A 113018-nucleotide genomic window follows, 5' to 3' on the forward strand; every position below is an offset into this window, starting at 1 on the left:
CTCCGGCTCCCTGGTCTCCACCGGCGACCCGGCGGAGGTCCTGACCCCCGAGCTGGTCCGCAAGGTGTTCGGCGTCGACGTCACGGTCGTCCACCACCCGCGCACCGGCGCACCCCACCTGATCTACGACCTGACCGCCACGGCATCCACGACCTGACCGCCGCGGCACTTTCCGCACTCCCCGACGCTCCACCAGAAGGACGGCACTCATGATGCGACCACCGCTGCCCCGGACCCTGGCCGCCGTACTGCTCGCGGCCGGGCTCCTGACCACCAGCTGCGGCGCCGAGGTCCAGTCCGCGGCGAAGAACAAGAAGGACGACACCGTCACCCTCTCCAACTGCGGCGAGGACGTCACCTACACCCGCCCGAAGCGCGCGGTGGCGTACGACGTCAGCGGCGCCGAGAAGATGTTCTCCCTCGGCCTCGCCGACCGGATGCGCGGCTACGTCATGAACAAGCTCGGCGACCCGGCCATCAAGGGTTCGCCCTGGCGCGAGGACTACACCGGGGTCGAGCGGCTGGGCACCGAGCGCATCACCCGGGAGATCGTCGTCGACGCCAAGGCCGACTGGGTGCTGGCCGGCTGGAACTCCGGTTTCAGCGAGGAACGGGGCATCACACCGGCCCTGTTGGAGAAGGTCGGCATCGCCAGCTATCTGCACACGGAGACCTGCTGGGACTACGGCGACAAGAGCGTGGACGCCAAACCGCTGGACGCGCTCTACACCGATCTGGAGAACCTGGGCCGGATCTTCGGCGTCGAGAAGCGGGCCGACGAACTCGTCACCGACCTCAAGGACCGCGTCGCCGCGCTGAAGAAGACCTGGCCCGAGAAGGGCGACCCGGCCAAGGTCTTCGTCTACGACTCGGGCACCGACCAGCCGTTCACCGCCGGCCGCCATGCCGCGCCGAACGACATCATCACCGGCGCGGGAGCGACCAACGTCTTCGACGGGCTCGACAAGGGCTGGACGACGGTCGGTTGGGAACCGGTGATCGAGGCGAAACCCGAAGTGATCGTGATCGTCGACTACGCCGACCAGCCCGCCAAGGACAAGATCGCCTACCTCAAGTCGCTCAAGAGCCTGAAGTCGGTACCAGCGGTGAAGGACAACCGCTTCTTCGTGATGTCGTACGGCGACGCCGTCAGCGGCCCCCGCAACGTCAAGGGCGCCGAGGACCTGGGCCGTTACCTGCGCTCGGTCGGGCGGTGACGGTGACTCCGACGCATATCGCAGCCGCTCCCGCTGCCGTTCCCGCACCCACTCCCCCGGTCCACGAGCACATCACCGACGCGATGAAGGCCCCCGACCTGCTGCGGCTGTCCGACAACGTGGTGCTCGCCCGCTTCGAGACCCTGAAGGTCTACGCCGCCCTCGGCGCGGTCCGCACCCTGCTGGAGCGCGGGACCGTCCAGCCGGGCCAGACCCTCGTCGACAGTTCCAGCGGCATCTACGCACTGGCCCTCGCCATGGCGTGTCACCGGTACGGGCTGAACTGCCACATCGTCGCCTCCACCACCGTGGACGCCGCGATGCGCGCCCAGTTGGAGATCCTCGGAGCGACCGTGGACCAGATGCCGCCCTCACAGAATCTGAGACTCGACCAGGAGCGGCGGGTGCGCCGGGTACGGCAGTTGCTGGCCGAGCGGCCCGGTCTGCACTGGATGCGGCAGTACCACGACGCCGTCCACTACACGGGCTACCGCGAGTTCGCCGACCTGATCGACCGGGCGCTTCCCGACGTCCCGCTGACCGTCGTGGGCGCCGTGGGCACGGGGTCGTCGACCGGTGGTCTGGTGGATCCGCTGCGCGAACGCGGCCGAGCCGTACGGCTGTTGGGGGTGCAGCCCTTCGGCAGTGTCACCTTCGGCAGCGAGGGGTTCAGCGACCCCGAGGCGATCATCGCGGGCATCGGCAGCTCGATCCAGTTCGACAACGTCCGCCACGACCTCTACGACACGCTGCACTGGCTCGACTTCCGCCACGCCATGGCCGGTGCCGTCGGTCTGCTGCGGGAACACGCCGTGTTCGCCGGCCTGTCCACCGGCGCGGCCCACCTCGTCGCCGGCTGGGAGGCCGCGCGCCGCCCCGAGCGGGTGCACGTGGTGATCGGCGCCGACACCGGACACCGCTACACCGAGCGTGTCTTCGCCCGCCACCAGGAGGCCCTCGACCCGAACGTCCTCAAGCCCCACCAGATCACCGGCCTTGCCGATCTCGCCCCGCCCTGGTCGGTGATGGCGTGGGAACGGCGTCGCTACGACGTGCGCCGGACCACCGCGCCCGCACAGGTTCCGGTGCCGCTCGCCGCGCCGACCGCCACATCGACCGATGTATCGACCGACGTATCGGCTGACATATCGGCTGGCGTTTCGACTGACATATCGACCGCCGCATCAACCGCCGTATCAACTACCGCAACGAACAAGGAGGGCCGGGCATCGTGACCATCGCCGCCCTGGAAGCACTCACCTTCGGACTGGGCCGCCTGGCGGAGGCGGCCGGCGGCGCCGGGCACCGGCTGTGCCTGCTCACCGGAGACCGGGCCGTCTACCGCCACGAACTCGCCCACCTCACGCCCGAAGCGGTCGCGGTGCTCGACATCGTCGACGTCGACACGTTCGACGAGTCCGCCTGCGCCGCCGCGCTGGCCGCCGTGCCCGACCTGCGAGGGCTCGTCAACTCGACCGACACCTGGAGCGTTCCGGGCGCCGACCTGGCCGCCAAACTGGGCCTCCCCGGGCCGGACCCGGCCGCCGTCCGGCTGCTGCGTGACAAGAGCCGCGTGCGTACGCTCCTGCACGAACGCGGCCTGAGTCGCGGCCGCGCCCTGACCGTCCCCACCGATCCGGCCGATCCCTCCGACCCCGCCCGTGCATCCGCCCCCGCCCGTGCCTCCGCGGCCTCCGCAGCCGCCGAGATCCTCCGCGAGATCGGTCTGCCCGCGGTCCTGAAGGACTCGGCGGGCACCTCCTCCCGCAACGTGTGGCCGGTACGCGACGAGCAGCAGCTGCACGCCGCCCTCGCCGAGGCCGCCCAACACGCCTTCGCCGGGCGGCTGTTCGCGGAGCCCTTCTTCTCCGGCCCCGTCTACAGCGCGGAGACCCTCAGTTGGGAGGGCGAGACGCGGCTGCTGGGCGTCCTCAGCCGCCAGATGTCCCCCGAGCCGTCCGTCAGGGAGGAGGCCGCGGCCTTCCCTGTGGCCTTCCCGGATCCCGAACTCGGCCTGCTCCAGGACTGGGTGGGGCGTGTGCTGGTGACCGCCGGTCATGACTCCGGCTTCGCGCATGTGGAGTTCGTCCTCACCGCCGAGGGTCCGGAACTGGTGGAGATCAACCGCCGTATCGGCGGGGCCCTCGTCGGCGAGGCGCTGTGCCGGGCCCTTGGCACCAATGTCTACGAGGCCATGGTCGACACGGCTCTCGGCCGCCGCCCCGCGCTGTTGGACCGCCCGGTCGATTCCGCCTCCGGTCCCGCCTTCGGTCCCGACACCGGTCCCTCCACCGGTTTCGTCCTCGTCTACCCGGACCGGCGCGGCACGCTCACCGGCTGGACCGGCCTCGACACCCTGTCCGCCTTCCCCGGTTCGCCCGAGTGGTACCCCACCGCCGTCCCGGGCCGGCGTGTGGAGCACCTGTCTGACCAGCGAGGCTGTACGGGGATCGTGCTGGCCGAGGCCGCGACCGCCGAACTGGCCCTGCACCGGGCGCTCAGCGCGGCCGGGAGCGTACGCGCGGTCGTCGCGGCCGACGGCGAGGGGTGACACCGCCGTCCGGGCCGCCCGGCCGACTTCGATCCCGCCCGGCACAGCTCACCGGACTGAAAGGCCTCAAAGGGCTGACCGGCCTCAGCGGCCCGCAGTACTTCCTGCTGGCCGGATCGTTCCTCATCCCGCTGGGCAGCTTCGCGGTGCTGCCCTTCATGTCGGTGCTGCTGCACGAGCGGCTGGGGATTGGGCTCGGCGTCGTCGGCGTGGTGCTCGCCATCGCCTCGTTCGTACAGTTCGCCGGTGGTGTCGTGGGGGCGGTGGTCGCCGAGCGCATCGGGCTGCAACGCACCATGCTGCTCGCCCTGGTGGTCCGTACGGCGGGCTTCGCCGGCTTCGTGCCGGGGCTCGCCCATCCCGCCGCGGCCGTCGCCGCACTCTTCCTCGTCTCCTGCGGCGCCGCGCTCTATCTGCCCGCCAACAAGGCGTACTTGGTGCACCGCGTCGCGGACGAGGGGCGCCCGCTGCTGCTGTCGGCGAGCGGCTCCGCCCTCAACGCCGGTATCACACTGGGCCCCATCGCCGCCGCCCCCTTCGTGCTCAGCGCCTCCGCCGGACTCTTCACCGCGGTCGCCGCGCTGTTCGCGGCCATCACCGTGGGCCACGCACTGCTGCCCGTAGAGACCGCCGGCCACCACCCGGAAGGGCCGGCACGACCGGAGGAACCCAGAGAGCCGAAGAAAAGCGTGGACGCCCAACTCCCGCCCCGCCGCCGGGAGAAGGCGTTCGCCGGACTGCCCGTCCTGCCCTTCGCGGTCACCGTCCTGAGCGTCTACGTCTTCATGTTCTTCCAGCACTACCTCGCGGTGTACGCCGTACCCCGGACCTCGACGGAGTTCTACGGTCTTGTCCTCGCCCTCTACGCCGTGCTCCTGGTGGTAGCCCAGCCGCTCCTGTCGGGCCGGATCGCCCGCATGCCGTATGCCCGTGCCCTGCGACTCGGTTTCGCCGCGCTGGCCGCCGGCATGGCCACGCTCGCTCTCGGTCATCCCGCCGCCCTGCTGGCCGGGGCCCTGCTCATCTGCCTCGGCGAGATCGTGCTCTTCCTCAAGAACGACCTCGAAGCCCTGGCCCGTTCTCCCCGCGCGCCCGCCGTCGTCTTCGGCCACCAACGGCTGGCCGCGGGAATCGGCGCCTTCGCCAGCGGCATCGCGGGAGGCGAGGGCTACGGACTGGCCGAGCGCTCGGGGCATCCCGGTCTCTTCTGGACCGCGGTCGCGGTGCAGTGCGCGCTGCTGCCCCCGCTGCTTCTCCGTGCACTGCGCCGCCTCCGCCCCGGTTCCACGACCGACCGCTGACCCAGCACATAGGGCGTCCTGGACGACGGCACCCCGGCCCGCACCCACACGGCGGACGACGGCACCCTCGCCGTCGAACTGCCCAAGGGACGCGAGGTGTTGTTGTACACGGGTGAGCGACCCGACCTCGTCATCGCCCCGGTCACGCCGATACCCCCGCATGTGTCGACCACGCCCCCGGCCGGCAGCCGGCCGTCGCTCAGTGTCCGCGGAACGCCTCCTCCAGCCACCAGGCACCTCGGTCCGCGACCACCTTGGCATCGATGAGCAGGGGCGCGGAGCGTGGCCCGCCGAGCCAGTCCTCGACGGCCTTCAGATCCGCCCGCGTGTGTACGGTCACCGCCTCGAAGCCGTAGCCCCGAGCCACGGCGGCGATGTCCGTCGGGGGGAACTCGACGGTCTCCAGGGGATGTCCGTCCGGCCCGAAGTGGTGGACCTCGGCCCCGTAGGCGTCGTCGTTGTAGACGACGACCACCATGGGCAGTCCGAGCCTGCGTACGGTGTCGAGTTCCGCGGCGCCCATCATCGCACCACCGTCACCGAGCGCGGCCACGGGAAGCCGGTCCGGCCGTGCCAGTGCCGCGCCGATCGCGGTCGCCAGGCCGAGGCCGATCGACTGGAACGCCTGGGTGAAGCACAGGCCGTTCTCGTCCGGCACCGACAGGTACATGCTCGGGTAGCCCATGAAGTTGCCGGAGTCCACGCCGATCACCCGCTCCGCCGGGAGGATGTCGTCGAGCGCGATGCTCAGTGTGCGCGGGTCGATGCGCTCGCGGGTGCTCGTGTCCTCGTACGGAACGTCCCGCCAGCGCACGCGTGCGGCGATGGACGCGCCGATGTCGGCGGTCCGAAAGCCCTGGCGGGCCAGTTGGCCTCGCTGAGACTGTTGGCCTTGTTGGACCTGTTGCCCTTGCTTGGCCTGTTCGCCTTGCTGGGCCTGCCCGTTCGGGTCGTCCGTCTCCAGCGTGCGCCGGGCCGTGAGTTCCACATCCCCGGTGACTCCGAGGTGCACCTCCCGGTGGGCGCCGAGGGCCGACGCGTCGTCGTCGACCTGTACGACCGTGGTGTCCGGGCCGATCAGCCGGCCGTGCCGCATGGTCCACATGTTCAGCGCGCAGCCCCAGCCGACGATCAGGTCGGCCTCCTGGATCAGTTCGGCTGCCAGTGGCGAAGCGAAGCCTCCGGACACGTCGAGCGACCATGGATCGCCGTGGAACAGGCCGCGGGCCACCGCCGATGTCGCCAGCAGCGCGCCATGGCGTTCGGCGAGCGCCGCCAGTGCGTCCCGGGCGCCGGGCGAACGCGCTCCCCGGCCGGCCACGAAAACCGGCTTCCGGGACTCCTCCAGCACCCGCGCCAGCGCCTCGACTTCGGCGAACTCCGGCTCCACCGGCGCCCGTTCGGGCGGCACGACGGCGAGGGTCGACTCACCGGCGAGCACATCAGATGCATCGGATACGTCAGGTACTTCGGGTACGTCGAGGGCCTGTACGCCCAGCGGGAGGTTGAGCAGAACGGTCCGCCGCTCGCACACGGCTCGCCGAACGGCGTCCGTGGCCTGCGCGACGGCGTCCTCCGCCGACGTGACGCGCGCCGTGACCGCGCCCACCGATCGCGCCAACGCCTCCTGGTCGACGTAGAAGTTGGAGCGCGGCTCGGTCACCTCGGCCGCCAGCACGAGCAGCGGCGTACGGCTCTTGGCCGCCTCGGCGATGCCGGTCATGGCGTTCGTCAGACCGGGTCCCTGATGAACGCTGAGCGCGGCCACCGTTCCGCTGATCCGGGCGTACGCGTCGGCCATGGTCGCCGCGCCGCCTTCATGACGTGCGGCCACGAACCGCGAACCCGCCGCGACCATGGCATTGGTGAGATGGAAGTTGCCCGAGCCGACCACGCCGAAGACCTGACCGACCCCGGCCGCGTACAGCGCCCGCCCGACGGCCTCGGCGACCTTCACGAACGTTCCACCAGGGCGAGCACCCGCGCGGGAGACCCGGACCCCGTGACGATCGGCAACGGCCCGGCGACGACGACACTGCCGGTCGCCGGCAGCACCGCCAGGTTCTGCAACTGGGTCAGCCCGTACTTGTCGCTGCCCATGAGGTACGAGTGACACGGGAAGGCCGGGTCGAACGAGTGGGCCCCACCGGCGTCGGTGCCCACCGTCTCGACCCCGAGGCCGATGACGGGCGACTCCTGTGCGACCCAGCGGGCGCATTCCGGCGACAGGCCGGGGGTGTGGGGGCCGTTCTCGTCCGCGTTCAGGAACGGCTCCTGCGCGTGCGAGCGCGTGTCCCAGCCGGTGCGCACCAACAGCCAGCCGCCGTCGGGCAGTGGCCCGTGCTCCGCCTCCCACGCCTTCACATGGTCGACCTCCACGAGGAAGTCCGGGTTCTCCCGCGCCTCGGCCGTGAAGTCCAGCACGGCGGCGGGCGCGACCAGCCGGTTCACCGGTACGGACGCCACGTCGGCCAGGTCCTTCCCGGTCACCCAGTGGTTCGGGGCGTCGAAGTGTGTGCCGGTGTGCTCGCCGCTGCGGAAGTTGTTCCAGTACCAGACCGGCCCCCGGTCGTCGTACCTGCTGATCTCGTCCAGCTCGAACACCGCCGTCTGGCCGAACTCGGGCGGCAACTGGAGTACCGGTGTCGACGACGACAACGGCGCCGTCAGGTCGACGACTTCGATCGCCCCGCTCCGCAGCGCGGACACCAGCGAGGCGAGGACGGACGGCTCGGGCATGAAGACCTCCATGAGGCGGCGCGGAACTGACAGCATGGCACCGGACATGACGATTGCGGTTCCGTGGTACTCACAGTCCGGTCGAGTCAGTCGACGGGCGACGGACGGGGGCACGATGTTCGGAGGGCGTACGGCCGCGATGGCGGCGTCGGCGATCACGGTCGGGGTACTGGGACTGACCGGCTGCACTTCCGGGTCGGGCGGCGGTTCGGCGGAGTCGCCGGATGCGTCGGGAACGGCAGGCACGGCAGGTACTGCGGTCAGTACCGCGCCTCCTTCCTCCACTTCGCCGCCGGTCTCACCCACGCCCTCCCCGTCCGATTCAGCGTCGGAGTCCGCTTCGGCTTCGGCTTCGAGGAGCCCGTCGCCGGTCCCTGTCACCGGGCCCAAGCAGAAGCTGGTGACCATGACGGTGACCGGCGGCTTCGCGGGCGTCAACCAGAAAGTGGTTCTCCGGGGCGACGGCAGCGTCCTCGCCGAGGACAAGGGCGCCCCCGTCGTGCGCCGTACGAGCGCGGCCCAGTTCACGGAACTGCGCACGCTGCTCGGCGATCCGGCGCTCGCCGATGTCCCCGAGTTCACGATCGACACGGGGGCGGCCGACATGTTCCAGTACGCGCTGCAGTTCAACGGCCGCACGGTCATGACGGACCGCTCCGCCGACCAGCCCGCGCTCGATCGCCTCATCGACGCGCTCAGCGAATGGCTGCCGGGACGCTGACCTCGCAGGCCGAGCGAGGCAGGGGGCTCACAAGCAAGGCAGGGGTTGGGCGCAGGGGCACGTAACTCGTGCAGCATCGCCAAGAAGATCACTGCGGGAATCGGACCCCTTGCCGCGGCACTCGGCAGTGTCGTCGTCGCGGGGCCGCCCGCGGCGGCGAACGGCAAGTGGTGCAACCACTCCGTCTGCATCGAGACGTACGACACGGGCACCTACCTGGGCAGGGTCTACCGGGACCAGGCCTACCCCCAGCGCCACTTCCCCGCGGGCACCCGGCTCTGCGCGGAGGGCTTCCGCGGCGGCACGGGCGTGGGCCTGCCCTGCGTCACGCTCACGAACTGACGGGCGGCCCACCCGGTCGAACGCCTCGGGCCGCCGAACGCCTCGGCCGGACACCTCTGGCCGGACACCGCCGGCCCGGGGGTCAGTGGTGGAACGATTCGGCCCGTACGTGGCGCATCACGCGGCTCGTCACCCGGTACCGGCCGTTCGGCACGGAGGGTGACTTGGTGACATGCACGGCGAGCGGTCCGGCCCATGCGTAGCCCTGGCTCTCGCCGTGCCGGAGCAGGCTGTCGGTGAGCACCTGGTCGACGCGACCGCCGTTCCGCTCGAGCTCCCGATGGACGGACTCGGGCAGTTCGACACCGTAGGCGTTGGGGACGACGACCAGGCTCTCGCTGCACGCGACGGCGTGGTCGTCGCACTCCCTGCGCAGGGCGGCGACCAGTTCGACCGGTTCCTTGTGGCGGAACTGCGCGAGCAGCGACGCTCCGAAGCGCTCCATCGCTCGTTCCAGACCGGTGAGTCTGCTCGCCGCCTCGGGCTGCTCCGGCACCGGGACGCTGTTCGCGGTCCGGCGACGTTCCTCTTCGGGGAGGGCCACGGAGGGCGGTACTCCTTGGTCGCGTGGGTTCGTGTCGTTGTGCTCCATTCGTCTCCAGGTTCCCCGGAAGCGGAGAACGACTCGTCTTCGGCACGTACCGGGGCAGATTCCCCGGCACATGCCGGGGCAGGTCCCGTAGGCAGCGCTGCCTACGGGACCTGCCCTTGACGGAATCGACGGCCGGCGCGACGGATCAGCTGCTGACCGGTGTCCAGCGGATCTGGGTACTGCACAGGGACACCACGACCGCTGCCGCCGCGACCACCCCCAGCCCCCACACCAGACTGCTGGCATTCGCCACGAACCCGATGAACGGCGGGCCCGCCAGCAGGCCCGCCGTGCCCGTGGCGGCGACAAGGGCCAGCGCGTCCGAGCCCTGTTTGGCGGCGGCCACGTACACGCACGGCGTCACGGCCGCGCATCCCAGTCCGACGCAGGCGAACCCGATGAGGGCGGGGACCACTCCCCCGCTCACCAGGGCGAAGGCCAGCCCGGCGGCGGCCAGCGCGCTGCCGAGGAGAACAACGCGTCCGTCGCCCCAGCGGCTGCGCCAGCCGTCGGCGAAGAGGCGGGCCAGCACCATCATCCCCGACACCACGGCGATGCCCATGGGCGCGAGTTCCGCCGACGCCTTGGCGACGTCCTTCATGTAGAGGGCGGACCAGTCCGTCATGGCACCCTCGGTCAGGGTGCCGAACACCATGGCGCAGCACATCCACAGCGTCATACGGGACGGAAGGTTCCAACTGCCCCGGGTCTTCTGCTCCTTCTCCTCGGCGGGCGCGTCCTCGGCGAGGAGTCCGGGGCGCGCGGCGGCGGTCAGCAGGACGAGGATCACGGCCGCCACGCCGAAGTGTGCCGCGACCGACGAGGTCGCCGCGTTCATGCCGGAGGCGAGAAGCGCGGCAAGCAGGGAACCGCCGCTGAAGGTCGCGTGCAGTCTGGCCATGGCGTTGCGTTCGTGCAGGGTCTCAAGGGCCGCGCCCTGCGCGTTCATGGCGACGTTCAGGCATCCCACGAAGACGCCGTCGGCGCACATGACCAGCAGAGCGACCGGATAGTTCGGCGCTGCGGCCAGCGCCAGGAGCAGGAGGGTCAGGCAGAGGGCCGACAGGAGCGCGAGCCGCGCCGAGCCCAGCCGCTTCATGAGCACCGGAACCACGGGGAACGACGCCACCGCGCCGATCCCCGCCGCCATCAGCAGGACACCCACCTCGGCCGCGGTCAGGCCGAGGTCCGCCTTGATGGCCGGGATCCGCGCCGCCCAGGTGGCGTACTGGAAGCCGAGGGAGCAGAACAGTGCGGCGATCGCCAACTGGCTGCGGAGGAAAGGGTCATGGACACGGGACACGCACATCAGCTCGCTTCGTCGGGGCGGAGGGGCCGCGCGGCACCACGCCGGTCGGCTCAGGCTGTGCACCCAGGTCGGTCGGCACCGCCTTGGACATGTAGACGGCGTTCGCGCCGTAGCCGCCGGGCGAGACCCCGGGGTGTGCGGTGTAGCCGCGGGCCGACCAGAACGTGTCGCTGCGGCCGACGGCGATCAGCGAGATCCGTTCGTACCCGCGCGACCGGGCCGTCAGGGTGAAGTGGTGCAGGAGGCGCTGCCCCAGCCCCCTGCCGCGAAGACCCTCCGCGACAACGATGTCGTGCAAGTGGATATTGCGGGAGACGGGCGCGGGCAGCGGCGGGACCACCGCCTCCTCGGTCCGTTCCAGGTCCGGGTACCTGAGGGCCGGATAGGGCAGGGCCAGCAGGTAGCCGGCCGGCCCGGACCCGACGTCCAGGACGAAGCACGTACCCGGTGAGATCTCCGCCCGCGACCGAAGCGCCGCGCGGCCCTCCGACAGACCGAGTCCGGCGTAGGCACGGGACTCGATCGCCACGATGCCGTCCCAGTCGGCCTCGGTGATGTGGCGTATGTGTACGACGTCGGTCACGGCCGGCCCGCCCTCGTCCAGGTGTACGGGAGCGGCTCGAAACCGTTGAAGCCCTGGGTCATGTAACTGATCGCGTAGGCCCCGCTGGACATCACCCAGACCGGATCCCCCGACGCCAGGTCCTTGGGTACGTGGACGAGACCGCCGTGTTCATGGAGGTAGGCGTCGTCGCTGTCGCAGGTGGGACCCGCGACGACGGCGGGAACGTACTCGGCGTCGGGGTGCGTGGGAAACACGAGCCGGTACTGCAGCGCGTCCATCTCGTAGAGCCCGTTGAACTTGCCACAGCTCAGATAGAGCCAGTGCTGCCGCTCGCCGTCCGGCCCCCGCCGCTCGGCGAGCCGGGCCACATGGGCCCGGATGGCTCCCTGGTCGGCGACCAGATGACGTCCGGGCTCCATGACGAATCGGAGATGGTCGCCGTGAACGCCCCTCAGGTACCGCATTCCCTCGCGGATCACGGCGAAGATCTTGTCCATCGGCGGATCCAGGAGCATGCCGAACCTGTCGAGGTATCCGAGTGCCGGAAGACCGCCGCCGAGGTTGACATGGTCCAGGGACATCCCGCGCCGGCCCAGGGCGGTCAGGACGTCCGCCATGGATTCGACGGCGCTGTGCCAGGCGTCCGCCGTCATCTGCTGGGAACCGACGTGCACGGACAGGCCCGACGGCGTCAGGCCCTGCGCCCGTGCCGCCTCAAGTACCTGCACGGCGTCGGCGGGTGAGCAGCCGAACTTGTTGCTGAGACCCCACAGCGCCCCCTCACCGCTGGTCGTCAGCCTGCAGAACACCCGGGCTCCCGGAGCATGGGCCGCGATGGCCGCGACGTCCTCCAGGCTGTCGGTCGCGAAGTCCCTGACGCCGAGACGATGGGCGTCGGCGATGTCCCGGTCGGACTTGACGGTGTTGCCGTAGTGCATGCGGTCGAGCGGCACCCCTGCCCGCAGCGCCTGCTCAAGTTCACGCGGGCTCGCCCCGTCCGCTCCGGCGCCCTTCGCCGCCAGACACGCGAGCACCTCGTCCACCGGACATGCCTTCATCGCGAACCGCACGAGGACTCCGGGTAGTTCGCGCCGCAGCGTCTCGTAGCGGTCCTCGATACCGGTCAGGTCGAAGACGATCCGGTCCTCGTCTGCGGCCGCGAGAGCGGCGAGCAGGGCCGCGGACTCGTGCTTCGCGGAGCCTTGCATTGCCAACCCATGCGCTACTGATTCATGCGTTACTGACTCATGCGTCGTGGCCGCCCTCACCCCGGCCGCCCCGGTGAGGTGTGTACGGGGGTGTGCCGGGCCGCGTCCACCAGCGACCCCCATGCCTCGGTCAGTAGGGCGAAGTCCTCCATGTCGCTGCGGGCTTCGTCGAGGAGCCGTTCGCGGCGCGTGGACAGGAGGTCGGCGAACTCGGCGTAGGCGCCGCCCAGTTTCCGGTACGCCGTGTCGAGGGCGTCCAGCCGCTGGACGTTCTCGGTGCGGTCGAGCCGCGTGCTCTCACTCACCAGCCGGGCGATGACGGACGCGCGCACCTGTCCCCGCTCGTCGGTCAACGCCGGGCCGGCCTCGGCCATCCCGTCGTAGATGACGTTGAAGTAGAGCATCGACAGCAGGAACTTGACGTAGCGCATCTGGTACGCCGTGAAGCCCGCGTCCGTTCTGCGTTCGCCCGTGTAGAAGTTCACGATGTTCCGGTTGTGCAGCACACCGGGCAGCGCGGCGTCGTGGACCAGGTGGATCAGGAAGTAGTCGCTGCCAATGGTGTCGGTGGCCGGTGGCAGCGGCACGTGTTCGTGCACCCCGTGGAAGCTGATGTTGCACATGTCCACGCGCATGGGGTCGACCAGGGCGAGCGTCGAGTGGTCCTGGACGAACGGTTCCGTGCCCGCGCCGCGGAAGGACTCGTCGACGAGTTCCCTCTTCCGCTCGTCCGACCAGCGACCGGGTGCCCAGAGGCTGACCAGGTCGAAGTAGACGTCGCGGTCGATCCGTTGGACCTCGCCGATGTCCACGGACAATTCACCCACGAAGGAACTGCCCACCATCGCGACCCGCCGGTCCGCGTGCTGCGCGGCCAGCGCGTTCTCGGTGACGTCGTGCGCGGCGTCGGCCGCGCGTCGGCCGAGGGAGGTGAGTTCGTGATGGATGGGGAAGACGGTCTCGCCGTTCACGACCTGGTACCGGCTGTCGGAGTCCCTGCGGTGCACAGACTCGCAGCCGAGCGCGGCGCCGATGAGGAACGCCCGGTTGGTGCAGGCACCGTAGGAGAGGCCCGCGGGGAGCATCAGTTCCAGCAGGAGGTCGGGCTTCGTGGCTGCGGCCCGGCCGATCGTCCGCTGGAGGAAGTCCCGCTGCCGCGCCTCGTCGAGGTGGTGTACGACGATCCGCGGGTGGACGGGCAGGCGGCGCACGGTCTCGGCGTGTTCCGCGTAGGCGGGTGCGTCGCAGGAGTCCAGGATCAGCAGGTGCACCTCGGTGTCGAAGTGGTCGGCCGCGTAGGCCGCCTCCTCACCGATGGCCTCGATCGTCGCGGAACACGGCCTGTTGGTGGGAAGGGTCAGACATATTCTGCGCATGCCGCTTCTCCGACCGGCTCGTCCAGTTCCGGACCGTTCCAGGACGTGAGGCCCAGCAACTTGGCGCCCAGGTCGCTGAGTTCGGCCCTGCCGTACCTCAGGGACTCGTGTCGCACGGCGTCGCCGAGCAGGGTCGCGTTCCAGTCCGGTGTGCTGAGGGTGCGCCATGACTCGACCCGTGAGTCCCTGAGGGTCTGGTGGGTCTCCAGCGCAGGCATCATCGACAGGTACTGCACCGCCCGCACGCCGTTGCGGGTGGAGGTGTTGGGGGCCACTCCGTGTGCCAGGAGGCCGTTGAAGATCAGCAGGTCGCCGGCTTCGAGTTCCGGTCGTACGACGGGGAATTCGGCCTTGTCGATCCTGGGCCGGATCGGGTCACGGCCGTCCGGCTGGAGTGCCTTCCACCGGTCCAGTTGGCGGAACAGCTCGGGGCAGCACTGGAAGCCGCCGAGTTCCGGACTGGTGTCGTTGAGCGCGATGATCCCCTGGACCCGCTGCGGCGGTATGCCGAGCGTGGTGTCGACGTCCCAGTGCAGCTCGATGTCGAAGCCCTCGTCCGTGCGCGGGATCAGGGCACGGTCGCGGTTCTTGATGTTGGGCGGGTTCAGGTTGAGCCGGTCGAGGGTCACCCACAGCTCTTCGCAGTCCCACACGTCGACGAAGGCGTCGTAGACCCGCTGCGCCTGGCGGCTGTCCCAGAGGAGTTGGTGCTGGTAGGCCTCGACGAACCCGTAGATGTGCAGGTCACGGTCCAGGTCCGAGCGGTACTCGCGATCCTCGTACCAGGTGTCCGGGCGCTCGGGATCGAGTCCTTGGAAGTCCCAGCTGAAGTCCAGCAGGCTCCGGGCGGCCGAAGCGGGGATGGCCTGCTTGACCACGACGTAGCCGTAGGTCTGCCATAAGGCCAGGTCCTCCTCGGACAGCACCCTGAGCGGGACGGTCTTCTTGAGGTCGCGCAGCGGGGTCTGCGCCAGATAGGTCTCGCCGTCCGAACTGAAGTAGGGGACGCGAGAAGCGGCTCGGTGGAGATAGTCGTCAGGCATGGGCATGCGGTGCTCCGGACCTCGGGGTTCCCCGTCGACGCAGACGCCGACGAGGACGGAAACGCGGTCACCGGTGGCTCGCGGCACGTGAATCGCGTGGATCCGGACGGGCGGCGGTCTGGGCAGCTCGCTTCCGGACGCGCACCGGCGCTGTACGACGACGCCGAAAGCAGCGCACGTCGCACGGCATGAGGAGAGACGGCCGACGTGCAGGGTCACTGCATCGGATGCCGCGCCAGCCCCCCTCGAACTCGCGTGCCACTAACCTGGACTAGACCAACCGTCGTGTCAAACATGGTCGTTGACTGTGCGTCGCACCCAAATCGCCTGCGCCGAAGACCGGTTGCGAGCACACGGGAGCCGGACCACCTGGCACAACAGCCCCAGGACAACACCCCCGCAGCTACCCAACCCACCTCTTGACACAAGCGGTTAGCCTGAGCGGAAACTCATTGGTCTGTACCAAGCTGTGTCGTGGTGTCGGTGCGCCGTCATCGGCGGCTCCGACGCGCGGGCCCTACCCGAAAGGCGAACGCACTCGATGGTCTCCAGCAAGCACAGCAAGGAGTTGCGGCGGCTGGCGCTCTCCGTCCTGCAGCCGGGGTTCGTGGGCACCGAGGCGCCGGACTGGGTTCTGCGCGAGATCGGCGACGGGCTCGCATCCGTCGTGCTCTTCTCCCGCAACATCGTCTCGCTGGACCAGGTCGCCCAGCTGACCGGGCAACTGCGCGCGGAAAACCCCGAGTTGATCATCGCCATCGACGAGGAGGCCGGCGACGTCACCCGGATCGAGTCCGCGACCGGCTCCACCCGGCCGGGCAACTTCGCCCTCGGAACCGTCGACGACACCGAACTCACCGAGTCCGTCGCCGCGGGCCTCGGCCGCCAGCTGCGCGCCATCGGCGTGAGTCTCGACTACGCGCCCAGCGCGGACGTCAACTCCAACCCCGACAACCCGATCATCGGGGTCAGGTCCTTCGGCGTCGACCCGAAGGTGGTGTCCCGGCACACCGCCGCGTGGATCCGGGGACTTCAGTCGGCCGGCGTCGCCGCCTGCGCCAAGCACTTCCCCGGCCACGGCGACGTCGCCGTCGACTCCCACCACGGCCTGCCCACGTACGGCGCCGACCGCGAGGAGATCGCAGCCCAGGCCCTGCCGCCGTTCCGGGCCGCCTTGGACGCGGGTGTCCGCGCGGTGATGAGCGGCCACCTCCTCGTCCCCGCGTACGACCGCGACCTGCCCGCCACACTCAGCCCGCGCATCCTGGGCGACCTGCTGCGCGGGGAACTCGGGTTCGAGGGGATGACGGTCACCGACGCCATCGAGATGGGTGCCGTCGCCGACCTCTACGGGATCGACGGCGCCACGGTGAAAGCGGTCGCCGCCGGTGCCGACGCGGTCTGTGTCGGCGGCGAGAACGCCGAGGAGGCCACCGTCGGCCTTCTCGCCGACGCCCTCGCCGACGCCGTGGTCTCCGGCGACCTGACCCGGGAGCGACTGGAGGAAGCGGCCGGGCGTGTACGGGCGTTCGCCGACTGGTCGGCCGGCCTGGTCCAGGCCGACACCGTCGACGCGATCAGCAACGACATCGGCTTCACGGCCGCCCGCCGCGCCATCCGGCTGGCCGGAGCGGCACGGGACGCCCTGCCCCTGTCCGCCGCGCCGCACGTGGTGGAGTTCGTCGCCACCACCAACCTGGCCATCGGCAAGGAGACACCGTGGGGTGTCGCCGCACCGCTGAGCGAGCGGCTGCCCGGCACGACCACCGCCCGGGTGCGGCACCAGGAGTTGGACTCACGGACCGCCGCCATGAGCGCCCTCAAGACCTGCGCGCTGGAGCCAGCCGCCGGGCGCCCCTTGGTCGTTGTCGTCAGGGACGCCTCCCGGCACGAGTGGATGGCCCGCGCCCTCGGGGACCTCGTCGCGGCGCGTCCCGACGCGATCGTCGTGGAGATGGGCCTGCCAAGTGCCGCTGTTCCGGGGGCGGTTCAGATCTTCACCCATGGCGCCACCGCTGCTTCCGGGGTGGCCGCCGCGGAGGTGTTGGTGGGGACGCGGTAGGCCGTTGGGCGGGGGTGCTGGGCCGTGCGGCCCGGCAGGCCGTGGCTTCTTGGGATGCCACGGCCTGGCCGCGCACAGAGGCGGGCCGGTGTGCGGGGCTGCTTTTGGGCGGGCCGGTGTGCCGGTCTGCCTTGGGCGGGCCGCGCCTTCAGCCCGATGCGGCTGCTGCTGCCGTCGCCGCTGCCCGGAACGGGCGGAAGAACGCGCGCACCTCTTCCGCGTACAGCTCGGGCTCCTCGAACGGTGCGAAGTGGCCGCCGCGCGGGGGTTCGGTCACGCGTACGGCGTTCGTGGTGCGGTCGAGCCAGGCCCGTGGCGGGCGGACGACGTCGCCGCGGAAGATCGAGAAGCCGGACGGCACCTCGACCCGGCGGGTGCGCTGCTCGGCCGGGATCGCGGCGTTCGCGTTGTACACGCGCATCGACGAACCGATCGTCCCCGTCAGCCAGTAGAGCGTGACGTTCGTGAGGATCTCGTCCTTGGTGAACGCCCGCTCGATGTCGCCGTCGCAATCGCTCCACGACCGGAGCTTCTCGACGATCCACGCGGCGAGCCCGGCCGGCGAGTCGGTGAGCCCGACGGCGGCGGTCTGGGGCTTCGTGCTCTGCATGGCGCCGTAGGCGCCCTCGGCCCGGCCCCAGACCGCGACGGACTCGAACCAGGCGCGTTCCTCGGGCGTGAGTTCCGCCGGGTCACCGGTGAAGACGGGCAGGCCCGCGTCCGTACGGTGCACGGCCACGACCCGTTCGGGGTGCTCGAGCGCGAGGTAGCGGCTCACGTGGCTGCCCATGTCCCCGCCCGCCGCACCGAACCGCTCGTAGCCGAGGACGCTCATCAGCTCGGCCCACAGTCCGGCGACGGCGATGGTGTCGAGCAGCGGACCGGCGGGGCGGTCGGAGTACCCGAAGCCCGGCATGTCCGGCACCACGACGTCGAACGCGTCGGCGGGGTCGGCGCCGTGCGCGCCCGGGTCCGTGAGGAGTGGGACGACCTTCGTATAGCGCCAGAACGAGTCCGGCCAGCCATGGCTGAGGATGAGCGGCAGGACGGGCCCGGTCGGCGCGACGGCCCGGGCGTGTACGAAGTGGATGCCCAGGCCGCCGAGCGGGACGCGGAAGCGGGGCAGTCGGGCGAGCGCCGCCTCCTGCGCGGGCCAGTCGAAACCGTCCGCCCAGTAGGCGATCAGCTCGCGGAGGTAGGCGATGTCGGTGCCGAGCGACCACCCGGCGTCCTCGGGCGCGTCCGGCCAGCGTGTCGCGCGCAGCCGCGTACGGAGGTCTTCGAGCACGGCGGGATCGGTGTGCGGTGTGAACGGCTCGGGGCGGGGCGAAGCGTCCGACATGGGACGCACCCTACAAGCCGCGCCCCGGCGTGTTCGCGCAGCCTTCGCGGGGTGCCGGGGTGCTGGGGTGCCGGGCAACCGGGAGCTACCGGGGGTGCCGGGGTCACGGTGGCACCGAGGCCCGCTTCCTCGGGACTCCGACAACGCCGGACACGGCGGCCTTGAGGATGCGGCGGAAGGTGGGGCATTGCATATGGCTCGGCGCGGGGCAGGCAGCGGCGTGCCGCAGGGAATCGCGCAGGACGCCGAGTTCGCGGATCGTCCTGTCCAGCTCCTCCGCCTTGTCCGTGAGCATCTGCCGGTCGATGCGTGGCTGCCCGTCGGGCGCGACCATGCGCGCGATCTCGTCGAGCGAGAACCCCGCGGTCCGCCCTAACGCGATCAGCGCCAGTCGCTCCAGTACGCCGGGATCGTACTGACGGCGCAGACCTCGCCTGCCGGTCGGGGTGATCAGCCCCTTCTCCTCGTAGAACCGCAGTGTCGAGGCGGGAACCCCGGCGCGGTGCGCCACCTCGGAGATGTCCAGGTCTGTCATTCTCTTGACCTCAAGTCGACTTGAAGTAGCACGCTCTCACCGAGGCCCGTTGAAGGCAAGCAGAGGACAGGCGGAGGAGACGAACATGGACGCCACGCACAGGACCGATGACGAGCAGGCGGCACGCTGGAACGGGCCCGCCGCCAATGCCTGGGTCGAGGCGCAGTCATTGGTGGAGGGCGTGCTCAGGCCCTTCGAAGACCTCCTCGTCGAAGCGATGTCCGCGGATCGGGAAGGCCATGTGCTCGGCGAGGGAGGCCGCGTGCTCGACGTCGGCTGCGGCACCGGCTCCACCACGCTTGCCGTGGCGCGGCGGCTCGGTCCGGCAGGGCACGTCGTCGGCGTCGACATCTCCGAGCCGATGCTCACCGCGGCCCGGGCGCGCGCCGAGCAGACGGATACGCCGGCGTCGTTCGTCCACGCCGACGCGCAGGAGTACGCGTTCGAGCCCGCCACCTACGACGCGGTCATGTCGCGCTTCGGCGTCATGTTCTTCAAGGACTCCGTCCGGGCCTTCGCGAACCTGCGGCGTGCCGCGAAGGACGGGGCCGCGCTCCGGTTCATCGCGTGGCGCGGCCCGGCGGAGAATCCGTTCATGACGACGGCCGAACGCGCCGCGGCACCGCTCCTTCCGAACCTCCCCGCCCGCCGGCCGGACGAGCCGGGGCAGTTCGCCTTCGCGGACGCGGACAGGGTCCGGCGCATCCTGGCGGAGGCCGGCTGGACCGGGATCGACATCCAGCCGAGGGACGTGACCTGCACGCTCCCCGAGAGCGAGTTGATCCGCTACTTCTCCCGGTTCGGTCCGCTCGGCCTGATCCTGGGAGAGGCGGACGAGCAGACCCGCGCGCGGGTGATCGAAACGGTCCGCGCCGCCTTCGACCCCTTCGTGCACGGCACGGAAGTCCGCTTCACCGCGGCCAGTTGGCTGGTCGGAGCCCGGGCATCGTCCGCATGACCCGAGCATCGTCCGTGTGAACGGGGTGGCCGGGGAACCGAACCCTCGTCAGCGCTTGGCGAACTGGGCTCCGGTCGACTGCACGGCGTTCGCCGTCAACGCCACCCCGTTGAGCGTGAGTTGCTCTCCGAAGATGTCCGTGACCCTGATCGCGCCGCCGCACCCGGTGCCGTCGTCGGAGATGAAGTAGTTGTATTCGGCGCGCGACAGCTGACGCCAGCCGCTGCCTGCGCGTACTTCGAGCCGGGCCACCGGATTGCGGTGACCGATGACCTGGAGGCCGCACCAGTAGCGGCTGGACCCTGTCTTGTACCGGACCGAGACCGTGCCGGCGGCACTCGGGCTCGACAGCGTCCACGTGATCGGGATCTTGCCGGCCGAGGGCTGGGCGAGTTTGGCGAAGGCCTCCGCGCTGAGGTCGATCTGACCGGGCGCGCAGTCCCCTGGGCACTCGTTGGTGATACGAACCGTGATCGACGCCCCGTTGGCCGCGCGGACGAGTACGTACGCCCCGCACGCCTTGGCGGTTTCGTAGTCGGTGCTGTTCATCGCCGCGGTCATGACGTCGCCGCTCGCGTCGTACATACAGGCGCCCGAACCGTCCGCGTCGTAGAACGTGGCGACGCCTCGGTAGGTGGTACCGGGCCGTATCCGCCCCGCCAACGGCGCGGCGGCGGACCCGGTCCGCGGAGTGTCCGCGGCCGAGGGTTTCGCCGACGTGGCGGTGGGGCCGGCGGACTCCTTCCGCGGACTGCGCTCGGCCGACGGCGTCGCCGAAGCTTCGGTCGCGCCGACGGACACGGTCGGAGACACCGTCGCGGGCGGGACACCCGCCTGAGTACCGGCGACGGGCTTGGCCTCGGCGTCCCCGGTGTCGTCCTTGCGATCGACAACCAGCCCCACGATCAAGGAGGCAACGATGAGCGCCCCGGCCGCCGCGATGAACAGCCACCGTCTGTGCACGGGACCTCCTTGACTGCCGCGACCGGTTACTGCGACCTGACGGCCGCGGGCGCGGAGTCAGTGATGCTCCCAGACCCGGGAGCACGGCGGCAAGCCTGAGTTTGTGGGGTGGTTGGGGCCCTGTCCCGTCAGATGGAAGTCCAGCGCCACGCGTTCGCGCTGTACGCGCACTTGATCTTCGTACCGGCGGCGGTAGTGGTTGTCGCCCCGTGGTCACTGTTCCGACAGAACTGTCCCGCCGAGTAGCAGTTCCCCGCGTTGGAGACGATCGAGCATGTGCCAACGCTGTCCTGGCCACCGCCACCACTACCGCTGTCGCTCTCGCTGCCGCTGCCTGCGACCTCGGCCGCTGCCGTCTTGGTGACAGTGACCGTGGGGCGGGGCTGCGTCTTGGCTTTGACGGTCTCGGTGACCGTCGGCGCGGGCTCGGGAGTTGCCGTTACGGTCGCCGTGATGGTCGTCGCGGGCTTGACTCTGGTCTCGACGGACTCCTGCCCGTCGCCTCCATTGGCCGCGACGAGAACGCCCGCGATGAACAGACCCGAGCCGCCGATCCACACGAGTACGCGCTTGTGAAGCGGGCGGGAGTCGGGCGGGCGCGGTGTCTGTGGTGTGGGTGTGGGTGCGTTGTGCGGATTGACCATCTCGTCCCCCAGGGCATTTCAGGTGGAGTGACCGTAGTGCCCGGTGGGTGATGCGTGGAAGATGTGCGCTAGATGTGATGGTTCTGCAATCGGCGCCCCATCCGTACTCGCGTGCAGGATGGCGCCGCCACCCCAGGCGCGCGATCGACGTACGGTCGAGGAGGTCGTGGGTGCGGGTGCGGGTGCAGGTGCGGGGTGCTACGAACGCGGCCGTCGGAGCCCAGGGTGCGGCCGGCGCCATCCCGTCGTAGTGATCGAGCAGTGCGGCGTCGGCGACGACGGCTTCGACCTCGCTCAGCCCTGCCGACCCGCTCCAGCCGATATGCGCACGGACATCGAAGCTGCCCCTTCGGGCAGGCCACAGTGCCTCGATGACCGGTGACTCCTGCAAGGGGGGCCGCTAGCGTCCGACCGTGAGCCCGAACATCCCACCGCCGACGCCACGCCCAGTCGCACTGACTCCGCGCAGCCGGCCCGGCACGTGACCGAGGAGAGGGAAGGCGCGCCGGCCGTCCACGAGGCGACGAGCACGGCCGAACGATTTGGCGCCGACGGGGCGTTCAGTCGCCACCGGACACGTCCGGGGTCGGCAGATCATGCCGGGCCGGACGGGTCGGCGGATGTCGTGGTGTCCGAGGACGTCATCGATGATGAACCGCCGGAGCATGAGCGCCTGTCGGCGATGCCGCCCGCGGACGAGAAGCAACGGCGGCCGCGCCGCGGTCCCGGGCCCTTCGCCCTGATCGTGGCGCCCAGTCTGCTGGCGCTGATCGGGGTGTCGGGATATCTGGCCCTGACCGGCGGACTCTCTCCCGACCAGTCCGAGGGGTCGGATCCGGCACAGACGTCCGTCGCCAACGTCGATGCCTCGTACGTCCCTTGGCTGCGGAAGGCGGCTGACGCCTGCACGGTCGTCACCCCCTCCCTGCTCGCCGCTCAGATCGATCAGCTCTCCGGGTGGAGCAACGACAGCGCCAGCCTGTCTCAGCAGGGGATCGCAGGCTTCACGGACGCCCAATGGCGGACCTGGGGCCGGGACGACAACGCCAACGGCCGTTCCTCGCCGCGTGATCCGGAGGACGCCATCATGGCCCTCGGCCGGCAGGACTGTTCTCTCGCCGAGAAGGTGACCGGCCTCAGGACCGAGGGAACGGTCAGCGGCAACCTCGTGGACCTCACGCTCGCCGCCTACACGGTCGGGACGGACACCGTGAAGCAGGCGGGCCGTGTTCCCGCCGACGCACGCGCATTCCTCGAAAAGGTCAAGGCACGGCTTCCGCGGTACGACGCGCTCGTCCGTCGAAACCCCGAGCAGAACGGCGGCCAGAACGCCACCGCCGTACTGACCCCTCCCGTCAGCACCCTCACGGTCACCTCGTCCTTCGGATCGCGTACGCATCCGCTGACCGGCGTCACCAAGCTCCACACGGGAGTGGACTTCGGCGCACCTCAAGGAGCACAGGTTTCCGCCGCGCGTGACGGCCGGATCGAGTTCGCGGGCACCACCTCGGCGTACGGGATCCGTGTGGTGATCGACCACGGAACGATCGGCGGCAAGCGGCTGCAGACGACCTACAGCCACCTGTCGGCCCTCCAGGTCACGACGGGCCAGACCGTGACAGCAGGGTCCCCGATCGGGCTCGTCGGCTCCACCGGCCTGTCCACCGGACCTCACCTGCACTTCGAGGTCCTCCTCGACGGCCAGTACATGGACCCGTTGCCCTGGCTGAGCACCGCCCGCTGACCGCTGCGGCTGCGGGGGCGGCTGCGGCGACTGTCCGCTGCAGCCGCCCCCAGGCCTACGAGGTTCAGCTGATGCGGTGCACCCGCTGGGTGGTCAGTTCGTAGCGGGCGCCGACGATGGCCAGCGCGCCCGAGTCGACCTTTGCTGCGAGGTCGGGCTCCGCCGCGAGGCGTGCCCGTATGAGCCGTACGTTGGCGTCGATCGTCGCGTCGATGCGCGCGTCGCCCTCCTTGGTGTAGTCGATGGCCGGGCTGATCTGGTCGGCCAGGTACTGGATGTGGGCGGGCAGTTCCTCGCCCGACTCGTCCGCCTGGACCGTGGCCTTCACGGCCCCGCACGACTGGTGGCCGAGCACCATGAGCAGCGGGATCCCCAGTTCGAGCACCCCGTACGCGAGGCTGCCGAGCACGGCCTCGTCGAGGACCTGGCCCGCGCTGCGTATGGTCATCAGGTCGCCGAGGCCCTGGTCGAAGACCAGCTCCGGAGGCACCCGGGAGTCGATGCAGCCGAGCACGAGCGCGAAGGGGTGCTGAGCGGTCGTCAGCGACTGCCGGACGGCGGGAGACTCGTCGGGGTGCCGCTCGCGGAACGTGCTCCAGCGGCGGTTGCCCGCCGCCAGCTCACGCAGGGCCTCCTCGGCCGTCGTGGGCCGCTTGCGCGCTGGGGCGGTGGGGGGTGCGGCGGCCGCGGGTGCGGCGCCGACGGCCAGGCCGGCGCCGAGGACCGCGGTCCCGGTGAGCGCGGCGCGGAGGAGGGAGCGCCGGGCGGGGGGTGTCGCGCCGGAGATCGGGGCGACTGAGGCCGACCGCGACTGGCGGACAGCTCTGTGGGGTGCTGATTCAGAGATCACGGACGGGAACGTACGTCCGAGCCAACACCCCTCCGTTCGGCTTGCCGAATCATGGACGAGCATGGATGAACCATGATCGAGTGTTGAACTGTTCTTGGGTACTCCGAGGCACTTCCTTGGCCATGGCTCGGGTGCCGGCCCTGGGCATGGTCAGCCCAGTTTCCTATATGATTTTGCGGGCGCGCGGACCTGCCGGAAAGCGTGGGCGCCGAACCCTCCAAGGTCGCCCTGCAGCCACCACCATCCGCGACTTAGCAGCGTAAACCTCCCCTTACGCCATCGGCCCGTGCCGCAAGTCTTGACGCGCCAGCGTTCCTGTCCCACGATCTCCGCATCGATTTCCTATCTGATTCTGCGGGGTGGGGCATGCGCTTCCCAACCAGATCTGTCCTGCCCGGAGTTGTCGCGGCCGTGGTGCTGGCCTCGGGGACAGCGGCCTGTACCTACAAGAACTCGGGCACCGAGTCCGGCGGTCAGGCCGCGCCGGCCGCACGGACGGGCGGCGGCGCCGAACTCGTGGATGGTTCCCGGACCAAGGTCGCCCTCGTGCCCGGCGGCGCCCACCCGTACTTCCAGCCCTGGAAGGCGGCGGTCACCACCGCGCGAAAGACCTACGGCCTCGGGGCCGTCACCTTCGACGAGACGGCGGAGTGGGACCAGCAGAAGCAGAACAACCTGCTGTCCACGCTGGCGGCACGCGGCTACAACTCCTTCGGGGTGTTCGGCGTCTCCCCCACCGACATCAACTCGACCTTCGCGGACCTCAAGTCGCAGGGCTTCCCCGTGGCGTCCCTGGGTTCCTGCCCCGCCGGTGACAAGGACGAGGCCGACTTCTGCCTCTCCACCGACGTCCAACTCGCAGCCTACAAAGCCACGAAGGCGGCGATCGAGGCCATGGGCGGCAGCGGCACTCTGGTTCACCTGACCGGCAACAACGTTGACGCCAATACGCAGTTGAGGATCAAAGGTGTCGGTCAGGCCGTGAAGGAGACGGGCGGCAAGGTGAAGCTCCTGCAGACCATCACCGACATCGACACGGATCTGCAGACTGCGCAGAAGGCGGTGTCCGACCTGATGGCGGCCAAGGGCGACAAGATCACGGGCATCGTCGCCACCGCCTACAACCCGGCGGTCGCCGCGGCGGACGCCGTCAGCACGTCCGGATCGAAGGCGAAGGTCATCGCCATCGACGACGACGCCAAGATCCTGAGTGGCATCAAGCAGGGCACGGTCACGGCCACCGTGGTGCAGAACCCGGTCGGTCAGGCCGAGATCGGAACGTGGGCCCTGGCGCTGCTGCAGACGAAGCAGTGCACGGTGCGCTCTCCCGGGGTGGAGGTGGACTCCGGTTCGTTCATCGTCGACAAGGCGAACGTCTCCGGCTACGACAAGGCGCGGCAGGCGAAGACCGCGCAGCTGAAGCAGCAGTTCGCCGACAAGGTCCTCTCCTGCGGCTGACCGCCGACCACCGCTGACGGCCAACCACCACTGACGGCCAACCACCGCTGACGGCTGGCCACCGCTGATGGCTGGCCACCGCTGACGGCCAACCACCCGACAGAAAACGGAATTGCTGAATGAGCAGCATCATCACGGCCGCGGCCGCCCGGCTGGCCGACATCGCCGTCGAGCAGGACCGTACCGACGCGGTGCAGTCCTTCGTCAAACAGGAGACGGTCCTGGTCGACCTGGAGACGGCGGAAGGCGTCGCGGGAACCGGCTACACCTACACGATCGGCACCGGCGGCACGTCCGTACTGGCCCTGCTGCGCGACCATCTGCTGCCCGCCCTCGTCGGACAGGACGCCCGCAACGTCGAGGCGCTGTGGCAGCGGCTGTTCGCCCTGATCCGGGCGACCACCACGGGAGCCATCACCTCACTCGCCCTCGCCGCCGTGGACACCGCCCTGTGGGACGTGCGGTGCAAGCGGGCGGGCGAGCCGCTGTGGCGGCTGGCCGGCGGACACCGCCGGGAGGTGCCGGTCTACGACACCGAGGGTGGCTGGCTACACCTGAGCGCCGAGGAGTTGGTGAAGGGCGCCCTGCGGGCCCAGGAGGCGGGGTGGGCGGGCGTCAAGATCAAGGTGGGCCGGCCGCATCCCGCCGAGGACGCGGAACGGCTGCGCGCGGTCCGCGAGGCCGTCGGCCCCTCGCTGCACATCATGACCGACGCCAACCAGTCCCAGACGGCGTCCTCCGTCCTCCGGCTGGCGGCGGCGCTGGAGCCGTACGACCCGTACTGGCTGGAGGAGCCGCTGCCCGCGGACGACATCAGCGGACACGCCCGTCTCGCGGGCGCGACCCGGATTCCCGTCGCCGTCGGGGAGTCCATGTACTCGCTCATGCAGTTCCGCAGCTATCTGGAGGCCGGCGCCACCTCCGTCGTGCAGGTCGACGCCGCCCGGATCGGTGGCATCACACCGTGGCTGAAGGTCGCGCACCTGGCGGAGAGTCACAACGTCATGGTCTGCCCGCACTTCCTGATGGAACTGCATGTCAGCCTCGCCGCCGCGGTGCCCAACGGCCAATACGTCGAGTACATACCGCAGTTGCGTGCCGTGACCCGGACCGAGCTGGCCATCCACGACGGCATGGCCGTGGCGCCGGACCTGCCGGGCATTGGCATCGACTGGGACCTGGACGCCCTCGACGACCGGAGGGTGGCATGACGACCTCCATCAGCCCGCCGGACACCGTCCCGGAGGAGAAGGCGGCAGGTCACCGCATGCCGTTCTGGGTCAACCAGCGGCTCGGCCTGCTGGTGCTGGTGGTCGCGCTCAGTGTCCTGTTCGGCGTACTGCGGCCGGCGTTCCTCGACCAGCGCCTGGTGCTCTTCCCGCTCCTGCGGGACGTCGCCACGCTGACCGTGGTGGCGCTCGCGCAGATGGTCGCCCTGTCGGTGGGGCACATGAATCTCGCGGTCGGGCGGATGGCGGCCTTCGGGGCCATGTTCGCGGGCCTCGGGTACGACCGGCTCGGTCTGCCGATGCCTGTCGGGCTGTTGCTGTGCCTGGCCGCCGGTGCCGCGATCGGCGCTGTCACCGGCTGGCTCATCGCCCGTACCGGAGTGAGTTCCTTCGTCGTCACACTGGCGATGGACTTCGCCCTGCTGGGTCTGGTGTCCCTGCTGTACTCGGCACTCACCGACGACGCGGCCTTCACCACCCGCCCGTCCGGAATCGACGAACTGCGGTCCTACTCGCTCGCCGACATCTGTGCGGGGCCCATCTGCGGCTCACCCGCCATACCGCAGATCGCACAGTTCACCGTGCTCGCCATGGTCGGCCTCGGTTTCCTGTACGGGTGCACACGCATTGGTAGGGAACTCCTGCTCACCGGCGCCAACCCGGCGGCAGCCGAGCTGTCCGGCATTCCCACCGGGCGCCGTGTCCTGCTCGCGCACACGCTCTCCGGGCTGCTCGCGGCGCTCGCCGGATTCATGGCCGCCGCCGGCACGGGAACCTTCCGAGCCTCCATCGGAAACGACTTCATGCTGCCGTCCTTCCTGGGTGCGGTGCTCGGGGGCACCCTGCTCACCGGCGGGGTGGTGTCCGTGCTGGGCACGCTGCTCGGGACCGCCCTGGTCGGCGTGATCCGCAAGGGCCTCGACCTGCTCGGCGTCGGCCTGGAAAGCCTGAACATCTACCTCGGCTGTGTCCTCATGCTGGCCCTGTCGGCCGACCGGATACGCACCGTGGTGTCCTATCGCAAGGTGGTGCGCTCGACATGAACCGCTTGAACGCGTTGCGCGGTCAAGGGAGTTGGGGCGGCGCGTCGCTGCGCCGGTTCTCCCGTTCCACGACGGCGATGCTGCTGTGCGTGGTCGTGGCGGGATACGTGGCTCTGGGTGTGGCCTCGTCGGGCGCCTTCTTCGAAGGCCCCTCGGTGCGCGTCTTCCTCCAGTACCTGGCCACCCCCATCCTCATCGGCCTGGCCCAGATGGTGGCGCTGTGCGTGGGGCAGCTCAATCTCGCCGTCGGTGCCCTGGGCGGCTTCACCGCCTGCCTGACGGGCGTCCTCATGGCCGACCACGGCGTGCCCGCCGCGGTCGCCGTGATCGTGGGCCTGCTGACCGCGACGGCCGTCGGCCTGGTGACCGGCCTCGTCATCGTGGCCACCCAGATCAACGGGTTCATCGTCACCCTCGCCACGATGACGATCCTGCTGGGAGCGCAGTACCGGCTCACCGGCACACGTACCGTCGACGGCTACTCCCCCACGCTGCGCGACCTCGGCACGGCGGCACCGCTGAACATCCCCCTCGTCTTCGTCACCGCGCTCGTCGCGGCGGCCCTGCTGGCCGCCTTCATGTACCGCACGGTCGCGGGCCGGCGGCTCCTCGCCGCGGGCGGCAACCCCCTGGCCGCCAGGCTCTCCGGTATCTCCACCGACCGGCAGATCGTCACCGCGCACACGCTGTCCGGGCTGCTGATCGGCGTCGCCGCCGTGACCGCCACGGCCTCGCTGCCGGGCGTCAACCGCAGCGTCGGCGGCGACTGGCTGCTGCCGAGCTTCGCCGCGCCCATCATCGGGGGCGTGGCACTCACCGGCGGTTCCATCGCCGTGTTCGGGACCGTCCTCGCGGCCTTCGTGACTCGGCTGATCGATGCCGCGCGAGCACAGTTCTCGCTGGACCCGAGCTGGGTGAACCTCCTCATCGGCCTGGTCGTCCTGGGTACGGTCGCCGGTGGCCGCCTGCACCAGACTCGGCTGGGGAAGTCCGGTGGCACGGCAGCCCCACCGGCGGAGGGCGGCAAGCAGCCACCCGCCGTCCTGCCGCAACCGGGAGGTGCCCGGTGAGTACGGTCCTTCTCGAATGCCACGACCTGGTCAAGGTCTTCCCCGGTGTGCGGGCGCTGGACGGCGTCGGGCTGCGGCTGACCGCAGGCACCGTGCACGCGCTCCTCGGTGAGAACGGCGCGGGCAAGTCCACCCTGATCAAGGTCCTCACCGGGGTGCACTCCCCCGACGGCGGCCGGCTCACATGGTGCGGCGAACCGGTGCACCTGCGCTCGCCGTTGGAGGCGACCCGTACCGGCATCGGTGTCGTCCACCAGGAACGCAACCTGATCCCGGGCTTCTCGGTGGCCGAGAACATCACCCTGCAGAAGCCTCCCTCGAACCGCGGGCTGGTCGACCGCGAGGCCATGACCGCACCGGCCCTGGCGTGTCTCGCGGAACTCGGTGTCGACCTCGATCCGCATCAGCCCGTACGTGAACTGTCCGTCGCCCAGCAGCAGTTGGTGGAGACGGCCAAGGCCCTCTACACCGAGAGCCGGGTCCTGCTCCTCGACGAACCCACCGCGTCCCTCTCCCCGCAGGAGACGGAGCGGCTGTTCGAGGTGATCCGGCGGCTGGCCGCCCGCGGCGCCTGTGTCGTCTTTGTCAGCCACAAGCTGGAGGAGGTCTTCGCGGTCTGCGACACCGTCACCGTGCTGCGCGACGGGAAGTCGGTGCTGGAGTCCGCGCCGCTGGCCGACCACACCCACGACGACATCGTCGGCCTCATGGTGGGCCGAGCCCACGCGGCGACCGAGATGCGCCCGCGCACGGTCGACCGTTCCGCCACCCCAACTCTCGTACTGGACGCGGTCTCCACGGCAGGCGGGCACCGTGACATCAGCCTGGAGGTCCGGCCCGGGGAGATCGTGGGCCTGTACGGACTGGTCGGCGCCGGACGCAGCGAACTGGTCAAGGCGGTGCTCGGCCTGGACCGCATCACCGGCGGCGAGGTCAGGGTGCACGGCAGACCGGCCCGGATCACCTCGCCGCGCCAGGCCCTGCACGAGTTCGGCATCGGCTATGTCACCGAGAACCGCAAGGAGGAGGGCGTCTTCCTGGAGCAGCCCATCGTCCGCAACATCACGGTGACGGTGTGGAGGAGACTGGCCAAGGCACTCGGGTTCGTCTCGGCACGCGAGGAGCGTGACGTGGCGCAGGACCTCGTCGAGCGGCTCGGCATCCGCGTCGCGGGGCTCGGGCAGAACGCCGGTGAACTCTCCGGCGGGAACCAGCAGAAGGTCAGCCTCGCCAAATGGCTCGCCGCCGACACCCGGCTGCTCGTCATCGACGAGCCGACCGTGGGCGTCGACGTCCGCACCAAGCACGCCTTCCACGAACTGATCTGGGACCTGGCCCGCGACGGCCTGCCCATCCTGCTGATCAGCAGCGACCTCGCGGAGATGGTCACCCTCGCCGACCGGATCGTCGTCATGACGGACCACCGGGTCCGTGGCGAGGTCGACAACGACCGCGACTACGACCGTATGAGCGGCCGGGTCATCCGCCTGATCCACGACCGTGCGGACCTCACCGCCGATACGGCCGACGCGAAGGCGGTGAGCGGGTGAAACGCGTGGCACAGGCCATCGCCGTACGGCCGGAAAAACTCGACGAATACCGGGAGTTGCACCGCAACGTGCCACCGGCGGTGCTGGACCGGATCCGGCGCAGCCACATCTCCAACTACTCGATCCATCTGCTGGGCGACCGGCTGTTCGGCTACTTCGAATATCACGGCGACGATCTCGAGGCGGACCTGGCCCTGATGGCCGAGGACGAAGCCACGCAGCAGTGGTGGAGACTCACCGGCCCCTGCCAGATGCCGGTGGCGGAAGCGGCCCCCGGGGAGTGGTGGGCGACGGCAGAACAGGTGTTCCTCATGGAGTGACGGAGTCGGGCGGCGGCGCGTCTACCGGATCTACCAGGTCTACTGGATCTACCGGATCTACCGGATCTACCGGATCGAGGACGCGGGAGCGGGCCCGTCGCCTTCGTCGCGCTGACGTTCCATGCTGCGATTGAGGTGCTCCGTCATCGCCTCGGCAGCCCGCTCGGGATTGCGGCGCAGCACCGCGCGTACGATCCGCTCGTGCTCCGCGACGGTCGGGCCCCCCGCGCCGACGACGTTGCTGAGCCGGAAGATGTGCAGGTGTGCGTGGAGCCGCTCCACCGCGTCCGCCAGCAGCGGCCGGTGCGCGGCCTGTCCGATCGCCTCGTGGAAGCGCTGGTCGAGGGCGGCGAAGTCGCGGTAGGACGCGTACCGTCCGTTCGGGCTCGGCTGGACCTGCATCTCCTCGACGATCCGCTCCAGGCCGTCGAGCTGCGCCTCGGTGGCGTTCGCGGCGGCCAGAGCGGCAGCCCTGGGTTCCAGCAGCAGGCGCATCTCGAAGAGTTCCTCAAGACCCTGACGGGTCAGCAACTCTGTGGCCCGATAGCCGGAGAGCGCCCGCTTCACCACCAGACCGTCGGACTCCAGCCGGGCCAGCGCCTCCCGGACAGGGGTCGGCGAGACCTTGAGCGCTCGCGCCAGCGACTCGATGCCCACGCGGGCGCCGGGGGCGATCTCGTGGTCCATGACCATCGCCTTGATGCGTTCGTAGACGCTGTCCGACAGGGCCTGCCGGACGCGCGGCACGCTCCGCTCGTCGCCCTCGTCCGGAACACCGGCCGCGGAAGGACTGTGCGGCGGCATCCCGGCTCCTCCTCAAGACTCGGCGTAACCCTCACAGTTTAAGCCGGTGGCGACGGAACACACCGGGCGTGGCTCAGGAAGCGCTGTCGCGCACATCCAGGTGGGACCAGAGATCCTCGGCCGGCGGATCCCCCGCGGCCTCCTCCGCGGCCGCCGCGGCGGCGGCCTCCGCCTCGGCACGCTTCGAGAACGCCACGGCCCGGCGGGCCTTGGCGATGACCTCGGCCTGCTCCGCGCCGAACCTCGCGGAATCGAGCCGGGCGTTGAAAGCGGTCAGCACCTCGGGGTTCATCACCTCGAGCGCGGCGCGCAACTCGGCGAGCGTCTGGGGGCCCTCGGCGAATTCAAGCCGGTAGGGATCTTCGAACTGGTACGGATCCGAATCGGCCTGCGGGCTCGGCTCGTGCGGTAGCGCGGACATGTGCGTGACCTCCGGTCTTGATGGATCCCACGGTACGCGGTCGATGTGCCCCGCCGTGCAGGGGTACGAACGATCAGTAGCCCCCTGGCGGCCTGTTGACGCCGAGGAGCGGCGCGACAACGGAACGTGACATCGACAGGGAATCTGGCCCCGGAAGCGCCTCGTCGCGCCGGAGGTGGCGAAGAACACGTCCGGGCGAAATGCGCGGCCCGCCCGCCGGGGCACCGCTTCGACTCAGCCCGACTGACGCGTCATCAGACTCCCGCCAAATCCCTTGTGACACAACCCTGTTGGGTCCACCGCCAGGAGGGTGAGACCTCGGAGAAAGATCGATTATGTCCGTGATCGGGGGGCGATGTCGTATTCCATACCGGGCGCCGTATTCGGTATCCCCACTGGCGTTCACCGAGCGCGGGCACATACTCAGTCATGCGCTGCTGCTTCTCCGCTCCCCTCGCGGCCATGTCGGCCCTGCCCTCGCCCTGTGAAGTCCTACGTTCCGGTGCTCTGCTCGCCCCCACACTGCTGCGGGCCGCCGCCGGGGCCCTCCACGGGTCCGGGCGCAGAAGCCACACCCATCACCCCGACGCCCTGGCCGCCGTCCACCTGGAACTGGTCACCCTGACCGAGGACCGCGCCATCATCACCTGGTACACCGGGGTGCCCGGCACCAACGACGGGCTGGGCCACATGCTGCCCGCCGTCACGGAGGGTGAGGTCGTCTACGGCACCCACCCCTCCCGGCTGGACCGCAGCGCGGCGGAGGACCGGCCCACGGCGCACCACCATGTCGAGCTCACGGACCTGGAGCCGGGGCAGACGTACTACTACCAGGCACGCTCGCGGGGCACCGCGGCCACGCCCACACCGCTGCACCTCATCCGCGGCAACGCCGTCGGCACCAACCGCTACGGGCTGGGTTCGAGCGGGGGCCCGTACTCCTTCACCACGCCGCAGCCCCCGCCGGGGCGGCATCTGATGTCGATCGCGCTGTGCAACGACTTCCACATCGGGGAGACCACCGCCGGTCTGATGGCCGGCCTGCCCCTGCTGCGCGGTGTGGCGCAGGAGCCGGGGCTCGCACCGTATCCGGAGATCATGAGCCGGGCCCTGGTCGAGGAGGCCCGGCGGCGCGGGGCGGATCTGCTGCTGGCCGCGGGGGACATCTCGGCCGGCGGCGCGCCGCGGGACCTGGCGGAGGCCAAGCGGATCCTGGACGGCTTCGGCAGCCACGGACAGGACTACTTCGCCGTACGCGGAAACCACGACAGGCCCCGTCACCGCGACGCCGGAGACGCCTTCCGCGAAGAGTTCCTCGGCGGCGCGGGGCCCGCGTACTTCACCCACGACCTCGGCGGATTGCGGATCATCGGGCTCGACACGTACGAGAAGGACGGCAACGGCGCCGACGCCGGCGGGCTCGGTGACGAGCAACTGTCCTGGTTCCGGGCCCGGTTGAAGGAGCGCGGCGACCAGCCCACCGTCGTGTTCGGCCACCATCCGCTGACCGTGCGGGACTCTCTCTTCCCCGTGAGCGGCGGGCAGCGCCTCGGCCGCCGCCAGGCCCGCTCCATCCTCGACGCCTACGCCTCCGCTCCCGGAGTCTTCCTCCACCACGCGGGCCACACCCACCGCAACAAGCGCACCCTCCTGCCGCAGGCGCCGCACGTCACGCTGCAGGAGGTCAGTGCCGCCAAGGACTACCCCGGCGGCTTCTGCATGCTTCGGATCCACTCGGGCGGCTATGCCCTCAACCACTACAAGACCAGCAGCGCCCAGGCCCGTGAATGGGGTGAGCGCAGCCGCCGGGTGGCCGGGGGGCTGTGGCCGCACCACGCCCTGGGCCGCGCGGTCGCCGACCGCAACAGCGTGACCGCCCACGATCTGTCCGGCGTCAGCCCTCGCGGCGTTCCGGCCGCGGCGTCGGCGGGCGCCCGTCCCGGCGTGGGCACCGCCGCTTCATGACCGCCGCTTCATGACCGTCCCCGCATGACCGCCGCCTCACGCGGGTTCCGGAAAACCGGCCGGGCCCGATGAAACCGGCGCGGGAAAGATCAGCCGCAGTCTCTGAACCCTTCTGTTCTCGCGGAACATGAGCCAGGCGAGGGTCGGCGGGCAGATGTGGCCGACGCCGTGGTGATCGACGTCGTGCGTGACGTCCATTTCCCAGATGGTGATGTCGCGGCTGGCCACCACATGACGCAGGCTCTGGCGCACCCCGAACTCCAAGGTCTGCCGCATGACGGGGACGGGATGGGTGCGTTCTCCCGGCCGGCTGAGCGGGCCGACCAGTTCGGAGTCCGCCGGCCACAACTCGGAGATCTCCTGGGGGAGTTGGCCGCGCTCGGATGCCTCCAGGGTCTCCACGCCCTCGTGTCGGCTGTCCTCGGTGAGCGCGGCGGCGTCGTCGTGCGTCTGGTTGGCGGTCGACAGCAGCACCTGGGCCATCTTCCCCCTGGCCTGGTTGAGCCGGCTGCGTACCGTGCCGACCGGTACCTCGCAGACATCGGCGATCTCCTGGTAGGAGGTGATGCCGCTGAAGTGCCGCAGCATCAGCACCAGCCTGAGCTTCGGAGGCAGTTCGTCCACCGCGTCCCAGATCCAGTCCCGCATCGCGTGCTGCTCGATGAGCTGCTCCGGGTGCGAGGTCTCCTGGTCGCGAAGCCGCAGGTGGTCGAGCCCGTCCAGGCCGGGCGTCTCCCGGGTGTCGCGCAGGCGGGTGCGGGAGGCGTTGCGCACGATCGCGCGCAGCCACGCTCCCACGGCCGCCGGATCCCGTACGTCGCCGATGCGCCGCAGGGCGGTGAGCGAGGCGTCCTGCACCGCGTCCTCCGCGTCGGGGCCGTAGCCGAGCAGGCTCAGCGCCACCGCGCGCATCGGCGCCTGGTGGCGGGCCAGCAGCAGGCCGAGGGCTCCGGCCTCACCGGCCTGGGCCCTGCGTGTGAGTTCCTCATCCGTGGGCGGGTTGAGGGGCAACATGAACTGAACGCCTCCGTGCGGACGAATCACGATCCGTGTGGTGCTTGGGAGATGGGGTCCCAGTTTTCCCACTCGGCGGTGTCCGTGGGGTGGAACTCGGGCAAAAACTCGGGGAGACCTTGCCTTCGCACTACAGCCCCCGGGGCCGCTGGTCGGACTCCGGCAGCCAGCTTCCGTGGAAGCCGGCCGGGACGGGGTACGGCAGTTCCACCACGGCCTGGACGGAGAGGTCCGTGGCGTCGAGGACGACCAGCTCCCCGGCCCGGCCGTCGTCGTCCGAGACGAGCGACAGGAGCCAGCCCTCGTCCTCGCCCGCGCCGTCCGCCGCCGGTACGAAGACGGCCTCCCCTGCGTAGCGGCTGCCGGGCGTCTCATGGGCGTGGCTGGTGCGGCGCGTGAGGTCGTGCTTGGCGATGCCGCCGCCGGAGACGGTGTACAGGTAGCGGTTCGGGCGGCCGGTGAGGGTCTCGTTGTGCGTGGGGAACTCGGCCGCGCGGTCGTCCAGCTGGGACTCGCTGACCCGGCCGGTGGCCGGGTCCAGTGTCCAGCGGTGCAGGACGGCGAGGGACTGGGAACGGCCCGGCTCCATCGCACCGGCCAGGCCGTTCGGGCCTGCGGGTCCGCCGATGTCCGTCCAGGCGTTCCGGAAGCCGGCGTGGTCGTAGCGCACCGCGTCCAGCACGATGCGCCCCCGCTGGTCCTCGTAGGCGTTGCCGACGTGGAAGACGTAGCAGGGGTCGACGTCGTACCACCTCACGTCGGTGCTGCCCGGTGTGCGGGACATGACTCCGAGCCGTGCGCCGTACCCCTCGTCCCACTGGTAGGGCATGCCGCCGCGCCCGGCGAAGGCGGGGTCGAAGACGACGGGCAGGTCCATCCACAGGACGTGGTGCTCGGTGATGGCGAAGTCGTGCATCATCGTCGGGCCCGGCACGTCGATCCGCCTGCTGTCGAGCAGCCGCCCCTCCGCGGTGACCCGGTGGTAGGTGAGGTACGGCGGGGCGCACCCGGTCCCGAACAGGTGCAGTTCGCCGGTGACCGGGTCCTCCTTGGGGTGGGCGGTCATCGAGGTGGTCAGCCGCCCGCCGAAGTCGTACGGTCCGACGGTCTCCAGGGAGGGCGAGACCCAGTAGGGAAGGCCCACCTCGCACAGAGCCAGCACGGTGTCGGCGTGCCGGATCACGTGGGTGTTGGCGGGCGTCACGGTGAGGTCGACGGTGGCGTTCCCGCGGATGAACGGGTGTCCCTCCAGCTTCCGTGTGCGTATCCACCGGTTGCGGTACCACTCGGCGCGGCCGCCCCGCAGCCGGATGCCGTGGAGCATGCCGTGACCGGTGAACCAGTGGCCCGTGTCCTGGCCGGGCAGCGGGTTGGGGCCGTTGCGCAGATAGCGGCCGTCCAGGTCGGCCGGCAAGGAGCCCCGCACGGTGAGATCGGCCGCGCAGTGTTCCTCGGGGACCGGGGCGAAGCGGCCCCCGAGATACAGGGGAAGAGCTTTCTGGTCGGTCATCGCGCTCTCCTCGTGCCCTGGGTGCGGTGAGTTCTTCGGCCGTGCGAGGCTGCCGGAGCCTTGCGGAGGGGACCGCCTGTCAGGGAGCGGCCGTGGCCGGCACCTGGGCCAGCAGTCGCGCCTGGGCCCGGGCGGGGTAGACCTTCGTGAAGACGGCGGGTCCGACGAGGCCCGCGACATGGGCGGAGATACCGACCCAGGCCGGGGCGTCGACCGCGCCGCAGCCGGCCAGGCTGACGGCGATGAACGTGAAACCGGCGCCCCAGGCCGCGGTGATGTGGTTGTTGACCCGGATGAACTCCGGCATGTCCCAGTACTCGCGGGGTGTCTGGCGCCTGGCGATGCCCAGTGTGAAGGGGCGCCCGATCGCCAGGCTGCCCCAGGCGGTGGCGGCCAGCCATGCGAAGGAGATGACGTCGGTGTGGTCCGCCAGGACCGAGTCCGGGTCGGTGACGGCGACGGCGCCGACCACCACGAAGTACACGATGGCGCTGATCTCCAGGACCAGGGCGTCGAGATCGACACCGCGGCGGCGGTCCTGCAGCAGGAGCAGCAGCCCCGTGACGAGTCCTCCTATCGCACCCCAGCGCCAGTCGAAGGACGACACGACGCCTGAGACGATCCAGGGGATGAATCCACGCAGATAACCCATTGAGCGTTCCTTGGTGAACAGAAGTGGACGGCCGCGGAGGAGTGGTGTTCCGCGGTCGATCGCTGGCCGGACGCCGACTAGATGCACGGCGGACGCCGAAGTTCGAACTTCGGCGTGTGGCGCTCGTCACAGGTGTTCAAGGGGGCGCTGGGTGAAGGGAGTTGGCCCTGGCCGAGAGGGGTGACCCCGGCCGGGCCGGAGCTAGGAGGTCGCGGTCGCTAGGAGGTCGCGGTCGCCGGGAGGTCGGGGCGGGTCGGGTGGGCGCCGGGCGCGGCCGGGAGGGTGAGGGCCATGGTGAGGCCGCCGCCGGGGGTGTCCTCGGCGGTGAGGGTGCCGTGCATCGCCTCGGCGATGCCCCGGGCGACCGCGAGGCCGAGGCCCACGCCGGAGCCTCGCGGGGCGTCGCCGTACCGCTGGAAGGGTTCGAAGATGCGGTCCTTGGCCGCGTCCGGGACGCCCGGGCCGCGGTCCACCACCCGGACCTCGACGCGATCGGCCATGGCACTCGCCGACACCAGGACCCGTTCCCCGGCGGGGCTGTACTGCACCGCGTTCTCGACGAGGTTGGCGACCGACCGCTCCAGCAGGCCGGGGTCGACGGCGACCATCGGCAGCGTCTCGGGGATGTCCAGTTCCACGCTGTCCTCGGGGACTCCGCCGAGCGCCATCGGGACCACCTCGTCGAGGTCGATCTCGCGGATCAGCGGCGTGACCGTGCCGGTCTGGAGCCTGGACATGTCGAGCAGGTTGCCCACGAGGTTGTCGAGGCGGTCCGCGCCCTCCTCGATGCCTTCGAGCAGCTCCGCCTGATCCTCCTCGGACCAGGCCACGTCCTCCGAACGGAGCGAGGAGACCGCGGCCTTGATCCCGGCGAGTGGGGTGCGCAAATCATGGCTGACGGCGGCGAGGAGGGCGGTGCGGATGCGGTTGCCCTCGGCCAGCGCACGTGACTGGTCGGCCTGGGACTGCAGCCGCTGACGGTCCAGGACGACCGCGGCCTGCGCGGCGAACGCGGCGAGCACCCGCCGGTCCTCCGCCGGCAGCACCCGCCCCGACAGCGCGAGGGCCATGTGGTCGCCGACCGGCATGTCGACGTCCGCGTTCTCGGGGCTCTGACAGGGCCGCGGGCCCACGCTGCCCGCGCAGGTCCACGGATCGACGTCGCTGACCCGCTCCAGCAGGGCGACCGACTCCATGCCGAAGGTCTCCCTGACCCGCTCCAGCAGCGCCTCCAGGCTGGTCTCGCCGCGCAGCACACTGCCCGCCAGGACCGAGAGGATCTCCGACTCGGCCCGCAGCCGGGCCGCCTGGTGCGTACGCCGGGCCGCGAGGTCCACCACGGAGGCGACCGAGACGGCGACACCCACGAAGATGGCGATGGCGACGATGTTCTTGGGGTCGGCGATCGTCAGGGTGTGCACGGGCGGGGTGAAGAACCAGTTCAGCAGCAGCGAGCCCACCACGGCCGAGGCCAGCGCCGGGTAGAGGCCGCCGAGCAGGGCCGAGGCCACCGTCAGCGTCAGGAACAGCAGCATGTCGTTGGCCAGGCCGACCGACGGCGTGACACTCGTCAGCAGCAGCGTCAGGAGGGCGGGGCCGCCCACACCGACGAGCCAGCCCCAGATGACCCGGGACCGGCCGAGCCGTGCGCTCCGGGCGACGGGCAGGCCACGCCCCTTGCCCGCCTCGGCGTGGGTGATCAGATGGACGTCGAGGTCCGGCCCCGACTCCCGGGCCACCGTGGCTCCGACGCCCGGGCCGAAGACGTACTGCCAGCCCTTGCGGCGGGAGACCCCGAGAACTATCTGGGTGGCGTTAACCCCACGCGCGAAGTCCAGGAGCGCCGTCGGCACGTCCTCCCCGATGACGTGGTGGAAGGTGCCGCCCAGGTCCTCCACGAGGGTGCGCTGGACGGCGAGTTCCTTCGGGGAGGCGGAGGTCAGGCCGTCGCTGCGGGCGATGTAGACGGCCAGCACCTCGCCGCCCGCGCCCTTCTCCGCGAGCCGGGCGGCGCGGCGGATGAGCGTACGGCCCTCGGGCCCGCCGGTCAGGCCGACGACGATCCGCTCGCGGGAGCCCCAGATCTTCGAGACCCGGTGCTCGCTGCGGTACTCGGTCAGGTACTCGTCCACCCGGTCCGCCACCCACAGCAGCGCCAGCTCGCGCAGGGCGGTCAGGTTGCCGGGGCGGAAGTAGTTGGACAGTGCCGCGTCGACCTTGTCCGGCTTGTAGATGTTGCCGTGCGCCATCCGGCGGCGCAGCGCCTGCGGGGACATGTCGACCAACTCGATCTGGTCGGCCCGCCGCACGACCTCGTCCGGCACGGTCTCCTGCTGTCGTACGCCGGTGATGGACTCGACGACATCGCCCAGCGACTCCAGGTGCTGGATGTTGACGGTCGTGATCACGTCGATGCCGGCCGCGAGGAGTTCCTCGACGTCCTGCCAGCGCTTGGTGTTGCGCGAGCCGGGGATGTTGGTGTGAGGCAGCTCGTCGACGAGTGCCACCTCCGGGTGCCGGGCGAGCACCGCGTCCACGTCCATCTCGGTGAAGACTGTGCCCCGGTACTCCAGTTCCCTGCGGGGTGTCTCCTCCAGACCGTGCAGCATCACTTCCGTACGCGGCCGGTTGTGGTGCTCCACGAAGGCGACCACACAGTCGGTGCCCCGCTCGACACGGCGGTGCGCCTCGGAGAGCATCGCGTACGTCTTGCCGACGCCCGGCGCCGCACCGAGGTAGATCCGAAGCTTGCCGCGTGCCATCTTCTCGTCTCTTCGTCTCTTCGGGCGGGGTGCCGGGGGGTGTTGAGGAGGGATGGTGCGCGAAGGGCGCGTGTCCGGAGCGCCGCTTCAGCCTTCGAAGCGGTAGCCCATGCCCGGTTTCCACCTTCTCGTTGGAGGCCCGGCGCGCGGACAGCACTAGGATCGGTACACGGGTCCAGCCGCGCAGGGCCCTGATGACGTCCACCCCGTCCATGTCCGGCAGGCCCAGGTCGAGGACGACCACGTCGGGCCGGCGCGCGGCGGTGAGGCGGAGCGCGGTGGCCCCGTCGGGTGCCGGGTCCACTCCGTACTTGCGGGCCTGGAGCGGACGAGCTGAGGGTCGTCCTCCACCACCAGTACCCGGGTCATCGGTGTACGCCTTTCCTGTCACGCGGAGGGCCGAGGTCGTACGGAACGAGCTTTATGACTGCGGGAGTTGACGAGACGGATGCTGCCCCGGCCGCCAACTCCCGCATGGTGCGCGTAAGGCCATCAGCCCTTCGCCACGAGTTCCTTGAGCGCGATGTTGAGTTGGAGGACGTTGACCGTGGGCTCTCCGATGAAGCCGAGCGTCCGGCCGTCGGTGTGGTCGTCGACCAGCTTCTGGACCTGGGCGACGGGCAGTCCGTTCTTCTCCGCGACCCGGTGGACCTGGATGTCCGCGTACGCCGGGGAGATGTCCGGGTCCAGGCCCGAGCCGGAGGAGGTGACCGCGTCGGGCGGCACGCTCTTGACCGTGTAGCCGTTCACGGAGTTGTCCTTGATGACGGCGTCCTTGGCGGCGACGACCCACTGGCAGAGGGTGGCTTCCTCAGCCTTCGCCGGGTCCTTCGGGCACGCTCCGTCGACCGCGCCGTTGTCACCGGAGCGGTTGGTGGCGCCGGACAGGATCAGCTTGTACTGGGTGTTGACGCTGTTGGTGCCCAGGCCGTTCTGCGGACGGCCCTGGAACCACTTCAGGTCCGGCTCCGGGGTCTCCTGGCCCTTCTTCAACGGCAGGTTGTACGCCTGGCCGATGAGCGAGGAGCCGACGACCTTGCCGTTCGACGTGATCTCCGAGCCGTTCGCCTTGTCGTTGAAGAGGCCCTGGGCGACGCCAGTGATGGCCAGCGGGTAGACGATGCCCGTCACCACCGTCAGGACGAGAAGCGCGCGCAGGCCGGCCCAGAGCAACCGAGCAGTGTTCGATACCGAGTTGTTCATTGCCGATCAACCGATTCCGGGGATGAGGGAGATGATCAGGTCGATGATCTTGATGCCGATGAAGGGCGCGATCAGTCCGCCCAGGCCGTAGATCCCGAGGTTGCGCCGCAGCAGCTTGTCCGCGCTCACCGGCCGGTACTGCACACCGCGCAACGCGAGCGGTACCAGCGCGATGATGATCAGCGCGTTGAAGATGACCGCGGACAGGATCGCGGAGTCGGGCGAGGACAGCTGCATGATGTTCAGCTTGTCCAGGCCCGGGTAGACCGCCGCGAACAGCGCGGGGATGATCGCGAAGTACTTCGCGACGTCGTTGGCGATGGAGAACGTCGTCAACGCGCCCCGGGTGATGAGGAGTTGCTTGCCGATCTCGACGATCTCGATGAGCTTGGTCGGGTTGGAGTCGAGGTCGACCATGTTGCCGGCCTCCTTCGCCGCCGACGTACCCGTGTTCATCGCCACGCCGACGTCCGCCTGGGCCAGCGCGGGCGCGTCGTTCGTGCCGTCGCCGGTCATCGCGACGAGCTTGCCGCCCGCCTGCTCCCGCTTGATGAGCGCCATCTTGTCCTCGGGAGTGGCCTCGGCGAGGAAGTCGTCGACGCCGGCCTCGTCCGCGATCGCCTTGGCGGTCAGCGGGTTGTCGCCCGTGATCATGACGGTCTTGATGCCCATGCGGCGCAGTTCGTCGAAGCGTTCGCGCATACCGTCCTTGACGACGTCCTTGAGGTGGATGACGCCCAACACCCGGGCGCCTTCGCTGTCCTCGATCGCCACGAGCAGCGGCGTGCCGCCCGCCTCGGAGATCCGGTTGGCCAGGGTGTCGGCGTCCTCGGACACCTCGCCGCCCTGCTCCCGGACCCAGGCCATGACCGAACCGGCCGCGCCCTTGCGGATCCTGCGCCCGTCGACGTCCACGCCCGACATCCGGGTCTGGGCGGTGAAGGCGATCCACTCGGCGCCGGACAGCTCGCCCTGGCTCCGCTCGCGCAGCCCGTACTTCTCCTTCGCCAGGACGACGACGGAGCGGCCCTCGGGCGTCTCGTCGGCCAGCGAGGAGAGTTGGGCGGCGTCGGCCAGGACGGCGTCGGTGGTGCCGCTCACCGGTACGAACTCGGCGGCCTGCCGGTTGCCGAGCGTGATGGTGCCGGTCTTGTCGAGCAGCAGGGTCGACACGTCGCCCGCCGCCTCAACTGCCCTGCCGGACATGGCCAGTACGTTGCGCTGGACCAGCCGGTCCATGCCCGCGATGCCGATCGCGGAGAGCAGCGCGCCGATCGTGGTCGGGATCAGACAGACAAGGAGGGCCACCAGCACGACCATGGTGAGGTGCGTGCCCGCGTAGTCCGCGAACGGCGGCAGTGTGGCGACGGCCAGCAGGAAGACGATCGTCAGCGAGGCGAGCAGGATGTTCAGCGCGATCTCGTTGGGCGTCTTCTGCCGGGCCGCGCCCTCTACCAGGGCGATCATGCGGTCGATGAAGGTCTCGCCCGGCTTCGTCGTGATCTTGACGACGATGCGGTCGGACAGCACCTTCGTACCGCCGGTGACCGCGGACCGGTCGCCGCCGGACTCGCGGATGACCGGGGCCGACTCACCTGTGATGGCCGACTCGTCCACGGACGCGACGCCCTCGACGACGTCACCGTCGCCGGGGATGATGTCGCCCGCCTCGCAGACGACCAGGTCGCCGACGCGCAGTTCGGTGCCCGGCACCTGCTCCTCGGAGCCGCCGTCCTTGGAAAGACGGCGCGCGACGGTGTCTGTCTTGGCCTTGCGCAGGGTGTCCGCCTGCGCCTTGCCGCGGCCCTCGGCCACCGCCTCCGCCAGGTTGGCGAAGATCGCGGTGAGCCAGAGCCAGGCGCTGATCGCCCAGCCGAACCAGTCGCCCGGGTCCTTGAAGGAGAACACGGTCGTCAGGACCGAGCCCACCAACACCACGAACATCACGGGGGACTTGATCATCACCCGTGGGTCGAGCTTGCGGCAGGCGTCCGGCAGCGACTTCAGCAGCTGCTTCGGGTCGAACAGACCCGCGCCGACGCGCCCTTCGTCCTTGTGACCGGTCGGCACATCGCTGTGCGGCGCCCGGGTGGGAGTAGTCGTGGACACGGTGTCCTCTTGCTTCTCTATGCGGGTGGTCATGACGCCAGCCCCTCGGCCAGCGGCCCCAGCGCGAGCGCCGGGAAGTAGGTCAGACCGGTGATGATGAGAATCGCGCCCACCAACAGCCCGGTGAACAGCGGCTTTTCGGTGCGCAGCGTGCCCGCGGTCGCGGGCACCGGCTTCTGCTCGGCGAGCGATCCGGCCAGCGCGAGGACGAACACCATCGGCAGGAAGCGGCCGAGCAGCATCGCCAGACCCAGCGTGCTGTTGAACCACTGCGTGTCCGCATTCAGACCCGCGAAGGCCGAACCGTTGTTGTTCGAGGCCGAGGTGTAGGCGTACAGGATCTCGGAGAAGCCGTGCGCGCCGCTGTTCGTCATCGAGTTGCCCGGGGTCGGCAGGGCCATCGCCGCGGCGGTGAAGACGAGGACCAGCGCCGGGGTGATGAGGATGTAGCAGGCGGCGAACTTGATCTCGCGGGTGCCGATCTTCTTGCCCAGGTACTCGGGCGTACGGCCCACCATCAGACCTGCGATGAACACCGCGATGATCGCCATGATCAGCATGCCGTAGAGGCCGGAGCCGGTACCGCCGGGTGCGATCTCGCCCAGCTGCATGCCGAGCATGGTGATACCGCCGCCGAGGCCGGTGAACGAGGAGTGGAACGAGTCCACCGCGCCGGTCGAGGTCAGTGTCGTCGCCACCGCGAAGATCGACGAGGCGCCGACACCGAACCGGGTCTCCTTGCCCTCCATCGCGCCGCCCGCGACATCGAACGCCGGGCCGTGGTGGGCGAACTCGGTCCACATCATCAGGGCCGTGAAGCCGATCCAGATGGTGACCATCGTGGCGAGGATCGCGTAGCCCTGCCTGAGTGAGCCGACCATCCGGCCGAAGGTCCGCGTGAGCGCGAACGGGATCAGCAGGATCAGGAAGATCTCGAAGAGGTTGGAGAACGCGTTGGGGTTCTCGAAGGGGTGGGCGGAGTTGGCGTTGAAGTAGCCGCCGCCGTTGGTACCCAGCTCCTTGATGGCCTCCTGGGAGGCGACCGCGCCGCCGTTCCACTGCTGCGAACCGCCGGTGAACTGTCCGACCTCGTGGATGCCGGCGAAGTTCTGGATCGCGCCGCACGCCACGAGCACGATCGCGGCGATCACCGAGATCGGCAGCAGGATGCGGATGGTGCCGCGCACCAGGTCGGACCAGAAGTTGCCCAGCTCACCGGTGCGGGAGCGCGCGAAGCCTCGTACGAGTGCCACGGCGACGGCGATACCGACCGAGGCGGACAGGAAGTTCTGCACCGCCAGGCCGCCGGTCTGTACGACGTGGCCCATGGCCTGCTCGCCGTAGTACGACTGCCAGTTGGTGTTGGAGACGAACGACGCCGCGGTGTTGAACGCCTGGTCCGGGTCGATCGAGGAGAAGCCGAGCGAGCCGGGCAGGCTGCCCTGGAAGCGCTGCAGCAGGTACAGGAACAGCACGCTCACCGCGGAGAATGCGAGGACGCCGCGCAGGTAGGCGGGCCAACGCATCTCCGTGTTCGGGTTGGCGCCGATGCCCTTGTAGATCCACTTCTCGACGCGCAGATGCTTGTCCGAGGAGTAGACCTTGGTCATGTAGTCGCCGAGGGGACGATAGGCGAGAGCCAGTGCCGCCATGAGAGCGACCATCTGGAGCACGCCGGCGAGTACGGGACTCATATCGCTGCTCAGAACCTCTCCGGGAAGATCAGGGCGAGGACGAGATAGCCCAGCAGGGCGACGGCCACGATCAGGCCGACGATGTTCTCGGCGGTCACAGCTTCGTCACCCCCTTGGCGACGAGAGCCACCAGCGCGAACACCGCGATCGTGGTGACGACGAAGGCCACGTCGGCCATCGCAAGCTCCTAGATGAGGTTCGAATCGAACGGACGATTAGAGGAAAGCGCCTCTCTGGCCGGATTCGAGCGCCGTTGACGGCTCCCATACGCAGGTTCGTACGGCTTTGACGGAACCCATACGGCCGGCTGATCCAGCTGCGTGGACCAATCCCCCCGGGCGCCTGAACACCGCCGGGGCGAGCCCTCCGGGAGGAGTGCTTCCGACGCGCGGGATCAGGGGCGGAACCGCAGCCGGCAGATCACCGCGTCCGTCAGCACGGACAGGCCGATCAGCATCACCCCGAGCGCCACCTCCGCGCGCTGTGCCCGCTTCACGCGCGGGACGCGGAAGGACCGCGCGGCGTTGGCGATCGCCTCCACACCGGTGAGTGCCACCGAAGGAGTAGCCGTGTTCGGTCGGAAGCAGAGCCTGCGGACGTCGCACCACCTGCAACTCGAAGCCGGGTAGCCTCTCTTCACGTCAAGCGGAAGCTCGTGGACCACCGGCTCGTGACCCTTCGTGGCGGTGAGTGGGGCGGAGTGCCGACCGAGGGGAGACAGCAGGATGACGAAGCCGTCGGCAGGCGACTTCGATGCCACCTCCGGTGGGGTTGGCGACAGAATCGGCCGGTACCGGCTGCTCAGAACCCTCGGCACGGGTGGCATGGGCCGGGTCTGTCTGGCGCGTTCGGAGGGTGGGCGCACGGTCGCGGTCAAGCTCATCAAGCCAGAGCTGGCCGCCGAACCCGAGTTCCGTGAGCGCTTCCGGCTGGAGGTGGCGGCGGCGCGCAGGGTGAGCGACCGCTGGACGGCGCCGGTCCTCGACGCGGACACCGAGGCCGAGACACCGTGGGTGGCCACCGGCTACATCGCGGGCCCCTCGCTCGAACACATCGTCTCGCCCCACGGACACGGCCCGCTCCCCGCCCCTTCCGTACGCACCCTCGCCCACGGACTCGCCTGCGCCCTGCTCGACATCCACGGCGCGGGCCTGGTCCACCGGGACCTCAAGCCCTCCAACGTCCTGATCACCATCGACGGCCCACGGGTCATCGACTTCGGCATCGCGCGGGCGCTGGACGCGGTACCCGGCTCGACCCCGACCAGCTCGGGCGTGCTGGTCGGCTCGCCCCGCTTCATGTCGCCCGAGCAGCTCAAGGACGAGCCGGTGGGCCCGGCCGCCGACGTCTTCTGCATGGGTACGGTCCTGGCGTACGCGGCGACCGGGCAGACGCCGTTCGGCGGTGGCGGCTCCGGCGGCGTCCACGCCGTGATGTTCCGTATCGCGCAGGAGGAGCCGGACCTGACGGGGATCGAGGAGCCGGTACGGGGACTGATCGCCGACTGCCTCGCCAAGGATCCGGCGGCCAGGCCGACTCCGGAGGAGGTGGTCGCGCGGATGCGACCGGTGACGACCGGCGCCTCGTCGCCGCCGTGGCTGCCTGCCCAGATCATCGCCGAACTGGGGCGCAGCGCCGTCCAGTTGCTCGACACGGACACTCCGCCGCACGCGAGCGCCATGGCAGCGCCCGCACCGGCCGCCTTCGTGTCGTCGCCCGCACCGGCCGCGCCCGAGCCATCGTCCGTGACTTCGTCCACCGCCTCGCTCGTGACCTGGGAGGAACCTCCGGCGTCGGAGCAGTCGGAACGGTCGGAGTGGGGAACCCAGGTCGTGCCGAAGCCGGACCATGGGCGTACGGAGTCAACTCCTTCGCCGCGCCCTCGCCCGACGAGCAGGGGCCGACGGGCCGCGCTCGCGCTGGCGGCCGCCGCCGTGGTGGCAGGAGGCGCGTATGCCGCGTGGGCCGCCGATCTCCCACTGCCCAACGGGGGCTCGGAATCCGGCTCCGGTGACAACGGCGGCGTGACGTCCGACGTACCCGAGGCGTTCGTGGGCATCTGGGCGGGCGAGGTCGAGCGGGACGGGAGGCCCACCGATCAGTACCGCCGGTTCGTCGTCTCGTCGGGGCAGGTGGGCGAGGTCGTCGCCACCAGCATCAGCCTCGGCAAGGAGTACGAGTGCAAGAGCGACGGCAAACTCGCCGCCAAGCCGTCCGGCGGCGGTGTGTCGTTGCGGCTGGACACCAAGGTCGTCAACAGCGTCCCGTCGGGCTCCTGTTCGGCCCTCGGCGAGCATGTCCTCTCCCGGTCCGGCGGTGACTCCCTCCGCTGGGAAGCGGCGGGGCGCACCGCCGAACTGCACAGGATCAAAGGGCCGGAGAGGCTGCCCGAAGAACTGCTCGGCACCTGGCAGCGGCCCCTCGCCAACGGCGGCACGCAGCGCATGACCATCGACCGGTCGCCGGTGGGCAGCCCGGCCGCCACGCTGGTCTCGGACGGCGGCGGCGAGCACTGCGAGGCCGACATGAACCTGGTCTCCGTGGGGGACGCGGACGGTCCGGCACGCTTCGCACCACCGGCGATCGACCAGGCCGCCTCCTCCGGCCTCTGCGTCCGCGGCGGCTCCTCCACCCTGCGCACCGAGGGCGACACACTCGTACGCGAACTGGCCGACGGGCGACGGCTCACGTATACGCGGGTCTGAGGGGCCGCCGGGCCGCACACCCGGATCACATACGCCCGGCATCCGGCCCGGCGTGGCTCAGCGGCCCACGTCCATCCGCTGCGTGCCGATGACCGACAGCAGTCGCAGCGCCTCCTCGGACCGTGAACCGGAGGCCGCTGTGTAGATCACGACCTGCTGGTCCCGGCCGGTGATGTCGAGGGCGTCGCAGTTGACGGTGACCGCGCCGACCAGCGGGTGCTGGAAGGTCTTGCACAGGGTGGGCTCGGCGTTCACGTCGTGGGAGGCCCACAGCCGGGTGAACTCCTCGCTTCCGGCCAGGAGTTCACCCACCAGGCCGGTCACCTCGGGGTCGTCGGGATAGCGGGCGGCGGTGGCACGCAGCCGTTGCGTCGCGTTGCGGGCGAACGCGTCCGCGTCCGACACTCCGTACAACCGACGTCCCTGCGGGTGCGGTCCGAGGAAGACACGGCGTACGAGGTTGCGGTCGCGCCGCGGAAGGGCGGAGAAGTCCTCCATGAGGGCGGCCGCGAGGTCGTTCCAGGCGATCACCTCGAACGTCGCGGACGTCACGATGGCGGCGGCCTGCGGCAGTCGGTTCAGCAGGTCGAGGATGCTCTGCCGCACCTCGCGCGAGGGTCCGGGCGGCGGACCTGGCGGTGCGCCGGCGAGGTGGTGGAGGTGGTCGCGCTCGGCGTCCGACAGGCGCAGGGCCCGGGCAAGCGCGGCCAGCACCTCGCGCGACGGGCGCGGGCCGCGGGCCTGTTCCAGGCGCGTGTAGTACTCGGTCGAGATGAACGCCAGCCGCGCCACCTCCTCGCGGCGCAGTCCCGGCGTGCGGCGGCGAGGCCCGGCGGGCAGCCCCACGTCGGCGGGGGTGATCCGCTCGCGCCTGCTGCGCAGGAAGGCCGCCAGTTCTTGTCTGTCCACACCACCAGTGTGCGGGGGTGGCGTGGGCCCATCCAGGTACCGCCGGTGCCTGGATGGGCTCCGCGGACCGGCGCAGGCTCACTGCCATGGACAACACACGAACCACCGACACATCCGCCGCCCCCGCCACCCTCGGCCTGCTGGACGGCAAGGTCGCCCTCATCACCGGCGCGGGTCGCGGTATCGGCGCGGCCGCCGCGCGGCTGTTCGCCCGAGAGGGCGCCCGGGTACTGCTCGCGGCCCGGACCGAGGCCCAGCTGAAGGCGGTGACCGAGGAGGTCCGGGCAGCGGGCGGCATCGCGGACCACGTGGTGTGCGACCTGGCCGACCCGGCCGCCGTACGCGCCGCCGTGGACCGCGCCGTGGACCTGTACGGCCGTCTCGACATCGCCTTCAACAACGCCGGTACGTTCGTGCCGCCCGGTCCGATGGACCAGGTGACCGAGGCCGACTTCGACCACGTCTACGCCGTGAACCTCAAGGGCCCGTGGGTGGCCATGGCCGCCGAGATCGCCGCCATCCGGGCCACCGCCGGGACGGGGGCCATCGTCAACAACTCGTCCGTCGGCAGCCTGATGGGCAACCCCGAACTGCCCGCGTACGGCGCGATGAAGCGAGCGCTCAACAGCCTCACCGAGTCGGCCGCCATCACGTACGGCCCGGAAGGCATCCGCGTCAACGCCATCGCCCCCGGCAACACGCTGACCGAGATGATCCGTACCTGGGAAGAGGAATCGCCCGGCCTCCAGGAGCGGCTCCAGGCGCACACGCCGCTGCGCCGCGCGGCCGACCCGGACGAGATCGCCCAGGCCGCCGCCTGGCTCCTCAGCGACCGCTCCTCGTTCGTGACCGGCACGGTCCTGCGGGTCGACGGAGGCGCGCGAGCCTGAACCGTGGGCACGCCTCGCGTTCACCGGATGAGCACGGGCGACCGGGCACTAGAGTGAAGGGTCCTTGTCAGAAGATCCGGGGCCGGAACCGTCCAGGCGTGAATGGGTGAGGGAGACACGGTGACCCTGCGCGAGAACGATCCGCGGTCAGTCGGCGGCTATCGGATCGAATCGCGGATCGGGAGCGGCGGCATGGGTGTCGTCTATCTCGGCAGATCGGCCTCGGGGCGGGCCGTCGCCGTCAAGGTCGTACATACGAGGTATGCCGACAACGCCGAGTTCCGGGCCAGGTTCCGGCAGGAGATCGTGGCCGCGCGCCGGGTCAGCGGGGCGTTCACCGCGCCGGTCGTGGACGCCGACCCGGACGCGGAACGACCGTGGATGGCAACCGCGTTCGTCCCGGGCCCCACCCTCGCCGAACGGGTCGCCGAGGCGGGTCCGCTGGATTGGCGGGCGCTGCGTCGCCTCGGCACCGAACTCGCCGAGGCGTTGCGTGAGATCCACCGCGCGGAGGTCGTGCACCGGGACCTCAAGCCGAGCAATGTGCTCCTAGTGGAGGGCGAGGGCGACGACGGGGCGGCACGCGTCATCGACTTCGGCATCTCGCGCGCGGCCAGCAGTGATGTCCGCACCCAGACGGGCATGGTGATGGGCTCGCCGCCGTTCATGGCACCGGAGCAGTTCAGCCGCCCCCGCGAGGTCGGCTCCGCCGTCGACGTGTTCTCGCTGGGGGCGGTCCTCGTGTACGCGGCCACCGGGCGCAGCCCCTTCGAGGCGGAGAACGCCTATCTCGCCGCGTACAACACCGTGCACAGCGAGCCCGAGCTGGGCGAACTGCCGGAGCCGCTGCGCCCGTTGGTCGCGGCCTGCCTGGCGAAGGAACCGGCGGACCGTCCGACGTCGAGCGAGGTGCTGGACGCCCTGACCGGGCTGCCGGGGGAGCCGGCCGACGGAGAGTGCGACGCGGAGCCGTCCCGGATCCCGGTGACCGTGCTGTCGGAGTCAGCGGCGTTGCCGTCCTCGGGTGCGAAGCCGACCGAACGGAGGCGCCGTGGGAAATGGCTGTGGACCGCCCTCGTCGGCGCGGTCCTCCTCGGTATGACGGGGGTGGCTTCGGTCACCGTGCTGGACGACGACCCGGCCGGCACGGTCGGCGAGGCCGACGAGGCCGGCCCGCGGGTGTCGCCCCGTGGTTCGGCACCGGCGGGCTGGAGGCCGTGGCACAACGCACTGGAGCCGGACGAGGACGATCCGATGCCCATGGGCCCGACGTGTGTTCCGGACGCGCTCGGCGTCTTCTGCTCCTCTCCCCAGGTCGCCCTCATGCGACTGAGTTCGGCGACGGGCCGGGTGGACTGGACGAAGCCCATGAGCCGGAAGGAGGTCGACGGTTTCTCGCTGCGCGATCCCGTCGTCCGCGAGGGTGTGGTGTTCGTCAACAGCTCGGACCGCTCCGAGGGAGTGGACGCCTTCGACGCCAGGACCGGCGCGCGGCTGTGGCATGTGGACGGTCCGGTGGGCGACTTCGCGTACCTGAGCGGGGTGTTGCTCGTACGGCTGGACGAGCTCGGGCCGTCCGACACCGCGCGCTTCGCGGCGTACGAGCCGCGCACGGGTGAGGAACTGTGGCGGCGCAAGCTGGCTTCAGCGTCGGCGAGCCCGTTCCACGAGGGGTCCAAGGGGACCCTCTACGCCGATCTGCGCGGCGGCTCCGGCGGCATAGCCCGCCTCGACGCACGGACCGGCCGTACGCTGGGCAACGTCGAGGCGCCCAAGGGCGATCTGTGGCTGGCCACCGTCCACGACGACACGGCGTACTACGCCCGCTGGGACGACAACTCCGGGGTCTCCGCCGCCTTCTTCATCCAGGAGCTCGACAGTGGGAAGACCCGCCGAATCGACTTCCCCTGGAGCGTCGAGCCGGAGGCGCCGCCGTTGGTCCGCGACGACACCATGTACATCTTCGACTACGGCAACGAGACCCTGCTCGCCCTCGATCTGAAGCGCGGAAAGCCGCTGTGGACCAGCTCCCGCGACCTGCGCGTCTTCAGCGAACCGGCGCTCCACGACGGCCGGTTGTACGTCACGATGCCGGACACCAGCGTGCTGGCTCTCGATCCGCGCACCGGCAAGGAGATCGGGCGTACCGCCTCGTCCTTCGACACGGAGGGCCGCTCCTTCGAGGAACTGACCCCGAACTCGGTGCCGCCGCTTCTGGTGGGTGGTGTGCTCTACGGGGTCAGCGGGCCGGGGGTCTTCTCGGTGGCGGACGTTCCCTGAGCGCCGGTGCGGTACGAGCAGTCCCGTCCAGAGACATTCGGTCCTGACGCAATCGCCAGCCCTCGGCTCTCACCTGGCGATGCGCTCCTCACTCGACACCGTGACCCTGCGTCAATCATTGTTCACTCAAGGCTGGATGCGGCGTGCGTCTCCCAGGCACCATACGCGCATGACCGAAAACCCCGAGGGTTCCGCTGTCCGCTCCACGGCAGTTCGCGGCAAGCGACGCAACGCCGTGCTGGCGCTGTACGACAGTCCCGTTTATCGGGACTGGGCGTTCTGGATGACGGTTGGTTGGGGACTCATGACAGCCGTCTCCATTCCTGGCAGTGATCAGCCCAACTCGCTGCCTGTGTGGCTTGACACGCTCCTCGCCGTGCTGACGTTTGTCACTCTTTTCGGTGTAATTCCCACCTGGCTCCGGTTGCTGTTCAGGCAATGGCTGCGGCGCAGGAACGACCGCTCGCCCCGCTCCTCCGTCGGGACGCCACTCACCGCAGGTCATGGCACCGCCCCGGCGTCCGCTCAACGGCCCGCTTTACCAGCTGTACTGCTGCCTCCGCAGCCATCTTCTGAACCATCACAACGGCGCCCGCCACCACCCCGAGCCCATTCCCCGCGTCAGCCTCAGGTCGCTCCGAGTCCGCAACGGCTACAGCAAGGCCTCCCGGACGACCCAGGCCTCGCCAAAGCTGGCATCCAGCCGCTGTCCTCCTCCGCAGTCATGTCAGACGCCCGGACCACGATGCCTCACCCGGTTGCCCGCGCTATTCGCACAATCCAGCAGGCGAATACCAGCAAGGAGCAGTACGAGGCGTTGCTCGACGCGGCTGAGATCCTCGCAATCAGCGCCAGCGTCACGGCAGCCGCGCTGCTGCAGAGAAGGATTGGTGGCAGCGCTGCACACCCAGACGAGAGCAACGAACGCAGCCTATCGATGCTCCGCAGTTCCCTTCTGGCCGGAGGGGGTGCCACGTTCGGCACATGGACCAACTGGCTCGATGCTCTGCGTCCCCTCGCCGCGAGCCGCCCTGAAGTTGTTCCCGGACTCCCGAATGCATTGCACAGCGATGAACACACCACAGGACTGATCGGCCACCTCAACGCCCTGCGTACGGAAAGGAATCGCGCCGCACACGGTGACAGGCCCCAGAGTGCAGGCGAATCCGGTCTGCGGGTGGAGGAAATCAGACCCCACCTCGAACACGCACTGATGAAGGCCGAATTCCTGACGCAGTCGCCCTGGCTGCTCACTGTCTCCTGCTCCTACCAGCCAAGGACCCAGACCTTCGACGTTGTCGCACACAACGCGATGGGTGATCACCCGGATTTCGAACGACGGGAGTTCAGCTGGACCAGCCCCGTGGCCAACGAGGTGTTCTACGTCCTGACCGCCGAGGGCCCGGTCACTCTGTCACCATTCGTGGCCAGTCTGTTCTGTCCGCAATGCCAGCAGATGGAAGTCTGTTACGCCGCCCGGGCCGACAAGAGGACCGGGCCGGCCATCCTCAAGAGCTTTGCCAGAGGGCATACCCTCCACTCTGCCGATCTCGGAGACGAGATTCGCTCACTACCTGACCATCGGCGTGGAACCACCCCATGAAGGGGCCCAGCACGGGCGCTACATCCCAGCACCTTGCTGCTACAGGCTGTGGGCAACCCTCCCTAACGCGTACTGGAGCGCATGGCCGACGGCCTGCACGGTGTTGCGTACCCGCACACCACCAAGCGGAACTCCAGACCCGTACGGTGGTGGCAGCCTCACAGACTGCGGTGAACGTGGTGCGGGCTCAGTAACTGTCCGGTTCGGCGCAGCTGTCAGGCTCACGTAGATCGTAATGTTTGCCGGGCAGGCGAAGTCCGTTGACGGCCAGGATGCAGCCGCCGCCAGCCGGGCTTCGGAAGCCGCCATCATCGCCGGGTGCGCCCCAGGAGGCCTGAGGCCTGCGCTTGGTCTCGTAGAGTGCGCAGGCTGACGCGTACCCCTTGTTGGTCCTCGATGCGCCATTCGTTCATGCCCTGACACGTCTTGGTGCCTCGGACCACGGCGCCGGCCTCGTCCACGCGTCCGTAGGCGGTGCCGCCTGTGGCCTTGAGAACAATGCCGCCGTCCGCGTCGACCGTGGCCCAGTGATCCACAGACCGGTAGGTCAATACGATTGGTGTTCCGGGTTTCAGGACACCGGCGTCCAGCATCTTGGCGACGTCGGTGGTACGGCGCCGTGTAGTGCGCGGGGCGGAGGCATGCGGTTGCGGGGCGGTCTGTTCCGTGTCGTGTGGAGGGTGGCAAGCCGTTTGCAAAGCCGGAAGACGCAGGCCGAGCCGTTCGGGGTGCCAGATGAGCGCGCACAGCCGAAGGTAGAGGCTCTGCCGTGTCTCGACGACCTTGGTCATCGCTTCCATGGGGCCGAACGGCCGCAACAGGGCGTCCAGGTGATGGGTCTTGATGAAGGCGCGCAGCGGAGGGTTTCGGAGGTCGAAGTCCGCCGCCAGAATGCCCAGCAGGGTGTTGTGCCGCCGATACAGCGGGATCTTCTGTGCCAGGGGCAGGTCGTTGAAACTGGAGTTCTCGCGGCCGGGCAGGAGTCCGAGGCCACCGAGCTGATTGCGGCGGGTCCGGAAGACCACCGGATCGGGTATCTCGACCTCGACGCGGCTGTGATGTTTTGCCCACAGGTGTTCGATGTGGAATTGCTTGTTGTCAAGATAGGCCAGGATGCTGCCGGGTCGCTCACACTTCTCCTCCACGAATCCCGTGGTGCGAGCGAGCACATACCTGACCTGGTGAGAGTTGTTGCCGCGCAGCCCAAAAGTGGTTGCCTCGGCATTGGGATCGGCGTCCTGGGCGGCAAGCCCGCCCAGGAAAGCAGCGACATCTGTGACGTTGTGGCAGGCGCGTAACCGGGGCACGAGCGTGTCGTGGACGAGGTTTGCGACGTCCGAGGTTTGGACGGAGAGGTCTTGGAGAACGCGCAGTACGTACCACCGGTCGATGAAGTTGGCGACGAGGCGCCCCTTCTCCTTGGCGTCGGCGGGTAGATCGTCCGGGCGGATGGCCGAGAGCATTGCGACTGCTTGGGCCTGCAGTCCGTTCCGCTCATTGAAGAACACCGCTTCCAGGCGGTCGTCCTTCTGTTTGAGTTCACGGCTCGCAGCGAGGAGAGGTCTGAACAGGCGGGCCGTGTCGAGGAGACTGGTCACGAACCGCATGAAGTTTTCCGGGCGGTCGGGATGCAGTCCCAGGTGGTCGGTGTTCTTACGAACCCAGACGTTGAGGTTGTTGTCGATCTGCCGGCGGTCGTCGGCATCGCGCGGGCGGACATGGCGGGCCAGAAGGGCTGCCTTGATGAAGCGGGCAGGTGCCCCGGCATCCTCGCGATCGGTGGCCAGTTCCCGCAGCATCTCCTGCCAGTTGGTGTTCAGCTCGTCTTCGCGGGATCCGACGTTGGAGAGCAGGTAGCTCTTCAACAGATCGACGGCGGTGAGACGGGCGCCGCGGTCGTTCATCGTCTCGAACATCCGGTATCCGTGGTCCTGGTTGACGGCTCGGATGCCCACCAGCACCACGCGGTCAAGCAGCCAGTCGATGAACCGGTCCAGCCTCTCGGAGTCCAGTTCCTCAGCAAGCAAAGCGGCGATCTGCTGGCTTCGTGCCCACAGGTTGCGGCGCGAGAGGGAGTCGCCGGCTCCGGGCTCGTAGGTGCGGCCTTGGCTGATCGCGCGGAGGACGGGTTCGTGGTCGCTGATGCCGACGGAGAAGTGATGGCCGTCAGTGGTGATGGTCCGGTTCAGCCGGTCCACCGGGCGCGTGTAGCCCAAGTCCTGGGCACGTGCTCGCAGTTGCAGGAAGATCAAGTGGAGGGTGACGAAGCGCTGCTGCCCGTCGACGAGGCACCGGCGGTTGTGGTTGCGGGACTGTTCGTAGTAGACGAACGGGCCAAGGAAGTATTGCGGCGCGTTTCCCGGCCGACGCAGTAAGGCGGGATCGCTGCCCCAGTGCCGGAACGACGTGCACAGGTCCCGCAGAAGAGTGCGGACCTCCTCTTCGCCCCAGGTGTAGTCCCGCTGGTAATAGTCGATCTCGTAGGACACATCCCGGAAGAGCTCCTTGAGATTGAAGCCCTGGGACTTGATCTCATCGGTGGCCACGGCGCCCCCCGCTCTCCGCTTTCCTGCCCCAACACGCCCTGGCTCTATGCTGCCAAGCTTGATCGGATGCGGGTAGACGGCCGTCCGCGGCAATGTGCGAGGCGATGCCTGGAAGCGGCGCCTCCCCCAAGACGCGGCGGCGCGGATGGTAGCCGGCAGAAGCAGGAACCCTCTCCTGCCTACCACTTGGCGACGGGCCCGAGGGCCATGGTCGCGCGCCGAAACGCAACTCACTCTGCGGCATCGGTTGTGCGTCAGGAACACCCGAGCAAGAACTCTTCGCGCCGTTTCGGCCTGGCCCACACGCACTCGGCTGCTGCCTGTGTCTACGCACAAGTCCCTCACCGGGAACCGCCGCGGGCAAAGCGCCCCTGCGAGGCACAACATGGCGTCAGGCCGCGCCCAGCGGTTTCGCGACATCCTCACCAGGCAGATGTCGCTCGTGGCCCGGCACCCTCCGTGCGGGCGAAGAAGAGGAGCAGAGCGAACCGATCCGCCTGCGGTGCCAGTCCTCTCTGCCGTGAGCGACCACTGCCAGCAGCGGTGCGAAGGAGCACAATGCCCAGTCTTCGCCCTGGGGGCCCCTCGCGCACCGGGGTCTATCGCACGGAGCGGCGCCTGGGCGCGCGGGCAGGGAGTGGTGTACGAGGCATACGGACCGGCAGGCGAGCGGGTCGCGATGAAGGTTCCGTCGCCAGAGATCCTCGCGTCGCCCGGGACACCGGCGCGCCTGGCCAGAGAGGTCCCGGCCGTGCGTCGTGTGGCCCCTGGGACGAACAGCCCCCGGAAGCCGACAGAAGCCCGCGACGACTGCCACGGTCATCTGCTACGCGCGGCTGGGCTCCATCGACCGCAGAGGCGATTCCTCGCGGCACCCGAAGCCCCCGGCGACCAGCCACCCACACCCTTGCCCAGCCCCCCGCTCCCACCTAGCCTGAGTTTGTGCCGCAAATAAACAAATCCCGAACGCACAACGACGTGCCGGGCGACAGCCACGACCTCACCCGACTCCGTATCGCCCTCACCACCTTCTTCGCCCTCGACGGCTTCGTCTTCGCCGGGTGGGTCGTCCGCATTCCCGCGATCAAGGCACAGACCGGCGCCTCCGCCAGCACACTGGGGCTCGCCCTTCTCGGTGTCTCCGCCGGAGCCGTCGTCACGATGATGTTCACCGGCCGGCTCTGCCGCCGCTACGGCAGCCACCCCGTCACCGTCGTCTGCGGCATCCTGCTCTCCCTCAGCGTCGCGCTGCCGCCCCTCACGCACTCGACCTGGGCACTCGGCGCGGTCCTGCTGATCTTCGGCGCCGCGTACGGCGGGATCAACGTCGCCTTCAACAGCGCCGCCGTCGACCTGGTGGCCGTGCTGCGGCGGCCGATCATGCCCAGTTTCCACGCGGCCTTCAGCCTGGGCGGGATGATCGGCGCCGGCCTCGGCGGACTGGTCGCGGGCTCACTGTCGCCGACGCGCCATCTGCTCGGCCTGACCGTGATCGGCCTGCTGGTGACGGCTGTCGCGGGACGCGCCCTGCTGCGGTACGAGTCCCCCGTACCGCAGTCGGCTCCAGGGCCGGCCGAGGAGCGTGCACCGCGCCGACCGGACTCCCGTACGCGCCGGCTGGTCGTCGTCTTCGGCCTGATCGCCCTCTGCACGGCCTACGGAGAGGGGGCCCTGGCCGACTGGGGCACCTTGCACCTGGAGCAGGACCTGGACGCGCACCCGGGCATCGCGGCCGCGGGTTACTCGTGTTTCGCGTTCGCCATGACGATCGGCCGGCTCTGCGGGACCACGCTCCTGGAGCGGCTCGGGCGGACCCGGACGGTGGTCGCGGGTGGCACCATGGCCGCCGTCGGCATGCTCGTCGGATCGCTCGCCCCCTCGGTGTGGGCGGCCCTCGTCGGCTTCGCCGTCACCGGGATCGGCCTTGCCAACATCTTCCCGATCGCCGTCGAACGGGCCGGCGCCCTGGCCGGTCCCAGCGGCGTCGCCGTGGCCTCCACCTTCGGCTACGGAGGCATGCTCCTCGGACCACCCGCCATCGGATTCATGGCCGACTGGTTCTCCCTGCCCATCGCCCTCACCAGCGTGGCGACCCTGGCCGCGGTGGCCGCCGTCATCGGATACGGGACGCGACGGGCGACGGCCGACTGACGGCGCCTCGTCGGAGCCGCCGGGTGGACGCCGCCGAGGCGCGGCGCCCCGGGCCCGATACCGCCACGGCACAGCAGGGCAGGGCACAGTGGTAACCGACGCACCATACGGATCAGGAAAGTTGATGTCATGACCGACAAGCTCACCGTCAGTGTCCTCGGCACCGGGATCATGGGCGCCGCGATGGCCCGCAACCTCGTCCGCGCCGGACACACCGTCCGGGCCTGGAACCGCTCCCGCGACAAGGCCGAACCCCTCACCGCCGACGGCGCACACGTCGTCGACACCCCCGTGGAGGCGGTCGAGGGCGCCGATGTCGTCCTCACCATGCTGTACGACGGTCCCGCCGCGCTGGACGTGATGCGGCAGGCGGCGCCCGCCCTGCGGGCCGGCACCGCGTGGGTGCAGTCGACGACCGCCGGGATCGAGGCCGTCGGCGAACTGGCCGACTTCGCCCGCGAGAAGGGCCTGGTCTTCTACGACGCGCCCGTTCTCGGCACCCGGCAGCCCGCCGAGGCCGGTCAGTTGCTCGTCCTGGCCGCCGGTCCGAGCGACGGCAGGGGGGTTGTGACGCCGGTCTTCGACGCCGTCGGCGCCCGTACGGTGTGGACGGGCGAGGACGGTGCGGCGGGCAGCGCCACCCGTCTCAAGCTCGTGGCCAACAGCTGGGTCCTCTCCGTCACCAACGCGACCGGTGAGGTGCTGGCCCTGGCCAAGGCTCTGGACGTGGATCCGCAGAGCTTCTTCGACGCCATCGTGGGCGGCCCGCTGGACATGGGCTATCTGCGCGCCAAGGCCGGGCTCATCCTCAACGACCAGCTGTCTCCGGCCGCCTTCGCCGTGGGCACCGCCGCCAAGGACGCCCGTCTGATCGTCGAGGCGGGCGAGGGGCACGGGCTGCGTCTCGACGTCGCCGTCGCGAGCGCCGAGCGCTTCGCCCGCGCCGCCGCCCAGGGCCACGCCGACGAGGACATGGCCGCCGCGTACTTCGCGAGCTTCGACGAGAAGGAGGCGAACACCGAGGGCTGACCGAGCCGCAGCCGCCCGGGTGAGCGGCGGAAAGACGTCACCCGCCGTCCCTCCCGAAGCCTGCTCCGTCCGGCACACTCCCCTGCATGGAGATTGCCGAGTTCGTTCGAAGTCTGGACCGGGAAGGCGGGTTGCTGGCCGAGGCCGCGGAGGAGGCCGGGGCCGACGCCAAGGTGCCCACCTGCCCGGAGTGGCAGGTGCGGGACCTGTTGCGGCACACCGGCATGGTGCACCGCTGGGCCACGGCGTTCGTGGCCCAGGGGCACACCTCGTACCATCCCGACGGCGGCCTGCCCGAGTTGGACGGCACGGAGTTGCTGACCTGGTTCCGGGACGGACACCGCGGGCTCGTCGAGACGCTCGCCACCGCCCCTCCCGACGTGGAGTGCTGGAGTTTCCTGCCCGCGCCTTCGCCGCTCGCCTTCTGGGCCCGGCGGCAGGCCCACGAGACGACCGTGCACCGGGTGGACGCGGAGTCCGCACGCGGCGGCACCCCGACAGCGGTCCCCGTGGACTTCGCGGTCGACGGCATCGACGAACTGCTGCTCGGCTTCCACGCCCGCAGCAGGAGCAGGGTACGGACGGACGAGCCGCGCGTCCTGAGGGTGCGGGCCTCGGACTCGGACGCGGTGTGGAGCGTACGGCTGTCGGCCGAACCCCCGGCGGCCGAGCGGGGCGAAGTGGCGGACGCGGACTGCGAGTTGGCGGGGACGGCCGCCCAGCTCTACCTGGCGCTGTGGAACCGCGGCCCGTTCCCGGGCGTGACGGGAGACTCGTCGCTCGCGACGCTGTGGCGGGAGAAGTCCGCGGTCACCTGGAGCTGAGCGGCGGCACGCGACAAGCGCGGCGGCGGGCGGGCGGGGCGGCCGCATCAGCGACTCAACCGGCCCGGCCGCTTCACCCCGCCCGGCCGGTCCCCGGGCCCAGTCGTTGGTCCGGCCCGGCCGGACCACTTCACCCGGCGGAGCCACCCGCCAACATCCGCCCCAGCACCGCACGCTGCACCGGCAACACCTCGCCGTGCAGCGCGCGCCCCTTCGGCGTGAGGGCGACCCGGACACCGCGCCGGTCCTCCGGGCACATACAGCGCTGCACGAGACCGTCCTTCTCCAGGCGGCCGATCAGCCGGGACAGCGCGCTCTGGCTCAGATGAACCCGCTCGGCGATCTCCTGGACGCGGTAGGAGCTGTCGCCGCCGTCGGCCGGCGCGGTCGCGGCCAGCACGTCGAGGACCTCGAAGTCGCTTGCGCCCAGGCCGTGTTGGTGCAATGTCCGGTCCAGTTCGCAAAGTGTGCGCGCGTGCACCGCGAGGATGTCGCGCCACTGGTCAACGAGGCCCTGCTCGGCCTTCTCGACAGCCGCCATGGCCCGCACCCTAGCAAGAAACCTCCTTTGTTGCATCCACATTAAATGCACTTGCATTGAATGCATGCGCATGTACTGTGTGGCGCATGACCTCTCCGCTCACCACCTCCGCGGCGCCGTCCCCGGCGGCTCGCTGGACGCCTCGCCTGTGGGGCACCCTCCTGGTGCTCTGCGCCGCGATGTTCCTGGACGCGCTGGACGTGTCGATGGTCGGCGTCGCCCTGCCGTCCATCGGTTCCGAACTCGATCTCTCCACCTCGACTCTGCAGTGGATCGTCAGCGGCTACATCCTCGGCTACGGCGGCCTGTTGCTCCTCGGCGGACGCGCCGCCGACCTCCTCGGCCGCCGCCAGGTCTTCCTGGTGGCGCTCGCCGTCTTCGCGCTCGCCTCGCTGCTCGGCGGGCTCGTCGACTCGGGCCCGCTGCTCATCGCGAGCCGCTTCATCAAGGGCCTGAGCGCCGCGTTCACGGCTCCGGCGGGCCTGTCGATCATCACCACGACGTTCCCGGAGGGCCCGCTGCGCAACCGCGCGCTCTCCATCTACGTCACCTGCGCCGCGACCGGCTTCTCGATGGGCCTCGTTCTGTCCGGACTGCTCACCGAGGCCAGCTGGCGCCTCACCATGCTGCTGCCCGCGCCCATAGCGGTCATCGCGCTGATAGCCGGCCTCAAGCTCATCCCGCGCAGCGAGCGCGACCGGACCCACCGCGGCTACGACATCCCCGGCGCCATCATCGGCACCGCCTCGATGCTGCTGCTCGTCTTCACCGTCGTCCAGGCACCCGAGGTGGGCTGGGCCACGGCCCGTACGCTGCTGTCGTTCCTCGCGGTGGCCGTCCTGCTGACCGTGTTCGTACGCGTCGAGCAGCGCAGCCCCAGCCCGCTGATCCGGCTCGGCGTACTGCGCTCCGGCAACCAGATCCGGGCACAGCTGGGCGCGATGGCGTTCTTCGGCTCGTACGTCAGCTTCCAGTTCCTGGTCACGCTCTACATGCAGTCGCTGCTCGGCTGGTCGGCACTGCACACCGCGCTCGCCTTCCTGCCCGCGGGCGCGCTGGTGGCGCTGTCCTCGACGAAGATGGGCGCGATCGTCGACCGGTTCGGCACGCCACGGCTCATCGTGGCCGGCTTCGCGCTGATGGTCGTCGGCTACGCCCTGTTCCTGCGGGTCGACCTGGACCCCGTGTACGCGGCGGTGATCCTGCCGTCGATGCTGCTGATCGGCGCGGCCTGCGCGCTGGTCTTCCCCTCGCTCAACATCCAGGCCACGAACGGCGTGGACGACCACGAGCAGGGCATGGTCTCGGGTCTGCTCAACACCTCGGTGCAGGTGGGCGGTGCGATCGTCCTCGCGATCGTGACGGCCGTGGTGACCGCGAACGCCTCCGACAGTTCCTCGCCGCAGGCGGTCCTCGACAGCTACCGTCCCGGTCTGGTCGTCGTCACCGCGATCGCCGTGGCGGGCCTGCTCATCACGGCCACCGGACTGCGCGGACAGCGCACGCGGCAGACGACGATCCTGGTCGCCAAGTCCGAGGACGTACGGGACGACGAGCGGGAGCGTGAGGACGAGCGGGTGGCCGCCCGCGACTGACCCCGGCCCACGACCGACTCCTCTCTCTCGACGACGCGCGCCCGGCAGGCTTCCTTGCCCGCCGGGCGCGCCTTTCCTTGCCCCGCCGGGCGCTCCCCTGTGAGACTGCCGGTATGGGACAGACCAGGGGGCGGCGGACTCAGTCCGAGCGGGACGAGATGACCGTCGAGATCGGATACGCGTTGTTCAGCGCCGCGTTCGCCGCGGCGGTGGCGTTCGGAGCCCTGGCCGGACCCGCACTCCTCTTCGACCTGCCGGTCACCATCGAGAAGGTCCAGTTCGCGGCCGGGACCTCACTCGCTGCCGTGCTCTTCGTCTTCCGGGTGGCCAGTGTGCTGGTCCGTTTCCGGCAGGCGCCTCAGCCCAACCAGCCCGGCCGCACCAGGCCCGACTCGTAGGCGAGCACGACCAGTTGGGCCCTGTCGCGGGCGCCCAGCTTCACCATGGTCCGGCTGACGTGGGTCTTCGCGGTGAGCGGGCTGACGACGAGCCGGCGAGCGATCTCGTCGTTCGACAGTCCGATGCCGACCAGCGCCATCACCTCCCGCTCCCGCTCGGTGAGTTCGGCGAGCGCCCCGGCGGCCGCCGGCTCCTTGGATCGCGCCGCGAACTCGGCGATCAGCCGACGGGTCACGCCCGGTGACAGCAGTGCGTCGCCCTCTACCACCGCCCGTACGGCGCGCAGGAGTTCCTCCGGTTCGGTGTCCTTGACGAGGAAGCCGGACGCTCCGGAGCGGATGGCCTCGAAGACGTACTCGTCCAGCTCGAAGGTGGTGAGCATGACCACCTTGACGTCATTCAGGCCCGTGTCGTCGGTGATGCGGCGGGTCGCGGCGAGGCCGTCGAGCAGGGGCATGCGGATGTCCATCAGGACGACGTCGGGCCGCAGTTCGCGCACCGCGCCCAGCGCTTCCTCACCGTCGGCGGCCTCTCCGGCCACCTCGATGTCCGGCTGGGCGTCGAGGAGTGCCTTGAAGCCTGCGCGGACCAGTGACTGGTCGTCGGCGAGCAGTACGCGGATCACCGGTCCTCCTTGAGCTTGGGGGATTCCTCGGGCCTCTCGGACGTCCCGGCCGACGCCCCTGACGTCCCGCGCGAGTTCTTGAGCGGCAGCAGGGCCAGCACCCGAAAACCTCCGTCCTCGCGCGGTCCGGCCTCGATCGTGCCACCCAGGGCCGCGGCCCGCTCCCGCATTCCGGCCAGCCCGTTGCCGCTGCCGCCCGCGTCCTCGCCCGTCGCGGGTCCGTCGTCGTCGATACGCAGCGTCAACGCGTCGCGCGCGTAGTCGACCCGCACGCGCGCGTGCCTCGATCCGGAGTGCCGTACGACGTTGGTCAGCGCCTCCTGAATGACGCGGAAGGCGGCGAGGTCGGCACCCGGCGGCAGGGCCCTGCGCTCGCCCCCGCTCTCGACGTCCACCGTCAGTCCGGCACCCGCGGCCTGCTCGACGAGTTCGGGGAGCCGGTCGAGGCCGGGCGCCGGCGCGCGCGGCGCGTCTCCGGGCGTACGGAGCGTGTCGAGCACCTGGCGCACCTCCCCCAGGGCCTCCTTGCTGGCGGCCTTGATGGTGGTGAGTGCGGTGCGCGCCTGTTCGGGGTCGGAGTCGAGCAGCGCGAGGCCGACGCCCGCCTGGACGTTGATGACGGAGATGCTGTGCGCCAGTACGTCGTGCAGTTCCCGGGCGATCCGCAGCCGCTCCTCGTCGGCGCGCCGCTTGGCCGCCTGCCGGCGCTCCGCCCGGTCGCGGTCCCACTGCTCACGGCGTACCCGGGCGAGTTCGGAGACCGCGAGGATGGCGATCATCCAGGCGGCGATGGCGACCTCCTCGCCCCACGAGGAGACCGGGTCGCCCTTCGGCGGCAGCCACCGGTAGAGCCAGTGACCCACCAGGAGGTGGACCACCCACAGTGTGCCGAGCGCGGTCCAGGCCGCCCAGCGCTGCCCGGCGACGATCGCGCTGAAGCAGGCGAATGCGACCGTGAGAAAGATCGGCCCGTACGGATATCCGGCGCTGAAGTAGACGAGCGCCGTGGCCGCCGTACCGAACATCACGGCCACGGGATACCGCTGCCGCCACAGGAGCAGGGCGGCGCCCCCGAAGAGGAGGAACCGCGCGAGGACGTCGAGCTGTTCCCGGTCGGGCTGCTGCTCCGCGGCGAACTTGCTGCCGACGAGGACGAACACGGTGAGGAACAGCGTCGAACGCCACGGCCAACGCGGACGGCCGCCGTCCTCTTCCTCATCGTCGCGGCGGTTCCACCACGGGGGTCCCTGCCACCGGCCCCGCGGCGGGGCGCCCCCGGCGGCCCGGGCCCAGGGGGGTCCGCCCCACCGGCGCGTGCGCTGCTCTTCCATGCCTGCCACGCTAGACGCCGCGGGTCGCCGGAGGCGTCAGCCGAGCGTGGTGATCACACGTACTCCCGGCGGAGTACCTGGTCCGGCTCGGGCTCGGGCGCCTCCTTGATCCGGAAGCGGCGCAGCGGCTTCGGCGCCCACCAGTTCGCGCGCCCCGCGAGCCGCATCGTCACGGGCAGCAGGACCACGCGGATGAGGGTCGCGTCGACGAGGATCGTCAGGGCCGTGCCGATGCCCAGCTCCTTCAGGAAGACGACGCCACCGGTGGCGTACGACAGGAAGGACAGCGCGAGGATGCCGGCCGCGGCCGTGATCAGCGGGGCGCTGCGCCGGATGCCCTCGGCGACCGCTCGGGTGGTGTCGCCGGTGCGGTCGTGCTCCTCCTTGATGCGGGACAGCAGGAACACCTCGTAGTCCATGGAGAGGCCGTACGCCACACAGAACATCAGCACCGGGATACTCGGCTCGATCGAACCGGTCGGCGTGAAGCCGAGCACTCCGGAGAGGTTCCCGTCCTGGAAGACCCACACCAGGCACCCGAACATCACGGCCAGGCTGAGCAGGTTCAGAACGGTCGCCTTCAGGGGCAGCAGCACACTGCCCGTCATCAGGAAGAGGATCAGATACGTCGCCCCGAGGACGAGCCCGGCGGCGAGTGGCAGCCGGTCGAGGAGTGTGGCGCGGAAGTCGGTGGTCTCGCCCGGGTAGCCGCCGACCAGCACGCCGTCGGGTGCGGAGACGTCACGGACGCGTTCGACGAGCGCGGGTACGTCCCCGCCCATCGCCTCCTGAGTGGGCACCAGCGCCAGCCGTACGCGGCCGTCAGGCGCTGTCAGCCGGTCCTGGCCCGGCGCCCCCGTCCGCTGCCCGTCGCGGTAGGTGCCGGAGGGGGCGTCGACCTGGAACACGCCCGGGACGGAGGAGAGTTCGGCGGCGTAGGCGCGCAGGTCGGGCGGTGTCGCGAGGGCTGCGGTGGGCGTTCCCGTGTGGGGTTTCGCGAGAACGACCTGGATGGTGTCGGTCGGCTCGGCGGGGAACTCCTCGTGCACGATCTCGGAGGTGGTGCGCGAAGAGGTCCCTTCGGGGAGGGTCCGCTCGTCGGGGAGTCCGAAGCGCAGCCCGAGGAGGGGCGAGGCGGCGAGGAGCAGGACGGTGAGCACTCCTGCGCCCGCGAGCAGCGGGCGGCGCATGGCCGCCAGTGCCGTGCGGTGCCAGAAGCCGGACGACGTGCGGGCGTCGGGCCGTTCGACCCGGTGGCCCCAGCGGGCCAGGGCCGCCGGCAGGAAGACCACCGCTCCGGCCACCGCGGTCACCACGACGAGGACACCCGCGTACGCGAACGAGCTGAGGAAGAAGAACGGGAACACCAGCAGCGCGCTCAGCGACACCGCGACCGTCACTCCGCTGAACACCACCGTGCGCCCGGCGACCGTCGTCGCCCGAACGACGGCGTCGGGCTGCGGTCGCCCGGCCGCGCGTTCCTCGCGGTAGCGGCTGATCACGAACAGGCTGTAGTCGACGCCGAGTCCGAGTCCCAGTACGAGGGCGAGGTTCGCCGCGAACGTCGACACCTCGGTGAACTGCGCGATCGCGCGCAGCCCGGCGAGGGTTCCGATGACGGACAGCAGACCGACCCCGACGGTCAACAGGGCTGCCGTGGTGCGCCGGTAGACCAGGATCAGGAGGAGCAGGACGGCGGGCAGTGCGAAGAGTTCGGCGCGCAGGAAGTCGGTGCGCGCCTGTTCGCCGACCTGGCGCGAGATCTCCTCCTGGCCGCCCACCTGGACGGTGAGTTCGTCGGTCGTGCGCGTCAACCGCGGTGAGAGCGTGGCGAGTTGTTCGCGTGCTTCCGTCGCGCTGCCTTCGAGGCGGACGAGGACGAGCGCGCGACGGCCGCCGGTGCCGCGCAGGGCTCGGCTGTCGGCGTCCCAGTACGAGGTGACGTCGGTGACCAGGGGCAGCCGCTCCACCTCCTGGACGAGCACGCGGGCCGCGTCCCGTGTGCGGGCGCTGTCCACGTCGCCGTCGCGTGCCGTGACGAGCAGCGCCAGGTTGGGGTTGCCGGTGCCGAACTCCTCGCGCAGGACGTCCCCCGCGCGCACCGACTCCGTGCCGGGCGAACTCCAGCGCGCGAGGTCCAGGTCGTTCTGGGCGCCGGCCCCGTAGACGGCGAGGCCGAGGAAGGTGAGGAGTACGCCGATGAGGACGGCGCGACTGCGCCGCACCGCCAGGCGGCCGAGCCGGGTGAGCATCGTGGTGTGGCCTTTCTCCGGGGATCCGTAGCGGCCACGGTCGTCGGCGCCGCTGACCGTCCGCTGGAAGATCCACTGGAACGCCGGTGCCGGGATACGCTCGACGCATGGGCGAGGGGACACCGAAGGGCTTGCGCGAGAGCGGTTCGGCCGAGGCCGAGGGGGCTTCCGACGGCCTGCGCTTCGAACTGCTCGGCCCGCTCCGGGCGTTGCGCGACGGAGTCGAGGTGCCGCTCGGCCCACCGAAGCAGCGCGCCGTACTCGCCGTCCTTCTCCTCCAGGAGGGGCGCTCGATCTCGTACGACGCCCTGGTCGAGGCCGTGTGGGGAGGCGCCCCGCCCCTGCATGTGCGCAACCTCGTGCAGAAGTACGTCTCCGGGCTGCGCCGGGCCCTGGGCGGCGCCGCGGAGTTGGTGTGGACGGGCAGCGGCTACCGGCTCACCGGCGCGGACGCCGACGATCTACGCGAGCGGCGACGGTGGGTGGACGAGGCACTCGCTGCGCGCGACGCGGGTGACCTGCGGCGGGCGGGTGAACTGGTCGAGCGCGCCGAGGAGTTGTGGCGCGGCGAGTTCGCGGAGGGTCTGCGAGCGCCCTATCTGGCGGCGGAACGGCTGCGCTGGGCCGAGAAGCGGCTCACGGTGCTGGAGGCCCGGCTGGCCGGCGCGATCGAACTCGGCAGGTCCTTCGAGTACGTCCATGAACTGGTCCGGCTCGTCGCCGCTCACCCCCTGCGGGAACGGCTCGTGGAGCTGCTGATGCTCGCGCTGTACCGGACGGGCCGCTCCTCGGACGCGCTGACCGCCTACGAGGCCGCCCGGCAGCGGCTCGCCGAAGCACTGGGCGCGGATCCGGGGCCGGCGCTCCGGTCACTGCACGCGCGGATGCTCCGTCAGGATCCCGCCCTGCTGCCCCGGCCGCCCGTGCCGGTGTCCTGAGGGAACACGAGGCCCACACCATGACCGAGTTGGGCGACGGCGTGCCGGAAGAACGGCTCGCGGTCCTCCACGACTCGGTTGAACTGCCCGAACAGTTCGAAGCCGACGAGTCCGTAGAGCTGCGCCCAGGCCGCGACGAGTGCGGCGACCACCGCGGGCGGCAGGTCCGGGGCCAGGTCGTCGGCCAACCGCCGCGCCTCGGGCCCGAGTTCGGCGGGCAGCGGAGGAAGGGCCACACCTGCGCCCTGGTGCGCGTCCCGGACGATGCCGATGAGGAGCAGTGCGACGCGGGACGCCGCCAGCACGGTGGTGGCGGGTGCGACGTACCCGGGCACGGGCGAACCGTAGATCAGCGCGTACTCGTGCGGGTGCCCCAGAGCCCACTCGCGCACCGCCTCGCACACCGCGGTCCAGCGGCGGATCGGTCCGGCGTCGGCCACCTTGGCGTGCGCCGCCTCGGCGGCGGCGCCGAGCGAGTCGTAGGCGTCGATGATGAGCGCGGTCAGCAGGTCGTCGCGGCTGGGGAAGTAGCGGTACAGCGCGGAGGAGACCATGCCGAGCTCGCGGGCCACGGCCCGCAGGGAGAGCTTGGCCGCACCGTCCTCGGCGAGTTGTCTGCGCGCCTCGTCCTTGATGGCCGCGGTGACCTCGATCCGGGCTCGGGCGCGGGCTCCTTTGGCGGTACTCATGCGCGCCAGTGTTCCATATTTTCAGAGCAGTGCACACAAACGAGAGCGGTGCACTCAATGGAGATCGGTGCATGCAAAAGAGAGCAGCAAACCATTACGAGAGCACCGCTCTTGTCTTGGATCACCGATCTCGTGCACACTGCTCTCAAGCGAGAGCAGTGCTCACACTTTCCGCTTCGGGAGGAAGCCACCATGACCACGTCCACGCACGTGAAGAAGCCCGGCTGGTTCACCGTGAACGTCCTCAACAGGACCATCGCCTGGATGACCCGCCGCGGCCTCAGCGTCTGGGGCTCCCGGGTCCTGGCCGTCCGCGGCCGCAAGAGCGGCGAGTGGCGCACGACCCCCGTCAACCTGCTGACCTTCGACGGCCACCAGTACCTCGTAGCCCCGCGCGGCCACGTCCAGTGGACGCACAACATGAGGGTCGCGGGCGGCGGCGAACTGCACCTCGGCAAGAAGGTGGACGTGTTCACCGCCGTGGAGGTCGCCGACGACGACAAGGTCCCGCTGCTGCGCGCCTACCTCAAGCGCTGGAAGGCCGAGGTCGGCGTGTTCTTCAACGGCGTCGGCCCCGACTCGTCCAACGAGGAGCTGCGGCGCATCGCCCCCGACCACCCGGTCTTCCGGATCACCGTCAAGAGCTGAGCCCCCGCTCCCTCAGGTCACCGGTCGAGCGCGGTCAGCGCACGCCCCGCCATCGGATGCGACCGCACCATCTCGCCGAGCGTGGTGGATCCGCGGGTGATGCCCGTGAACGCCTTCCAGGCGGGCCGGAAACCGGTGAGCGCGGCGTGGAACATGCCGGGCCTCCGCTGGAAGACCGTAAGCATGCTCTTGCCGACGCTCATCTCGACGCCGAGACCCGCCTTGATCGCGAAAGCGTAGTTCAGCGCCTGCCGCCGGGTGTCCACGGCGTCGTGCGCCTCCGCGATCCGCACCGCCCACTCCCCCGCGAGCCGCCCCGACCGCAGCGCGAAGGAGATGCCCTCGCGGGTCCACGGCTCCAGGAGCCCCGCCGCGTCCCCGCATACCAGCACCCGGCCCCGCGACAGCGGCGAGTCGTCGGCGCGGCAGCGCGTCAGGTGCCCGGACGAGATGCTCGGCTCGAACCCGGCGAGCCCGAGCCGGGCGATGAAGTCCTCCAAGTACCGCTTGGTGGCGGCGCCTTCACCGCGCGCCGAGATCACTCCGACGGTGAGTGTGTCGCCCTTGGGGAACACCCATCCGTAACTGCCGGGAAGGGGGCCCCAGTCGATGAGCACCCGCCCCTTCCAGTCCTCCGCGACCGTCTCCGGCACGGGGATCTCCGCCTCCAGGCCGAGGTCGACCTGGTCGAGCTTCACCCCGACGTGTGCCCCTATCCGGCTGGCGCTGCCGTCCGCGCCGACCACGGACCGGGCCAGCACCGTCTCGCCGTCCTGGAGGACGACGGCCACCGTGCGCCGGTCGGGGACGGCCGAGCCGTGCTGCTCCACCCGCGAGACCGTGACGCCCGTACGCAGTTCGGCGCCGGCCTTCTGGGCGTGCTCGACGAGCTGCTGGTCGAACTCGGGCCGGTTGATGAGCCCGAAGAGCATCTGCTTGGAGCGGCGGGTGCGCGTGAACCTGCCGTCGAGCGAGAACGTGACCGCGTGCACCCGGTCCTGGAACGGCAGCTCGAAGCCGGGCGGCAGCGCGTCGCGGGTGGGTCCGATGATGCCGCCGCCGCAGGTTTTGTAGCGGGGCAGCTCCGCTTTCTCCAGCAACAGGACGCGGCGCCCCGCGACCGCTGCCGCATAGGCGGCCGAGGCGCCCGCGGGCCCCGCGCCGACCACGACGACGTCCCACACCCGCTGTGCGTCGTCCGAAGAGTTCTCGCTGCTCACGATGGTCTGCTGCTCCGATCCAGCCGCCTGCCGCACCTACTCCACGCATCCTACGGCGACGTCCGGCCAGGACCGCTGTGGGAGGATCTGCAGCGAATGCAGCGCGCACACCCGTATGCGCGCATCGCAGACGTACCCATCCTTACAACGTCGCACCCACGAGGAGCGTGCCCATGTCGTCGAATCCGGTCGCCGAGACCGTCGCCTCGCTGATGCCGAGGGCGAAGGCGGAGCTGACCGAGCTGGTGGCCTTCAAGTCGGTGGCGGATTTCGACCAGTTCCCCAGGAGCGAAAGCGAGGGCGCCGCGAACTGGGTGGCCGACGCACTGCGCGCCGAAGGCTTCCAGGACGTCGCACTGCTCGACACCCCCGACGGAACACAGTCGGTGTACGGCAGCCTGCCGGGCCCCGAGGGCGCGAAGACGGTCCTCCTGTACGCGCACTACGACGTGCAGCCGCCGCTCGACGAGGCCGGCTGGGCGACCCCGCCGTTCGAGCTGACGGAGCGGGACGGCCGCTGGTACGGCCGCGGGTCCGCCGACTGCAAGGGCGGCCTGGTCATGCACCTGCTGGCGCTGCGCGCGCTCAAGGCCGACGGCGGGGTCCCGGTCAACGTCAAGGTGATCGTGGAGGGTTCCGAGGAGCAGGGCACGGGCGGCCTGGAGCGGTACGCCGAGGAGCACCCCGAGCTGCTGGCCGCCGACACGATCGTCATCGGCGACGCGGGCAACTTCCGGGTCGGCGTCCCCACGGTGACGACCGCGCTGCGCGGCATGACGCTCGTCCGCGTCCGGGTCGACACCCTCGAAGGCAACCTGCACTCCGGCCAGTTCGGCGGCGCCGCCCCCGACGCGCTGGGCGCGCTGATCCGTGTACTGGACTCACTGCGCGCCGAGGACGGCTCGACGACGGTCGACGGGCTCACGGGCACCTCGCGCTGGGACGGCCTGCAGTACGACGAGGCTCAGTTCCGCAAGGACGCGAAGGTGCTCGACGGTGTGGAGCTGATCGGTTCGGGCACCGTCGCCGACCGCATCTGGGCACGGCCGGCCGTGACCGTGCTGGGCATCGACTGCCCGCCGGTGGTCGGCGCCACCCCGTCCGTGCAGGCGAGTGCCCGTGCGCTGGTCAGCCTGCGGGTGCCGCCGGGCGTGGACACGGTCGAGGCGACCAAGCTGCTCCAGGCCCATCTGGAGGCGCACACCCCGTGGGGCGCGCGCGTACAGCTCGAACACATCGGCCTGGGTCAGCCGTTCCGCGCCGACACGTCCAGTCCCGCGTACGCGGCGATGGCGCAGGCGATGAGCGTCGCGTTCGACGGGGCGGAGATGCAGTACGCCGGCCAGGGCGGCTCCATCCCGCTGTGCAACACCCTAGCGTCGCTCTATCCGCAGGCGGAGATCCTGCTCATCGGGCTGAGCGAGCCAGAGGCGCAGATCCACGCCGTGAACGAGAGCGTGTCGCCCGAGGAGCTGGAGCGGCTGTCCGTCGCGGAGGCACTGTTCCTGCGCAACTACGCGGCGAACTGAGCGAGTTGGCCCGACGGGCGCACCCCACAGCACAACCGGGGCACGCCCGTCGTCCCTCGCACACCCCACGGCCGTCGTCGCCCCACGGCCGTCGTCGCCCGACCGTCGTCGCCGGACGGCTACCCCTTGGGCACCCCGGCCTCCAGGTACAGCGCGGCTCCCCGTTCCCGTGCGCGAAGTGCCCAGCGCAGGCGCTCGTAGCGGACGGGCGGCAGCAGTCCGGCCGCCTCCTCCTCGGTGACGAAGCGCCAGGCACGCAGTTCGGGGCCCGGCAGCAGCATCCGCCGGGCCTCGTCGCTGTCGAGCCGGCCGCCGTCGTAGAGGAGACGCAGTCCGCCGTAGGCGGGGGGTACCGGTGGCTCCCAGTCGACGACCAACAGGCTGGGTACGTCGACGAGTTGGATGCCCGTCTCCTCGGCGACCTCGCGGATGCCCGCGCGCGCGGGCGCCTCGCCGGACTCGACGACTCCGCCCGGGAACTCCCAGCCCGCCTTGTAGGTCGGGTCGACGAGCAGCACCCGGTCCTGCTCGTCGAAGAGGAGCACGCCCGCGGCGACGGTCTCCGAGGTGGGCTCGGGGGTCTGCACGATGTCGCAGACAGGGACGGTTCCGCTGTCCACGGCCCCGGCGATGCGCACGGCGGTCTCGTAGGGGGTGAGCGCGCTGGTGTCGACCGGATGGGCGTCGGCGGTGAGCCAGCCGGCGAGGGCGGCTTGGTACGGCTCGATGTGGTCGTACGACCACTGCCGCACCCGTATCTCCCCGTCGGGGAGGTCCGGCGGGACCTCCCGGTCGGCTATTCGCTCGCGCAGGATCGTTTCCGCCGGGGCGAGAAGCACATGGTGCACCGCGATCCTGCGGGATGCGAGTCCGCCGAAGATCTCGTCACGGTAGTCCTGGCGGAGCAGTGTCATGGGAACCACGAGTACGCCCCCGAGTTCGGCGAGCATCGCGGCCGCGGTGTCGACCACGAGCCGTCGCCAGATCGGCAGATCCTGGTAGTCGCCGACCTCGGCGAGGCGCTTGGCGGGCAGGAGCTGCGCCAGCCCGGCGCCGATGAGCTCGGGGTCGAAGAGTGTGCTGTTCGGGATCAGGTCGATCAGTTCCCGTGCGGTGGTGGTCTTCCCCGCACCGAACGCACCGTTGATCCAAACGATCACGGTTCCCCCTCTGCTGTTGGCCCCCTGAGGCTTGCCCGCTCCACCCTGCCACGGAAACCAGGCCCTGAAGAGGTCGCGTTCGACGGGCCGGACGCATGCGAAAGCCCGGCCCTCGACGGGCCGGGCTGATGGTCGGGACGGTCCTGACTCGTGGGTCAGCCCCGCTGCTCCTGGGGCTCGTCCTCCGTGGCCAGACTGCCGTCGCTGATCGTCTGGTCGAGGCTGCTGAGCGTGTTCTGTACGTCGAGGCTGCCGAGGGCGTCGCCGCCCTCCGCGGAGTGGGACGGCGTGACGGCCGCGACCACGAATCCGGCGGCGAGGGAGGCGATGGCGAGCATGCTGCGCTTCTTCATGCCCGGTTCAACTGCCGACCCGCCCATGGGTCACGGTCGACCTTTCCGGCTTTCCACGGAACAGCCGCACCACGCAAGGGATTTCGTCGGGACATCCGATGTCCCGCGACGCTGCCGGGCATCACGGACCCCTTGAACGAGAGCCGGACCGTGACCCCCTCCACGGCGCGCAACTCAACACAAACGCACGCAGGGCTTGAATCCCACTCCCTAGTCGGAGCATCGTCTAGGGTTTTGACAGGATATCGAACAAACGTTACCGCACCTCTTCCACCACAGTGCGACAGGTCCTACCGTAAACGCGCACGGATGACGCGGACATGAAGACATCCAACCTTTCGCGAGTACGGAGGACGTAACGATGCGTCACTTTCTCACCCGCACGACTCGCCGAAGAGTGGTCGGAGCGCTCACCGCAGGGCTGCTCGGCACCTTGGGACTGACCGGGCCGGCCCCGGCCGCCAACGCTCAAGCACCGGCCGGAGCATCGGCCGGAACTCCGACGGCAGCGGCCGCACCCACCCCGGAGGACGGTCTCGCCCTCACCCCGCCCATGGGCTTCAACAACTGGAACTCCACGCACTGCCGTGCGGAGTTCAACGAGGACATGGTCAAGGGGATCGCGGACATCTTCGTCGCCAAGGGGCTCAAGGAGGCCGGATACGAGTACGTCAACCTGGACGACTGCTGGGCACTGCCCGCCCGTGACGCGAACGGCAAGCTGGTGCCCGACCCGGTCCGCTTCCCCGGCGGGATCAAGGCGGTCGCGGACTACGTGCACGCCAAGGGGCTCAAGCTCGGCATCTACACCAGCGCGGGCACGAAGACGTGCAACGACGCGGGTTTCCCGGGCTCGCTCGGCCACGAGTTCAGCGACGCCCAGCAGTTCGCGGACTGGGGTGTCGACTACCTGAAGTACGACAACTGCAACAACCAGGGCGTGGACGCCAAGCTGCGCTACACGACGATGCGTGACGCCCTGAAGGCCGCCTCCGAGTCGACCGGCCGTCCCATCGTCTACAGCATCTGCGAGTGGGGCGAGAACAAGCCCTGGGAGTGGGCTGGGGACCTCGGCCAGTTGTGGCGTACGACCGGGGACATCAGCGACAACTGGGGCTCGATGCTCTCGATCATGAAGCAGAACCTTCCGCTCTCGCAGTACGCCGGTCCCGGACGGTGGAACGACCCAGACATGCTGGAGGTCGGCAACGGCGGCATGACGGACACGGAGTACCGCACGCACTTCTCGATGTGGTCGATCATGGCCGCGCCGCTGCTCATCGGCTCGGACCTGCGCTCCGTCCCCGAGGAGACCTTCGACATCCTCGGCAACAAGGAGGTCATCGCGGTCGACCAGGACCCGCTCGGCAAGCAGGGCGCGGTGCTCTCCTCCGAGGGCGGTCGCTGGGTCGTCGCCAAGGAGATGAAGGACGGCAGCCGCACGGTCGCCCTCTTCAACGAGACCGGCAGCGCCCAGCGCATCGCCACGACCGCGAAGGCCGTCGGACTGCCCGAGGCGGACGCCTACACGCTGCGGGACCTGTGGCAGCACAAGAGCTACAACACGGCAGGCGCGATCTCGGCGACCGTCCCCGCACACGGCACGGTCCTCGTACGCGTCTCGGCCGACGGCCGCTGGGCCAAGAATCCGCCCGCCGTCGAACTCGGCCTGGACGGCAGCACGTTGATCGAGGCGGGCAGGCCGACCGCCCTGACGACCTCGGTCACCGACCTGGGCCGCACGCCCGCCAAGCGCGTCTCCGTCTCCCTGACCGGCCCCGAGGGCTGGAAGGTGAAGGCCAAGTCGCCGACCACCACAGGCTCCCTCCCGACCGGCAGGGCGCTGCGCACCAAGTGGACGGTGACCGCGCCGGCCGGCACGCCCGCGGGGTCGTACGACCTGACGCTGAAGGCGACCTACCGCTCGCCGAACGGGGTGCGGGCCGAGAGCGTGCTGCCGCTGACGGCGTCCGTCGTGGTGGCCCCGCCCTCGGGCGCGTCGAACCTCGGTGATCTCCCGTGGCTCTCGACGACCAACGGCTGGGGGCCGGTTGAGCGCAACACCAGCAACGGCGAGAGCGACGCGGGCGACGGCACCCCGATCACGATCAACGGCGTCGTCTACGCCACCGGGCTCGGCGTCCATGCGGAGAGCACCGTCGAGTACTACACGGGCAAGGCCTGCGAGACCGTCACCGCGAAGGTCGGCGTGGACGACGAGGAAGGCGCGGACGGGTCCGTCGTCTTCGAGATCTGGGCCGACGGCACAAAGGTGGCCTCGACCGGCGTTCTCACCAACGCCCAGCCGGCACAGGCCCTTTCGGCCGATGTGAGCGGCGCCCAGGCGATCCGCCTCGTCGTCACGGACGGCGGAGACGGAATCACCTCGGACCACGGCGACTGGGCGGACACCCAGCTCACCTGCTGACACCAGCACACCGACAGGCCTCGACCGGACAGTTCCCCGCACCCTGAAGTGCCTTCTCTTCAGGGGCGCGGGGAACTGCGCGACAAGCCCCCACCGGCCGGCACACAACAACGCTCGGATCGAAGCCCCACCCGAACAACAGAGGGGCGGCTCAGCCGCCAACCACGGCCGTGGTGGCGCTCGCCTGCCGACTGAGCGCAGCGGCCGCCGCACCCACAAGCCCCGCATCCGTCCCCATCTGCGCCGGCGTCACAGTGAGCCGCTGCACGAACGACAACGTGGCGTAGTCGCGCAGCGCGGCACGCAGCGGCGTGAACAGGACGTCACCCGCCTTCCCCACTCCCCCGCCGATCACCGCGATGTCGATCTCCACCAGCGTCGCGGTCGCCGCGATTCCGGCGGCCAGGGCCTGGGCGGCACGCTCGAAGGACGCCACCGCGACGGGGTCACCGGCGCGGGCGGCGGCGGCCACGGCGGCCGCCGAGGTGTCGCCCTCGACCCCGGGCTGCCAGCCGCCCTCGATGGCGCGGCGCGCGATGTTCGGCCCGCTCGCGATGCGCTCGACACAGCCGCGGGACCCGCACGGGCAGGGGTCGCCGTTGAGTTCCACGCTGATGTGGCCGATGTGGCCGGCATTTCCGGTGGGTCCGGGGTGCAGCTGTCCGCCCAGGACGAGGCCGCCTCCTACGCCGGTCGAGACGACCATGCAGAGCGCGTTGTCGTGTCCGCGGGCCGCGCCCTGCCAGTGCTCGGCCGCGGTGATCGCCACGCCGTCGCCGATCAGCTCGACGGGCAGCCCTGCCGTGGCCGCCTTGACCCGCTCGACCAGGGGGTAGTCGCGCCAGCCGGGGACGTTCACGGGGCTCACGGTGCCCGCGGAGGCGTCCACCGGGCCCGCGCTGCCGATGCCGATGGCCGTGGCGCGGCTCCACAGGGGCGAGACGGTCAGCTCGCCGAGCACCGCGTCGACGGCCGCCATGACGGTCTCGCCGCCCTCTTGCGCGGGTGTCGGCCGCTGGGCGCGCAGCAGGATCCGGCCGTGGCCGTCCACCAGCGCTCCGGCGATCTTGGTGCCGCCGATGTCGAGCGCGGCCACGAGGTCGGTGTGCATCAGTGTGAGTTCTCCCGTTTGGATCCTGTTTGGACCATGAGAAAAGGGCAGGCCGGTCGCGCGGTGAGGAAGGGTGGGCCGGAGATTGCGATGGACAGTCTCTCCCGCATCTGACAACGTTGTCCAGGCTCTATGCTCGACGCCACACCCCGATCTGGCGACCAACCGAGCATCCTCAGGACCGACGCAGCCCCATGGACTACAGGACAGGACAGCGCATCGTGGCCGAGACCGCCCGCCGAACCGAGAGCCGCTACGGCAACCGTCCCACGATGAAGGACGTCGCGGCGCGTGCCGGGGTCGGTCTGAAGACGGTATCGCGCGTAGTCAACGGCGAGCCAGGCGTCACCCCCGACACCGAGCGACGGGTACAGGAGGCGATCGACGCGCTGGGCTTTAGGCGCAACGACAGCGCGCGGGTGCTCCGCAAGGGGCGTACGGCGAGCATCGGTCTCGTACTGGAGGATCTGGCGGACCCGTTCTACGGTCCGCTGAGCCGGGCGGTGGAGGAAGTGGCCCGCGCCCATGGCGCCCTGTTGATCAACGGCTCCAGCGCCGAGGACCCGGACCGCGAGCAGGAGCTGGTCCTCGCGCTGTGCGCGCGCCGGGTGGACGGTCTCGTGATCATCCCGGCCGGTGACGACCACCGCTATCTGGAGCCCGAGATAAAGGCGGGTGTCGCCACGGTCTTCGTGGACCGCCCCGCCGGACAGATCGACGCGGACGTCGTGCTCTCCGACAGCTTCGGCGGTGCGCGCGACGGCGTCGCCCACCTCATCGCGCACGGCCACCGCCGGATCGGGTTCATCGGTGACATGCCGCGCATCCACACCTCCGCCGAGCGTCTGCGCGGCTACCGCGCCGCCATGGAGGACGCCGGTATTCCGGTGGAGGACGCCTGGATGTCCCTGGGCGTCACCGACCCGCATCGGGTGCGCAAGGCGGCCGAGGACATGCTCTCCGGCTCCTCCCCCGTCACGGCGATCTTCGCCGGCAACAACCGTGTGACGGTCACGGCCGTGCGTGTGATCGCCGAGGGCTCGCGCCCGGTGGCCCTGGTCGGCTTCGACGACATCGAGCTCGCCGATCTCCTCCGGCCCGGAGTCACCGTCGTCGCCCAGGACGCCGCGCAGCTCGGCCGTACGGCCGCGGAGCGCCTCTTCCGTCAGCTCGACGGCTCGCTCGTCCTTCCCGAGCGCATCGAACTCCCGACGCGTCTGATCACCCGCGGCTCGGGCGAACTGCCGCCCTCGGACTGACGCATGACGGCCCGAGACCCGGACACCGACCGCACGCTGGAAGCCCTCGGCCTGGCCGAGGCGCCGCGCGACCACCCACTGGCCTATCCGGGCGCCTGGCCCGAGGAATCGGGACTCCTGGACGGGGACCGGCTGTTGCCCCTCACCGGCCACACGTTCCCGGGCCGCGTCCCGGTCCTCGCGGTCGGCTCCAACGCCTGCCCCGCGCAACTCCGGCACAAGATGCGGGTGTACGAGCTGTCGTCCCCGATCCCGCTGGTGAAGGCGCGGGTCACCGGGTTGGAGGTGGGCGTCTCGGCGCACGTCAGCGCGATGGGGTACGTGTCCGCGTCGCCCTTTCGCGCCCCCGGGCGCACCCGCGAGCTGTTCCTCACCTGGCTGGACGCGGCGCAACTCGCGGCGGTCGACGCGAGCGAGGGCGTCACGGCGCCGGCGGGGGCGTACGACCGGGTGTCGCTGCCCGCCGCCGACGTCCGGATCGAGCTGGAGTCGGGCGCCACCCTCGACGGCGCCCACCTCTACGTCAACCGGCGCGGAGTCCTCCACGACGGTACGGGGACGCCGCTGAGGCATCCCGGCGAGCGGCCTCTGCTCACCCGGCTCCTCGGCCGGTCACCGCGGTTGCGCGACCTGTTCGGCGCCACGCCCGAGGAGTTCTGCGCCCGGGCGCGCGGCGATCTGCGGCTGTGCACCGCGGGCACCCGGCTGTTCGCCGAGGAGGGTTGGACGACGGCCTCCGGACTTGAGAAGTACCTGCCCGGTCAGCAGACCGGCAGCCCCGGAACCGGCGCGTCGTTGTCGCCGCCCTTGATGTAGACGTCGCTGACGAAGACGTTCGTGTTGCCGCTGTCGTCGTCGGTCTTCGCCCACCAGACGTTCGTCCACTCGCCGTAGGTCTCTCGGCGGCCGAGGTTCTGCTGGCAGTAGAAGTAGTTGGTGCCCGCGTTGAGGGTGCCCGCCTCGGCGCCGACCGCCGTGTAGGACTTGGACGTCTTCCAGACCTCGCAGTTGTACTTGCCGCCGCCGATGGCGTGGCAGACCGGGGCGGGGCTGGGCTCTTCGCCTCCCCCGGTGGTGCCGCCGTCCGAACCGCCGCCCGTGGTACCGCCGTTGCTGGGCTTGGGCGAGGCAGTCGGTGCCTTGTCCGTGGGCTTGGTGTCCTCGGTGTTGTCCGGCTTCTCGCTGGGCTTCGCGGACTCCTTCTTGTCGCCCTGTTCCGTGGGCTTGGTGTCGTCGGAGAGGTCTATCGAGCCGCGGCTCGCGCCTTCGGACGGGGTGGCGTCGGCGTCCTGGGAGGCCTTGGGTCCGGCGGTGGACTTCGACCCGTCGGCGCCGTTCATGAGAGCGACGGTGACGCCGGTCGCGGCCAGCACGACGGTGACCGCGGCGGCGGCGAGCAGGACCCGGCCCTTACGGCGTCGGGGGCCGGCCGGAACGGCGGGCTGAGCCATCGCCTCGGGCGGCCCGAAGCCCGGCCCGGCCATCGGGTGCGGTGCGGAGGAACCCACGGCCGGTGGCGTGCCGTGGCCGCCTGCCTGCTGGGCACCGGGCGCCGACGGGCCGGCGTTCGGGAACCCGGGCCCGGACCCGCTCTCCGCGGATACGGAGGCGGATGCCGAGGCCGAGGCGCCTGTCCCGTCCGTCGCCGGACTCGCGGACCCCGGCCGGCCCTCTCCGGCTCCGGGGAATCCAGGGCCGGCCCCGTCGACGCCCGCAGCGCCGAATGCGGCTGCTCCTGTACCCGAACCCGCAGCCCCGGCCCCGGCCCCGCTCGGTTCCGGGGCACCGAAGCCTGCATGACCCGTCGCCGGAGTGCCTGGCGTGGAGCCACCGAAGGAGCCGGCGTCCGCCCTGTCCGCGCTCGCGGGCCCGAAGCCCGCGCCTGCCGACTCCGGCGGGCCGAAGCCCGGCGGCACCGCCGGCACGCTCCGCTCGGTCGCCTCGCGCGGCCGGGGCGCGGGCGGGCGCAGGCCCGTGGTCGCCGAATCCTGGCCGGTGGTGGCGTCCGCCACCGCTTGTAGCAGGCGGCTCGCCTCGTCGGCGTCCGGGCGGGACTCCGGCTGCTTGTGCATCAGTTGCTGCAGAACAGGGCCGAGCGGTCCGGCGCGCCGCGGCTCCGGCAGCGGTTCGACCACGATCGCCGTGAGGGTGGACCAGGTCGACGTACGCCGGAAGGGCGAGGCCCCCTCGACGGCCGCGTACAGCGTGGCGCCCAGGGCCCAGATGTCGGATGCGGGGCCCGGTTCGTGGCCCTGGGCCCGCTCGGGTGCCAGGTAGTCCAGGGAGCCGACCAGTTCGCCACTGCGAGTGAGATGGGTGGCGGAGCCGTCGCCCGGGTCGTCCATCGTGGCGATGCCGAAGTCGGTGAGGACGACCCGGCCGGAGCGGTCGAGCAGGATGTTGCCGGGCTTCACGTCACGGTGGAGCACTCCGACGCGGTGGGCCGCGGAGAGCGCGTCCATGACCTTCGCACCGATCCCGGCCACCTCGCGTGCGTCGAGGGTGCCGCGCTCGCGCAGGACGTCGTCCAGGGACGGCCCGTCCACCAGCTCCATGACGATCAGCGGCCGGCCGTCGACCTCGGCCACGTCGTGCACGGCGACGACTCCGGGGTGGCGCACACGGGCCGCCGCGCGCGCCTCGCGCTGCATGCGCAGCCCCAGGTCGGCCAGTTCGGGCGCGCCCGCGTCCGAGTACGTACGCAGTTCCTTGACCGCGACCTCGCGGCCCAGGACCTCGTCGAGCGCCCGCCAGACGACGCCCATGCCGCCGCGGCCCAGTTGGGCGACGACGCGGTAGCGTCCGACGAGGAGCCGGCCGATTCCGTCGGGCTGGTCGGGCCCGTCCGGCCGGTCCTTCTCCCCTGGTTGCTGGTTTTCCCCCGAAGACACCGCTGCCCCGTTCCTGAGTCACACCTATGAGTGGCGTCCAGAGTACGGGGCGGAAGTGACAGCCGGGGTGGGGGCGCTGTCGCTGTGACTTGGTCGCTACGTGCGGGGTGCCACCGGCGTGCCGGGGGCTACCGGTGTGCGGGGGGCTACCGGTCGTCGTAGTGCCGCGGGCCGTCCGTGGCTTGTCGCGCAGTTCCCCGCGCCCCTGGCGGGGCGGGGCCCTTACGGGGTCGAGATTGTCAGGTCCGCGCGCCTCGGAGTCGCGAAGGCCTCCAGATCGGCGCGGGTCAGGCCCGCCGCTCGGGCCACCTCCGCGATGTCGAGGGCGCCGCAGTCCAGGCCGCGCAGGAGGTAGCCGCTGAGGGCCTTGGCGGTGGCCGGCTCGTCCATGACGTCGCCGCTGGCGTGGTTGGCGTACCGGGCGAGACGTCCCGCGGCCTGCTCGAAGCCCTCGCGGTAGAACGCGAACACGGCCGCGTAGCGTGTGGGGATGTGGCCGGGGTGCATGTCCCAGCCCTGGTAGTAGGCGCGGGCGAGCGCGCGGCGGGTGAGGCCGTAGTGCAGCCGCCAGGCGTCGTGGACCTTCGGCGTCGGGCCGACCGGCAGGACGTTCGTGGAGCCGTCCGAGACACGGACGCCGGTGCCCGCGGCCGCGACCTGCATGATCGCCTTGGCGTGGTCGGCGGCCGGATGGTCGCTGGCCTGGTAGGCGGCGGAGACGCCGAGGCAGGCGCTGTAGTCGAAGGTGCCGTAGTGCAGGCCCGTGGCCCGCCCCTCCGCCGCCTGGATCATGCGGGCGACGGTCGCGGTGCCGTCGGTGGCGAGGATGGACTGGCTGGTCTCGATCTGGATCTCGAAGCCGATCCGGCCCTGCTCCAGGCCGCGCGCCTTCTCGAACTCCTCCAGGAGCCGCACCATGGCCGTGACCTGCTCGGCATAGGTCACCTTGGGGAGGGTCAGCACGAGCCCGTCGGGCAGGCCGCCCGCCTCCATCAGGCCGGTCAGGAAGATGTCGAGCGTGCGGATGCCACGGTCGCGGACCGGCGCCTCCATGCACTTCATCCGGATGCCCATGTACGGGGCCGCCGTGCCGTTCTCGTACGCCTCCGACACCAGCCGTGCCGCGCGGGCCGCCGCCTCGTCCTCCTCGGCGTCCGGGCGCGGGCCGTAGCCGTCCTCGAAGTCGACACGGAGGTCCTCGATGGGCTCGCGCTCCAGCTTGGCGCGTACGCGGTCGTACACAGGCCCGGCAAGGTCGTCCGAGAGGCCGAGGACCGCGGCGAAGGAGGCGGCGTCCGGCGCGTGTTCGTCGAGGGCGGCGAGGGCCTGGTCGCCCCAGGAGCGGATGGTGTCGGCGGCGAAGACGTCACCGGGGACGTACACGGTGTGGACGGGCTGGCGGGTGCCGGGGTCGCCGGGGTAGCGGTGCTCCAACTCGGCGTCGACCGGGGCGAGGGAAGCGCTGATCTCCTCACTGACCGCGCCCGCGAGGCTCGTCGCCACCTTCTCCTGCTGGCCCTGACCCATTCCATACCCTCCTGTTTTCCGCTTCACGGAATCAAATATCCGTAGAGCGAAGTTATCCGCGGACCTTCCCGCCGGTCAACACCCTCCGGTCTTCCGGGGCACCCCCAGGGCTCCCGCCCCGACCACGTCGGATACCCTGCCGGGCCACGTCCGTATTCCTTCCCTGGTCGTCGCCGGATCCCTTCCCCGGCGGCCGGGGACTTCCACCGCGGCCGCCCCTGAATTCCCTCGGGGCCGCCCTCGGGACTTCCTTCGGGGTCCACCCCGGGATCTCGACATGTTCACGCCCAGCTTCGAAACTGCGATGCGCACGACTCGCCGCCATCCGCAGCAGAACCGGTGCCCTCACAGGAACCGGCCTCCGCCAGAGAAGGAGCCACCCGTGCCCCATCGCAGTCGAGTCACGCGTCGCCTGGGCCTCAAGACCGCTCTCGCAGCGGCGGTCACCCTGCCTCTGTCCAGTACAGCACTGTCGACCTCACCCGCCTCCGCGGCGAACCGAATATCGCGGAGCCGCCGGCTGGAGGTCATGTCGTTCAACCTGCGGTACGCGAGCACCGCCGAACCCAACAGCTGGGCCGTCCGCCGCCCTGTGATGCGCGAACTGCTGCGCCAGGAGCAGCCGCACGTCATGGGCGTCCAGGAGGGCCTGTACCAGCAGGTGCGCGACATAGAGGCCGACCTCGGAACGCACTACGACTGGATCGGCACGGGCCGCGCGGGCGGCAGCCGCGACGAGTTCATGGCGGTCTACTACGACACCCGCAGACTCGCCCCGGTCGAGTACGACCACTTCTGGCTCTCCGACACCCCCGACGTGATCGGCTCGAACACCTGGGGCGGCGGGTCCATACGCATGGTGACCTGGGTCCGCTTCCGTGACCTGGGCGACGGCGAGCGGCAGTTCTACTTCCTCAACACCCACCTCGACAACGCGAGCCAGAACGCACGCGCGCGTGCGGCGTCCCTGATCGCCGCACGGATCGCCGGGCTCGACCGGACCCTGCCGCTCCTGGTGACCGGCGACTTCAACATCGCCGCCCACAAGAACCCGGTCTACGACACGATGCTGGCCGCCGGACTCACCGACACCTGGGACACCGCGGCCGAGCGGAGCACGCTGTACGCCACCTTCCACGGCTACCGGCCCCTGGTCCCGGACGGCGACCGCATCGACTGGATACTCGCCACGCCCGGCGTGACCTCGCACCGGGCGTCGATCAACACCTTCTCCGTGGGCGGACAGTTCCCGAGCGACCATCTGCCCGTACAGGCGTCACTGACCCTGGGCTGACCCTGACATGAGGCGAGGCCCCGGTGACCGTGACGGTCACCGGGGCCTCGTAGGTCACGAGGTACCCGCGGACTAGGTGCGAGGTACCCGCGAAGCCGATCAGCCCTTGCGGGTGTTGATCTCCTCGGTGAGCTGCGGGACGACCTCGAAGAGGTCGCCGACCACGCCGTAGTCGACCAGGTCGAAGATCGGCGCCTCGGCGTCCTTGTTGACGGCGACGATCGTCTTCGACGTCTGCATACCAGCGCGGTGCTGGATCGCGCCGGAGATGCCGGAGGCGATGTAGAGCTGCGGGGAGACCGACTTGCCGGTCTGGCCGACCTGGTTGGTGTGCGGGTACCAGCCGGCGTCCACCGCGGCACGCGAGGCGCCGACGGCCGCGCCGAGCGAGTCGGCGAGGGCCTCGATGATCGAGAAGTTCTCGGCGCCGTTGACACCGCGGCCACCGGAGACCACGATCGCGGCCTCGGTCAGCTCGGGGCGGCCCGTCGACTCGCGCGGGGTGCGGCCGGTGACCTTGGTGCCGGTCGCCTTGTCCGAGAAGGAGACCGCGAGGGCCTCGACGGCGCCGGCGGCCGGGGCAGCCTCCACGGCGGCGCTGTTCGGCTTGACCGTGATGACCGGGGTGCCCTTGGAGATGCGGGACTTGGTGGTGAAGGAGGCGGCGAACGCGGACTGCGTGGCCACCGGGCCCTCGTCGCCGGCCTCCAGGTCGACGGCGTCGGTGATGATGCCCGAGCCGATACGGACCGCGAGACGGGCGGCGATCTCCTTGCCCTCGGCGGAGGACGGCACGAGCACGGCGGCCGGGGAGACGGCCTCGTACGCGGCCTGCAGCGCGTCCACCTTCGGGACGACCAGGTAGTCGGCGTACTCCGCGGCGTCGTGCGTGAGGACCTTGACCGCGCCGTGCTCGGCGAGCGCGGCGGCGGTGTCGGCGGCGCCCGGGCCCAGCGCGACGGCGACGGGCTCGCCGATGCGGCGGGCCAGCGTCAGCAGCTCCAGGGTGGGCTTGCGGACGGCACCGTCCACGTGGTCGACGTAGACGAGAACTTCAGCCATGGGAATGCTCTCCTGCTTGCGAAAGATGAGGGGCGGTAGGGGAACCTGCGGCGGGCTCGCGTCCTAGATGAACTTCTGGCCCGCGAGGAACTCGGCGAGCTGCTTGCCGCCCTCGCCCTCGTCCTTGACGATCGTGCCGGCGGTGCGTGCCGGGCGCTCGGTGGCGGAGTCGACCTTGGTCCAGGAGCCTTCGAGACCGACCTCGTCCGTCTCGATCTCCAGGTCCTCCAGGTCCCAGGACTGAACCGGCTTCTTCTTGGCGGCCATGATGCCCTTGAAGGACGGGTAACGCGCCTCGCCCGACTGGTCGGTGACCGACACGACGGCCGGCAGGGAGGCCTCCAGCTGCTCGGACGCGGTGTCGCCGTCACGGCGGCCCTTGACCACACCGTCCTCGACGGAGACCTCGGAGAGCAGCGTGACCTGCGGGACGCCCAGACGCTCGGCGAGCAGCGCCGGGACGACACCGGCGGTGCCGTCGGTGGACGCCATGCCGGAGATGACCAGGTCGTAGCCGGCCTTCTCGATGGCCTTGGCCAGCACGAGCGACGTACCGATGATGTCGGTGCCGTGCAGGTCGTCGTCCTCGACATGGATCGCCTTGTCGGCGCCCATGGACAGCGCCTTGCGCAGCGCGTCCTTGGCGTCCTCGGGGCCGACGGTCAGCACGGTGATCTCCGCGTCGTCCGCCTCGTCGGCGATCTGCAGGGCCTGCTCGACCGCGTACTCGTCGAGCTCCGACAGCAGGCCGTCCACGTCGTCACGGTCGACGGTCAGGTCATCGGCGAAGTGCCGGTCGCCAGTGGCGTCGGGCACGTACTTCACGGTGACAACGATCCTCAAGCTCACGCCGGCTCTCCTACTGCATCGTCTTTTTTCTGGGCTGCCTGCTTAGGGGCAGCATAGGCGCCTGAAGCGGCCGTTCCCGGTGGGGGCGACCCGCGCTCCGGGCGAAATATTACTCGCCAGTACGCACATCTACGCTCCCGCAGGTGGTTCCCTCTAAGCAAGCGCTTTGAACTGTGACCTTCGCAACGCAGCGTAATCGGAACTCGACGCTCACGCAGGCGAGGTGGGCCGTACGGCCCGACGCGTCATTCCCGCAGCCCCTTGAAGTCGCCCTGGTGGTACAGGAGTGGGCGGCCCGCGCCTGCCGGGTCCCCGAGGACCACCTCGGCCAGCACGATGCGGTGGTCCCCGGCCGGCACGCGGGCGACGACCCGGCAGACGAGCCAGGCGAGGACGTCGTCGAGTACGGGGACACCCTCGGGGCCCTCCCGCCAGGCAGTGGGCGCGCCGAAGCGGTCAGCGCCGCTGCGGGCGAAGGTGGCCGCCAGTTCCCGCTGGTGCTCGCCGAGTATGTGGACGCCGACGTGATCCCGCTCGGCGATCGCCGGCCAGCTGGACGCGCCGGTGCCGACGCCGAAGGAGACCAGCGGGGGTTCGGCGGACACCGAGGTGAGCGAGGTGGCGGTGAAACCCACCGGGCCCTCGCCGCCCTGGGCCGTGATCACGGCCACTCCGGCCGCGTGCCGTCGGAAGACGGAACGGAGGAGGTCCGGGGAGGCGAGTTCGGGAGAGGTGAGTCGAGGGGTTCCGAGATCGGGCGTGGCCGTCATGGAGTTGTCCTTCTGCGGGAGACGACGAGCAGGTCCTGGGCTGGTCAACAGCCCGGACAGTGCGCGCTCGCGCAGCGGCCGGGAGCCGCGGTCCGAGGGCGTTCGCGCTCGACGAGAAGGAGTTCCAGGGGCATACGGTCAGGCTGACGATAGGTGGTGCGTGCAGTCAAGTGGGTCCCGGTATATGGGAGATGCGTCACCGGCGGCCTCCAGCCTCGTCCAGCGTCACAGGTCAGGGTGTTCCGACCGCCTCGCCGAGCGCGGCGATCACGTCCGCCTTGCGCGGCTGCCCCGTCGCACGCCGGACGACGCGTCCGTCCGCGTCGAGGACGAGCACGGTCGGCGTCTTGAGGATGTCGAGTTCCCGTACGAGGTCGAGGTGGTCCTCGGCGTCGATCTCGACGTGCGTCACGCCCGGGACCAGCTCGGCGACCTCGCCGAGCACCCTGCGGGTCGCCCTGCAAGGTGCGCAGAAGGCGCTGGAGAACTGGACGAGTGTGGCTCGCTCGCCGAGATCCTCGCCCAACTCGGCCGCACCCAGCAGCTTTCCGTCGTCCCGCCCGCGCACTCTGACTCTCCCGCTCCGCCGTCGGTTCAGCACTCCGAAGGCGCTCGCCGCCACGAGCACCACCACGCACACCACGATTCCGGTCATCCTCGCCTTCAGCGTTCACGAGACTGCAAAGATTCCCGCGGCGGCGGATCGTTTTCCATGCGGAATGCTTGGTTCATGGACATCGATGCAAGAGGGCCGCGTTTCGGAGCGGCCGTGACGACCGTCGTACTGGCGGTCGTACTGATCACCGGCAGCGCCTGGCTGCTGGCGTGGCAGACACTGGCGTTCGCGCTGGGCGCGGCCGGTGGCGTGGCGCGCTCCCCGTACGGCTGGCTGTTCCGCAAGGCGGTGCGTCCCCGGATCGGGCCGCCGACGGAGTTCGAGGCGCCGGAGCCGCCGCGGTTCGCGCAGGCGGTCGGTTTCGCGTTCGCGGCGGTGGGGTTGATCGGTTACGGAGTGGGGCCCGAGTGGCTGGGGCTCGCGGCGACCGGGGCGGCGCTCGCGGCGGCGTTTCTGAACGCCGCGTTCGGGTACTGCCTCGGGTGCGAGATGTACCTGCTCGTACGTCGGCTCACGGTTCGCGCAGAGTAAAGGCGGCTTAAAACTCCGAGGTGGATCAAGGGGTGACGTGACGAGGATCTCGCCCTGGCGCGGCACGAGGACTGGCCACTCGTCCGTTCTTGGGGCACGATCTGCGCAATGCCGTAAACCTACGGCAGCGTAACTTCCCGCCGGGAGCCCCCCTTCCCAGGCAGACCAGAGAGAAGGGTCCACTCCGTCCATGGCTGAGCTTGCCTACCGTCCCGCCATCGGTCTCGCCCAGACGTTGTTCAAGGCCTGGGACCTGAAGATCGACCTCAAGGGAACGGAGAACATCCCGCGCTCCGGCGGTGCGGTGCTGGTGAGCAACCACATCAGCTATCTCGACTTCATCTTCGACGGTCTGGCCGCCCTTCCGCAGAAGCGCCTGGTCCGCTTCATGGCGAAGGAGTCGGTGTTCCGGCACAAGATCTCCGGCCCCCTGATGCGCAACATGAAGCACATCCCGGTGGACCGCAAGAACGGCGAGGTGGCGTACGCCCACGCGCTGGACTCGCTGCGCTCCGGTGAGATCGTCGGCGTCTTCCCCGAGGCGACGATCTCCCAGTCGTTCACGCTGAAGAGCTTCAAGTCGGGTGCCGCGCGCATGGCCCAGGAGGCCGGCGTCCCGCTGATCCCGATGGCGGTGTGGGGCACGCAGCGGCTGTGGACCAAGGGCCACCCGCGTAACTTCAAGCGCAGCCACACCCCGATCACCATCCGCGTCGGCGAGGCCATAGAGGCCTCGCGCGACAAGTACGCGGGCGCGATCACCCGCCAGTTGCGCGAGCGTGTGCAGGAGCTCCTGGAAGCCGCCCAGCGCGCCTATCCCGTACGCCCCAAGGGCCCGAACGACACCTGGTGGATGCCGGCCCACCTCGGCGGCACGGCCCCGACCCCCGAAGAGGTCAAGGCCGCCGAGGCCCGCTGAGAAGCCACTCGCGCCGGGCCGCTACCGCGGCTCGTGGACGGTGATCCGCGCCCCCGGGCTGAACTTCTCCAGCAGTTCGGCGAGTTCGGCTCCCGCGGTCTCGACGTCGGTCACCGGCATCGGTGTGAGGCTCTCCAGGAGGAAGACCGCCGAGGTCGACTCCTCGGTGAGGCGGGTGCGCGGGCCCTGGCGCCAGTTCCAGCGGCGGCAGGTGACGCCCCTCTCGTCGCACCACACCACCTCGCCGGCGTCGGGGTGCTCGACGGCCTCCTCCCCCGCCGCGACGGTCACGAAGTCCTCGTCGCCCGTGGCGCGCACGAGACGCATCCCGCCCTGGACGCGGTCGAGGTCCTCCCCGCCGACCGGGATCAGATGGGCGACGCTGATCGCGTTGTAGAGGTCGACCAGCACGTTGATCCTGGGCAGCCCGGCGTCCGAGAGGGCCCTTTTCGCCAGCGCCTCCGCCGAGTTGCGCGTACGCGAGGGCTTGGAGCCGAACGCCGTGTAGACCTCGCGCCACGCTGCCATGTGCGGGTCCTCGTACGGGGCGCGCCGGTCGAGGCGGGCGGCGAGCCGGCGGGCAGCGTCGTCGAGGAGTTCCGAGGTGCCGTCCGTACTGGGCCCGTTGACGAGTCCGTACGCCTCGATGGTGAGGTGCGTGAAACCGGGCGCGAGTGCGCGCACCTCGTCGGACACGGTGAGCGGGAGGGTCATCTTCTGCCTTGTCTGCCTTGCCTCAGAGTGCGGTGGGGAGGGTCTTCCACAGGTGCGGCCGGTCGGGGGCCGCCTTGAGGGCGCTCAGGACGACCGGATGAGGTTCAGCGTACAGTACTGGGCAGTCCACCTCATTGGACTGCGGATCGACGGCGAAGGCCAGCCGTTCGCCGTCGAGCGAGAACTGGGCGTCCACACCGGGCTTGTTGCCGCGGCAGTCCTGCCGGTGCCAGGCCCCGTTGAACCGCACGGCGACCAGACCGTGCACGACATGCCCACTTCCGTCACCATCGCCGCCATCGTCGTCATGGAGAAGCGACTGGTAGCAGAAGGCGGTGGGGATGTCCTCGGCTCGCAGGAGCGCGGCGAGCGCGTGCGCCTTGGCGTGGCAGATGCCGGTGCGCAGTTCCAGGACGTCGGAGGCACGCCAGGTGACGCGCGGGTCGCCCGCGTCCTGGGAATGCGGGACGGTGTCGCGCACGAACTCGTACGCGGCGCGTGCATAGCCATACGAGTCCACCACCCCCTCGGCGAGACGTGCGGCCGTCTCCCGTACGCGTGGATGGTGATGGTCGATCACGTCGTCAGCGACCAAGTATGCGGACAGGTCAGGGGTGTTCTGGATCAGCTCCATGCCCGCAGAGCATAGGAATGCGATCACCCGATAGTCAATGACTTTTCGGGCGACCGCATATCTATGCACGCCGCTATGTTGGGTCGCTAGCGGGCCATTTCCTCCTTGAGCGCCGCCACGAACCCGTCGACGTCGTCCTCGGTCGTGTCGAAGGCGCACATCCAGCGGACGTCGCCCGCGGCCTCGTCCCAGAAGTAGAAGCGGTAGCGCTTCTGCAGGCGCTCGCTCACGTCGTGGGGCAGCCGCGCGAAGACGGCGTTGGCCTGGACGGGGTGGAGGATCTCGACGCCGTGCACCGCGCGCACGCCCTCGGCGAGGCGCTGGGCCATCTCGTTCGCGTGGCGGGCGTTGCGCAGCCACAGGTCCTTGGCAAGCAGCGCCTCCAACTGCACCGAGACGAAGCGCATCTTGGAGGCGAGCTGCATCGACAGCTTGCGCAGGTGCTTCATGTGGCTGACGGCGTCCCGGTTGAGGACGACGACGGCCTCGCCGAACAGCGCGCCGTTCTTCGTGCCGCCGAAGGAGAGGACGTCCACGCCGACCGCGTTGGTGAACGCCCGCATCGGGACGTTCAGGGAGGCGGCCGCGTTGGCTATCCGGGCGCCGTCGAGGTGCACCTTCATGCCGTGCGCGTGGGCGTGCTCGCAGATCGCGCGGACCTCATCGGGCGTGTAGACGGTGCCCAGTTCGGTGTTCTGGGTGATCGACACGACCTGCGGCATCGCGCGGTGCTCGTCGTCCCAGCCGTACGCCTGCCGGTCGATCAGCTCGGGGGTCAGCTTGCCGTCGGGCGTGGGCACCGTGAGCAGCTTGAGTCCGCCCATGCGCTCGGGGGCGCCGCCCTCGTCGACGTTGATGTGCGCGCTCTCCGCGCAGATCACCGCGCCCCAGCGGTCCGTGAGCGCCTGGAGCGCCACGACGTTCGCGCCGGTGCCGTTGAAGACGGGGAACGCCTCGGCACTCGCGCCGAAGTGTCCCCGGATCACCTGCTGGAGGTGATCGGTGTAGTCGTCCTCGCCGTACGCGATCTGGTGCCCGCCGTTGGCCAGGGCCAGGGCGGCGAGCACCTCGGGATGGGCCCCCGCGTAGTTGTCACTGGCGAATCCGCGGATCTCCGGGTCGTGACGACGGCGGGCGTCGGTCTTCGGAGGGTTCACCGCTTCTCGGTCAGCCACAGACGCTTTCCGTTCACTTCGGAGGCGGGCCGCTCCCAGACGCCGGTGATGGCCTCGGCCAGCTCCTTGACGTCCGTGAAGCCCGCGAACTTCGCGTTCGGGCGCTCGGCGCGCATCGCGTCGTGCACCAACGCCTTCACGACCAGGATGGCAGCCGCGGACGTCGGCCCGTCCGCGCCCCCGGAGACCCCGGCCTTGCGGAAGAAGTCGGCCATGGCCAGCGTCCACGCCTCGGCCGCGGCCTTGGCGGCGGAGTAGGCGGCGTTGCCCGCGGTGGGCTTGCTCGCACCCGCGGCGCTGATCAGGACGTACCGGCCGCGGTCGCTGCGCTGCAGCGCCTCGTGGAAGGCGAGGGAGGTGTGCTGCACGGTGCGGATCAGGAGCATCTCCAGGAAGTCCCAGTCGTCGAGGCTGGTCCTGGTGAAGGTCTCGCTGCCGCGCCAGCCGCCCACGAGATGGACCAGGCCGTCCACCCGCCCGAAGTCCTTCTCGATGCGGGCGGCCCAGTCGTGGCTGGACTGCAGGTCGAGCAGGTCGACCGTGTCGCCGACGACCGTGGAGCCACCGTGCGCGTACCGGGCCGCGTCCACCGCCTCCGCGAGCCGCTCGGGATCGTTGTCCGAGCCGACGACGGTCGCACCCGCCTCGGCAAGCCGCAGAAGAGCCGCCCGGCCCGCGGGCCCGCCCGCGCCGGCCACCGCGATCACCGCACCGCTGAGAGCCCCATTCCCCATGATCTTCGCCTCCTGAGCAGTGATGTTGGCGCGGTCGCTCACGCGGCCACCCGCTCGGCACTCTCCGCCGTGATGCCCTTGGTGGAGGCGATCACGTTCTTCAGCTTCTTGGAAAGGGCCTCATAGAACATGCTCAGGGGAAACTCGTCCGGAAGCACGTCGTCCACGAGCTTTCGCGGCGGCTGGTTCAGATCGAGGGCGTCCGGACCCTTGGCCCAGCGGGAGCCCGGGTGCGGGGCGAGGTACTGGGAGACCAGGTCGTACGCGGCGAACCAGTGGACCAGCTTCGGACGGTCGATGCCGTCGCGGTACAGCTTCTCGATCTCGGCGCACAGCTCGTTGGTGACCTGCGGGGCGCGCTGCCAGTCGATGTGCAGCTTGTTGTCGGTCCAGCGGACGACGTCGTGCTTGTGCAGGTAGGCGAAGAGCAGCTGGCCGCCGAGCCCGTCGTAGTTGCGGACGCGGTCGCCGGTCACGGGGAAGCGGAACATGCGGTCGAACAGCACCGCGTACTGCACGTCACGGCCCTGCGGGAAGCCGTCGGCCTCCAGCTTCACGGCCTCCTTGAAGGCGGTGAGGTCGCAGCGCAGCTCCTCCAGGCCGTACATCCAGAACGGCTGGCGCTGCTTGATCATGAAGGGGTCGAAGGGCAGGTCGCCGTGGCTGTGGGTGCGGTCGTGGACCATGTCCCACAGGACGAAGGCCTGCTCGCAGCGCGCCTGGTCGCCGACCATCTCGCGGATGTCGTCGGGCAGTTCGAGGCCCAGCGTGTCGACGGCGGCCTCGGTGACCTTGCGGAAGCGTGCTGCCTCGCGGTCGCAGAAGATGCCGCCCCAGGAGAATCGTTCCGGCGCCTCGCGCACGGCGATGGTCTCCGGGAAGAGGACGGCCGAGTTGGTGTCGTATCCGGCCGTGAAGTCCTCGAAGGTGATGCCGCAGAACAGCGGGTTGTCGTAGCGGGTGCGCTCAAGATCGGCCAGCCAGTCCGGCCAGACCATGCGCAGGACGACCGCTTCGAAGTTGCGGTTCGGATTGCCGTTCTGCGTGTACATCGGGAAGACGACCAGGTGCTGGAGCCCGTCCTCGCGGTGCGCGGCGGGCTGGAAGGCCAGCAGGGAGTCGAGGAAGTCGGGGACCTGGAAGCCATCCTCGGCCCAGCGGTGCAGGTCCTTGACCAGCGCCTCGTGGTAGGCGGCGTCGTGCGGAAGGAGCGGGGAGAGCTCCTCGACCGCGTCGATGACACGGCGCACGGCGAGACCCGCGTCGGCCTGATCCGGGGCGCCCTCCGCGTCGAAGTCGACCGAACCGTCCTTGGACTGCCATGGCCGGATCCGCTCCACGGCATCCTTGAGCACGGGCCAGGCCGGGTGCTCCACCACCCTGTCCCGGGGAGGAGCCTGCTCCTCCGTACCCACCTGCACAAGAATTTCCGTCATGACCCATCCTCCACGGGAGAACCTCGCGTATGGACACCGTATGCGTGCAGGGTTCTCCGCCACAAGTGGAGACTCGGGAGATTATCCTGCCTTCCTCCACCTTCACCGCTCTTTTTCCTGTCGGACGTCACGAGGACGAATACTTCCGCCGATTGCTGGGTAGCCGCCGGAGTTCGGTCAACCCGCCCGGGACTCGCCCACGCAGGAGTGAGGCGGGAGGGGCCCGGCGCGGCCTGTTCTCGCCGCTGGAAGGCCTCATTCCCCGCTGCCGGAGCGGGTTCAACGCCGGGCCGGGCCATTAGGCTGCGGCCTTGCCGCGTGGGCACGGGACCGCAGCACGTGGCAGCCGAGCCGCCGTCGACGGAAGCGGAGTCAGCCTTGAACTTTCTCACCATCGGGCACCGCGGAATCATGGGTGTCGAGCCCGAGAACACCCTCCGCTCCTTCATCGCCGCCCAGCAGGCCGGCCTGGACCTGATCGAACTCGATCTGCACCTGAGCAAGGACGGCGCGCTCGTCGTCATGCACGACGCCGACGTGGACCGTACGACCGACGGGTCGGGCCCGATCGCCGAGAAGACCCTCGCCGAGCTGCGGGTGCTCGACGCGGGCCGCGGCGAGCGCATCCCGGTCTTCGAGGAGGTCCTGGACGCCGTCACGGCCCCGCTGCAGGCCGAGATCAAGGACGTGGCCGCCGCCCGGGCGCTGGCGGAGGTCATGAACCGGCGCGATCTGGTCGGCAGGGTCGAGGTCCTGTCGTTCCACGACGAGGCCATCGCCGAGATCGCACGGCTCGTCCCCGGCGTCCGCACGGCGCTGGTCGCCAGCCGCTATGGCATCGATGTCGTCGAGCGGGCCACCGCGGTCGGCGCCACGAGTCTCGTCCTGAACATCCGCCGTCTGACCCTGGAGGTCGTCGAGCGCGCTCGCAAGGCGGACCTGCGGATCATCGGCTGGGTCGTGAACACCCAGGACCATCTGCGCCTCGTACGCGCCCTGGAGCTGGACGGCGCGACCACCGACTATCCGGAGATCAAGCGCACCGGCCGCTTCACGGCGTAACGGCCGGACCGCGCGGCGGAACGATTATGCGAGCGGCCTGATCAAGCGAGCGGCTTCACCAGGAGCTCGAAGCGCAGGTCGTCGCGCTGCGGGATGCCGAACCGCTCGTCGCCGTACGGGAAAGGAGTCATCTCTCCCGTACGGCGGTAGCCGCGCCGCTCGTACCAGGCGATGAGGTCGTCGCGTACGGAGATCACGGTCATGTGCATCTCCTTGACTGCCCAGGTCTCGCGGGCGAACCGCTCCGCCTCGGCGATGATCACCTTGCCGAGGCCGGCGCCCTGGAGCGTGGGGCTGACCGCGAACATGCCGAAGTAGGCGTGGTCACCGCGATGTTCGAGCTGACAGCAGGCGACCACCGTGCCGTCGCGCTCGACGGTCAGCAGGCGGCTGTCGGGAGACTTGATGACCGCCCGCACGCCCTCCGGGTCGGTCCGCTGGCCCTCCAGGATGTCCGCTTCAGTGGTCCACCCCGTGCGGCTGGAGTCTCCCCGGTAGGCCGACTCGATCAGCACGACGAGGGCGTCCACGTCGGCGTCGGTGGCGTCGCGGAACGTCAGTCCGGTGGCGGCGGTGTCCATGGAGCGGTTCTCCGATCTCGGGCGCGGCTCGGGCACCGCTGAGCGTAACGCTCCTACTAGGCTCCGGACGCATGGTGCATGTACTGAGCAGCCGGACCTTGCTCCGCCCCTCCGATCCCGACCGGTCCCGCGCCTTCTACGGCGAGCAGCTGGGCCTGCCCGTCTACCGGGAGTTCGGTACGGGTCCCGAGCGCGGCACGGTCTACTTCCTCGGCGGCGGCTTCCTGGAGGTCGCGGGCCGCTCCGAGGAACCCCCCTCCCCCGCCGTCAAGTTGTGGCTCCAGGTCGCGGACGCCACAGCGGCGCACGAGGAACTCGTGGCCGCGGGCGTCGAGGTGCGCCGGCCGCCGGTGAAGGAGCCGTGGGGTCTGATCGAGATGTGGCTCGCGGATCCGGACGGCACGGAGATCGTGGTGGTGGAGGTACCGGCGGACCATCCGCTGCGGTACCGGCCCTGAGCGGAGGCTCTGCGCGGACACCCCTGGGCGTCAGTCCCAGCACAGGCAGAACGGGTGGCCGACCGGGTCCGCGTACACGCGGAACCTGCGGCTGCCGTCCTTGTCGTCCAGGTCGAGCGGGGTGGCGCCGAGGGCCAGCACCTGGGGCTCGGCCGCGTCGATGTCCGGCACGGTGAAGTCCAGGTGCAGTTGCTGGGAGTTCTCGTCGGCGCGTGGCCAGTCCGGCGGCCGGTGGTCCGGGACCCGCTGGAAGGAGATGCGGTGTCCGCCGGGGGCGTGGAGGTCGTACCAGTCGTCGTTGTACTGCTTGACCTCACCGCCGAGCACGCCCGCGTAGAACTCCGCGAGGGCCGGTGGGTCCGGGCAGTCCAGTGCTACGAGGGTGTACGTGGCGATGGCCATGATCGTCCCTTCGGTCGTTCGTCCAGAGGCCCCTTCGGGGGACTTCAGAGGCTCGTCAGAGGTCCTTCAGTGCGGGCAGCAGTTTCTTCTCGGCCCAGTCCAGGAAGGGGAGTTGGTGGTCGCCGCCGACCTGGACCAGGGCGATCTCGGTGAAGCCGGCGGTGACGTAGGGGCGTACGGCCTCCACGAAGGTGTCGACGTCGTCGCCGCACGGGATCGTCTCCGCGACGTCCTCGGGCCGGACGTGCCGGGTGGCCGTGTCGAAGCCCGTCGGGCCGGGCAGTTCGGAGTTGACCGGCCAGCCGCCGAGCGACCAGCGGAACTGTTCGTGGGCCCGTCGGACCGCGGCGTCCCTGTCGGGGTCGTAGCAGACGGGCAGTTGGCCCACCTTGGGCTTGCCGCTGCCGCCGTGCCGTTCGAAGGAGTCGACAAGTTCGGCCTTCGGCTCGGTGGCGATCACCAGGTCGGCCAGCCGGCCGGCGAGGGCGCTGGAGCGTTCGCCCGAGACGGCGATGCCGATCGGGATCGGCTCGTCCGGCAGGTCGAAGAGCCGGGCGTTCTCCACGTCGAAGTGCGGGCCGTGGTGGTTGACGTTCTCGCCGTCGAAGAGCGCGCGGATGATCTCCACGGCCTCTTCCAGCATCTCCAGGCGCACGTGGGCGGCCGGCCAGCCGCCGCCCACCACGTGTTCGTTGAGGTTCTCGCCGGAACCGAGTCCGAGCCGGAAGCGGCCCTCGGCGAGCAGTTGCGTGGTGGCGGCCTTCTGGGCGACGACCGCGGGGTGGTAGCGGGTCGTCGGACAGGTCACGTACGTCATGAGAGGGATCGTGGAGGTGGCCTGTGCCGCGGCGCCGAGGACGCTCCACGCGTACGGGGCGTGCCCCTGCTCCTCCAGCCAGGGGAAGTAGTGGTCGGACGTGACGGAGAAGTCGAATCCGGCCTGTTCGGCGGCCACCACGTGTTGTACGAGGTCACGGGGGCCGGCCTGCTCGGTCATCATCGTGTATCCGATGTGCGTCATGTGTTCCGAGTGGCCGGTCGGGGGTACCCGAAACGTGCCCGCGGGGCGGCGCCACGAGTGGTCGTCCCGCGATGGTGCAATCCCCGGACAAGTGGAGGAAGGGAATCCATGCCCAGGCCGCAGATCAAGGACGAGAACACCTATCAGGCGCTGCGCCGCGAGGGCGCGGGCAAGGAGAAGGCGGCTCGGATCGCCAACAGTCCGAAGTCCGCCTCGCGCAAGGGCGGCAGGAGCGGCTCGTACGAGGACCGGTCGAAGCAGGATCTGTACGAGCAGGCGAAGAAGGTCGGTGTCGAGGGCCGCTCGTCGATGTCGAAGGACGAGCTGATCAAGGCTTTGCGAAACCGCTGACGGCCGAACGACCGAACCACCCCTGAGGAGGCTCTGGCGAGACCGGCGGCGAGCGCGTGACCCCCTGGTCCGCTGGGCCGATGCACGAGGGCGCACGGACGCACCGAGGAGTTGTGGCGCCTCATACGGGCAGAACGCTCCTCATGACACCGCGACTCTCCGTGACAGCACGCACCGCGGGGCCCGGCGTCCTGCCGCCCCTTCGTCCGATCCCCCTCGGTGGCACGGGTCCCGAGGATGTCGTCGTCGACCGTGAAGGCCGCGTGATCACGGGCGTGGCCGACGGCCGCATCCTCCGCGTCCGGCCGCGCGGTCCCGTCCGTGTGGAACAGATCGCCCGGACCGGAGGGCGACCGCTGGGGCTCGAAGTCCTGCCGGACGGGCGGCTGTTGGTGTGCGACGCGGAGCGCGGGCTGCTGCGGGTCACGCCGGAGGGCGACCCCGGGGCGCGGGCCGGGTCCGGGGAGAGGATCGAAGTTCTGGTCGACCGTGTGGCGGGGCAGCCGTTGCGGTTCTGCGGCAACGCGGCCGCGGCGGCGGACGGCACGGTGTACTTCACGGCCTCCAGCAGGCGTTTCGGGCTTCAGGAGTGGCTCGGCGAGCTGATGGAGCGGACGGCGACGGGACGGCTGCTGCGGCTCCCGCCCGGCGGTGGCGAGCCCGAAGTCCTGCTGGACGACCTGGACTTCGCGAAGGGAGTCCTGCTGGCCGAGGACGAGTCCTGGGTCGCCGTGGCGGAGACCGGCGCGTTCCGCCTCACCCGGCTGTGGCTGTCCGGCCCGCGGACCGGCCGGCGCGACACCCTGGTCGAGAACCTCCCCGGATTCCCGGACAACCTCTCCCGCGGCACGGACGGCACGATGTGGGTCGCCCTGGCGGGCCCCCGGCAGCGGCCCCTCGACTGGCTGCGCCGGGCACCCGAGAGCGTACGACGGGCGGCCTGGCGTGCGGCCCGGCCGCTGCCGATCCGGCCTCGCCCCGTCGCCCACGTGCTGGGCATCGGCCCGGGAGGCCGCGTCCGCCACGACCTCAGTCGCCGCAGGGCCGGCTACCGAATGGTGACCAGCGTCTGCGAGCACGACGGCATGCTGATCCTGGGCAGCCTGCTGGAGAAGGGGATCGTCGCGTGCGAACTGCCCGGGAGGGCGTGAGGGCGTGAGGGCGCTGGAACGGAACCTGGCGTCTCAGGGCCGATACACCCCCGTGCCGGAGCCCCTCAACGGTGGCCGAACCCCTCAGTGGTGGCCGAGCCCGCCACTGCCGAAGCCGCCGCTGCTGTTGCGGCCCCAGATCGGTCGCGTCTGGTCCTTGGCGCGGCGCGAGGAGACGTTGCCGTGCAGCTCGTGCGGGGTGAGGACCCTGCCGTTGTGCGGCATCTCGTCGGGCTCGCGCATCTCGCTGATCTCGTGGACCGCGCCCGTCTCGGGCAGATGGGGGTGGTCCTCGGGACGGGGCGGACCGGGTTCCCGGGCACGCACCCGCATCCCCCACCACACCGCGACGACCAGCATCGCCGTGATCAGAAGCCCCACCACGAAGGGTGCCGAACCGGCCACGACTTCGTGGGGAATGGCTATCTCCCTACCGAAGGTGTCCATAAAGGCATAGTACCCGCCTATAACAGCTCAAACAGAGCCTCGCCGGTGTTCCCGCGGCGGTGTGCCGAGGGTCGCCGAGGGTACGGGGAGGGGATGCGTATGGGTGTACTGGACGTCGGCTCGAACACGGTAAGACTCGTCATCGCGGAGACGGATGGAGCCGTTCCGCTCCCCGTGCACACGGCCAAGCGTCGGCTGAGGCTCTCCGACCATGTCGAGCGGGGTGGTCATCTGCCGGAGGAACAGGTGAACCGTCTGGTGGAGGCGGTGGCGGAGGCCCGGGTGGAAGGCAGGCGATGGGGGGTGGCCCAGCCTTTCGCCTTCGCCACGGCGATCGTGCGGGACGCCCCGAACCGCCCCGAGATCCTGGAGCGGGTCGCCGCGGAGGCGGGAGTGCCGCTGCATGTGCTGCCGGGCGAGGTCGAGGCGGAGCTGACCTTCCTGGCGGCGCGGCGCTGGATGGGCTGGCGCGCGGGGCCGCTGGCCATGCTGGACATCGGGGGCGGCACGCTGGAGGTGGCGTTCGGCCGGAGCAAGCTGCCGGACTTCGCGATCTCGCTTCCGCTGGGGGCCAGTCGGCTGACCCGCGAGTTCTTCCGCGGCCAGGACCCGCCGTCGCTTCGCCGGGCCAAGCTGTTGCGCCGGCATGTACGCCACCAACTGCGTGACGTCGCGGCCCGCATCCGCTGGGAGGCACCTCGTACGACGGTCGCCACCTCGCGCACGCTCCAGCAGCTGGGCCGGCTGTGCGGCGCGGCCCCGGGCCGGTCGGGGCCCTTCACCCCGCGCGGCATCACCCGTACCGACCTCCGCGTGGCCGTCGAGCGACTGGCGGTGCTGCCGGCCGCCGATCGTGCCCTGTTGCCGGGCATCTCGCCCGCGCGGGCCGGTCAGTCCCTCGCCGGGGCGATCGTCGCGCACACCACGATGAAGCTGATGGGCATCGACGAGATGACCCTCTGCCCCTGGGCACTGCGCGAAGGGGTCCTGCTGCGCTGTATCGAGGACGGCAACGCCGACTGGTGGGACGGAACGGCCCCCAGCCTCCGCGATCAGGAGACCGCACCGCCGCGGATGCTCCGCCCAGTCGGAGGAGTGGACATGAGCGGCACGGTGCCCGCCCCCGCGTCATCCGCTCAACTCCCCTCCCCATCAGGGAGGTTCACCTGATGACGAGTGCCGGCTCCCCCGCTCACCACGGTCCGCCGGCCCCTCGCCGAGATGGGCGAACTCGCGGTCCGTACGGTCCTCAAGCTCACCCGAGGTGAGGAACTCGACTCGCCCCGGGTGGAGTTGGCCACCGAACCGGTCGTGAGGTCGAGCACGGCACGGGTGCCGGCCGGACGGCTCGGCGGTGGGTGGGGGTGCTCTACGGGAGGTGCTCCCACCCTCGGTCCGTCCGGGTCAGCTCATGGAACCCGGCGCCGGTCAGGCGCCCGATCGACTCCACGGCGCCGGAGGCCTCGTACGCGAAGAGCCGTCGCACTCCTGAGAGCCGCAGCCAGCGGGCGGCCTGGGCGAGCAGCCAGTTCACCAGGCCGTCCACCGGGTGCTCGATGTGGAGGTTGCCGATGTCGGCGAGGCCGCCGCTGCGTGCGTGACGTTCGGGACGGTCCAGGGACGTGTCGACCTCGATGAAGCCCAGTACGCGCCCGTCGGCGTGGGCCGTGAAGCGGGTGCCGCACTCGCCGAGCGTGCGGTCGACGGAGACTCCCGGCAGGGGCGCGAGGGATGGCAGATCGGCCACGTCGGCGATCAGGATGACCTCGGTGTCGCCCGTGTGCCGGAACCCGGCCCGTTCGTAGGCGGCACGGATGTGCGGCCAGGGCCGTGGCAGGCCGTACACGACGGGTGCGGGCAGGGATCCGTCGGCGTATCGGAGGCGGACGTTCCAGCGGGCCAGCTGGGCCAGACAGGCCGCCATCAGCAGATCGGAGGCCTGGTCGGAGTCCGGCCAGAAGGAGGCGGGCGGATGGCAGACGAACCAGTCGATCGCGCCGGAGTCCCGGAAGCTCTCGCCGACCTCGGTGTCGGCGCGGTAGCGCAGGAGATGCGCGCCGGCCACCACGTACCGGCGCTGCTCGGCGACGAACGTGATCCGCTCGGCCACCCATGGGTCGGTGATGAACTCGTCCGGCTGCCGTGTCAAGGCGCTGAGCACGGTGTTCACGGAGACGGAGACACCGGGGACGACAGCGGCGACATGCGCGTTGACGAGTTCGGTGAGCTGGTCGCGGTCGTCGCGGTGGAAGGGACGCACCGTGAGCGCGGGCATGCGGAGACCTCCGGATCGATGTACACGAGGAGGCCGCCATGAGGTGCGGTACGCGGGCGAGAGTACGCCTCACCGAGTGGTCCCGCCATGTGGTTTTCCGTCGGCTCGCCGGGGCACGTGGCCGGGACTAGCGTGCGAGGAGGAGCCCTTCGCGCTCCTGACCTGCTCACGCCGGAAGTCGGAAGGAAGGTCGGCCATGAAACTGGACAAGCCGGTGCCCGGCGGGCCCTGCTGGACCGAGCTGGGGACCAGTGACCTGGAGGCGGCCAAGCGGTTCTACGCCGATGTCTTCGGCTGGCGCCCGGAGACGGATCCGCGCGCGGAGGCGGGCGGCTACACGCTCGCGTACCTCGGCGACGCGTCGGTCGCCGCGCTGACCCCGCTGTTCCAGGAGTCGCAGCCGGTCGCCTGGAACGTGTCGTTCGCGGTGCCCGACGTGGATGCGACCGTGCGGGCGGTACGGGACGCGGGCGGCGCGGTCGTACTGGAGCCGATGGACGTGTTCGACCTGGGGCGTTTCGCGGTGGTGGCCGACCCGGGCGGCGCGGTGTTCCAGCTCTGGCAGGCGCGCTCGTTCGCCGGTGCCGGGCTGTTCAACGCCCCCGGCGCGCTCGGCTGGGTCGAGCTGATGACACGTACCCCCGGCCTGGTCACGGCCTTCTACACGACGGTGTTCGGCTGGACCGTCAACGCCTCGGAGCACTACACGCAGTGGGGCATCGACGGCTCCGATTTCGGCGGCATGGTGGAGATGGGCGACAAGTTCCCGCACGAGGTGCCCTCGCACTGGCTGCCGTACTTCGCCGTCGAGGACGTCGAGGCCACGGCCGAGGCGAGTACGCAGGCGGACGGCGGCGTCCTCATGGAACCCACGTCGGTCCCCGAGGGCCCGCGCATCGCGGTGCTCCGGGACCCGCAGGGTGCGGTGTTCGGCATCTACAGGGCGGGCGACGAGGGCTAGGGAGCCGGAGGAGGAAGCCGCAAGCGATCGGGACTTGACGCCGCCGCTTGACGCCGCCTGCGGGTCGGGCGTCAGCCGCGCGGGGTGCGCAGGCGGCCCTCCAGCTGGACCAGCAACTCGCCGAGCAGCGCGGCGAGTTCCCGCTGCTCGGCGCCGTCGACCCCGGACAGGACAGCGGTCTCGTACGAGAGCTGCTCGGGCAGGATGGAGTCGACCAGGTCACGTCCGGCGTCGGTGAGGCGTACATGGGCGACGCGTCGGTCGCGGGTGTCGCCCCGGCGCTCGACCAGGCCTCGCTCGGTCAGCTGCTTGAGCCGCTTGGTGACGGCGGCGCCGGAGGAGAAGGTCTCGCGGGCCAGCTCGCCGGGGGTCAGTTCGAGGCCGGTGCGGCGCAGGGCGCCGAGGAGGTCGAACTCGGGGCGGGTGAGTCCGGCGTGCCGCAGGGGCGCGTCCTCGGCCTGCTGGAGGAGCGCCGCACAGCGGTTGATGCGGCCGATGATCTCCATGGGGCCGGTGTCGAGGCCGGGGTGGACCGTCTGCCACTGCCGTACCACCGCGGCAAGGGTGTCCCCCGCGGCCGCCCCTCCACGGACCGCGCCCCCTCCGCCCGCCGTCCGCCCGTTCGCTGCCGTCATGCCCGTGTGCCCTCCAGAACGTGCAGTCCCTGCCGTCTTACCGCAGTCGCGAGCGTACGGTGTCCGGTCCGCTCGGCGAGCAGCACCCGCTCCTCCGGCACGGCGCGCTGCCACCACTCGCCCGCGGCCGCGTCGGCCGTGGCGCGCAGCTCGACGAGCGCCGTGGCCAGCCGGCGGCGGGCGGCCTCCAGGGCGCCGGGGCCGGGCCGCTCGGCGGCGATCAGTCGCGCGGTGTGCTCGCGGGCGCGTTCCACCGTGTCGAGGGCGTTCTCGATGCGATGTCCGGCACGCCGGTTGGTCACCGCCACCGCGGCGGCGAAGCCCACCAGCGCGCCGACGACCGTGTCCACGATCCGGTCCGTCATCAGCTCGCCGGGCTGCTGAAGGCCCGTGAACTCGGTGATCAGCAGCGCCATCGGGGTCACGCAGATGCTGCCGAGCCAGTAGTTGCGGCTGATCAGGGCCTCCGCGCCGAAGTTGAAGGCGAGGCAGCACAGGACGAGGGCGGCGGGGCCGAGGTGGGCGAGCGGGGCGACGGCCGCGAAGAGGAGTACGCCGACGAGGTTGCCGACGACGCGCTGCACTCCGCGGCTCCAGGTCAGCGTGATGTTCGCCTGATAGAGCGAGGCGGCGGTGACCAGGGCCCAGTACGGACGGCCGACGCCGAGCGCCAGCGACACGTAGCCGGCGAGGGCGCAGCCGAGCGCGGTGCGCAGGGCGAGGGGCAGGAGCGGGCCGAGCCTGTCGGCCAACAGGCGCCTGTCCGCGGCCCGTTCGGCCTCCACGCCGAGGAGTTCGTCGGCCGCCGATGCCAGCTCCACGTGCGGCACGGGGCCCGTTCCGCGCAGGTCGCTCGCCCAGGAGCGCAGCCGTCCGGAGTCCGTGTCGGCGGGTGCGGCGAGCGCGATCTCGGCCCGCACGACGAGCCGTTCGAGGGCGCGCCGGGGCTCCGAGCGGGCGCCGCCGGCGAGCAGCGACTGCCAGGCGGCGTGCACGGCGGCGGCCGCGGCGGCCCTGGCGCGCTCGCGTCCGGGGGAAGCGGTGGCGGACGTCTCTGCGTACGCGGCAGCGGTCGTCTCGGCGTACGCGGCGGCCGCGTTCAGGGCACGGGCCGTGGCCCGGCGCTCCGGACCATGCGGTCGTACGAGGCCGGGGGCCATGCCGACGAGCCACGCCCAGGTGCCCGCCGCGGCGGCGAAGGCGAGATGGGCGGGGACCTGGCCGAGCGTCTGCGGGGTGAAGAGGGCGGCCGAGCTGATGAAGGCGAAGATCACCGGTCCGGGCGGGCCAATGCGCGTCGCGTCGCACAGCGCCTTCTGGGTGGCCGCGAGCAGCGCGCCGACGGCGACGAGGACCACGGCGGAGGACGTGAGCGAGGCCGTGACCAGGGCGACCGCGACCGAGGCGAGCATGCCGAGCACAACCCAGGTCAGGGCCCGGGCGCGGGCCGCGTACGGCAGGTTGTGGGCGTAGAGCGCGCAGAGCGACCCGGCCATCGTGTACATCGCGAGGTCCAGCCGGCCGAGCGCCAGCAGCGTCAGGTTCGGCACGCCGACCGCGACGACCACGCTCAGGGCGGGCTTGAACCAGATGTCGGAGGGCCGACCGACGCGCAGGACGCCGGCGAGAGGCAGTCGGCGTGCGGAGGTGGGGCTGGGCGGGGCACTGCTCATGACGATAAGGTTAGCAGGTGTTTTACTCGTGAAACATATCGCCGCACTCCCGCACGCTCCCCCGTGTACACCCTTGCGCTCGCTTGCGCTCCGCCCGGTCCGGGCATCTCTTCGAGCGGACTGTTCGACACCGTCGAGCGGGGAGGTGCGCGGTGCACGGTCCTGCGTCACCGGGCTGGCTGCTCGTCGTGCTGTGCGCGGCGACCGGGGCCTACTGTCTGCTGCGGATGCGCAGCGGGGTCGAGGAGCAGCGCCGTACCGCGGGCGGTGAGGCGCTGATGGGGTTCGGGATGGCCGCGATGGCCGTGCCCGCGGCGGCGCTCGCGCCTCCGCGCTGGGCCTGGGTCGCCTACGCGGCGGTGTTCGGCGCGGCCGCGCTGCGCGCCCTGTGGGCCGCGCGGAGCAGCGCCCACCATCTGCACCATCTGGTGGGCGCGTTCGCGATGGTCTACATGGCGGCGGTGATGGCGAGCGGGGCGCACGCCGGGGTTCCCGCGCTGACGGGGGTGCTCCTCGCGTACTTCACCGCGTATGTGCTGTGGACCGGTACGCGGCTGATGCCGGTCGCGGTCGCGGGGGGCGGCCCCGGAGCGAGTGTCCGGGCCGCCGGGTGGGGCGACCGGCTGGAGCTGGCGCGGGCGTGCCGCCTCTCGATGGGCATCGGGATGCTGGCCATGCTTCTCACACTCTGAACCGGAACTTCTCACGTTCCGGGCCCGATGGCGCCCGCATCCCGGTCCGGCGCATCTCACGTTCCGAACGGGCATTTCCCGGGCTCCTGCCCCGCTTTACGAAACCGTGGTGTACGTCACTTGCCGCGACAGCACGTATCCGCCGGTGGCGCCCCGCTCATAGGCTGCAGCCATGATGGTCCCCGCGGCACTGCTGCTGCTCGGCGCCCTGGCCGCCGTCCTCGCTCCGCGGCTGCTTGCCCGAACGGACTGGCAGGACCGTGAACCGGTGGTCGCCCTGTGGGTGTGGCAGTGCGTGGTGATGGCCGTTCTGCTGTGCTGCGCGCTGTCGATGACGCTCAGTGCGGCGGCCGCCTGGCAGGCCGTCCGCGGCCATGTGTTCGCCCCCGCCCCGCATGCCGTCGTGGAGAGCTACGCGCTCGCCGGGGGTCCCTGGGCCGCGACGACCGCGGTGGCACTCGCGCTCGGCGGTGTCTGGAGCGCCGCGATGCTGGCCCGCGAGATCACCCGGGCCAGGACCCGTCGCCGTCGGCGGCGGGCCGAACTCCTCGTGCGCGCCCCGGTGTTGCCCGGCGAGGAGCCCGGCAGCGACCGTCTGGTCGTCCTTGAGGGCGAGCGTCCGGACGCCTGGTGGCTGCCGGGGGCGGCGCCCCAACTCGTCATCACCACGGCCGCGTTGCGCCGCCTCAAGGGACGGCAGCTGGACGCGGTGCTCGCCCACGAGCAGGGCCACGCGCAGGCCAGGCACGACTGGCTGCTGCACTCCTCGGCCGCGCTGGCCAACGGCTTTCCGCAGGTCCCGGTGTTCGCGGCGTTCCGCGACGAGATGCACCGGCTGGTCGAACTCGCCGCGGACGACATGGCGTCGCGACGCTTCGGCCGACTGACGATCGCGCTCGCGCTCGTCGAACTCAACGAGGACCGGGGCGTGTTCGGCCCCTGTCCCACGCCGCAGGCCCATGTTCCGCAGCGCGTCCACCGCCTGCTCACTCCCCCGGACCGGCTCCCGCCCGCCCGTCGGCTGCGGCTCACGGCGGCCGCCGCGCTGGTGCCGGTGATCCCGGTCCTGGTGACCTTCGTACCGGGTCTGCGGGCGCTCGGTTAGCCGGCTCGCAGCACGCAGGACACCCCGGGTTCGCGTTCGACCCCACCGGTCGGCGAGGATCGGTGTATGCACTCCCCACCCGTCGACTCGCCGCCCCACGCTCCTGGTCCCGGGATCGCCGTACGTGTCGCGGCGGCTGTCGCCCTGCCGTCCGTACTGTTGCTCGTCCTGGTCGCGATGTCCTGGGACCCGCTCATCGCCCTCGACGGCGACATCGCCCGCACCACCCACCGCTGGGCGGTGGACGACCCCGACACGACGCAGACGTTCCGCATCCTCACGGACTGGGTGTGGGACCCCTGGACGATGCGTGCCCTGTGCGCCGCCGCCGTACTGTGGCTGGTGCTGCACCACTCGGCATGGTGGCTCGCGCTGTGGCTGACGGCCACATGTGTGCTCGGCACACTGCTCCAGCAGGGACTCAAGGCGGCGGTCGACCGGAAGCGCCCGGTCTGGCCCGACCCCGTGGACTCCGCCCACTTCGCGGCCTATCCCTCCGGCCACGCCATGACGGCCACGGTCGTGTGCGGCCTGCTGCTGTGGCTCCTGCACCTGTACGGCGCCGGACGCGTCCTGTGGCGTATCGCGCTCACCCTCTCCGTCGTGTCCGTCCTCGGTGTCGGCCTCACCCGTATCTGGCTGGGCGTGCACTGGTCGTCGGACGTGCTCGGCGGCTGGCTGCTCGGCGTGCTGGCGGTGGCGCTCGCGGTGGCGTCGTACACGAGGTTCCAGGGCACCGCCGAGCTGCGCTGACAGCGGTGTGGGCCCGTCCTGCGGCCTCCACTCGCGGACGAATCTGTTCAGCCCCCACCCGCCCCAGAACCGTGCATACGATCGAGCACGGCTTCGGGAGACACCCGACGGAGCCGCGCAGAGGGGGCAACTTGTCCCGCATCTCCAGACGTTCGTTACTTGGGTACTCGGGGACCACCGCGGCGGGTGCGGTCATCGGTACCGCCGGGTCGGCGCAGGCGGCGGAACCCGATGCCACGACGGCGGCCGAGTCGTCGTCGGCCGACTTCCCGAGCGGCACCAAGTGCAGCGCCGACTGCCCTAGAGTCACCGGATGCGGCGAAGGACAGGACTGGCGATGGCCGGGGTTGCGGCCATCGCCTGGAGCGAGTGGCTGAACTGGCGTTGGTCTCGAACCCTCGTGGGCAACGGCGGGGGCGCTGCCGAGACCGTGGTCGTGCTGGGTTTCCGGAACCCCGCTGCGACGGCGAACGTCATCAACCGATGGCGAGTGCGGGCCGGCATTCGCTCCATCACCGCCGACAGTGCGCAGGGCACCCGCGTGATCTTCAGTGGCGGCCCGACCAGCGGTGGCGCTTCGGAGGCCCAACTGATGGCCGACTACGCGAAGTCGGTGCTCGAGTTCGACGGCACGGTACTCCTCGAAGACCAGAGCTCGACGACCTGGGAGAACATCACGAACGTGATCCCCCTGCTTGAGGACGCCGACCACATCAAGATCGCCTCGCAGCCGGCTCACGCGCTCAAGGCCCGCGCGTACTTGCGGCGGCAACGCCCTGATCTCGCGGAGAGACTGGTGCGTGCGGACGACTACCGACCTGGCGAGTGGCTGTTCGTCAAACCGCTGCTGGCCGTGTACGGCCTCTGGACCCTCCGCGGCCTCAAGGCCGACGAACGGAAGATCTCGCCGTAGACGGAGTCTCTGTCACCAATCGTGCATGGCCGGGACCCAGTCCTCGAAGCGGCCTCCTGGCCGGCAGCGCCTGTCGGCTGCTGCCGGCCAGGAGGCCCGGCCTCACTTCAGGTGTCGGTCCAAGAACCGGCACCCGTCTTCCAGCTCGAACCACGGGGTGCCGGTGTGCCCGCCCGGATTGGCGTGCAGCGTCTTCTCCTTGCTGCCGAAGGCGTCGAACAGGTCCAGAGCTCGTTGCCGGGGGTTCCCTTGGTCGTCCCACTGCAGCAGGAACAGCAGCGGGATGGTGACCCGCCGGGCCTCCTCGCGTTGGGCGCGGGGCACGTAGCCCCCGGCGAAGAAGCCCGCGGCCGCGATGCGCGGCTCGACCACCGCCAGCCGGATGCCCAGGGCGGCCCACCCCCCGGAGTACCCGACCGGGCCGCCGATCTCGGGCAGCTCAAGGAGGGCGTCCAGGGTGGTCAGCCAGTCCGGGACCGCCTTCTCGACCAGCGGGCCGATGAAGGACTCGAAGATCTCGTCTACCTGCTCGCCGGCCTGCATCGCCCGGCGGAGGTCGGCACGGGCCTGCTCGTCGGCGGCGGAACGGGGCCGGTCACCGCATCCTGCGGCGTCGATGGTGGCCACCGCAAAGCCGCGCGCCGCGGTGTACCGGGCCCGGGCCACCAGCCGGGAGTCGCTCTTGGGCAGGCCGTTGTTGTGGGCCATCAGGACCAGCGGGGCCGGTGCGGATCCAGGCGTCCACAGGGTGCCGGGGATCTCGCCGAGGGTGAACTCGCGCTCAAGGACGCCGTCGTCGAGGCGCTGTTCGGAAGTGAATTGCACGGTCGAGCCTTTCGGGAGGGCTGCTTTACGGCGCTCCCGGACGACCTACCGCCCGACCGTGACCCCGGAGGGGAGCACCCATCTCGAAACTGCGTTCACGGGTACCACCTCCTCGTTCTGTCGCACGGCCTCCGGAAAAGTAGCAGTGGTCGCCGTGGTCCACCAACGGGTTTTCGCGGAGACACCGCGGCCCGATGCCGCCTCACTGCACAGGGCCAGTACACACAGGACCCAGTAGCACGCCCAGGGCAACCGGACACGGCTCCGACCTGGTCCCCGCAGGTGCGGGACCAGGCCGGAGGGTTCACTGGCGCCGGTCAACGGTCGCCGTCATGCGGTCACTTCACGGGGCGAGCCGGTAGGCGTTGGTGATCGTCTCGCGCACGGTGTTGCCGCCCTTGTCCTTCAGGTCCACCCGGAAGGACACGGCCCTGGCGGTCGCCGGGTGTTCGACGCTCACCGAGCGCGCCCCCTTCGCGTCCGTCGTCACGGTGAGCGGCTTCCAGGTCCGGCCGCCGTCATAGGAGGCCTTCACGGTCAGCGCGGCGACCTGCCCGGCCGCGGCGGCCGCGCCGCTCAGTTTCAGCGGCACCGTGAGTGTGCCGCCTGCCGGAGCCGTCCCGCTCAGGCTCAGCTTCGGCGCGAACCGCACCGTCGACAGCGGCAGCTTGACCGTGTCGTCCGACGTCGGCCGGGCCGAGGTGAACGTCCACACCCCCGCCACCTTCGTACTGGTGGAGGTGTCCTCCGCGGAGCGGCTCGCCTCGACCGTCAGGCGGTACGTGGCGGAGGCGGCGGGGACTTCGGAGCCCAGCGCTTCCGTGGCCGGTCCCTCGACGAGGACTCGCCCGCCGGATTCCAGCCGGGCGAAGCCGCCGGTGACGATCGAGGACCCCGGGTTGCCGCTGCCGTCCTGGAACAGCGGGATTCTGGCGCTGATGTGGTCGCCGGTCCGCTCGGCGCCCTGCCCCGCCGGGCCCCCCGCCGCGAGATCGGGGCCGACCACACCGGTGTTGAACCTCAGCGTGTGCCTGGAGCCCGGCTTGTAGGTCACCCAGTCCTTCCAGTACATGATGCGCACTTCGCCGCCGGCGTCGAGCTGCTCGGCCCTCCAGGACCAGCCCACGCCGGCCGTGCTGAGGTAGTGCGTGGTGGCCTGCGGCAGGTTCTGCTCCTCCGGTTCCAGTGCGATGATGCCGATCCCGCGGTCGTCCAGTGGCGTGAGATGGACCAGGCCCTTCGCCCCGGCGACGGAGGCGCCGAAGCCGAACTTCACCTCGGCGACCTCGGCCCGGGTGACGGTGCGGTTCAGGCCCGTGAAGAAGCTGCCCTTGCGGTTGAAGGCGAGCCGGTAGTCGACGTCCCTGCCGGCCGCGCCGGGCGTCTGCCACACCCCGCGGAACTGGGCCCGCATCGTGTCGGAGTCCGGTCCGAGGGCGGCGGTGCGCATCGCCGGCACGCCGTTGCTGGACCAGGTGTTGGACACGCCCGCGGCCTCGTCGTCGTAGCCGACGATGGAGGTGACGAGCTTCGCGGCCGGATCGGGGGCCTTCACGGCGAACGGCTTGGCCTTGCGCCCGTCGAGGGTGACCGTGGTGTCCGGGCCGACGTTCAGCACGGGCTGGACGAAGAAGCCCACCTCGTTGTCCTCGGCGAAGACCAGGCTCTCCAGCTGGTAGGAGCCCTTGGGCAGCCGCTGGACCACGGTGCCGTCCTCGCTGTACGGGAGCTCCACACGATCCCCGGGCCCGCCGACGGGGGTGATCGTCGTCGCGTAGGTGACCGGGTTCGCCCCGGCGGTGTCGATGTGCCGCACCGGGACGTCGTACGACTCCACCTCACGCTCGACCACGAGACCGGTACGTACTTCCTGGCCGTCGCCGGCCGCCAGCACGGTGCCGCCGAAGACGCCGTCGACGGTGCCCTCGCGTGTGTCGGCGGTGACGATAGTCTGCGCGGTGCCGCCGGCCGGAACGGTGAGCTGGGCGTCCTTGACGCTGAACAGGCCGGCCGGGGCCGGATCGCCCGCCGCGTCGGTCCCGGAGGCACTCAGCCGCAGGGTGACGTCCTGGGTGCCGTAGTTGCGGTAGGTGAGGGTCTTGGCGGTCGGCTCGTCGTCGGTGTGCGGCCAGGGGTGCATGCCGAAGCCCAGGGAGCCGGGCTCGGCGACGACCAGGTTCGTGGCGGCGCGCGCCAGGTCCACCCGGCCCGCGCCCTGCTGGTGTGCGTTCAGCAGCGGGTTGGGCTTGGCCGAACCGGTCAGCAGCGCCTTCAGCCGGGCTCCGCTCCAGTCCGGGTGCTGCTGGAGCACCAGGGCGGCGGCGCCCGTGACGTGCGGGGCGGCCAGGGACGTACCGGAGTTCGACACGTAGTCCTCACTCGGGGGGAGCGAGCTCTGCGTGGTCAGGGCGCCGGTGATGTCCACGCCGGGGCCGGTGAGATCCGGCTTGGGCGTACCGTCGAGGTTCGGGCCGCGGCTGGAGAAGTCGGCGATCCGGTCCTCCTTGTCCACGGCGCCGACGGCGAGCGCCTCGGGGGCGCTGGCGGGCGACGTGATCGTGCGGGGCCCGTCGCCCGCGTTGCCCGCGGCCGCCACGAACAGGGCCTTGTCGGAGAGCTGGGCGACGGCCTCCTCCTTGGGGTCGACTCCCGGGCTGTCGAGGGCGCCCAGACTCATGTTGACGATCTTCGCGCCCTGGTCGACGGCCCACTGCATGCCGGCGACGATGCCCGAGACGGTTCCCACGTTGTCGTCGTCGAGCACCTTGCCGTCCAGCAGCTTCACGCCGGGCGCCACGCCCGTGTAGCGGCCACCGGACTTCGCACCGCTCCCGGCGATGATGGAGGCCACGTGCGTACCGTGCCCGTAGCGGTCCTTGACGTCGGGAGCATCGCTGAAGTTCTTCTGCGCTGTCTCGACGTCCCTGAGGTCCGGGTGGGTCTCGTCCACGCCCGAGTCCAGGACCGCCACCGTGACGCCCTCGCCGGTGTAGCCCGACTTCCACATGGCGGGCGCACCGATCTGCGGCACGCTCTCGGCCAGGGAGCCCCGGACCTTCGCGTCCAGCCAGACATGGGTGATGGGCCGCGCGGGTGCGGCCGTACCGCGGGACGTACGGGCCGGAGAGCCGCCCGTCACGGCTGCCCATAGCGCCGGGGCACCGGACTTGGGCGTCTCGAAGGCCTCGCCGTCGACCGCGGGCAGCGCACGGCGCTCCCGGACGGCCACGCCGGCGAACGGGTCGCGGTCGGCGGCTCTGGCGCCGCCCTTCCGGTAGCCGACGATCAGCGGCAGTGTGGTCCGGTGCGCGTCGTCGTACTCGTCCTTGACCAGCTGGGCCACGTCGAAGAGCTGCCGGTCGAGCACGCCGTCGGCGACCGGGCGCAGGGCGTCCTGCGGGATGACGTACGTGTGGCCGGCCTCGCGCCGCACCGAGAAGCCGATGTCCTCGCGGCCCTTGCCGCGCTTGAGCCGGACCACCCGGCCGTCGGAGGCGACGTCAACGCGGTCGCCGGTGATCAACGTGACGGTCGCCGACGGCTTCGCCTTCGTCTTCGTCTTCGTCTTCGCCGAGGTCTTCGTCCCGTCCTGCGCGGTGGAGCCGACCGCTTGCGCCGACTGGCCGCCCGCCGATACCGCCCCCGTGACCAGCGCTCCGGCCACCACGGCGGCCAGTGCCGCCGTTCTCGCGCGTGCTGTGAATCCCACTCGCGTTTCCCCCGCCCTCGTGTGCATGCCAACGCGTTCTCCGGTATCACGCGCAGAGATCGCGTTCGGTTCTCGGAGGCGCTGGCAAATCGATGGAGGGGCACCTGGGCCGACCGGTGGGTGACCTTTCGAACCGTCATTGTTGTCGAGCGGGCCACAACTCCCTGACGTTCAGGGCGAGTTCAACCTGCGGGTGACCAGCTCCGCGTCACGGGGCGGCCGGTAGAGTCCGGCACATGGCTGCCGTGTTGTTCGACTTCTCCGGAACCCTCTTCCGAATCGAATCCACCGAGTCCTGGCTGCGCGCGGTCCTGGCCGACTCCGAAGTGTCCCTGTCCGAGGCGGAGTTGATCCGGGCGACGAAGGAACTGGAGGCCGTGGGCGCCCTGCCGGGCGGGGCCCTCCCATCGGAGCCGGTGCCGGACGACGTGGCCCCGCACTGGGGCGTCCGCGACCAGAGCTCCGAGCTGCACCGGGCGGCGTACACCGGTGTCTCCCGTCAGGTGGCGCTCCCCGATCCGGAGCTGCACGACAGGCTGTACGACCGCCATATGGTGCCGGCCGCCTGGCGCCCGTACCCCGACACCGCCGAGGTACTGGGCGCGCTGCGCGAGCGCGGTGTCGCCGTCGGCGTGGTCAGCAACATCGGCTGGGACCTGCGGCCGGTGTTCAGGGAGCACGGCCTCGACCCGTACATCGACGCGTACGTTCTGTCCTACGAGCACGGCATCCAGAAGCCGGACCCCAGGCTGTTCGCGGCCGCCTGCGGCGCGCTCGGGGCCGATCCGCGGGACACCCTGATGGTCGGCGACGACCGGCGCGCGGACGGCGGAGCCGCGGCCCTCGGCTGCGGAGTGCACTTCGTCGACCACCTGCCCGTCACGGAGCGCCCGGACGGCCTGCGGCCGGTACTGGACCTGGTGGGATGAGCCCTCGGCGGGTCGGTCAGCTCTGGTAGCCCTCGACCTGCG

At 70.5% G+C, this 113018-nt stretch carries 102 protein-coding genes and 2 pseudogenes (2 of these 104 only partly in view); 47 read left to right on the forward strand and 57 right to left on the reverse strand.

Annotated features, from left to right (window positions below; translation table 11 throughout):
- The 5 genes from ACIBEI_RS08960 to ACIBEI_RS08980 all read left to right on the forward strand — a co-directional run.
- Positions 1-157 carry the final stretch of an ABC transporter ATP-binding protein gene (locus ACIBEI_RS08960; protein ID WP_398886628.1) on the forward strand. Its footprint begins 626 nt before the window's first position, so 157 of the gene's 783 nt are visible here — the last part of the coding sequence; the start codon falls outside the window, past its left edge; its stop codon occupies positions 155-157.
- A 52-nt stretch (positions 158-209) separates the two neighbouring features.
- On the forward strand, positions 210-1217 hold the full coding sequence (locus ACIBEI_RS08965; protein WP_398886630.1) for an ABC transporter substrate-binding protein: 1008 nt from the start codon (positions 210-212) through the stop codon (positions 1215-1217).
- Between the two features lie 83 nt (positions 1218-1300).
- Positions 1301-2452 (forward strand): pyridoxal-phosphate dependent enzyme, encoded by a 1152-nt coding sequence (locus ACIBEI_RS08970; RefSeq protein ID WP_398887359.1) that lies wholly within the window; start codon positions 1301-1303, stop codon positions 2450-2452.
- Entirely contained in the window at positions 2449-3768 is a 1320-nt protein-coding gene (locus tag ACIBEI_RS08975) for an ATP-grasp domain-containing protein (RefSeq protein WP_398886632.1), read from the forward strand. The genes ACIBEI_RS08970 and ACIBEI_RS08975 overlap by 4 nt, the downstream gene beginning before the upstream one ends.
- On the forward strand, positions 3765-5069 hold the full coding sequence (locus tag ACIBEI_RS08980) for an MFS transporter (protein WP_398886634.1): 1305 nt from the start codon (positions 3765-3767) through the stop codon (positions 5067-5069). The genes ACIBEI_RS08975 and ACIBEI_RS08980 overlap by 4 nt, the downstream gene beginning before the upstream one ends.
- A gap of 199 nt (positions 5070-5268) precedes the next feature.
- Here the strand turns inward: ACIBEI_RS08980 and ACIBEI_RS08985 are convergent, their stop codons facing one another.
- Together ACIBEI_RS08985 and ACIBEI_RS08990 are read right to left on the reverse strand one after the other, a co-directional pair.
- Entirely contained in the window at positions 5269-7026 is a 1758-nt protein-coding gene (locus ACIBEI_RS08985) for a thiamine pyrophosphate-binding protein (RefSeq protein WP_398886636.1), read from the reverse strand.
- A complete protein-coding gene (locus ACIBEI_RS08990) occupies positions 7023-7808 on the reverse strand; it encodes a cyclase family protein (protein ID WP_398887361.1) in 786 nt (261 codons plus the stop codon). Before ACIBEI_RS08990 ends, ACIBEI_RS08985 begins: the two co-directional genes overlap by 4 nt.
- 400 nt (positions 7809-8208) lie before the next feature.
- On the opposite strand from ACIBEI_RS08990, the gene ACIBEI_RS08995 reads away from it, so the two are divergent.
- Together ACIBEI_RS08995 and ACIBEI_RS09000 are read left to right on the forward strand one after the other, a co-directional pair.
- The gene (locus ACIBEI_RS08995) at positions 8209-8529 is read left to right on the forward strand and encodes a hypothetical protein (RefSeq protein WP_398886638.1); all 321 of its coding nucleotides are present in this window, start codon (positions 8209-8211) and stop codon (positions 8527-8529) included.
- 45 nt (positions 8530-8574) lie between these two features.
- The gene (locus ACIBEI_RS09000) at positions 8575-8871 is read left to right on the forward strand and encodes a hypothetical protein (RefSeq protein WP_398886640.1); all 297 of its coding nucleotides are present in this window, start codon (positions 8575-8577) and stop codon (positions 8869-8871) included.
- 82 nt (positions 8872-8953) lie between these two features.
- Here the strand turns inward: ACIBEI_RS09000 and ACIBEI_RS09005 are convergent, their stop codons facing one another.
- The 6 genes from ACIBEI_RS09005 to ACIBEI_RS09030 all read right to left on the reverse strand — a co-directional run bounded on the left by ACIBEI_RS09005 (position 8954) and on the right by ACIBEI_RS09030 (position 14970).
- Positions 8954-9415 carry a DUF3662 domain-containing protein gene (locus ACIBEI_RS09005; RefSeq protein WP_398886642.1) on the reverse strand — a complete coding sequence of 154 codons (462 nt, stop codon included), beginning with the start codon at positions 9413-9415 and terminating at the stop codon, positions 8954-8956.
- A 193-nt stretch (positions 9416-9608) separates the two neighbouring features.
- On the reverse strand, positions 9609-10772 hold the full coding sequence (locus ACIBEI_RS09010; protein WP_398886644.1) for an MFS transporter: 1164 nt from the start codon (positions 10770-10772) through the stop codon (positions 9609-9611).
- Complete coding sequence (locus ACIBEI_RS09015; protein ID WP_398886646.1) at positions 10750-11355, reverse strand: GNAT family N-acetyltransferase; 606 nt, start codon at positions 11353-11355, stop codon at positions 10750-10752. Before ACIBEI_RS09015 ends, ACIBEI_RS09010 begins: the two co-directional genes overlap by 23 nt.
- The gene (locus tag ACIBEI_RS09020; protein WP_398886649.1) at positions 11352-12545 is read right to left on the reverse strand and encodes a type III PLP-dependent enzyme; all 1194 of its coding nucleotides are present in this window, start codon (positions 12543-12545) and stop codon (positions 11352-11354) included. Before ACIBEI_RS09020 ends, ACIBEI_RS09015 begins: the two co-directional genes overlap by 4 nt.
- Positions 12546-12601: 56 nt before the next feature.
- Complete coding sequence (locus ACIBEI_RS09025; protein WP_398886651.1) at positions 12602-13921, reverse strand: DUF6271 family protein; 1320 nt, start codon at positions 13919-13921, stop codon at positions 12602-12604.
- Positions 13903-14970 carry a phytanoyl-CoA dioxygenase family protein gene (locus ACIBEI_RS09030; protein WP_398886653.1) on the reverse strand — a complete coding sequence of 356 codons (1068 nt, stop codon included), beginning with the start codon at positions 14968-14970 and terminating at the stop codon, positions 13903-13905. The genes ACIBEI_RS09025 and ACIBEI_RS09030 overlap by 19 nt, the downstream gene beginning before the upstream one ends.
- A 535-nt stretch (positions 14971-15505) precedes the next feature.
- Here ACIBEI_RS09030 and ACIBEI_RS09035 point away from each other — a divergent pair.
- Positions 15506-17026, forward strand: coding sequence for a glycoside hydrolase family 3 protein (locus ACIBEI_RS09035; RefSeq protein ID WP_398886655.1), 1521 nt, complete (start codon positions 15506-15508; stop codon positions 17024-17026).
- A gap of 148 nt (positions 17027-17174) precedes the next feature.
- Here the strand turns inward: ACIBEI_RS09035 and ACIBEI_RS09040 are convergent, their stop codons facing one another.
- Positions 17175-18368 (reverse strand): epoxide hydrolase family protein, encoded by a 1194-nt coding sequence (locus tag ACIBEI_RS09040; protein WP_398886657.1) that lies wholly within the window; start codon positions 18366-18368, stop codon positions 17175-17177.
- A 103-nt stretch (positions 18369-18471) separates the two neighbouring features.
- The gene (locus ACIBEI_RS09045; RefSeq protein WP_398886659.1) at positions 18472-18903 is read right to left on the reverse strand and encodes a helix-turn-helix domain-containing protein; all 432 of its coding nucleotides are present in this window, start codon (positions 18901-18903) and stop codon (positions 18472-18474) included.
- Positions 18904-18988: 85 nt separating this feature from the next.
- On the opposite strand from ACIBEI_RS09045, the gene ACIBEI_RS09050 reads away from it, so the two are divergent.
- Positions 18989-19861, forward strand: coding sequence for a class I SAM-dependent methyltransferase (locus ACIBEI_RS09050; protein WP_398886661.1), 873 nt, complete (start codon positions 18989-18991; stop codon positions 19859-19861).
- A 48-nt stretch (positions 19862-19909) separates the two neighbouring features.
- Here the strand turns inward: ACIBEI_RS09050 and ACIBEI_RS09055 are convergent, their stop codons facing one another.
- Positions 19910-20824 carry an expansin EXLX1 family cellulose-binding protein gene (locus ACIBEI_RS09055; RefSeq protein WP_398886663.1) on the reverse strand — a complete coding sequence of 305 codons (915 nt, stop codon included), beginning with the start codon at positions 20822-20824 and terminating at the stop codon, positions 19910-19912.
- A gap of 128 nt (positions 20825-20952) precedes the next feature.
- Positions 20953-21468, reverse strand: coding sequence for a hypothetical protein (locus ACIBEI_RS09060; protein WP_398886665.1), 516 nt, complete (start codon positions 21466-21468; stop codon positions 20953-20955).
- A gap of 682 nt (positions 21469-22150) precedes the next feature.
- On the opposite strand from ACIBEI_RS09060, the gene ACIBEI_RS09065 reads away from it, so the two are divergent.
- Positions 22151-23212, forward strand: a complete 1062-nt coding sequence (locus ACIBEI_RS09065) for a M23 family metallopeptidase (RefSeq protein WP_398887363.1) — start codon at positions 22151-22153, stop codon at positions 23210-23212.
- Between the two features lie 64 nt (positions 23213-23276).
- Here ACIBEI_RS09065 and ACIBEI_RS09070 read toward each other — a convergent pair whose 3' ends face one another.
- On the reverse strand, positions 23277-24062 hold the full coding sequence (locus ACIBEI_RS09070; RefSeq protein WP_398886667.1) for a carbonic anhydrase: 786 nt from the start codon (positions 24060-24062) through the stop codon (positions 23277-23279).
- Positions 24063-24428: 366 nt separating this feature from the next.
- Between ACIBEI_RS09070 and ACIBEI_RS09075 the strand changes: the two genes are divergently transcribed.
- The 6 genes from ACIBEI_RS09075 to ACIBEI_RS09100 all read left to right on the forward strand — a co-directional run bounded on the left by ACIBEI_RS09075 (position 24429) and on the right by ACIBEI_RS09100 (position 30732).
- Positions 24429-25520: a sugar ABC transporter substrate-binding protein gene (locus ACIBEI_RS09075; RefSeq protein WP_398886669.1), complete on the forward strand. Its 1092-nt coding sequence runs from the start codon at positions 24429-24431 to the stop codon at positions 25518-25520.
- A 119-nt stretch (positions 25521-25639) separates the two neighbouring features.
- Positions 25640-26731 (forward strand): mandelate racemase/muconate lactonizing enzyme family protein, encoded by a 1092-nt coding sequence (locus tag ACIBEI_RS09080; RefSeq protein ID WP_398886671.1) that lies wholly within the window; start codon positions 25640-25642, stop codon positions 26729-26731.
- Entirely contained in the window at positions 26728-27792 is a 1065-nt protein-coding gene (locus tag ACIBEI_RS09085; RefSeq protein WP_398886673.1) for an ABC transporter permease, read from the forward strand. The genes ACIBEI_RS09080 and ACIBEI_RS09085 overlap by 4 nt, the downstream gene beginning before the upstream one ends.
- Entirely contained in the window at positions 27789-28862 is a 1074-nt protein-coding gene (locus ACIBEI_RS09090; protein WP_398886676.1) for an ABC transporter permease, read from the forward strand. Before ACIBEI_RS09085 ends, ACIBEI_RS09090 begins: the two co-directional genes overlap by 4 nt.
- Positions 28859-30412, forward strand: coding sequence for a sugar ABC transporter ATP-binding protein (locus ACIBEI_RS09095; RefSeq protein WP_398886678.1), 1554 nt, complete (start codon positions 28859-28861; stop codon positions 30410-30412). Before ACIBEI_RS09090 ends, ACIBEI_RS09095 begins: the two co-directional genes overlap by 4 nt.
- Positions 30413-30417: 5 nt before the next feature.
- Positions 30418-30732 (forward strand): L-rhamnose mutarotase, encoded by a 315-nt coding sequence (locus ACIBEI_RS09100; RefSeq protein ID WP_398886680.1) that lies wholly within the window; start codon positions 30418-30420, stop codon positions 30730-30732.
- A 66-nt stretch (positions 30733-30798) separates the two neighbouring features.
- On the opposite strand, the gene ACIBEI_RS09105 is transcribed toward ACIBEI_RS09100, so the two are convergent.
- The gene (locus tag ACIBEI_RS09105) at positions 30799-31536 is read right to left on the reverse strand and encodes a GntR family transcriptional regulator (RefSeq protein ID WP_398886681.1); all 738 of its coding nucleotides are present in this window, start codon (positions 31534-31536) and stop codon (positions 30799-30801) included.
- Positions 31537-31609: 73 nt separating this feature from the next.
- Positions 31610-31957: a hypothetical protein gene (locus ACIBEI_RS09110; protein ID WP_398886683.1), complete on the reverse strand. Its 348-nt coding sequence runs from the start codon at positions 31955-31957 to the stop codon at positions 31610-31612.
- A gap of 429 nt (positions 31958-32386) precedes the next feature.
- Between ACIBEI_RS09110 and ACIBEI_RS09115 the strand changes: the two genes are divergently transcribed.
- Complete coding sequence (locus ACIBEI_RS09115; RefSeq protein WP_398886685.1) at positions 32387-33922, forward strand: metallophosphoesterase; 1536 nt, start codon at positions 32387-32389, stop codon at positions 33920-33922.
- Positions 33923-33958: 36 nt separating this feature from the next.
- On the opposite strand, the gene ACIBEI_RS09120 is transcribed toward ACIBEI_RS09115, so the two are convergent.
- The 10 genes and pseudogenes from ACIBEI_RS09120 to ACIBEI_RS09165 all read right to left on the reverse strand — a co-directional run bounded on the left by ACIBEI_RS09120 (position 33959) and on the right by ACIBEI_RS09165 (position 45422).
- Positions 33959-34936 (reverse strand): RNA polymerase sigma factor, encoded by a 978-nt coding sequence (locus tag ACIBEI_RS09120; protein WP_398886687.1) that lies wholly within the window; start codon positions 34934-34936, stop codon positions 33959-33961.
- 130 nt (positions 34937-35066) lie between these two features.
- Positions 35067-36446 (reverse strand): carotenoid oxygenase family protein, encoded by a 1380-nt coding sequence (locus ACIBEI_RS09125; protein ID WP_398886689.1) that lies wholly within the window; start codon positions 36444-36446, stop codon positions 35067-35069.
- A 79-nt stretch (positions 36447-36525) separates the two neighbouring features.
- Positions 36526-37098, reverse strand: coding sequence for a hypothetical protein (locus ACIBEI_RS09130; protein WP_398886691.1), 573 nt, complete (start codon positions 37096-37098; stop codon positions 36526-36528).
- Positions 37099-37316: 218 nt separating this feature from the next.
- Positions 37317-39860, reverse strand: a complete 2544-nt coding sequence (locus ACIBEI_RS09135) for a DUF4118 domain-containing protein (protein WP_398886693.1) — start codon at positions 39858-39860, stop codon at positions 37317-37319.
- A gap of 118 nt (positions 39861-39978) precedes the next feature.
- A pseudogene (locus ACIBEI_RS09140) lies at positions 39979-40229 on the reverse strand (response regulator); the annotation flags it as partial.
- A gap of 123 nt (positions 40230-40352) precedes the next feature.
- Positions 40353-41063 (reverse strand): potassium-transporting ATPase subunit C, encoded by a 711-nt coding sequence (locus tag ACIBEI_RS09145; RefSeq protein WP_398886695.1) that lies wholly within the window; start codon positions 41061-41063, stop codon positions 40353-40355.
- Between the two features lie 6 nt (positions 41064-41069).
- On the reverse strand, positions 41070-43205 hold the full coding sequence (gene kdpB / locus ACIBEI_RS09150) for a potassium-transporting ATPase subunit KdpB (protein ID WP_398886697.1): 2136 nt from the start codon (positions 43203-43205) through the stop codon (positions 41070-41072).
- A complete protein-coding gene (kdpA, locus tag ACIBEI_RS09155) occupies positions 43202-44866 on the reverse strand; it encodes a potassium-transporting ATPase subunit KdpA (protein ID WP_398886700.1) in 1665 nt (554 codons plus the stop codon). The genes kdpB and kdpA overlap by 4 nt, the downstream gene beginning before the upstream one ends.
- An 8-nt stretch (positions 44867-44874) precedes the next feature.
- Positions 44875-44964 (reverse strand): K(+)-transporting ATPase subunit F, encoded by a 90-nt coding sequence (kdpF, locus tag ACIBEI_RS09160; RefSeq protein ID WP_037659531.1) that lies wholly within the window; start codon positions 44962-44964, stop codon positions 44875-44877.
- A gap of 296 nt (positions 44965-45260) precedes the next feature.
- Positions 45261-45422, reverse strand: a complete 162-nt coding sequence (locus tag ACIBEI_RS09165) for a hypothetical protein (protein WP_398887416.1) — start codon at positions 45420-45422, stop codon at positions 45261-45263.
- 169 nt (positions 45423-45591) lie between these two features.
- Between ACIBEI_RS09165 and ACIBEI_RS09170 the strand changes: the two genes are divergently transcribed.
- On the forward strand, positions 45592-47571 hold the full coding sequence (locus ACIBEI_RS09170) for a serine/threonine-protein kinase (protein ID WP_398886702.1): 1980 nt from the start codon (positions 45592-45594) through the stop codon (positions 47569-47571).
- 57 nt (positions 47572-47628) lie between these two features.
- Here the strand turns inward: ACIBEI_RS09170 and ACIBEI_RS09175 are convergent, their stop codons facing one another.
- Positions 47629-48480 (reverse strand): helix-turn-helix transcriptional regulator, encoded by an 852-nt coding sequence (locus tag ACIBEI_RS09175; RefSeq protein ID WP_398886704.1) that lies wholly within the window; start codon positions 48478-48480, stop codon positions 47629-47631.
- An 86-nt stretch (positions 48481-48566) separates the two neighbouring features.
- On the opposite strand from ACIBEI_RS09175, the gene ACIBEI_RS09180 reads away from it, so the two are divergent.
- The 3 genes from ACIBEI_RS09180 (at position 48567) to ACIBEI_RS09190 (ending at position 53253) form a co-directional block, all read left to right on the forward strand.
- Entirely contained in the window at positions 48567-49370 is an 804-nt protein-coding gene (locus ACIBEI_RS09180) for an SDR family NAD(P)-dependent oxidoreductase (protein WP_398886706.1), read from the forward strand.
- Between the two features lie 102 nt (positions 49371-49472).
- Complete coding sequence (locus tag ACIBEI_RS09185) at positions 49473-51650, forward strand: PQQ-binding-like beta-propeller repeat protein (protein WP_398886707.1); 2178 nt, start codon at positions 49473-49475, stop codon at positions 51648-51650.
- A gap of 169 nt (positions 51651-51819) precedes the next feature.
- On the forward strand, positions 51820-53253 hold the full coding sequence (locus ACIBEI_RS09190) for a hypothetical protein (protein ID WP_398886709.1): 1434 nt from the start codon (positions 51820-51822) through the stop codon (positions 53251-53253).
- Between the two features lie 308 nt (positions 53254-53561).
- Here ACIBEI_RS09190 and ACIBEI_RS09195 read toward each other — a convergent pair whose 3' ends face one another.
- Positions 53562-55799, reverse strand: a complete 2238-nt coding sequence (locus ACIBEI_RS09195) for a DUF262 domain-containing protein (RefSeq protein WP_398886710.1) — start codon at positions 55797-55799, stop codon at positions 53562-53564.
- A 978-nt stretch (positions 55800-56777) separates the two neighbouring features.
- Here ACIBEI_RS09195 and ACIBEI_RS09200 point away from each other — a divergent pair.
- The 3 genes from ACIBEI_RS09200 (at position 56778) to ACIBEI_RS09210 (ending at position 59803) form a co-directional block, all read left to right on the forward strand.
- Entirely contained in the window at positions 56778-57950 is a 1173-nt protein-coding gene (locus ACIBEI_RS09200; protein WP_398886711.1) for an MFS transporter, read from the forward strand.
- 129 nt (positions 57951-58079) lie between these two features.
- Positions 58080-58979 (forward strand): NAD(P)-dependent oxidoreductase, encoded by a 900-nt coding sequence (locus ACIBEI_RS09205; protein ID WP_398886712.1) that lies wholly within the window; start codon positions 58080-58082, stop codon positions 58977-58979.
- Between the two features lie 86 nt (positions 58980-59065).
- Positions 59066-59803 (forward strand): maleylpyruvate isomerase family mycothiol-dependent enzyme, encoded by a 738-nt coding sequence (locus tag ACIBEI_RS09210; RefSeq protein WP_398886713.1) that lies wholly within the window; start codon positions 59066-59068, stop codon positions 59801-59803.
- Positions 59804-59933: 130 nt separating this feature from the next.
- On the opposite strand, the gene ACIBEI_RS09215 is transcribed toward ACIBEI_RS09210, so the two are convergent.
- Positions 59934-60344 carry a MarR family winged helix-turn-helix transcriptional regulator gene (locus ACIBEI_RS09215; RefSeq protein WP_398886714.1) on the reverse strand — a complete coding sequence of 137 codons (411 nt, stop codon included), beginning with the start codon at positions 60342-60344 and terminating at the stop codon, positions 59934-59936.
- Between the two features lie 86 nt (positions 60345-60430).
- On the opposite strand from ACIBEI_RS09215, the gene ACIBEI_RS09220 reads away from it, so the two are divergent.
- Positions 60431-61939: an MFS transporter gene (locus ACIBEI_RS09220; RefSeq protein WP_398886716.1), complete on the forward strand. Its 1509-nt coding sequence runs from the start codon at positions 60431-60433 to the stop codon at positions 61937-61939.
- Between the two features lie 113 nt (positions 61940-62052).
- Positions 62053-62337, forward strand: coding sequence for a DUF6332 family protein (locus tag ACIBEI_RS09225; RefSeq protein ID WP_398886718.1), 285 nt, complete (start codon positions 62053-62055; stop codon positions 62335-62337).
- On the opposite strand, the gene ACIBEI_RS09230 is transcribed toward ACIBEI_RS09225, so the two are convergent.
- From ACIBEI_RS09230 to ACIBEI_RS09240, 3 genes are read right to left on the reverse strand one after another with little or no spacing between them, the layout of a single operon-like run.
- Entirely contained in the window at positions 62298-62963 is a 666-nt protein-coding gene (locus ACIBEI_RS09230; protein WP_398886720.1) for a response regulator, read from the reverse strand. The two genes, ACIBEI_RS09225 and ACIBEI_RS09230, sit on opposite strands and share 40 nt — an antisense overlap.
- Complete coding sequence (locus tag ACIBEI_RS09235; RefSeq protein ID WP_398886722.1) at positions 62960-64294, reverse strand: histidine kinase; 1335 nt, start codon at positions 64292-64294, stop codon at positions 62960-62962. The genes ACIBEI_RS09230 and ACIBEI_RS09235 overlap by 4 nt, the downstream gene beginning before the upstream one ends.
- A gap of 53 nt (positions 64295-64347) precedes the next feature.
- On the reverse strand, positions 64348-66669 hold the full coding sequence (locus ACIBEI_RS09240; protein ID WP_398886724.1) for an MMPL family transporter: 2322 nt from the start codon (positions 66667-66669) through the stop codon (positions 64348-64350).
- Here ACIBEI_RS09240 and ACIBEI_RS09245 point away from each other — a divergent pair.
- Positions 66654-67484, forward strand: coding sequence for a BTAD domain-containing putative transcriptional regulator (locus tag ACIBEI_RS09245; protein ID WP_398886725.1), 831 nt, complete (start codon positions 66654-66656; stop codon positions 67482-67484). The two genes, ACIBEI_RS09240 and ACIBEI_RS09245, sit on opposite strands and share 16 nt — an antisense overlap.
- Here ACIBEI_RS09245 and ACIBEI_RS09250 read toward each other — a convergent pair.
- Positions 67439-68173, reverse strand: a complete 735-nt coding sequence (locus ACIBEI_RS09250; RefSeq protein ID WP_398886727.1) for a TetR/AcrR family transcriptional regulator — start codon at positions 68171-68173, stop codon at positions 67439-67441. The two genes, ACIBEI_RS09245 and ACIBEI_RS09250, sit on opposite strands and share 46 nt — an antisense overlap.
- Before the next feature lie 192 nt (positions 68174-68365).
- On the opposite strand from ACIBEI_RS09250, the gene ACIBEI_RS09255 reads away from it, so the two are divergent.
- Positions 68366-68821: a nitroreductase family deazaflavin-dependent oxidoreductase gene (locus ACIBEI_RS09255; protein ID WP_398886729.1), complete on the forward strand. Its 456-nt coding sequence runs from the start codon at positions 68366-68368 to the stop codon at positions 68819-68821.
- A gap of 17 nt (positions 68822-68838) precedes the next feature.
- Here ACIBEI_RS09255 and ACIBEI_RS09260 read toward each other — a convergent pair whose 3' ends face one another.
- On the reverse strand, positions 68839-70041 hold the full coding sequence (locus ACIBEI_RS09260) for a geranylgeranyl reductase family protein (protein WP_398886731.1): 1203 nt from the start codon (positions 70039-70041) through the stop codon (positions 68839-68841).
- Positions 70042-70214: 173 nt separating this feature from the next.
- Here ACIBEI_RS09260 and ACIBEI_RS09265 point away from each other — a divergent pair, with 173 nt between their 5' ends.
- Positions 70215-71570, forward strand: coding sequence for a dipeptidase (locus tag ACIBEI_RS09265; RefSeq protein ID WP_398886733.1), 1356 nt, complete (start codon positions 70215-70217; stop codon positions 71568-71570).
- A 119-nt stretch (positions 71571-71689) separates the two neighbouring features.
- On the opposite strand, the gene ACIBEI_RS09270 is transcribed toward ACIBEI_RS09265, so the two are convergent.
- Entirely contained in the window at positions 71690-72730 is a 1041-nt protein-coding gene (locus tag ACIBEI_RS09270; protein WP_398886735.1) for an NUDIX domain-containing protein, read from the reverse strand.
- A gap of 155 nt (positions 72731-72885) precedes the next feature.
- Complete coding sequence (locus tag ACIBEI_RS09275; protein WP_398886737.1) at positions 72886-73083, reverse strand: hypothetical protein; 198 nt, start codon at positions 73081-73083, stop codon at positions 72886-72888.
- Between the two features lie 361 nt (positions 73084-73444).
- Between ACIBEI_RS09275 and ACIBEI_RS09280 the strand changes: the two genes are divergently transcribed.
- Complete coding sequence (locus ACIBEI_RS09280) at positions 73445-75511, forward strand: NPCBM/NEW2 domain-containing protein (protein ID WP_398886738.1); 2067 nt, start codon at positions 73445-73447, stop codon at positions 75509-75511.
- Positions 75512-75662: 151 nt separating this feature from the next.
- Here the strand turns inward: ACIBEI_RS09280 and ACIBEI_RS09285 are convergent, their stop codons facing one another.
- Positions 75663-76622, reverse strand: coding sequence for an ROK family protein (locus ACIBEI_RS09285; RefSeq protein WP_398886740.1), 960 nt, complete (start codon positions 76620-76622; stop codon positions 75663-75665).
- 194 nt (positions 76623-76816) lie between these two features.
- Here ACIBEI_RS09285 and ACIBEI_RS09290 point away from each other — a divergent pair, with 194 nt between their 5' ends.
- Together ACIBEI_RS09290 and ACIBEI_RS09295 are read left to right on the forward strand one after the other, a co-directional pair.
- Entirely contained in the window at positions 76817-77881 is a 1065-nt protein-coding gene (locus tag ACIBEI_RS09290) for a LacI family DNA-binding transcriptional regulator (protein ID WP_398886742.1), read from the forward strand.
- Positions 77882-77884: 3 nt separating this feature from the next.
- The gene (locus tag ACIBEI_RS09295; RefSeq protein WP_398886743.1) at positions 77885-78697 is read left to right on the forward strand and encodes a hypothetical protein; all 813 of its coding nucleotides are present in this window, start codon (positions 77885-77887) and stop codon (positions 78695-78697) included.
- Here the strand turns inward: ACIBEI_RS09295 and ACIBEI_RS09300 are convergent.
- Together ACIBEI_RS09300 and ACIBEI_RS09305 are read right to left on the reverse strand one after the other, a co-directional pair.
- A complete protein-coding gene (locus tag ACIBEI_RS09300; protein WP_398886745.1) occupies positions 78643-80772 on the reverse strand; it encodes a protein kinase in 2130 nt (709 codons plus the stop codon). The two genes, ACIBEI_RS09295 and ACIBEI_RS09300, sit on opposite strands and share 55 nt — an antisense overlap.
- Positions 80773-80994: 222 nt before the next feature.
- Positions 80995-82299, reverse strand: coding sequence for a DUF6986 family protein (locus tag ACIBEI_RS09305; RefSeq protein ID WP_398886746.1), 1305 nt, complete (start codon positions 82297-82299; stop codon positions 80995-80997).
- 382 nt (positions 82300-82681) lie between these two features.
- Here ACIBEI_RS09305 and ACIBEI_RS09310 point away from each other — a divergent pair, with 382 nt between their 5' ends.
- Entirely contained in the window at positions 82682-83593 is a 912-nt protein-coding gene (locus tag ACIBEI_RS09310) for an endonuclease/exonuclease/phosphatase family protein (protein ID WP_398886748.1), read from the forward strand.
- A 99-nt stretch (positions 83594-83692) separates the two neighbouring features.
- Here ACIBEI_RS09310 and ACIBEI_RS09315 read toward each other — a convergent pair whose 3' ends face one another.
- The 4 genes from ACIBEI_RS09315 to ACIBEI_RS09330 form a co-directional block, all read right to left on the reverse strand.
- Positions 83693-84655, reverse strand: a complete 963-nt coding sequence (locus ACIBEI_RS09315; protein ID WP_055613451.1) for an electron transfer flavoprotein subunit alpha/FixB family protein — start codon at positions 84653-84655, stop codon at positions 83693-83695.
- A gap of 63 nt (positions 84656-84718) precedes the next feature.
- Positions 84719-85504, reverse strand: coding sequence for an electron transfer flavoprotein subunit beta/FixA family protein (locus ACIBEI_RS09320; protein WP_055613450.1), 786 nt, complete (start codon positions 85502-85504; stop codon positions 84719-84721).
- A gap of 245 nt (positions 85505-85749) precedes the next feature.
- Positions 85750-86274 carry a flavin reductase family protein gene (locus tag ACIBEI_RS09325; protein ID WP_269650724.1) on the reverse strand — a complete coding sequence of 175 codons (525 nt, stop codon included), beginning with the start codon at positions 86272-86274 and terminating at the stop codon, positions 85750-85752.
- 232 nt (positions 86275-86506) lie between these two features.
- Positions 86507-86929, reverse strand: coding sequence for a TlpA family protein disulfide reductase (locus tag ACIBEI_RS09330; RefSeq protein ID WP_398886751.1), 423 nt, complete (start codon positions 86927-86929; stop codon positions 86507-86509).
- Between the two features lie 75 nt (positions 86930-87004).
- Here ACIBEI_RS09330 and ACIBEI_RS09335 point away from each other — a divergent pair, with 75 nt between their 5' ends.
- Complete coding sequence (locus ACIBEI_RS09335; protein ID WP_189842201.1) at positions 87005-87421, forward strand: DUF4395 domain-containing protein; 417 nt, start codon at positions 87005-87007, stop codon at positions 87419-87421.
- 190 nt (positions 87422-87611) lie between these two features.
- Positions 87612-88340: a lysophospholipid acyltransferase family protein gene (locus tag ACIBEI_RS09340; protein WP_398886754.1), complete on the forward strand. Its 729-nt coding sequence runs from the start codon at positions 87612-87614 to the stop codon at positions 88338-88340.
- Between the two features lie 21 nt (positions 88341-88361).
- Here the strand turns inward: ACIBEI_RS09340 and ACIBEI_RS09345 are convergent, their stop codons facing one another.
- The 5 genes from ACIBEI_RS09345 to ACIBEI_RS09365 form a co-directional block, all read right to left on the reverse strand.
- Positions 88362-89054 (reverse strand): B3/4 domain-containing protein, encoded by a 693-nt coding sequence (locus ACIBEI_RS09345; RefSeq protein WP_398886755.1) that lies wholly within the window; start codon positions 89052-89054, stop codon positions 88362-88364.
- A gap of 22 nt (positions 89055-89076) precedes the next feature.
- Positions 89077-89688: a transglutaminase domain-containing protein gene (locus ACIBEI_RS09350; RefSeq protein ID WP_398886757.1), complete on the reverse strand. Its 612-nt coding sequence runs from the start codon at positions 89686-89688 to the stop codon at positions 89077-89079.
- An 86-nt stretch (positions 89689-89774) separates the two neighbouring features.
- A complete protein-coding gene (locus ACIBEI_RS09355; protein WP_398887365.1) occupies positions 89775-90845 on the reverse strand; it encodes a threonine aldolase family protein in 1071 nt (356 codons plus the stop codon).
- Positions 90842-91597: an SDR family NAD(P)-dependent oxidoreductase gene (locus ACIBEI_RS09360; RefSeq protein WP_398887367.1), complete on the reverse strand. Its 756-nt coding sequence runs from the start codon at positions 91595-91597 to the stop codon at positions 90842-90844. Before ACIBEI_RS09360 ends, ACIBEI_RS09355 begins: the two co-directional genes overlap by 4 nt.
- A 38-nt stretch (positions 91598-91635) precedes the next feature.
- On the reverse strand, positions 91636-93033 hold the full coding sequence (locus tag ACIBEI_RS09365; RefSeq protein WP_398886759.1) for a DUF6421 family protein: 1398 nt from the start codon (positions 93031-93033) through the stop codon (positions 91636-91638).
- 378 nt (positions 93034-93411) lie between these two features.
- Between ACIBEI_RS09365 and ACIBEI_RS09370 the strand changes: the two genes are divergently transcribed.
- Entirely contained in the window at positions 93412-94095 is a 684-nt protein-coding gene (locus ACIBEI_RS09370; protein ID WP_189842207.1) for a glycerophosphodiester phosphodiesterase family protein, read from the forward strand.
- A gap of 41 nt (positions 94096-94136) precedes the next feature.
- Here ACIBEI_RS09370 and ACIBEI_RS09375 read toward each other — a convergent pair whose 3' ends face one another.
- Complete coding sequence (locus ACIBEI_RS09375) at positions 94137-94676, reverse strand: GNAT family N-acetyltransferase (protein ID WP_398886761.1); 540 nt, start codon at positions 94674-94676, stop codon at positions 94137-94139.
- Between the two features lie 71 nt (positions 94677-94747).
- On the opposite strand from ACIBEI_RS09375, the gene ACIBEI_RS09380 reads away from it, so the two are divergent.
- The gene (locus tag ACIBEI_RS09380) at positions 94748-95134 is read left to right on the forward strand and encodes a VOC family protein (protein WP_398886763.1); all 387 of its coding nucleotides are present in this window, start codon (positions 94748-94750) and stop codon (positions 95132-95134) included.
- A 30-nt stretch (positions 95135-95164) separates the two neighbouring features.
- Here ACIBEI_RS09380 and ACIBEI_RS09385 read toward each other — a convergent pair whose 3' ends face one another.
- Both ACIBEI_RS09385 and ACIBEI_RS09390 read right to left on the reverse strand, forming a co-directional pair.
- Positions 95165-95536 carry a VOC family protein gene (locus ACIBEI_RS09385; RefSeq protein WP_398886765.1) on the reverse strand — a complete coding sequence of 124 codons (372 nt, stop codon included), beginning with the start codon at positions 95534-95536 and terminating at the stop codon, positions 95165-95167.
- A 55-nt stretch (positions 95537-95591) separates the two neighbouring features.
- Positions 95592-96557: an LLM class F420-dependent oxidoreductase gene (locus ACIBEI_RS09390; protein ID WP_398886767.1), complete on the reverse strand. Its 966-nt coding sequence runs from the start codon at positions 96555-96557 to the stop codon at positions 95592-95594.
- Between the two features lie 108 nt (positions 96558-96665).
- Between ACIBEI_RS09390 and ACIBEI_RS09395 the strand changes: the two genes are divergently transcribed.
- Positions 96666-96908 (forward strand): Rho termination factor N-terminal domain-containing protein, encoded by a 243-nt coding sequence (locus tag ACIBEI_RS09395; protein WP_398886769.1) that lies wholly within the window; start codon positions 96666-96668, stop codon positions 96906-96908.
- 143 nt (positions 96909-97051) lie between these two features.
- Positions 97052-98059 carry an SMP-30/gluconolactonase/LRE family protein gene (locus ACIBEI_RS09400; RefSeq protein WP_398886771.1) on the forward strand — a complete coding sequence of 336 codons (1008 nt, stop codon included), beginning with the start codon at positions 97052-97054 and terminating at the stop codon, positions 98057-98059.
- An 84-nt stretch (positions 98060-98143) separates the two neighbouring features.
- Here ACIBEI_RS09400 and ACIBEI_RS09405 read toward each other — a convergent pair whose 3' ends face one another.
- Entirely contained in the window at positions 98144-98506 is a 363-nt protein-coding gene (locus ACIBEI_RS09405; RefSeq protein WP_398886773.1) for a DUF6479 family protein, read from the reverse strand.
- Positions 98507-98599: 93 nt separating this feature from the next.
- Between ACIBEI_RS09405 and ACIBEI_RS09410 the strand changes: the two genes are divergently transcribed.
- Together ACIBEI_RS09410 and ACIBEI_RS09415 are read left to right on the forward strand one after the other, a co-directional pair.
- Positions 98600-99676: a Ppx/GppA family phosphatase gene (locus ACIBEI_RS09410; protein WP_398886775.1), complete on the forward strand. Its 1077-nt coding sequence runs from the start codon at positions 98600-98602 to the stop codon at positions 99674-99676.
- A gap of 6 nt (positions 99677-99682) precedes the next feature.
- Positions 99683-99820: pseudogene (locus ACIBEI_RS09415) on the forward strand (substrate-binding domain-containing protein); the annotation flags it as partial.
- A gap of 55 nt (positions 99821-99875) precedes the next feature.
- Here the strand turns inward: ACIBEI_RS09415 and ACIBEI_RS09420 are convergent.
- Positions 99876-100781: an N-acetyltransferase gene (locus tag ACIBEI_RS09420; RefSeq protein WP_398886777.1), complete on the reverse strand. Its 906-nt coding sequence runs from the start codon at positions 100779-100781 to the stop codon at positions 99876-99878.
- Between the two features lie 196 nt (positions 100782-100977).
- Here ACIBEI_RS09420 and ACIBEI_RS09425 point away from each other — a divergent pair, with 196 nt between their 5' ends.
- Complete coding sequence (locus ACIBEI_RS09425) at positions 100978-101742, forward strand: VOC family protein (RefSeq protein WP_398886779.1); 765 nt, start codon at positions 100978-100980, stop codon at positions 101740-101742.
- A gap of 71 nt (positions 101743-101813) precedes the next feature.
- Here the strand turns inward: ACIBEI_RS09425 and ACIBEI_RS09430 are convergent, their stop codons facing one another.
- Together ACIBEI_RS09430 and ACIBEI_RS09435 are read right to left on the reverse strand one after the other, a co-directional pair.
- The gene (locus ACIBEI_RS09430) at positions 101814-102377 is read right to left on the reverse strand and encodes a MarR family winged helix-turn-helix transcriptional regulator (protein ID WP_398886781.1); all 564 of its coding nucleotides are present in this window, start codon (positions 102375-102377) and stop codon (positions 101814-101816) included.
- Positions 102374-104050, reverse strand: coding sequence for an FUSC family protein (locus ACIBEI_RS09435; RefSeq protein WP_398886783.1), 1677 nt, complete (start codon positions 104048-104050; stop codon positions 102374-102376). Before ACIBEI_RS09435 ends, ACIBEI_RS09430 begins: the two co-directional genes overlap by 4 nt.
- A 152-nt stretch (positions 104051-104202) precedes the next feature.
- On the opposite strand from ACIBEI_RS09435, the gene ACIBEI_RS09440 reads away from it, so the two are divergent.
- The 4 genes from ACIBEI_RS09440 to ACIBEI_RS09455 all read left to right on the forward strand — a co-directional run bounded on the left by ACIBEI_RS09440 (position 104203) and on the right by ACIBEI_RS09455 (position 107513).
- Complete coding sequence (locus ACIBEI_RS09440; protein ID WP_398886785.1) at positions 104203-104742, forward strand: DUF5134 domain-containing protein; 540 nt, start codon at positions 104203-104205, stop codon at positions 104740-104742.
- A 172-nt stretch (positions 104743-104914) separates the two neighbouring features.
- Positions 104915-105847 carry a M56 family metallopeptidase gene (locus tag ACIBEI_RS09445; RefSeq protein ID WP_269653380.1) on the forward strand — a complete coding sequence of 311 codons (933 nt, stop codon included), beginning with the start codon at positions 104915-104917 and terminating at the stop codon, positions 105845-105847.
- 66 nt (positions 105848-105913) lie between these two features.
- On the forward strand, positions 105914-106600 hold the full coding sequence (locus ACIBEI_RS09450) for a phosphatase PAP2 family protein (protein WP_398886787.1): 687 nt from the start codon (positions 105914-105916) through the stop codon (positions 106598-106600).
- A gap of 313 nt (positions 106601-106913) precedes the next feature.
- Positions 106914-107513, forward strand: coding sequence for a YdcF family protein (locus tag ACIBEI_RS09455; protein ID WP_398886789.1), 600 nt, complete (start codon positions 106914-106916; stop codon positions 107511-107513).
- Between the two features lie 102 nt (positions 107514-107615).
- Here the strand turns inward: ACIBEI_RS09455 and ACIBEI_RS09460 are convergent, their stop codons facing one another.
- Positions 107616-108338, reverse strand: a complete 723-nt coding sequence (locus ACIBEI_RS09460; protein WP_398886791.1) for a dienelactone hydrolase family protein — start codon at positions 108336-108338, stop codon at positions 107616-107618.
- A 343-nt stretch (positions 108339-108681) separates the two neighbouring features.
- A complete protein-coding gene (locus ACIBEI_RS09465; protein WP_398886793.1) occupies positions 108682-112047 on the reverse strand; it encodes a S8 family peptidase in 3366 nt (1121 codons plus the stop codon).
- Between the two features lie 236 nt (positions 112048-112283).
- On the opposite strand from ACIBEI_RS09465, the gene ACIBEI_RS09470 reads away from it, so the two are divergent.
- On the forward strand, positions 112284-112976 hold the full coding sequence (locus ACIBEI_RS09470; RefSeq protein WP_398886795.1) for an HAD family hydrolase: 693 nt from the start codon (positions 112284-112286) through the stop codon (positions 112974-112976).
- A 16-nt stretch (positions 112977-112992) separates the two neighbouring features.
- Here ACIBEI_RS09470 and ACIBEI_RS09475 read toward each other — a convergent pair whose 3' ends face one another.
- Positions 112993-113018, reverse strand: partial view of a DUF2630 family protein gene (locus ACIBEI_RS09475; RefSeq protein ID WP_398886797.1) — the 3' end only. 220 nt of this gene lie beyond the right edge of the window; only the last 26 of its 246 coding nucleotides appear in the window; its start codon lies off the right edge, out of view; its stop codon occupies positions 112993-112995.

The organism is Streptomyces sp. NPDC050988 (assembly GCF_044456225.1).
GTDB lineage: Bacteria > Actinomycetota > Actinomycetes > Streptomycetales > Streptomycetaceae > Streptomyces.

Coding starts and splice junctions, on each gene's coding strand:
- ACIBEI_RS08965 (WP_398886630.1), top strand. CDS start 210: ATGATGCGACCACCGCTGCCCCGGACCCTGGCCGCCGTACTGCTCGCG.
- ACIBEI_RS08970 (WP_398887359.1), top strand. CDS start 1,301: ATGAAGGCCCCCGACCTGCTGCGGCTGTCCGACAACGTGGTGCTCGCC.
- ACIBEI_RS08990 (WP_398887361.1), bottom strand. CDS start 7,808: ATGCCCGAGCCGTCCGTCCTCGCCTCGCTGGTGTCCGCGCTGCGGAGC.
- ACIBEI_RS09010 (WP_398886644.1), bottom strand. CDS start 10,772: ATGTGCGTGTCCCGTGTCCATGACCCTTTCCTCCGCAGCCAGTTGGCG.
- ACIBEI_RS09020 (WP_398886649.1), bottom strand. CDS start 12,545: ATGCAAGGCTCCGCGAAGCACGAGTCCGCGGCCCTGCTCGCCGCTCTC.
- ACIBEI_RS09025 (WP_398886651.1), bottom strand. CDS start 13,921: ATGCGCAGAATATGTCTGACCCTTCCCACCAACAGGCCGTGTTCCGCG.
- ACIBEI_RS09030 (WP_398886653.1), bottom strand. CDS start 14,970: ATGCCCATGCCTGACGACTATCTCCACCGAGCCGCTTCTCGCGTCCCC.
- ACIBEI_RS09035 (WP_398886655.1), top strand. CDS start 15,506: ATGGTCTCCAGCAAGCACAGCAAGGAGTTGCGGCGGCTGGCGCTCTCC.
- ACIBEI_RS09040 (WP_398886657.1), bottom strand. CDS start 18,368: ATGTCGGACGCTTCGCCCCGCCCCGAGCCGTTCACACCGCACACCGAT.
- ACIBEI_RS09045 (WP_398886659.1), bottom strand. CDS start 18,903: ATGACAGACCTGGACATCTCCGAGGTGGCGCACCGCGCCGGGGTTCCC.
- ACIBEI_RS09050 (WP_398886661.1), top strand. CDS start 18,989: ATGGACGCCACGCACAGGACCGATGACGAGCAGGCGGCACGCTGGAAC.
- ACIBEI_RS09060 (WP_398886665.1), bottom strand. CDS start 21,468: ATGGTCAATCCGCACAACGCACCCACACCCACACCACAGACACCGCGC.
- ACIBEI_RS09065 (WP_398887363.1), top strand. CDS start 22,151: ATGCCGCCCGCGGACGAGAAGCAACGGCGGCCGCGCCGCGGTCCCGGG.
- ACIBEI_RS09075 (WP_398886669.1), top strand. CDS start 24,429: ATGCGCTTCCCAACCAGATCTGTCCTGCCCGGAGTTGTCGCGGCCGTG.
- ACIBEI_RS09080 (WP_398886671.1), top strand. CDS start 25,640: ATGAGCAGCATCATCACGGCCGCGGCCGCCCGGCTGGCCGACATCGCC.
- ACIBEI_RS09085 (WP_398886673.1), top strand. CDS start 26,728: ATGACGACCTCCATCAGCCCGCCGGACACCGTCCCGGAGGAGAAGGCG.
- ACIBEI_RS09090 (WP_398886676.1), top strand. CDS start 27,789: ATGAACCGCTTGAACGCGTTGCGCGGTCAAGGGAGTTGGGGCGGCGCG.
- ACIBEI_RS09105 (WP_398886681.1), bottom strand. CDS start 31,536: ATGCCGCCGCACAGTCCTTCCGCGGCCGGTGTTCCGGACGAGGGCGAC.
- ACIBEI_RS09110 (WP_398886683.1), bottom strand. CDS start 31,957: ATGTCCGCGCTACCGCACGAGCCGAGCCCGCAGGCCGATTCGGATCCG.
- ACIBEI_RS09115 (WP_398886685.1), top strand. CDS start 32,387: ATGCGCTGCTGCTTCTCCGCTCCCCTCGCGGCCATGTCGGCCCTGCCC.
- ACIBEI_RS09120 (WP_398886687.1), bottom strand. CDS start 34,936: ATGTTGCCCCTCAACCCGCCCACGGATGAGGAACTCACACGCAGGGCC.
- ACIBEI_RS09125 (WP_398886689.1), bottom strand. CDS start 36,446: ATGACCGACCAGAAAGCTCTTCCCCTGTATCTCGGGGGCCGCTTCGCC.
- ACIBEI_RS09130 (WP_398886691.1), bottom strand. CDS start 37,098: ATGGGTTATCTGCGTGGATTCATCCCCTGGATCGTCTCAGGCGTCGTG.
- ACIBEI_RS09135 (WP_398886693.1), bottom strand. CDS start 39,860: ATGGCACGCGGCAAGCTTCGGATCTACCTCGGTGCGGCGCCGGGCGTC.
- ACIBEI_RS09145 (WP_398886695.1), bottom strand. CDS start 41,063: ATGAACAACTCGGTATCGAACACTGCTCGGTTGCTCTGGGCCGGCCTG.
- kdpB (WP_398886697.1), bottom strand. CDS start 43,205: ATGACCACCCGCATAGAGAAGCAAGAGGACACCGTGTCCACGACTACT.
- kdpA (WP_398886700.1), bottom strand. CDS start 44,866: ATGAGTCCCGTACTCGCCGGCGTGCTCCAGATGGTCGCTCTCATGGCG.
- ACIBEI_RS09170 (WP_398886702.1), top strand. CDS start 45,592: ATGACGAAGCCGTCGGCAGGCGACTTCGATGCCACCTCCGGTGGGGTT.
- ACIBEI_RS09180 (WP_398886706.1), top strand. CDS start 48,567: ATGGACAACACACGAACCACCGACACATCCGCCGCCCCCGCCACCCTC.
- ACIBEI_RS09185 (WP_398886707.1), top strand. CDS start 49,473: ATGGGTGAGGGAGACACGGTGACCCTGCGCGAGAACGATCCGCGGTCA.
- ACIBEI_RS09190 (WP_398886709.1), top strand. CDS start 51,820: ATGACCGAAAACCCCGAGGGTTCCGCTGTCCGCTCCACGGCAGTTCGC.
- ACIBEI_RS09205 (WP_398886712.1), top strand. CDS start 58,080: ATGACCGACAAGCTCACCGTCAGTGTCCTCGGCACCGGGATCATGGGC.
- ACIBEI_RS09210 (WP_398886713.1), top strand. CDS start 59,066: ATGGAGATTGCCGAGTTCGTTCGAAGTCTGGACCGGGAAGGCGGGTTG.
- ACIBEI_RS09215 (WP_398886714.1), bottom strand. CDS start 60,344: ATGGCGGCTGTCGAGAAGGCCGAGCAGGGCCTCGTTGACCAGTGGCGC.
- ACIBEI_RS09220 (WP_398886716.1), top strand. CDS start 60,431: ATGACCTCTCCGCTCACCACCTCCGCGGCGCCGTCCCCGGCGGCTCGC.
- ACIBEI_RS09225 (WP_398886718.1), top strand. CDS start 62,053: ATGGGACAGACCAGGGGGCGGCGGACTCAGTCCGAGCGGGACGAGATG.
- ACIBEI_RS09235 (WP_398886722.1), bottom strand. CDS start 64,294: ATGGAAGAGCAGCGCACGCGCCGGTGGGGCGGACCCCCCTGGGCCCGG.
- ACIBEI_RS09245 (WP_398886725.1), top strand. CDS start 66,654: ATGGGCGAGGGGACACCGAAGGGCTTGCGCGAGAGCGGTTCGGCCGAG.
- ACIBEI_RS09250 (WP_398886727.1), bottom strand. CDS start 68,173: ATGAGTACCGCCAAAGGAGCCCGCGCCCGAGCCCGGATCGAGGTCACC.
- ACIBEI_RS09255 (WP_398886729.1), top strand. CDS start 68,366: ATGACCACGTCCACGCACGTGAAGAAGCCCGGCTGGTTCACCGTGAAC.
- ACIBEI_RS09265 (WP_398886733.1), top strand. CDS start 70,215: ATGTCGTCGAATCCGGTCGCCGAGACCGTCGCCTCGCTGATGCCGAGG.
- ACIBEI_RS09275 (WP_398886737.1), bottom strand. CDS start 73,083: ATGAAGAAGCGCAGCATGCTCGCCATCGCCTCCCTCGCCGCCGGATTC.
- ACIBEI_RS09280 (WP_398886738.1), top strand. CDS start 73,445: ATGCGTCACTTTCTCACCCGCACGACTCGCCGAAGAGTGGTCGGAGCG.
- ACIBEI_RS09285 (WP_398886740.1), bottom strand. CDS start 76,622: ATGCACACCGACCTCGTGGCCGCGCTCGACATCGGCGGCACCAAGATC.
- ACIBEI_RS09290 (WP_398886742.1), top strand. CDS start 76,817: ATGGACTACAGGACAGGACAGCGCATCGTGGCCGAGACCGCCCGCCGA.
- ACIBEI_RS09295 (WP_398886743.1), top strand. CDS start 77,885: ATGACGGCCCGAGACCCGGACACCGACCGCACGCTGGAAGCCCTCGGC.
- ACIBEI_RS09305 (WP_398886746.1), bottom strand. CDS start 82,299: ATGGGTCAGGGCCAGCAGGAGAAGGTGGCGACGAGCCTCGCGGGCGCG.
- ACIBEI_RS09315 (WP_055613451.1), bottom strand. CDS start 84,655: ATGGCTGAAGTTCTCGTCTACGTCGACCACGTGGACGGTGCCGTCCGC.
- ACIBEI_RS09325 (WP_269650724.1), bottom strand. CDS start 86,274: ATGACGGCCACGCCCGATCTCGGAACCCCTCGACTCACCTCTCCCGAA.
- ACIBEI_RS09330 (WP_398886751.1), bottom strand. CDS start 86,929: ATGACCGGAATCGTGGTGTGCGTGGTGGTGCTCGTGGCGGCGAGCGCC.
- ACIBEI_RS09335 (WP_189842201.1), top strand. CDS start 87,005: ATGGACATCGATGCAAGAGGGCCGCGTTTCGGAGCGGCCGTGACGACC.
- ACIBEI_RS09340 (WP_398886754.1), top strand. CDS start 87,612: ATGGCTGAGCTTGCCTACCGTCCCGCCATCGGTCTCGCCCAGACGTTG.
- ACIBEI_RS09345 (WP_398886755.1), bottom strand. CDS start 89,054: ATGACCCTCCCGCTCACCGTGTCCGACGAGGTGCGCGCACTCGCGCCC.
- ACIBEI_RS09350 (WP_398886757.1), bottom strand. CDS start 89,688: ATGGAGCTGATCCAGAACACCCCTGACCTGTCCGCATACTTGGTCGCT.
- ACIBEI_RS09360 (WP_398887367.1), bottom strand. CDS start 91,597: ATGGGGAATGGGGCTCTCAGCGGTGCGGTGATCGCGGTGGCCGGCGCG.
- ACIBEI_RS09365 (WP_398886759.1), bottom strand. CDS start 93,033: ATGACGGAAATTCTTGTGCAGGTGGGTACGGAGGAGCAGGCTCCTCCC.
- ACIBEI_RS09375 (WP_398886761.1), bottom strand. CDS start 94,676: ATGGACACCGCCGCCACCGGACTGACGTTCCGCGACGCCACCGACGCC.
- ACIBEI_RS09380 (WP_398886763.1), top strand. CDS start 94,748: ATGGTGCATGTACTGAGCAGCCGGACCTTGCTCCGCCCCTCCGATCCC.
- ACIBEI_RS09385 (WP_398886765.1), bottom strand. CDS start 95,536: ATGGCCATCGCCACGTACACCCTCGTAGCACTGGACTGCCCGGACCCA.
- ACIBEI_RS09390 (WP_398886767.1), bottom strand. CDS start 96,557: ATGACGCACATCGGATACACGATGATGACCGAGCAGGCCGGCCCCCGT.
- ACIBEI_RS09395 (WP_398886769.1), top strand. CDS start 96,666: ATGCCCAGGCCGCAGATCAAGGACGAGAACACCTATCAGGCGCTGCGC.
- ACIBEI_RS09400 (WP_398886771.1), top strand. CDS start 97,052: ATGACACCGCGACTCTCCGTGACAGCACGCACCGCGGGGCCCGGCGTC.
- ACIBEI_RS09405 (WP_398886773.1), bottom strand. CDS start 98,506: ATGGACACCTTCGGTAGGGAGATAGCCATTCCCCACGAAGTCGTGGCC.
- ACIBEI_RS09410 (WP_398886775.1), top strand. CDS start 98,600: ATGCGTATGGGTGTACTGGACGTCGGCTCGAACACGGTAAGACTCGTC.
- ACIBEI_RS09420 (WP_398886777.1), bottom strand. CDS start 100,781: ATGCCCGCGCTCACGGTGCGTCCCTTCCACCGCGACGACCGCGACCAG.
- ACIBEI_RS09425 (WP_398886779.1), top strand. CDS start 100,978: ATGAAACTGGACAAGCCGGTGCCCGGCGGGCCCTGCTGGACCGAGCTG.
- ACIBEI_RS09430 (WP_398886781.1), bottom strand. CDS start 102,377: ATGACGGCAGCGAACGGGCGGACGGCGGGCGGAGGGGGCGCGGTCCGT.
- ACIBEI_RS09435 (WP_398886783.1), bottom strand. CDS start 104,050: ATGAGCAGTGCCCCGCCCAGCCCCACCTCCGCACGCCGACTGCCTCTC.
- ACIBEI_RS09445 (WP_269653380.1), top strand. CDS start 104,915: ATGATGGTCCCCGCGGCACTGCTGCTGCTCGGCGCCCTGGCCGCCGTC.
- ACIBEI_RS09450 (WP_398886787.1), top strand. CDS start 105,914: ATGCACTCCCCACCCGTCGACTCGCCGCCCCACGCTCCTGGTCCCGGG.
- ACIBEI_RS09455 (WP_398886789.1), top strand. CDS start 106,914: ATGCGGCGAAGGACAGGACTGGCGATGGCCGGGGTTGCGGCCATCGCC.
- ACIBEI_RS09470 (WP_398886795.1), top strand. CDS start 112,284: ATGGCTGCCGTGTTGTTCGACTTCTCCGGAACCCTCTTCCGAATCGAA.